This window comes from Pandoraea pneumonica (assembly GCF_902459645.1).
In the GTDB taxonomy this organism is placed as follows: domain Bacteria; phylum Pseudomonadota; class Gammaproteobacteria; order Burkholderiales; family Burkholderiaceae; genus Pandoraea; species Pandoraea pneumonica.
Genome location: NZ_CABPSK010000003.1, coordinates 1 through 115,343 on the forward strand (window position 1 = coordinate 1; position 115,343 = coordinate 115,343).

100 protein-coding genes, 2 tRNA genes and 1 pseudogene (1 of these 103 running past the window's edge) are annotated in these 115,343 nt (G+C 63.2%); 49 read left to right on the forward strand and 54 right to left on the reverse strand.

Annotation, left to right across the window (positions count from 1 at the left end):
- Positions 1–234 precede the first annotated feature (234 nt).
- Positions 235–1,245, forward strand: a complete 1,011-nt coding sequence (locus tag PPN31114_RS15515) for a serine/threonine protein kinase (protein WP_150680453.1) — start codon at positions 235–237, stop codon at positions 1,243–1,245.
- Between the two features lie 68 nt (positions 1,246–1,313).
- Here PPN31114_RS15515 and PPN31114_RS15520 read toward each other — a convergent pair whose 3' ends face one another.
- Positions 1,314–1,772, reverse strand: a complete 459-nt coding sequence (locus tag PPN31114_RS15520) for a metal-dependent hydrolase (RefSeq protein ID WP_150680454.1) — start codon at positions 1,770–1,772, stop codon at positions 1,314–1,316.
- A 404-nt stretch (positions 1,773–2,176) separates the two neighbouring features.
- On the opposite strand from PPN31114_RS15520, the gene PPN31114_RS15525 reads away from it, so the two are divergent.
- Together PPN31114_RS15525 and PPN31114_RS15530 are read left to right on the forward strand one after the other, a co-directional pair.
- Positions 2,177–2,905 (forward strand): transporter, encoded by a 729-nt coding sequence (locus PPN31114_RS15525; protein WP_150680455.1) that lies wholly within the window; start codon positions 2,177–2,179, stop codon positions 2,903–2,905.
- A 184-nt stretch (positions 2,906–3,089) separates the two neighbouring features.
- Positions 3,090–3,166, forward strand: a tRNA-Met gene (locus tag PPN31114_RS15530).
- Positions 3,167–3,251: 85 nt separating this feature from the next.
- Here PPN31114_RS15530 and PPN31114_RS15535 read toward each other — a convergent pair.
- The gene (locus PPN31114_RS15535) at positions 3,252–3,650 is read right to left on the reverse strand and encodes a VOC family protein (RefSeq protein WP_150680456.1); all 399 of its coding nucleotides are present in this window, start codon (positions 3,648–3,650) and stop codon (positions 3,252–3,254) included.
- Between the two features lie 178 nt (positions 3,651–3,828).
- Between PPN31114_RS15535 and PPN31114_RS15540 the strand changes: the two genes are divergently transcribed.
- From PPN31114_RS15540 to PPN31114_RS15550, 3 genes are all read left to right on the forward strand, one after another.
- On the forward strand, positions 3,829–4,170 hold the full coding sequence (locus tag PPN31114_RS15540) for a zinc ribbon domain-containing protein YjdM (RefSeq protein ID WP_150680457.1): 342 nt from the start codon (positions 3,829–3,831) through the stop codon (positions 4,168–4,170).
- Positions 4,171–4,427: 257 nt separating this feature from the next.
- Positions 4,428–5,972: an FAD-dependent monooxygenase gene (locus PPN31114_RS15545; protein WP_246182586.1), complete on the forward strand. Its 1,545-nt coding sequence runs from the start codon at positions 4,428–4,430 to the stop codon at positions 5,970–5,972.
- Positions 5,969–7,738: an ATP-binding cassette domain-containing protein gene (locus tag PPN31114_RS15550; RefSeq protein WP_150680459.1), complete on the forward strand. Its 1,770-nt coding sequence runs from the start codon at positions 5,969–5,971 to the stop codon at positions 7,736–7,738. The genes PPN31114_RS15545 and PPN31114_RS15550 overlap by 4 nt, the downstream gene beginning before the upstream one ends.
- A gap of 15 nt (positions 7,739–7,753) precedes the next feature.
- On the opposite strand, the gene PPN31114_RS15555 is transcribed toward PPN31114_RS15550, so the two are convergent.
- The gene (locus PPN31114_RS15555; RefSeq protein WP_150680460.1) at positions 7,754–8,533 is read right to left on the reverse strand and encodes an HAD-IIB family hydrolase; all 780 of its coding nucleotides are present in this window, start codon (positions 8,531–8,533) and stop codon (positions 7,754–7,756) included.
- Between the two features lie 107 nt (positions 8,534–8,640).
- On the opposite strand from PPN31114_RS15555, the gene PPN31114_RS15560 reads away from it, so the two are divergent.
- The 4 genes from PPN31114_RS15560 (at position 8,641) to PPN31114_RS15575 (ending at position 10,908) form a co-directional block, all read left to right on the forward strand.
- Positions 8,641–9,018 carry a nuclear transport factor 2 family protein gene (locus tag PPN31114_RS15560; RefSeq protein WP_150680461.1) on the forward strand — a complete coding sequence of 126 codons (378 nt, stop codon included), beginning with the start codon at positions 8,641–8,643 and terminating at the stop codon, positions 9,016–9,018.
- A gap of 30 nt (positions 9,019–9,048) precedes the next feature.
- Positions 9,049–9,870: an AraC family transcriptional regulator gene (locus PPN31114_RS15565; protein WP_150680462.1), complete on the forward strand. Its 822-nt coding sequence runs from the start codon at positions 9,049–9,051 to the stop codon at positions 9,868–9,870.
- Positions 9,871–10,003: 133 nt separating this feature from the next.
- Positions 10,004–10,429, forward strand: coding sequence for a cupin domain-containing protein (locus PPN31114_RS15570; RefSeq protein WP_150680463.1), 426 nt, complete (start codon positions 10,004–10,006; stop codon positions 10,427–10,429).
- 233 nt (positions 10,430–10,662) lie between these two features.
- On the forward strand, positions 10,663–10,908 hold the full coding sequence (locus tag PPN31114_RS15575) for a hypothetical protein (protein ID WP_150680464.1): 246 nt from the start codon (positions 10,663–10,665) through the stop codon (positions 10,906–10,908).
- A gap of 29 nt (positions 10,909–10,937) precedes the next feature.
- Here the strand turns inward: PPN31114_RS15575 and PPN31114_RS15580 are convergent, their stop codons facing one another.
- The 12 genes from PPN31114_RS15580 to badH form a co-directional block, all read right to left on the reverse strand.
- Positions 10,938–12,146, reverse strand: coding sequence for a CmpA/NrtA family ABC transporter substrate-binding protein (locus PPN31114_RS15580; RefSeq protein ID WP_370865886.1), 1,209 nt, complete (start codon positions 12,144–12,146; stop codon positions 10,938–10,940).
- Positions 12,147–12,155: 9 nt separating this feature from the next.
- The gene (locus tag PPN31114_RS15585) at positions 12,156–12,731 is read right to left on the reverse strand and encodes an ANTAR domain-containing response regulator (RefSeq protein WP_150681075.1); all 576 of its coding nucleotides are present in this window, start codon (positions 12,729–12,731) and stop codon (positions 12,156–12,158) included.
- Between the two features lie 200 nt (positions 12,732–12,931).
- Complete coding sequence (cobA, locus tag PPN31114_RS15590) at positions 12,932–13,696, reverse strand: uroporphyrinogen-III C-methyltransferase (RefSeq protein WP_150680465.1); 765 nt, start codon at positions 13,694–13,696, stop codon at positions 12,932–12,934.
- Positions 13,697–13,748: 52 nt separating this feature from the next.
- Entirely contained in the window at positions 13,749–16,526 is a 2,778-nt protein-coding gene (locus PPN31114_RS15595; RefSeq protein WP_150680466.1) for a nitrate reductase, read from the reverse strand.
- Between the two features lie 61 nt (positions 16,527–16,587).
- Entirely contained in the window at positions 16,588–16,986 is a 399-nt protein-coding gene (nirD, locus tag PPN31114_RS15600; RefSeq protein ID WP_150680467.1) for a nitrite reductase small subunit NirD, read from the reverse strand.
- A gap of 10 nt (positions 16,987–16,996) precedes the next feature.
- On the reverse strand, positions 16,997–19,489 hold the full coding sequence (gene nirB, locus PPN31114_RS15605; RefSeq protein WP_174988128.1) for a nitrite reductase large subunit NirB: 2,493 nt from the start codon (positions 19,487–19,489) through the stop codon (positions 16,997–16,999).
- A gap of 341 nt (positions 19,490–19,830) precedes the next feature.
- Positions 19,831–21,321: an MFS transporter gene (locus PPN31114_RS15610; RefSeq protein WP_246182587.1), complete on the reverse strand. Its 1,491-nt coding sequence runs from the start codon at positions 21,319–21,321 to the stop codon at positions 19,831–19,833.
- A 47-nt stretch (positions 21,322–21,368) separates the two neighbouring features.
- Positions 21,369–22,538 carry an acyl-CoA dehydrogenase family protein gene (locus PPN31114_RS15620; protein ID WP_150680468.1) on the reverse strand — a complete coding sequence of 390 codons (1,170 nt, stop codon included), beginning with the start codon at positions 22,536–22,538 and terminating at the stop codon, positions 21,369–21,371.
- Positions 22,539–22,591: 53 nt separating this feature from the next.
- Entirely contained in the window at positions 22,592–24,235 is a 1,644-nt protein-coding gene (aliA, locus tag PPN31114_RS15625; protein ID WP_150680469.1) for a cyclohexanecarboxylate-CoA ligase, read from the reverse strand.
- Between the two features lie 67 nt (positions 24,236–24,302).
- Positions 24,303–25,457 carry a cyclohexanecarboxyl-CoA dehydrogenase gene (gene aliB, locus PPN31114_RS15630; RefSeq protein WP_150680470.1) on the reverse strand — a complete coding sequence of 385 codons (1,155 nt, stop codon included), beginning with the start codon at positions 25,455–25,457 and terminating at the stop codon, positions 24,303–24,305.
- 29 nt (positions 25,458–25,486) lie between these two features.
- On the reverse strand, positions 25,487–26,269 hold the full coding sequence (gene badI, locus PPN31114_RS15635) for a 2-ketocyclohexanecarboxyl-CoA hydrolase (protein WP_150680471.1): 783 nt from the start codon (positions 26,267–26,269) through the stop codon (positions 25,487–25,489).
- Positions 26,270–26,341: 72 nt separating this feature from the next.
- On the reverse strand, positions 26,342–27,109 hold the full coding sequence (gene badH, locus PPN31114_RS15640) for a 2-hydroxycyclohexanecarboxyl-CoA dehydrogenase (RefSeq protein ID WP_150680472.1): 768 nt from the start codon (positions 27,107–27,109) through the stop codon (positions 26,342–26,344).
- Between the two features lie 145 nt (positions 27,110–27,254).
- On the opposite strand from badH, the gene PPN31114_RS15645 reads away from it, so the two are divergent.
- The 6 genes from PPN31114_RS15645 (at position 27,255) to PPN31114_RS15670 (ending at position 33,140) form a co-directional block, all read left to right on the forward strand.
- Complete coding sequence (locus tag PPN31114_RS15645; protein ID WP_246182588.1) at positions 27,255–27,791, forward strand: MarR family winged helix-turn-helix transcriptional regulator; 537 nt, start codon at positions 27,255–27,257, stop codon at positions 27,789–27,791.
- A 162-nt stretch (positions 27,792–27,953) separates the two neighbouring features.
- Positions 27,954–28,427, forward strand: coding sequence for a MarR family winged helix-turn-helix transcriptional regulator (locus PPN31114_RS15650; RefSeq protein WP_150680473.1), 474 nt, complete (start codon positions 27,954–27,956; stop codon positions 28,425–28,427).
- A gap of 3 nt (positions 28,428–28,430) precedes the next feature.
- Complete coding sequence (locus tag PPN31114_RS15655) at positions 28,431–30,440, forward strand: FUSC family protein (RefSeq protein WP_150680474.1); 2,010 nt, start codon at positions 28,431–28,433, stop codon at positions 30,438–30,440.
- Positions 30,437–30,646, forward strand: coding sequence for a DUF1656 domain-containing protein (locus tag PPN31114_RS15660; RefSeq protein WP_150680475.1), 210 nt, complete (start codon positions 30,437–30,439; stop codon positions 30,644–30,646). Before PPN31114_RS15655 ends, PPN31114_RS15660 begins: the two co-directional genes overlap by 4 nt.
- Positions 30,643–31,626 (forward strand): efflux RND transporter periplasmic adaptor subunit, encoded by a 984-nt coding sequence (locus PPN31114_RS15665; protein ID WP_150680476.1) that lies wholly within the window; start codon positions 30,643–30,645, stop codon positions 31,624–31,626. Before PPN31114_RS15660 ends, PPN31114_RS15665 begins: the two co-directional genes overlap by 4 nt.
- A 17-nt stretch (positions 31,627–31,643) precedes the next feature.
- Positions 31,644–33,140, forward strand: coding sequence for an efflux transporter outer membrane subunit (locus PPN31114_RS15670; RefSeq protein ID WP_150680477.1), 1,497 nt, complete (start codon positions 31,644–31,646; stop codon positions 33,138–33,140).
- 293 nt (positions 33,141–33,433) lie between these two features.
- On the opposite strand, the gene PPN31114_RS15675 is transcribed toward PPN31114_RS15670, so the two are convergent.
- The 3 genes from PPN31114_RS15675 to PPN31114_RS15685 form a co-directional block, all read right to left on the reverse strand.
- The gene (locus PPN31114_RS15675; protein ID WP_058375676.1) at positions 33,434–33,697 is read right to left on the reverse strand and encodes a DUF4148 domain-containing protein; all 264 of its coding nucleotides are present in this window, start codon (positions 33,695–33,697) and stop codon (positions 33,434–33,436) included.
- Between the two features lie 278 nt (positions 33,698–33,975).
- Positions 33,976–34,743, reverse strand: coding sequence for an autoinducer binding domain-containing protein (locus PPN31114_RS15680; protein ID WP_174988131.1), 768 nt, complete (start codon positions 34,741–34,743; stop codon positions 33,976–33,978).
- 135 nt (positions 34,744–34,878) lie between these two features.
- Positions 34,879–35,772 carry a LysR family transcriptional regulator gene (locus PPN31114_RS15685; RefSeq protein WP_150680479.1) on the reverse strand — a complete coding sequence of 298 codons (894 nt, stop codon included), beginning with the start codon at positions 35,770–35,772 and terminating at the stop codon, positions 34,879–34,881.
- A 139-nt stretch (positions 35,773–35,911) separates the two neighbouring features.
- Between PPN31114_RS15685 and PPN31114_RS15690 the strand changes: the two genes are divergently transcribed.
- A complete protein-coding gene (locus tag PPN31114_RS15690; protein ID WP_150680480.1) occupies positions 35,912–37,087 on the forward strand; it encodes an MFS transporter in 1,176 nt (391 codons plus the stop codon).
- Here PPN31114_RS15690 and PPN31114_RS15695 read toward each other — a convergent pair.
- Positions 36,999–37,940, reverse strand: coding sequence for a LysR family transcriptional regulator (locus PPN31114_RS15695; protein ID WP_150680481.1), 942 nt, complete (start codon positions 37,938–37,940; stop codon positions 36,999–37,001). The genes PPN31114_RS15690 and PPN31114_RS15695 overlap by 89 nt on opposite strands.
- Positions 37,941–38,073: 133 nt before the next feature.
- Here PPN31114_RS15695 and PPN31114_RS15700 point away from each other — a divergent pair, with 133 nt between their 5' ends.
- Positions 38,074–38,670 (forward strand): nitroreductase family protein, encoded by a 597-nt coding sequence (locus tag PPN31114_RS15700; RefSeq protein WP_150680482.1) that lies wholly within the window; start codon positions 38,074–38,076, stop codon positions 38,668–38,670.
- Between the two features lie 104 nt (positions 38,671–38,774).
- Here PPN31114_RS15700 and PPN31114_RS15705 read toward each other — a convergent pair whose 3' ends face one another.
- Genes PPN31114_RS15705 through PPN31114_RS15715 form a run of 3 tightly spaced genes read right to left on the reverse strand, consistent with a single transcriptional unit; the run spans position 38,775 to position 44,610 of the window.
- The gene (locus tag PPN31114_RS15705; RefSeq protein ID WP_246182589.1) at positions 38,775–40,232 is read right to left on the reverse strand and encodes an efflux transporter outer membrane subunit; all 1,458 of its coding nucleotides are present in this window, start codon (positions 40,230–40,232) and stop codon (positions 38,775–38,777) included.
- Positions 40,233–40,264: 32 nt separating this feature from the next.
- Complete coding sequence (locus PPN31114_RS15710; RefSeq protein ID WP_150680484.1) at positions 40,265–43,411, reverse strand: multidrug efflux RND transporter permease subunit; 3,147 nt, start codon at positions 43,409–43,411, stop codon at positions 40,265–40,267.
- A gap of 2 nt (positions 43,412–43,413) precedes the next feature.
- Entirely contained in the window at positions 43,414–44,610 is a 1,197-nt protein-coding gene (locus PPN31114_RS15715) for an efflux RND transporter periplasmic adaptor subunit (RefSeq protein ID WP_150680485.1), read from the reverse strand.
- Positions 44,611–44,914: 304 nt separating this feature from the next.
- Here PPN31114_RS15715 and PPN31114_RS15720 point away from each other — a divergent pair, with 304 nt between their 5' ends.
- Positions 44,915–45,787, forward strand: coding sequence for a LysR family transcriptional regulator (locus PPN31114_RS15720; RefSeq protein ID WP_174988134.1), 873 nt, complete (start codon positions 44,915–44,917; stop codon positions 45,785–45,787).
- A 64-nt stretch (positions 45,788–45,851) separates the two neighbouring features.
- On the opposite strand, the gene PPN31114_RS15725 is transcribed toward PPN31114_RS15720, so the two are convergent.
- The 10 genes from PPN31114_RS15725 to PPN31114_RS15770 all read right to left on the reverse strand — a co-directional run bounded on the left by PPN31114_RS15725 (position 45,852) and on the right by PPN31114_RS15770 (position 58,207).
- Complete coding sequence (locus PPN31114_RS15725) at positions 45,852–47,240, reverse strand: histidine-type phosphatase (protein WP_150680486.1); 1,389 nt, start codon at positions 47,238–47,240, stop codon at positions 45,852–45,854.
- A gap of 17 nt (positions 47,241–47,257) precedes the next feature.
- On the reverse strand, positions 47,258–49,540 hold the full coding sequence (locus PPN31114_RS15730; protein ID WP_246182591.1) for a TonB-dependent siderophore receptor: 2,283 nt from the start codon (positions 49,538–49,540) through the stop codon (positions 47,258–47,260).
- Positions 49,541–49,751: 211 nt separating this feature from the next.
- Entirely contained in the window at positions 49,752–50,168 is a 417-nt protein-coding gene (locus PPN31114_RS15735) for an ExbD/TolR family protein (RefSeq protein WP_150680487.1), read from the reverse strand.
- Positions 50,169–50,945 (reverse strand): MotA/TolQ/ExbB proton channel family protein, encoded by a 777-nt coding sequence (locus tag PPN31114_RS15740; protein ID WP_150680488.1) that lies wholly within the window; start codon positions 50,943–50,945, stop codon positions 50,169–50,171.
- A gap of 33 nt (positions 50,946–50,978) precedes the next feature.
- Positions 50,979–51,785: an energy transducer TonB gene (locus PPN31114_RS15745; RefSeq protein WP_150680489.1), complete on the reverse strand. Its 807-nt coding sequence runs from the start codon at positions 51,783–51,785 to the stop codon at positions 50,979–50,981.
- A gap of 291 nt (positions 51,786–52,076) precedes the next feature.
- On the reverse strand, positions 52,077–53,021 hold the full coding sequence (locus PPN31114_RS15750) for an inositol monophosphatase family protein (protein WP_217426955.1): 945 nt from the start codon (positions 53,019–53,021) through the stop codon (positions 52,077–52,079).
- Positions 53,018–54,148: an ABC transporter ATP-binding protein gene (locus tag PPN31114_RS15755; protein WP_150680490.1), complete on the reverse strand. Its 1,131-nt coding sequence runs from the start codon at positions 54,146–54,148 to the stop codon at positions 53,018–53,020. The genes PPN31114_RS15750 and PPN31114_RS15755 overlap by 4 nt, the downstream gene beginning before the upstream one ends.
- The gene (locus PPN31114_RS15760; protein ID WP_150680491.1) at positions 54,145–55,992 is read right to left on the reverse strand and encodes an ABC transporter permease; all 1,848 of its coding nucleotides are present in this window, start codon (positions 55,990–55,992) and stop codon (positions 54,145–54,147) included. The genes PPN31114_RS15755 and PPN31114_RS15760 overlap by 4 nt, the downstream gene beginning before the upstream one ends.
- On the reverse strand, positions 55,976–57,151 hold the full coding sequence (locus tag PPN31114_RS15765) for an ABC transporter substrate-binding protein (RefSeq protein ID WP_217426956.1): 1,176 nt from the start codon (positions 57,149–57,151) through the stop codon (positions 55,976–55,978). The genes PPN31114_RS15760 and PPN31114_RS15765 overlap by 17 nt, the downstream gene beginning before the upstream one ends.
- A gap of 36 nt (positions 57,152–57,187) precedes the next feature.
- Positions 57,188–58,207, reverse strand: coding sequence for a LacI family DNA-binding transcriptional regulator (locus PPN31114_RS15770; protein ID WP_150680492.1), 1,020 nt, complete (start codon positions 58,205–58,207; stop codon positions 57,188–57,190).
- A gap of 304 nt (positions 58,208–58,511) precedes the next feature.
- Between PPN31114_RS15770 and PPN31114_RS15775 the strand changes: the two genes are divergently transcribed.
- Entirely contained in the window at positions 58,512–58,880 is a 369-nt protein-coding gene (locus PPN31114_RS15775; protein ID WP_150680493.1) for a hypothetical protein, read from the forward strand.
- 410 nt (positions 58,881–59,290) lie between these two features.
- Here PPN31114_RS15775 and PPN31114_RS15780 read toward each other — a convergent pair.
- A tRNA-Arg gene (locus tag PPN31114_RS15780) sits at positions 59,291–59,367 on the reverse strand.
- A 217-nt stretch (positions 59,368–59,584) separates the two neighbouring features.
- On the opposite strand from PPN31114_RS15780, the gene rocD reads away from it, so the two are divergent.
- The gene (gene rocD, locus PPN31114_RS15785; protein ID WP_150680494.1) at positions 59,585–60,799 is read left to right on the forward strand and encodes an ornithine--oxo-acid transaminase; all 1,215 of its coding nucleotides are present in this window, start codon (positions 59,585–59,587) and stop codon (positions 60,797–60,799) included.
- Positions 60,800–60,819: 20 nt separating this feature from the next.
- Here the strand turns inward: rocD and PPN31114_RS15790 are convergent, their stop codons facing one another.
- The gene (locus tag PPN31114_RS15790) at positions 60,820–61,149 is read right to left on the reverse strand and encodes a DMT family transporter (protein WP_150680495.1); all 330 of its coding nucleotides are present in this window, start codon (positions 61,147–61,149) and stop codon (positions 60,820–60,822) included.
- Positions 61,150–61,307: 158 nt separating this feature from the next.
- On the opposite strand from PPN31114_RS15790, the gene alaC reads away from it, so the two are divergent.
- Positions 61,308–62,525 (forward strand): alanine transaminase, encoded by a 1,218-nt coding sequence (gene alaC / locus PPN31114_RS15795; RefSeq protein ID WP_150680496.1) that lies wholly within the window; start codon positions 61,308–61,310, stop codon positions 62,523–62,525.
- Between the two features lie 100 nt (positions 62,526–62,625).
- On the opposite strand, the gene PPN31114_RS15800 is transcribed toward alaC, so the two are convergent.
- Positions 62,626–63,405: an AraC family transcriptional regulator gene (locus PPN31114_RS15800; protein ID WP_150680497.1), complete on the reverse strand. Its 780-nt coding sequence runs from the start codon at positions 63,403–63,405 to the stop codon at positions 62,626–62,628.
- Between the two features lie 98 nt (positions 63,406–63,503).
- Between PPN31114_RS15800 and PPN31114_RS15805 the strand changes: the two genes are divergently transcribed.
- Entirely contained in the window at positions 63,504–64,295 is a 792-nt protein-coding gene (locus tag PPN31114_RS15805; protein ID WP_150680498.1) for an alpha/beta fold hydrolase, read from the forward strand.
- On the opposite strand, the gene PPN31114_RS15810 is transcribed toward PPN31114_RS15805, so the two are convergent.
- From PPN31114_RS15810 to PPN31114_RS15825, 4 genes and pseudogenes are all read right to left on the reverse strand, one after another.
- Positions 64,252–64,668, reverse strand: coding sequence for a PPC domain-containing DNA-binding protein (locus PPN31114_RS15810; RefSeq protein WP_150680499.1), 417 nt, complete (start codon positions 64,666–64,668; stop codon positions 64,252–64,254). The two genes, PPN31114_RS15805 and PPN31114_RS15810, sit on opposite strands and share 44 nt — an antisense overlap.
- A complete protein-coding gene (locus PPN31114_RS15815) occupies positions 64,665–65,201 on the reverse strand; it encodes a PPC domain-containing DNA-binding protein (protein ID WP_246182592.1) in 537 nt (178 codons plus the stop codon). Before PPN31114_RS15815 ends, PPN31114_RS15810 begins: the two co-directional genes overlap by 4 nt.
- A pseudogene (locus PPN31114_RS15820) lies at positions 65,198–66,829 on the reverse strand (acyl-CoA synthetase); the annotation flags it as partial. The gene PPN31114_RS15815 and the pseudogene PPN31114_RS15820, both read right to left, overlap by 4 nt.
- A 34-nt stretch (positions 66,830–66,863) precedes the next feature.
- Positions 66,864–68,030 carry an acetyl-CoA acetyltransferase gene (locus tag PPN31114_RS15825; protein WP_150680501.1) on the reverse strand — a complete coding sequence of 389 codons (1,167 nt, stop codon included), beginning with the start codon at positions 68,028–68,030 and terminating at the stop codon, positions 66,864–66,866.
- Positions 68,031–68,686: 656 nt separating this feature from the next.
- On the opposite strand from PPN31114_RS15825, the gene PPN31114_RS15830 reads away from it, so the two are divergent.
- The 3 genes from PPN31114_RS15830 to PPN31114_RS15840 all read left to right on the forward strand — a co-directional run bounded on the left by PPN31114_RS15830 (position 68,687) and on the right by PPN31114_RS15840 (position 72,433).
- Complete coding sequence (locus tag PPN31114_RS15830; RefSeq protein ID WP_150680502.1) at positions 68,687–69,706, forward strand: TRAP transporter substrate-binding protein; 1,020 nt, start codon at positions 68,687–68,689, stop codon at positions 69,704–69,706.
- 15 nt (positions 69,707–69,721) lie between these two features.
- Positions 69,722–71,584: a TRAP transporter large permease gene (locus PPN31114_RS15835; protein ID WP_246182637.1), complete on the forward strand. Its 1,863-nt coding sequence runs from the start codon at positions 69,722–69,724 to the stop codon at positions 71,582–71,584.
- Positions 71,585–71,677: 93 nt separating this feature from the next.
- Entirely contained in the window at positions 71,678–72,433 is a 756-nt protein-coding gene (locus PPN31114_RS15840) for an SDR family NAD(P)-dependent oxidoreductase (protein ID WP_150680504.1), read from the forward strand.
- A gap of 24 nt (positions 72,434–72,457) precedes the next feature.
- Here the strand turns inward: PPN31114_RS15840 and PPN31114_RS15845 are convergent, their stop codons facing one another.
- A complete protein-coding gene (locus PPN31114_RS15845; protein ID WP_150680505.1) occupies positions 72,458–73,402 on the reverse strand; it encodes a LysR family transcriptional regulator in 945 nt (314 codons plus the stop codon).
- A gap of 181 nt (positions 73,403–73,583) precedes the next feature.
- On the opposite strand from PPN31114_RS15845, the gene PPN31114_RS15850 reads away from it, so the two are divergent.
- Complete coding sequence (locus PPN31114_RS15850; protein WP_370865887.1) at positions 73,584–74,915, forward strand: sigma-54-dependent Fis family transcriptional regulator; 1,332 nt, start codon at positions 73,584–73,586, stop codon at positions 74,913–74,915.
- A gap of 922 nt (positions 74,916–75,837) precedes the next feature.
- Positions 75,838–77,004 (forward strand): porin, encoded by a 1,167-nt coding sequence (locus PPN31114_RS15855; protein WP_150680506.1) that lies wholly within the window; start codon positions 75,838–75,840, stop codon positions 77,002–77,004.
- 119 nt (positions 77,005–77,123) lie between these two features.
- Here PPN31114_RS15855 and PPN31114_RS15860 read toward each other — a convergent pair whose 3' ends face one another.
- Complete coding sequence (locus PPN31114_RS15860) at positions 77,124–78,434, reverse strand: gamma-glutamyl-gamma-aminobutyrate hydrolase family protein (RefSeq protein ID WP_370865899.1); 1,311 nt, start codon at positions 78,432–78,434, stop codon at positions 77,124–77,126.
- A gap of 543 nt (positions 78,435–78,977) precedes the next feature.
- On the opposite strand from PPN31114_RS15860, the gene PPN31114_RS15865 reads away from it, so the two are divergent.
- Positions 78,978–79,259 (forward strand): YkvA family protein, encoded by a 282-nt coding sequence (locus PPN31114_RS15865; RefSeq protein WP_246182593.1) that lies wholly within the window; start codon positions 78,978–78,980, stop codon positions 79,257–79,259.
- 77 nt (positions 79,260–79,336) lie between these two features.
- Here PPN31114_RS15865 and PPN31114_RS15870 read toward each other — a convergent pair whose 3' ends face one another.
- The 3 genes from PPN31114_RS15870 to PPN31114_RS15880 all read right to left on the reverse strand — a co-directional run bounded on the left by PPN31114_RS15870 (position 79,337) and on the right by PPN31114_RS15880 (position 81,593).
- Positions 79,337–80,311 (reverse strand): quinone oxidoreductase family protein, encoded by a 975-nt coding sequence (locus tag PPN31114_RS15870; protein WP_150680509.1) that lies wholly within the window; start codon positions 80,309–80,311, stop codon positions 79,337–79,339.
- 67 nt (positions 80,312–80,378) lie between these two features.
- A complete protein-coding gene (locus PPN31114_RS15875) occupies positions 80,379–80,798 on the reverse strand; it encodes a methylglyoxal synthase (protein ID WP_150680510.1) in 420 nt (139 codons plus the stop codon).
- Positions 80,799–80,813: 15 nt separating this feature from the next.
- Positions 80,814–81,593 (reverse strand): SDR family oxidoreductase, encoded by a 780-nt coding sequence (locus PPN31114_RS15880; protein ID WP_150680511.1) that lies wholly within the window; start codon positions 81,591–81,593, stop codon positions 80,814–80,816.
- Between the two features lie 234 nt (positions 81,594–81,827).
- Between PPN31114_RS15880 and upp the strand changes: the two genes are divergently transcribed.
- On the forward strand, positions 81,828–82,478 hold the full coding sequence (gene upp, locus PPN31114_RS15885) for a uracil phosphoribosyltransferase (RefSeq protein ID WP_150680512.1): 651 nt from the start codon (positions 81,828–81,830) through the stop codon (positions 82,476–82,478).
- Positions 82,479–82,502: 24 nt separating this feature from the next.
- On the opposite strand, the gene PPN31114_RS15890 is transcribed toward upp, so the two are convergent.
- Positions 82,503–83,420, reverse strand: coding sequence for a DMT family transporter (locus tag PPN31114_RS15890; protein WP_150680513.1), 918 nt, complete (start codon positions 83,418–83,420; stop codon positions 82,503–82,505).
- A gap of 73 nt (positions 83,421–83,493) precedes the next feature.
- Positions 83,494–85,080 (reverse strand): helicase HerA-like C-terminal domain-containing protein, encoded by a 1,587-nt coding sequence (locus PPN31114_RS15895; protein WP_150680514.1) that lies wholly within the window; start codon positions 85,078–85,080, stop codon positions 83,494–83,496.
- Between the two features lie 253 nt (positions 85,081–85,333).
- Between PPN31114_RS15895 and PPN31114_RS15900 the strand changes: the two genes are divergently transcribed.
- The 15 genes from PPN31114_RS15900 (at position 85,334) to PPN31114_RS15970 (ending at position 100,338) form a co-directional block, all read left to right on the forward strand.
- Positions 85,334–86,059 (forward strand): YebC/PmpR family DNA-binding transcriptional regulator, encoded by a 726-nt coding sequence (locus PPN31114_RS15900; protein ID WP_150680515.1) that lies wholly within the window; start codon positions 85,334–85,336, stop codon positions 86,057–86,059.
- Between the two features lie 6 nt (positions 86,060–86,065).
- Entirely contained in the window at positions 86,066–87,352 is a 1,287-nt protein-coding gene (gene purD / locus PPN31114_RS15905) for a phosphoribosylamine--glycine ligase (protein WP_150680516.1), read from the forward strand.
- 327 nt (positions 87,353–87,679) lie between these two features.
- Positions 87,680–88,579 (forward strand): mechanosensitive ion channel family protein, encoded by a 900-nt coding sequence (locus PPN31114_RS15910; protein WP_246182594.1) that lies wholly within the window; start codon positions 87,680–87,682, stop codon positions 88,577–88,579.
- Positions 88,580–88,773: 194 nt separating this feature from the next.
- Positions 88,774–89,685: an oxygen-dependent coproporphyrinogen oxidase gene (gene hemF, locus PPN31114_RS15915; RefSeq protein ID WP_150681084.1), complete on the forward strand. Its 912-nt coding sequence runs from the start codon at positions 88,774–88,776 to the stop codon at positions 89,683–89,685.
- 13 nt (positions 89,686–89,698) lie between these two features.
- On the forward strand, positions 89,699–90,421 hold the full coding sequence (locus tag PPN31114_RS15920; RefSeq protein ID WP_150680517.1) for a nicotinate-nucleotide adenylyltransferase: 723 nt from the start codon (positions 89,699–89,701) through the stop codon (positions 90,419–90,421).
- A 63-nt stretch (positions 90,422–90,484) separates the two neighbouring features.
- Positions 90,485–90,931, forward strand: a complete 447-nt coding sequence (gene rsfS, locus PPN31114_RS15925; RefSeq protein ID WP_150680518.1) for a ribosome silencing factor — start codon at positions 90,485–90,487, stop codon at positions 90,929–90,931.
- Between the two features lie 23 nt (positions 90,932–90,954).
- The gene (gene rlmH / locus PPN31114_RS15930; RefSeq protein ID WP_150680519.1) at positions 90,955–91,425 is read left to right on the forward strand and encodes a 23S rRNA (pseudouridine(1915)-N(3))-methyltransferase RlmH; all 471 of its coding nucleotides are present in this window, start codon (positions 90,955–90,957) and stop codon (positions 91,423–91,425) included.
- Positions 91,426–91,761: 336 nt separating this feature from the next.
- Entirely contained in the window at positions 91,762–93,093 is a 1,332-nt protein-coding gene (gene ugpB / locus PPN31114_RS15935; protein WP_150680520.1) for a sn-glycerol-3-phosphate ABC transporter substrate-binding protein UgpB, read from the forward strand.
- A 138-nt stretch (positions 93,094–93,231) separates the two neighbouring features.
- Positions 93,232–94,128, forward strand: a complete 897-nt coding sequence (gene ugpA / locus PPN31114_RS15940; protein ID WP_150680521.1) for a sn-glycerol-3-phosphate ABC transporter permease UgpA — start codon at positions 93,232–93,234, stop codon at positions 94,126–94,128.
- Positions 94,125–94,970 carry a sn-glycerol-3-phosphate ABC transporter permease UgpE gene (ugpE, locus tag PPN31114_RS15945; RefSeq protein ID WP_150680522.1) on the forward strand — a complete coding sequence of 282 codons (846 nt, stop codon included), beginning with the start codon at positions 94,125–94,127 and terminating at the stop codon, positions 94,968–94,970. Before ugpA ends, ugpE begins: the two co-directional genes overlap by 4 nt.
- A gap of 2 nt (positions 94,971–94,972) precedes the next feature.
- On the forward strand, positions 94,973–96,070 hold the full coding sequence (locus PPN31114_RS15950) for a sn-glycerol-3-phosphate import ATP-binding protein UgpC (RefSeq protein ID WP_150680523.1): 1,098 nt from the start codon (positions 94,973–94,975) through the stop codon (positions 96,068–96,070).
- On the forward strand, positions 96,067–96,846 hold the full coding sequence (gene ugpQ / locus PPN31114_RS15955; protein ID WP_150680524.1) for a glycerophosphodiester phosphodiesterase: 780 nt from the start codon (positions 96,067–96,069) through the stop codon (positions 96,844–96,846). Before PPN31114_RS15950 ends, ugpQ begins: the two co-directional genes overlap by 4 nt.
- Before the next feature lie 149 nt (positions 96,847–96,995).
- The gene (locus PPN31114_RS15960; RefSeq protein ID WP_150680525.1) at positions 96,996–97,595 is read left to right on the forward strand and encodes a Maf family protein; all 600 of its coding nucleotides are present in this window, start codon (positions 96,996–96,998) and stop codon (positions 97,593–97,595) included.
- A 43-nt stretch (positions 97,596–97,638) separates the two neighbouring features.
- The gene (rng, locus tag PPN31114_RS15965; protein WP_150680526.1) at positions 97,639–99,108 is read left to right on the forward strand and encodes a ribonuclease G; all 1,470 of its coding nucleotides are present in this window, start codon (positions 97,639–97,641) and stop codon (positions 99,106–99,108) included.
- A 24-nt stretch (positions 99,109–99,132) separates the two neighbouring features.
- Positions 99,133–100,338: a cation diffusion facilitator family transporter gene (locus PPN31114_RS15970; protein WP_150680527.1), complete on the forward strand. Its 1,206-nt coding sequence runs from the start codon at positions 99,133–99,135 to the stop codon at positions 100,336–100,338.
- Between the two features lie 75 nt (positions 100,339–100,413).
- Here PPN31114_RS15970 and rfbC read toward each other — a convergent pair whose 3' ends face one another.
- From rfbC to msbA, 5 genes are all read right to left on the reverse strand, one after another.
- The gene (rfbC, locus tag PPN31114_RS15975; protein ID WP_150680528.1) at positions 100,414–100,962 is read right to left on the reverse strand and encodes a dTDP-4-dehydrorhamnose 3,5-epimerase; all 549 of its coding nucleotides are present in this window, start codon (positions 100,960–100,962) and stop codon (positions 100,414–100,416) included.
- 69 nt (positions 100,963–101,031) lie between these two features.
- Positions 101,032–101,913 (reverse strand): glucose-1-phosphate thymidylyltransferase RfbA, encoded by an 882-nt coding sequence (gene rfbA, locus PPN31114_RS15980; protein WP_150681085.1) that lies wholly within the window; start codon positions 101,911–101,913, stop codon positions 101,032–101,034.
- Positions 101,914–101,932: 19 nt separating this feature from the next.
- Entirely contained in the window at positions 101,933–102,991 is a 1,059-nt protein-coding gene (gene rfbB, locus PPN31114_RS15985) for a dTDP-glucose 4,6-dehydratase (RefSeq protein ID WP_150680529.1), read from the reverse strand.
- A gap of 30 nt (positions 102,992–103,021) precedes the next feature.
- Positions 103,022–103,606 (reverse strand): peroxidase-related enzyme, encoded by a 585-nt coding sequence (locus tag PPN31114_RS15990; RefSeq protein WP_150680530.1) that lies wholly within the window; start codon positions 103,604–103,606, stop codon positions 103,022–103,024.
- 99 nt (positions 103,607–103,705) lie between these two features.
- The gene (msbA, locus tag PPN31114_RS15995) at positions 103,706–105,454 is read right to left on the reverse strand and encodes a lipid A export permease/ATP-binding protein MsbA (protein ID WP_150680531.1); all 1,749 of its coding nucleotides are present in this window, start codon (positions 105,452–105,454) and stop codon (positions 103,706–103,708) included.
- Positions 105,455–105,617: 163 nt separating this feature from the next.
- On the opposite strand from msbA, the gene recQ reads away from it, so the two are divergent.
- The gene (gene recQ, locus PPN31114_RS16000; RefSeq protein WP_150680532.1) at positions 105,618–107,423 is read left to right on the forward strand and encodes a DNA helicase RecQ; all 1,806 of its coding nucleotides are present in this window, start codon (positions 105,618–105,620) and stop codon (positions 107,421–107,423) included.
- A gap of 54 nt (positions 107,424–107,477) precedes the next feature.
- Entirely contained in the window at positions 107,478–108,287 is an 810-nt protein-coding gene (locus PPN31114_RS16005; RefSeq protein ID WP_370865888.1) for a glycosyltransferase family 2 protein, read from the forward strand.
- A 126-nt stretch (positions 108,288–108,413) separates the two neighbouring features.
- Here PPN31114_RS16005 and PPN31114_RS16010 read toward each other — a convergent pair whose 3' ends face one another.
- The gene (locus PPN31114_RS16010; RefSeq protein ID WP_150680533.1) at positions 108,414–109,265 is read right to left on the reverse strand and encodes a glycosyltransferase family 2 protein; all 852 of its coding nucleotides are present in this window, start codon (positions 109,263–109,265) and stop codon (positions 108,414–108,416) included.
- Positions 109,266–109,305: 40 nt separating this feature from the next.
- Complete coding sequence (gene dnaE, locus PPN31114_RS16015; protein WP_150681087.1) at positions 109,306–112,905, reverse strand: DNA polymerase III subunit alpha; 3,600 nt, start codon at positions 112,903–112,905, stop codon at positions 109,306–109,308.
- Positions 112,906–113,124: 219 nt separating this feature from the next.
- Here dnaE and PPN31114_RS16020 point away from each other — a divergent pair, with 219 nt between their 5' ends.
- Together PPN31114_RS16020 and gluQRS are read left to right on the forward strand one after the other, a co-directional pair.
- Positions 113,125–114,009: a sulfurtransferase gene (locus tag PPN31114_RS16020; protein WP_150680534.1), complete on the forward strand. Its 885-nt coding sequence runs from the start codon at positions 113,125–113,127 to the stop codon at positions 114,007–114,009.
- 9 nt (positions 114,010–114,018) lie between these two features.
- A complete protein-coding gene (gene gluQRS / locus PPN31114_RS16025) occupies positions 114,019–114,993 on the forward strand; it encodes a tRNA glutamyl-Q(34) synthetase GluQRS (RefSeq protein ID WP_281350983.1) in 975 nt (324 codons plus the stop codon).
- 158 nt (positions 114,994–115,151) lie between these two features.
- On the opposite strand, the gene PPN31114_RS16030 is transcribed toward gluQRS, so the two are convergent.
- Positions 115,152–115,343 carry the 3' end of a DEAD/DEAH box helicase gene (locus PPN31114_RS16030; RefSeq protein ID WP_150680535.1) on the reverse strand. It continues 1,320 nt past the right edge of the window, so only the last 192 of its 1,512 coding nucleotides appear in the window; the start codon falls outside the window, past its right edge; it ends in the stop codon at positions 115,152–115,154.

A 115,343-nucleotide genomic window follows, 5' to 3' on the forward strand; every position in this document is an offset into this window, starting at 1 on the left:
GGCTTTCCGGCCCGTCGCACTTACCTGCTTCGCTGCTTTCGCTGCGTCGCTGTCGTTGCGAGAGACGGAATATTAGTCACCTTCTTCGATGCGCGCAAGGGGTTTGTGAAATTATTTTGAAAATCCCTCAATTAGCGTGCATTTCCCATCCCGTTCCTCGAGCCACTTGCCCACTTCCTCTATATAGAGATGCCGACACGCCCCGGCATCGGTGGCTTTGGCACAATAGCGGGCATGAACTCCGATCTCTCCCAGCAAGCCCCCGGCCACCCCCATCCGTTCTCGGCGCTTCTTCCCGACACGGTGATTACCGCCGTGGAACATCTCGGCAGCTATAGCGACGGGCGGTTGCTCGCGCTCAATAGTTACGAGAACCGTGTCTATCAGGTAGGGATGGAAGACGGTCCGCCGCTCATCGCGAAGTTCTACCGCCCTGCCCGCTGGACCGACGACGCCATTCTTGAAGAACACGCCTTCACGCAAGACCTCGCACAGCGCGAGATCCCGGTCGTGGCACCGCTCGCCATCGACGGCAAGACGTTGCACCACTTCGAAGGCTTTCGTTTTGCCGTGTTCCCTCGGCGCGGCGGCCGTGCGCCCGAACTTCAAGATCCGGACACGCTCAACTGGCTCGGCCGCTTTCTGGGCCGCATTCACGCGGTCGGTGCGACGCAGCCCTTCACCCATCGCCTGACGCTCGATATCGACACCTACGGCCACGCCCCCGTCGAGTATCTATGGACAAACAACTTCATCCCCACCGATCTGCGTGACGCATGGCGCAGCATCGTCGATCTGGCACTCGCGGGTATTGCGCGCGCGTACGACCGGGCGGGTGACTTCAAATTGCTGCGCGTCCATGGCGATTGCCATGGCGGCAACGTGTTGTGGACCGACGCCGGCCCCCACTTCGTCGACTTCGACGACACTTGCATGGCGCCGGCAATGCAGGATCTGTGGATGCTGCTCTCCGGCACACGCAGCGAAATGACCGTGCAGCTCGACGAAGTCTTGAGCGGCTACGAAGACTTCGCCGAATTCAACCCGCGCGAGCTTCACCTGACCGAAGCCCTGCGAACCCTGCGCCTCCTCCATTACAGTGCGTGGCTCGCGCGCCGCTGGGACGACCCCGCATTTCCCGCCGCATTCCCATGGTTCAACACGCAGCGCTACTGGCAGGACCGCATTCTGGAACTGCGCGAACAAGTCGCACTAATGGATGAGCCGCCGCTCGTCTGGCGCTAATTACAGCGCCGCCCCCCCGCGAGCCAATACCGGAGATACCCGGAACCTCATCGATGCAAGCCCCACGCTCACCACCATCGCCACATGGCGACGGCGAGCGCGGCGGCAACGCACCACTCGGCAGACGACCCCGTCGTCACATACAGCGGCGAACGAAACCGTGTTCGCAGTGGCCAGCAAAGCGGCACACCCGAGGGCGTCAGCCAGTCGGCGAGCAAATGGGACAGATATCCCGCACACAGCGCCAATGCCCATGGGGGCACGTGCCCCCATCCATAGACACAGGCGGCAACGAACAACATCAGCGGCAGCAGCGAATGCGTCATGCCGCGATGACCGAACACGCTGGAAATCGCCAGCGATATTGGGGCAAGCCGCTTTCCCAACAGACTCTTGGGATGATCGATATCGGGCAACAGCGCGCCGACAAGCGTCAATGGCCACGCGTGAACGCTGGCCGCCCAACCGGTGCGGTGCATCAGCCATGTCGCGCCGATACCGAAAATAAGATGACTTCTGGCTTGCATGAGGAGAGAAAGAGGGGGAAGACGCGGCGCCCGTCATCAACGCTCGCCCTTCTCGGCGTGGATCGTGATGACAGCGCCTTTCGCACGAGAGATCGCCCCGCGCGAAGGGCGGCGGAGTCTACCACCGACGCGAGCGGCTTCCTACGACGTTCTCCCCACGACGCAAGTTCCGGAACACCACCGCGATGACATCTTCGTGACGCGCGCAACAGGCACGTACCAAGAATCGCCCATGTCATTTAAACGCGGTTGACGCTGCCTAGCGCCGCCACGTACGATCCGCCCGTTCGTTTCGATTTCCTATACGAGATCACGAGATCCCCAGCGGCACGCCCAGCCAACACCGGCCGTGTCGACGCAAAAAATCCAACGTCTGGCCACCCGCTGGTCAGCCGGAGTTTTCGATGAAGAAGCTTCTGATCCTTGCCGCTGCCCTCACGCCGCTTGCCGCCAACGCGATGAATCCGCTCGTGACGGACGACACGGGCACGCAAGACACCGGTAACTGGCAATTGGAACTCAGTAGCGAATGGACATCGCTCGTCAACGCGCGCCAGCAGCAATGGAATTCCACGCTGACCTACGGTGTGCTGCCGAATCTCGACATCGCGATCCAGGCGCCGTATCAGCGCAATCGTCCTGACGGTGCTAGCTGGACAAACGGCCTAGGCGACCCGCAGTTGCAAGCCAAGTGGCGTTTTCTGGAGGGCGAGAACTGGAGCCTCGGCCTGAAGCCGTTCGTGACGCTGCCAACGGCAAGTCACGATCGCGGCCTGGGCAACGGCCGCGTCACGAGCGGCGCGAACATCCTGATGCAATACGACCTAGATCGTTGGACGTTTCTCGGCAACCTGGGCTACACCTGGAACGACAACCGCGATGGCAATCGAAAGAGCTTGTGGAATGCGTCCGCCGCCGTGTTGTTCAATGTGACCGACAAACTTCGCTTGGCGCTGGACATCGGCAACCAAACGAACGCCGATACGTCCTCGACCACGCGACCGGCTTACGCGTTGGTCGGTGCGATCTATAGCCCGACGAAAGACCTCGATCTCGACGTCGGCTACAAACGGGGCCTGAATCCGGCCTCGCTCGATCACTCCGTACAGGCCGGGGTAACGATTCGCTGGTAACGCGCCCTTGGCCGCTCGTCACGGCGTACGAGGGTTATCGCAGCCACATTTATTCTGCGGTGCGACATGCGTGAGAGGCGCAGGAAATGCGTACCTCGCGCACGAATTTGCGGGTGTTCTTAAAATAAATTTCATAAACGTTTGACAGGATGCGCGTTATTCCCGTATTATTCTTCTTCTCAGACGCGGGGTGGAGCAGTCTGGCAGCTCGTCGGGCTCATAACCCGAAGGTCACAGGTTCAAATCCTGTCCCCGCAACCAAATACGAAAAGCCCGTTGATCGCAAGATCAACGGGCTTTTGTTATTTCGCGAACGAAATCGCGCTCGCTAGCCTCCACCTTCACTTCACGCATCGGTGGTCACGTCCGCCCCAATCTCCTGCGCCACGACGAATCGATGCCCGTCGGGTGTTCCAACGACGAATTCCCGCATGCGGTAGGGCCGGTCCGTGGGGGGAGAGAGCAAGATCGCGTCATTCAACGCAAACGTTTTGTACAACGCGTCGACATCGTCCGCTTCCAAATAGGCGAAGTAGCTGTGATCGCCGATTTGCGACGCCGGTGGCGTGTCGGGACACGCCCCCAGCATGACGCGAACGCTGCCTCGCGAGACAAGGCGCCAGTCCGATGCCTCCGTCCACGTCAGTTGAAAACCGAGCACATCGCGAAAATACGCCGCGCTGCGGTCGATGTCCTGAACCGCGAGGACGAACGCAAACGGCCGTAGCGTATCGATGTCGGACATGAGTACTCTCCTTCTTTACTCAAACGAGCCGCACGGAAGACCTCGGGCGAGAACAGCGAGTGCGGCGGTTGCGCGGCAAACCGTCGCGTTCCAAGCATAGTCGACAACAGCGAGCGTTATACTCTCGCGCTTCTGTTCACGCGCCGGTTCACCCCGGCGGCTAAAAGGATTACGTCCCATGAGCGCACTGCCACCCTGTCCGAAATGCAATTCCGAGTTCACCTATGAAGACGGTGGTCTGTGCATCTGTCCGGAGTGCGCGCACGAGTGGTCGGCGCAAGCCGTCGCATCGAGCGAACCGACTGAGAAGGTCTATCGCGACTCGACCGGCACCGTCTTGCAAAACGGCGACACCGTGACCGTCATTAAAGACCTGAAATTGAAGGGCTCGGGCGGCGTGATCAAGATGGGCACCAAAGTGAAAAACATCCGGCTGGTGGACAGCGACCATGACATCGATTGCAAGATCGATGGCTTCGGTGCCATGAGCCTGAAAACGGAATTCGTCAAAAAGGTTTAACCAACCTTGTCACATGCGTGGCGGTCTCGTCCGCCACCGCGTCAAAACCCAGCCGAAAGCAGAAATCTGCGGCAGCCTCGGTATCCGTCGTCAATCTGATCTGACGAAAATGAGGCACCACGCGCTGCAAAAGCGCGAGCACCAGCACCTCCCCCCAGCTGAGTCAGCCCGGTGACCCGCCTTTCCATATCGGGATGCCTATAATCGCCAAAACGATCGATCCTCGCGTCAGACGACCACGCAACGAAGGACTCCTCTTGATCTACGACGTCATCATCGCCGGCGCTGGCCCTGTCGGCTTATTTCTCGCCTGCGAACTGCGGCTCGCGGGTGTCTCGGTACTGGTGCTGGAGCAAGCCGACACGCCTGACTCGCCGTTGAAGCGACTGCCCTTCGGACTGCGCGGTTTGTCGATGCCCACGCTCGATGCTTTCTACCGCCGCGGCTTGCTCGACGAAATCACCGCCCCGCTGCGCAATAAAGACGGTGGCAAACAAGGCACGCCGAGCGTCCCCCATTGGATGCAGCAAGCGCGGCGTCCGGGCGGCCATTTCGCGGGCATCCAGTTTTTCCAAGACAACGTCGACACGTCGAAGTGGCAGTACTTTCTGCCCAACCCGGCGGGCACGAGCGTGGCGGTCGAGATGGAGCACATCGAAGCCGTACTGGCCACCCGCGCCATCGCAACAGGGGCATTCATCCAGCGAGGCCACGGCGTTGAAGGCTTCACCCAAACCGACGACGGCGTCACCGTACACGCAGGCGGCAAGGCGTTCGAAGCGAAGTGGCTCGTCGGTTGCGACGGCGCACGCAGCGCGGTGCGCAAAGCGGCTGGCATCGACTTCATCGGCACCGATCCCGAATTCACCGGCTATTCGGCGCAGGTCGAGATGACCGATCCAGACAAACTCACGCCCGGCCGTCACTACACGCCCACGGGGATGTACACCTACCAGGCGCCCGGCACCGTCGCCATCGCCGACTTCGACGGGGGGACATTCCATCGCACACAGCCGATCACCCTCGACCATGTGCAGACCGTGTTGCGACGCGTGTCCAATACCGACGTCACGATAAGCAAACTCCTGCTCGCGACCACGTGGACCGACCGCGCGCATCAGGCCACGACCTACCGCAACGGCCGTGTGCTGCTCGCAGGCGACGCGGCGCACATCCACTCCCCGCTCGGCGGCCAAGGCCTCAATCTGGGATTGGGCGACGCCATGAATCTCGCGTGGAAGCTGGCAGCAACCCTGCACGACCACGCCCCAGCCGATCTACTCGACACTTATACGAGCGAACGCCACCCGGTCGGCGCGCAGATTCTCGACTGGTCGCGCGCGCAAGTCGGCATCATGCGGCCGAGCCGGAGTTCGCGCGCACTCGAAGCGATCTTGCGCGATGTCATCGAAACACGCGACGGCGCAACCTACTTCGCCGAGCGCGTATGGGGCACCTCGCTGCGTTACGACCTCGGCAGCGACCACCCACTCGTGGGCCGCAGCGCCCCGGATATCTCTCTTATCGACGGAACGAAACTCGGCCCCCTCCTCGCGACCGGCAAAGGGCTGTTGCTAGACTTCGACGCCGCCCCATCGACGCAAGCCTTGATAAACCGCTGGCGTGACCGAATCACCTACGTCGGCCTCGATGCGCAAGACCGGTTGGGCTTACGCGCACTCCTTGTGCGACCTGACGGCTTCGTCGCGTGGGCCAGCGACACCTCATCGGCTCACGCCCTCGACCACGACGCCATCGCGCAAGCGGCCTCGCGATGGTTCGGCACCCCGGACGACGCATGACGGCACCCGACACAAAGAACGCTCAGGACAAGCAGGACAAACAAGCCACCGCCCCGGCCATCGGTCTGGGCAGCGCCGCCCGCGATCTCTATCGTGCGCTGTGGCACCACGCCGCTGGCGTGCGGCCGCAAATGCTCGGCGCGGCCGCATTGTTATCGGCGGCGCAGTTGCTGCGGCTGACGATGCCTTGGCTGGCCGCACAGGCGATCAACGCGCTTCAGCAAGACAACATGGCGTTGGCGGGGCGCTGGATTCTCTACCTCGTCGGCGTCTATCTGCTGTCGTGGCTGCTGCATGGCCCGGGGCGCGTGTTGGAGCGCAACGTCGGCGTACGCGTGCGCGTTCGACTGGCCGATCAGCTTTACGCACGCATCGCCGCGGCCCCTCTGGTCTGGCGCGATGGCAGGCACTCGGGTGAGCTCCAGCACCGAGTGGTGCAATCGAGCCGCGCGCTGTCCGACTTCGCGCAGAACCAGTTCGGTTACTTGCAAAGCGCGTTCAACTTCGTCGGGCCGCTGGTCGCCCTTGCCCTGCTCTCGCGCACGAGCGGCGTCATTGCGATCACCGGCTACGTCATCATCGCGATCATCATCCTGCGTTTCGACCGCGTGTTAATGCAGCTCGCGCGCGCCGAGAACGACGCCGAGCGCCGCTACGCCGCCGCATTACTCGACTTCGTCGGCAACGCTGGCACCGTCATCGGCTTGCGACTACAAGCCGCCTCGCGCAAAGTGCTTGGCCGCCGCATGGACGCCGTGATGGTGCCACTGCGTCGCACCGTCCTCGTGAACGAAGGCAAATGGTTCGCCGTCGACCTGCTTGGCATGGGACTCACGTGGATTCTGGTCGTGGTGTACGTGCTGCAATCGCGGCAGCCGGGCCAGGCGATTTTGCTCGGGACTGTCTTCATGATTTACCAGTACGCGCAGCAGGCGGCGACGGTGGTCGGCGCGATGGCGTCGAACTTCCAGAGCTTCGCGCGCATGCATACCGACTACGGCAGTGCCGAGCCGATTTGGCAGGCGCCTAGCGATCCAGACGCCGCGGTACCCGCCGTCGACCCCGAGGCCACATGGCAGACGCTCTCGTTGCACGGTGCCACCTGGCAGTACGCCAACAACACGCGCGGCGGACTGCATGACATCGATCTCGTGCTGCAACGTGGCGCGCGCGTGGCCCTGATCGGCCCGAGTGGTGGCGGCAAGAGCACGCTGCTGCGCATGCTCGCGGGCCTGTACCCGCCGCAAGCGGGCGAGTTGCGCAGCGACGGCACGGTCATCGACTGGCAGGAACTGCGCACGTTGGCCACCTTGATTCCGCAGGAAGCCGACGTCTTCGAGGCCAGCGTGAACGAGAATCTGACCTTCGGCGAACCTGCCGACGAGACGGCGGTGCAATCGGCGGTCCACACCGGAGCCTTCGACGACGTATTGCAGCGCTTGCCCGATGGGCTGGATAGCGCCCTGAGCGAGCGCGGCGGCAATTTATCCGGTGGCCAGCGCCAGCGTCTGGCGTTAGCGCGCGGCGCATTGGCCGCACAGGGGAGTTCGTTGCTGCTACTCGACGAGCCGACCAGTGCGCTCGACCCGCTGGCCGAAGCCCGCGTCTTCGATCGCATGGACGCCGCATTCCCGTCGTCCTGCATCGTGGCCTCGGTGCACCGGCCAAGCCTGCTCAGCCGCTTCGACACGATCGTCGTGATGGAAGCTGGGCGCGTAGTCGATGCCGGTCCGCGCGACGAAGTGTTGGCACGGCGCGGTCACTAAACGCGCCGTAAGCCGTTACCCCCGCGCTCGCAGTATCGCGTCGGCAAATTCCACAAACCCGGCCCCGCCCGGCCCCTGCGTCACCCACGCGGGCGGCACGGGCAGTTGCGGCAGGTAATCGACGACGGTGCTCACCCCGGCCGTGTGTTTGAAATACGCGAACATTGGGGCGTCGTTGGTCGAGTCGCCGGAATAAGCGACGACATCACGCGCCGTTTCGGGATCGACGCCGAAGGCTTCGGCCAGCACCCGCTTCGACATCGACAGCTTGTCGTAGCCCCCCAGCCAGCCCAACACCCACAAGTTATTGATCGTGGCGTCGGCCCCGGCAGCCAACAACGCGCTGACAATCTGCTGATCTTGTTCCGCGCCCGTGCGCCGATACGCAAGACTAGTCAGCCGAAACGCCTGATCGTCGGCACGTTGCGCCTCGGGAATCGCCGCCTCGATCGTCGCCGCAATGGCGTGAAGCTGGCGCTGAACGTCGGCCACGCGCTCGTGGGCATGCCAATAGGTGCGCGTCACGCTGTGCCCATCCTGCCCGCGCGTGAGGAAAAGGCCGCCGTTCTCGGCAATCACGCCGTCGACCGGCCACATACGCGCCATCTGATCGCACCACCCGGCAGGGGCGGCGGTTACCGGAATCACCCGAATACCGTTATCCTGCAAGCGCTCCAGCGCCGAATAGGTGGCGGCGGCCAGCCGCCCTCGGTAGGTCAGGGTCTCGTCCATATCGGTCAACACGAATTGGACAGTGGAGAACTGATGGCGCGGTGCTAACGACAATGTCTGCATGATGCAAGTCATCCGATGAGGTCACGACGATTATGCAGGCCGAAGCCAGACGCGTTCTTCCCGCCGCGGGAATCGTTAGCAGCGAAACGACTAAAGGACACCAGACCATGGACGACGAACAGACCATTGCCGCCATCACCGCGCTGGAAGCCAAGCTGCGCGCGGCCATGATCGCGAGCGATGTCGACGCGTTGAATGAATTGCTCGACGACGATCTGGTCTTCACCACCCCGGACGGGTATGTACTCTCCAAGGCGGAGGATTTGTCTGCGCATCGCGACGGGCAACTCCGTCTGACGCAACTGGATGTCTTCGACACGCAGATCCGCCGCATCGACAGTCTGTGCCTGACCACGACCAAAGCGACGCTGGCAGGCCAGTACGGCTCGATGGCATTCGACGGCAAGTACGCGTACACGCGTTTGTGGCGACCGCACGGCGCGACATGGCGGGTGGTGGCAGGGCAAGCCGCCAAGATCGGATGATCGGGCAATAGGCTAACAAGCACGCTCACCATGCAAAACCCATCCAAACCCGCCGACTGGGTCAAACGCGCCACGCCGATCGACGGTGTCGAGCGCATTGAGGCGTGGTTCCAAGGCAATGCCTACGCGATGCATCGCCACGACACCTACGCCATCGGCCGCACGCTCGCGGGTGTGCAAAGCTTCAATTACCGGCGCGACCGACGCGACAGTCTGCCGGGGCACACGATGGTGTTGCACCCCGACGAAGCGCACGACGGACAGGCCGGGACGGACGAAGGCTTCCGGTATCGCATGCTTTACGTGCAGCCGTCGGTCTTCCAAGAGGTGCTCGGCGGGCAAGCGCTGCCGTTTGTCGAAGGCGGCTTGTCGACCGACCCGCGTCTGGCCTCAGCGACCGAAGCGTTGCTCTTACAGGTGGGCGATACGCTGGAGCCGCTGGAGCAAAGCGACGCGCTCGCAGAACTCGCTCAGGCACTGGCCCTTGCCGCGGGCACGCCCCTCGTCGGGGGCAAGGGCGATTATTTCGCCGCCCGTCGCGCGCTCGACTATCTGCACGAAAACTGCACGCAGGCCGTCTCGCTCGAAGCGCTGGAAGCGGCGACGGGACGGGATCGCTGGAGCCTGTCGCGCGATTTCCGGCAGTTTTACGGCACTAGCCCGTACCGTTACCTGACGATGCGTCGACTCGACGTGGTGCGGCGGCTGCTGATGGCCGGACAACCGCTGGCGAACGCTGCTGCCGACGCGGGTTTCGCCGATCAAAGCCACATGTCGCGACACTTTCTCAAGACGTTCGGCCTGACGCCGGGCCGCTGGCTCCAAGCTGCGCGCCGCAAAGCGGGTGCCTAGGGCCTGTTCAGTCGCTCCCCCCGTCGCTCCACCCGTCGCCCCACCCGCCGCCCCCAACCCCGCACAAACGTTCAATACGGTCGCCGCCCGAGCGCGTACGCTCGGCATTCCCCCCTCAAGACCGGAGACAACGATGTCCACCCCACAAGACAACACCTCGGCCGCCCCGACGCAGCGCGGACAGTCGCAGGCTATCGATCCGATAGCCAAAATCTCGCGCATCGACGGCCATTGGCAGCCGCGTGTCGTCGCCGAGATGAACGACTATCAGTTCAAGGTCGTGAAGGTGATTGGCGACTTTGTCTGGCATGCCCATGCCGATACCGACGAAACCTTCATCGTGCTCGACGGCGAGCTGCATATCGACGTGCGCGACGCCGACGGCGAACGCACGATTGTCGTGCCTGCCGGACAGATGGTGGTGGTGCCTAAAGGGCTGGAACACAAGCCTTTCGCGCCCAGCGAGGCGAAGCTGATGCTGATCGAGCCTCGCGGCGTGGTCAATACGGGCGACGGCGATGCGGGCGATCGGACGGTGGCAAACGACCAGTGGATTTGACACCGACCTATTTTGTTCAGATTTCACAACAGATGTTTTCCAATCTGCGTATTTATCCGTCGCGCGTGGTCTCTTAAACTTGCAGTCATGTTGCGAGTCGGGAGGAGGCGCCCGGGCTTGCAAAAACTTCCGGCGTACTAACTAGCAGCTAGTGCGCCGGTTTTAGTTGAACCCCCTGCCGTCTCCATGGCGCGTGCCGCGAGTGCGGTGCGCCCGCACCACACACGACGGTCATGACAAGAAAAATTGCATTAGCGGCCTTCCTTGCAATCCCGGGATCTTTTGCGATCCTCGCGATTGCCTTGCTGCATCCCACGCTGCGGCGCGAACTCGCCCGGGCTGCCGGTCTTGAGCCCGTGTTCGCGAACCTCTCGCGTCAACTGGTGCTGTTCGCACTCGTCTGCCATTTGCACCTGCATCACCGCCAAGGCATGCGTATCTGCACGCAGGGCGCCGATTGCGACGCGTTCGCGCGCTGATTTACGTCGCACGGATAGCGTCGCGCGGATTACCTCGCCCGAATCGGAAACCCTTCCACATAGGCGCGCAAGTCACCGTCCGGCCCCCAGACGCTTTCGTCCCATCGCCGACCATCGCATAGCACCTCCTGCACAGGTGCCGACGCGACCGGAACACCTTCGGCCTGTGCCGCTGCCTCGTAAAGTTCGGTCTGATTGACCTGCGCCGCGATCCGGGCGGCAGACGTCAGCGCGTCGTCACCCGTCATGCCCCAGCGGCGATATTGCGAGATGAACCACATCCCGTCCGACAAGCGCGGATAAGTCACCGTACCGTCATCGAAGAAGCTCACCGGCAACAGGGCATGGCGCCCCTGCAAGCGCCCAAAATCCCCAAGCAGACGCGCTGCGATCAGGTCGCGCGGTGCACCAACCCACGCCGGTTCGGCCAGCCACCCGGCAGCTTCTTCGCGATGCCCTGGCAGATCAAGCCAGCGGCACGCACTGAGCAGCGTGCGCACCAGCGCCAGCGCCGTCTTTGGATACCGGGTCACAAAATCGCGGCGGCAAGCGAGCACCTTCTCGGGGTGATTCGGCCAGATATCGCTCGACACCGCGACCGTCCGCCCGAGCCCACGCGCCTGCGCCACCGCGTGCCACGGTTCGCCACAGCAAAAACCGTCTAGCCCGCCCTCTTCCATCGCCGCCACCATATGCGCGGGCGGAATGACGATGCGCGCAATCTCCGAGAGCGGATCGATCCCCTGCGCGGCAAACCAGTAGTTGAGGAACATCGCGTGCGTGCCCGTCGGGAACGTCTGCGCGAATACCGGCGTGCGGCCCAGCGTCGCGAGCGCATCGCGCAAACTACCGGTCTGCGCCATCGCGTCGGCCAGCGACGGCGTCACCGTCACCGCTTGCCCGTTCCGGTTGAGCACCATCAGCACGGCCATATCTTCGCGCGGCCCGCCAATGCCCAACTGCACCCCGTACACGAGGCCGTACAACGAATGCGCGGCATCGAGCTCGCCGGTGAGCAACTTGTCGCGCACGGCGGCCCACGACGACTCACGGCTCAACTCCAGCGTGAGCCCGTGCTCGTGCCCGAGTTCCAGCCGCTTGGCGACCACCAGCGGCGCAGCGTCCGAGAGCGCCACGAAGCCCACCCGCAAGTGGCGCTTTTCCGGCGCATGGCTTGATGTCCCACTCAGCGTGTCGGCGCGCCCTGCGCCGAAATCCATCCATGATGATGTCGACATGAGCCGTGTCTATCCCAGTAATTCGGCGATCGAGACGAGTTGGCGCGCCACTTCGACGAGCTTCTCGCCCTGATCCATCGCCCGTTTGCGCAGAAGGGCATACGCCTCCTGCTCGGAAATCCTGCGCCGGTCCATGAGCAAGCGCTTGGCCCGGTCAATGAGTTTGCGATCGGCCAACTCGCTCTCGGCCTTGGCCAGCCGTGCGCGCAGCTTCTCCTCGTGCGCGAAGCGCGCGAGCGCCACTTCGAGAATCGGTGCCAGCCGGTCGGCCGCCAGCCCTTCCACCGAATACGCCGTCACCCCGGCATCGACGGCAGCGCGAATCAGCGACTGATCACCGTCGGCGGAGAACATCAGCACCGTGCGAGGCGCGGCAGCATTCATGACGGCGAGTTGTTCAAGCGTGTCACGCGACGGCGATTCGGTATCGATGATGACCACATCCGGGCGCTCGCTCTCGACCACGCGCGGCAACGCCTGCGGCTTGGCCACTTCGGCAAGCATCTCGCAGCCCAAACGCGCGAGCGCCGCGCGCAAGTCGCCAATGGGCTTGTCGGTATCGGTCACCAACAGCACGCGCAGCATGCCGGGCGACGGGCCGGGGGCAAGTGGCGTGTCGGCCTGAGGATCGCGATCTGCGGTATCCGGTCGTTTCGGCAAGGTCGTGGGGGCCAAGGGGTTTAGGGGGAAATCAACGTATCACGCGATTGCCAGGAGATGCCGAAAGATTCGAGCCTCGCCCCTGCACCGCGTGCGATATCAGTATAGGCAGTCACTAGAACGCCTCAGGCCGCTCGCGCGATGACGGCATCGGTCGACGCATCGGCGTGCGGCACGGCAAGCGCCTCACCGACTGCGCCGCCAACGAGCAAAATGGCCGGGCTGGCGAAATCGCCCGCCCTCACGTCCTGCGCCAGCCGCCCGAGCGACGTCACCAGCCGGCGCTCCTGCGCCGTGCCCGCCCACTGCACGGCCGCGGCCGGTGTCGCGGCATCGAGATGCGCGAGCAACGTCTCGCTCAGCGTTTCGACGCGATGCACGCCCATGTAAATCGCCAGCGTCGTACCCGTCGCGGCCAGCGCCGCCCAGTTCGGTGCCGTGCCGTCCTGCCGGTGCGCGGTGACGAACGTCACCCCCGCGCAATGATCGCGATGCGTGAGCGACATGCCAAGCCCGGCGGCCGCCGCGAACGCCGCCGAAACGCCGTTCACGATCTCCACCGGCACGCCGGCGAGCCGCAGCGCGCGCATCTCCTCGCCCGCACGGCCAAACATCAGCGCGTCGCCGCCTTTCACCCGCACCACATGCGCGCCGCGCCGGGCCAGTCGGCACATCAACCGCTCGATGAACGCTTGCGGCGTCGACCGGCAGCCGCCGCGCTTGCCCACGGCAATCACGCGTGCCTGCGGGGCGAGTGTGGCGATGTCCGGGTTGGCCAGATCGTCGACCAGCAGCACGTCGGCCTCGCTCAACACCCGCGCGGCGCGCAGTGTGAGCAGATCGAGTGCGCCGGGGCCCGCACTGAGCAGGGTCACTTTGCCGAGTTTCATGATCGTTCTCCGTCAATTCTGCTAAGTCCTGTGGGTAATGCACAGCCGCCGCTTACATGGCGCCAGCGCTCGCCGGTTGCTCGTGTGCAAGCGGCAACGTCTTGGCGCTCACGCACATGCGCTGCAACTCCGGCACACACGATCCGCAGACCGTGCCGCAGCCGAGCGTCGTTTTAAGTTGTGTCACGTCGGCCCCGGCGGCAATCGCTGCCGTGATGCTCGACGCCTTGATTTGTTTGCACTGACACACCGTGCGGTCGCGCGTCGCGCTCAGCGTAGCGGCACTGTCCGCCACAAAAACGGCATGCCGCGCACGCGTCCACGGGGTGCCCTCTCGCACTCGCGCGAGCAACGAGGTCGATCCGGCGATATCCGCCTCGCTGCCTGCGACGAGCACGCCTTCGATCACCGCGCCTTGCCACGCCACACGTTTGGTCATCGCGCGGCGCGCATCGCGGTATTCGAGCAACGCCTCGTCACGCGGCAACGCCAACGCCGTATGCAAGCGCTCGAGCCAGTCGGCGTCGGCCTGATCGTCGGCCGCCGAAACCACCACGCGGTCGTCGCCCTCCAGTCGCACTGTTGCGAAGCGCCGCTCGGCGAGCAACGGCTGCACTGCCGCGTGCAGTTGCAACGCGTCGCCGCGACAGACCGCCGATACCCGCCACGGCAGCGTTAGCGGGTCGACGCGCACCGCCGCATGCTTCAACTCCGGCTGTTTCGAATACTTGTCGACGGCCCCCGTCGTCGTGTCGTTGACGCCGCCACCGCCGAGAAACTGACCGCTCCAATGCATCGGCACAAAGACCGTGCCCGAGGCGACGTCGTCGCTCACCGCGAGCAGCAGCACGCGCTCGCCGCGACGGCTCGACAGCCGAACGAAATCCCCCGCGCGCAAACTGCGCCGCGTGGCATCGGTGGGGTGCATGGTCAGCGTCGGTTCGGGGGCATGTTCGAACAACTGCCCCACGCGCCCCGTGCGGCTCATGCCATGCCATTGATCGCGCAAGCGTCCGGTAATCAGCCGGAAGGGGTGACGGGCATTGATCGGTTCGGCCACCGGCTGGTATTCGAACGCGTGAAAGCGCGCACGGCCATCGCCTGTGGCGAACACGCCGTCTTCATAGCGGCGGGCAAGCCCGTTCGACGCCCCCACCGGATACGGCCATTGCTGCGGGCCGCGTCGTTCGAGCAGCGCGTAGTCGAGCCCACCGATATCGAGATCGCGCCCGAGGGTGAGTTGGCGGTGTTCGTTAAAGATCGCCTGCGTCGAATCGAAGACGAACGGCTCGACGGGCGCATCGAGTTGCGGCGCGAGTCGCCGTGCCACTTCGCTCGCAATCCACCAGTCGGCACGCGCCGCGCCGGGGGCATTCACAGCCGCACGCACGCGCGAAATGCGCCGCTCCGAATTGGTCACCGTACCGTCTTTCTCCCCCCAGCTTGACGCGGGCAGCAGCACGTCGGCATAAGGCACGGTGTCGGTCTGACGAAACGCCTCCTGCACCACAACGAACTCCGCAGCATTGAGGGCTTCGCGCACACGTGCGCTGTCGGGCATCGAGTGCACGGGGTTCGTGCAGGCAATCCAAATCGCTTTGATACGGCCGTCGCGCACCGCGTCGAACATCTCGACGGCGGGCAGGCCCGGCCGGTCGGACAGCCCTGCGACGCCCCACAACTGTTCGACTTCGGCACGATGCGCCGCATTGCCAATCTCGCGATGGGCCGCGAGCATCGTCGCCAGCCCGCCCACCTCACGACCACCCATGGCGTTGGGCTGCCCGGTGAGCGAAAACGGCCCTGCCCCTGCGCGCCCGATTTGTCCGGTCGCCAGATGCAGATGAATCAACGCTAAGTTCTTCTCCGTGCCGTGACTCGACTGATTCAGCCCCATGCAATACAGCGACAGCGCCGCCGGACTCTCGCCAAACCAGTCGGCCGCCTGACGCAACGCCGATTCCTCGATGCCGCACACATCCGCCACGAGTTGCGGCGGGTAGGCGCGCAGCACTTGCTTGAGCGCATCGAACCCTTCGGTGTGTGCGTCGATATACCGGCGGTCGATACGGCCTTCCCAAATCAGGTGATGCAGCATGCCGTGAAAGAGCGCGACATCGGTGCCGGGCACGATGGGCAGATGCAAGTCGGCCATCGCCGCCGTATCGGTGCGGCGCGGGTCTACGACGATCCAGCGAATCGACGGATCGGCGGCGCGGGCCGCTTCCAACCGGCGGAACAGCACCGGATGCGCATAGGCCATGTTGCTGCCCGCGAAGATCACCGTCTTCGCCGCTTCCAAATCGTCATAGCACGTGGGCGGGCCATCGGCGCCGAGCGCCATCTTGTATGCGCTCACTGCGCTCGACATGCACAGGCGCGAGTTTGTATCGATGTTGTTGGTGCGCACCAGCCCTTTGGCGAGCTTGTTGAAGACGTAGTAATCCTCGGTGAGCAGTTGCCCCGATACGTAGAACGCGACGGCGTCTGGCCCGTGCTGCCGGATGATGTCGGCAAAGCGTGTCGCGACCGTCGTGAGGGCATCGTCCCAGGTGGCGGGGATGCGATCGGCCTCGCGCGACGTGCGCATCTCGGGCATCAGCACGCGCCCGGCGAGCGATTGGGCGGTGAGCGGCAACGTCATGCCTTTGCTGCACAAGCGCCCGTAATTCGCCGGATGCGCCGGATCGCCCTGCACGCCGACAATGCGCTCGCCATCGCTCTCGACCAGCACGCCGCAGCCCACGCCGCAATAGCAGCAGGTCGTCTTCGTCACGGTCGTCGCAGCAGGCGCTGTGATCGACGGGGAAGCAGGGGTCAGAAGGTTCATGACGGACTCCGGCGCGGACATGGTTCGAAAGGCTCGAAAGGCTCGATAGGACGCGTGGCGTTCAAACGGTGGCCGGTGCTTCTGCATTCGCTGGCTCGCCGACCTTCGTCGCGCCGTCAGCCGATGCATCGGCCGGGGCTTCGAACGACAGCAACACATCGCTGCCGTCGAGCCGCACGGCAAATCGTTGTGCGCAGCCCACGTCAGGCGCGCATGCCTGCCCGGTCGCCAAATCGATGTTCCAAGCGTGCAGCGGACACGTCACCCGCTCGCCGTGCACGATGCCCTGCGAGAGCGCGCCGCCCTTGTGCGGGCATTGATCGCGCAGCGCAAAGACCTTGTCGCTCTCGGTACGAAAGAGCGCGATGTTGCCGTCCGGATGCGGCAACACACGCGTCCCCAGACGCGGAATCGCGTCGATGTCGCACACGTGCAGCCAGATGGGTTGAGACATTTCCATAGCGTTGTCCTCAAACGGTGGCCGGGGCGGCGGGGATAGCAGGGGTGGCAGCGCCGATGGCTGGCAACGGCGCGAGCGGCTGATACTCATTCGCCTGCTTACCGTCGATGCGGGCTTGCCACGGGTCGGGCAGACCATCGAGCGCGTAGAGCAACCGTTCGTAGAGCGCGCGACGGTTGGCTGCGTCTTGCACCACGCGCTGCTTCACATAGTCGAGCCCGACGCGTGCGACGTAGTGCACGGTGCGATCGAGGTAATACGCTTCTTCGCGATACAACTGGAGGAACGCGCCGGTGTATTCCTTCACCTCTTCGGCCGTCTTCACCTTGACGAGAAACTGCGCGACTTCGGTCTTGATGCCGCCGTTGCCGCCCACATAAAGCTCCCAGCCCGAATCGACCGCGATCACGCCGACGTCTTTGATCCCCGCTTCGGCACAATTGCGCGGGCAGCCCGACACGGCCAGCTTGACCTTGTGCGGCGACCACATGTTCGCGAGCATCGTCTCGAGATCGATACCCATCTGCGTGCTGTTCTGCGTGCCAAATCGGCAGAACTCGCTCCCCACACACGTCTTCACCGTACGAATCGATTTGCCGTACGCGTGGCCAGACGGCATGCCCAGATCGCGCCACACGCTCACGAGGTCTTCCTTCTTCACGCCGAGCAAGTCGATGCGCTGGCCGCCCGTGACCTTCACCATCGGAATCTGGTATTTGTCGGCGACGTCGGCAATCCGGCGCAATTCGCTCGCGTTCGTCACACCGCCCTTCATCTGCGGCACGACCGAGAACGTGTTGTCCTTTTGGATGTTCGCGTGCACGCGTTCATTGACGAAGCGGCTTTGCGGATCGTCGACGGCTTCTTTGGGCCACGTGCTGAGCATGTAGTAGTTCAGTGCCGGGCGGCAGGTTGCACAGCCGTTCGGCGTGCGCCATTCAAGAAAGTCGTACGCGGCGCGATGCGACGTCAGACGGTGCTCGCGCACGGCACGGCGCACGTCGGCGTGCGACAAGTCGGTGCACCCGCAGATCGCCTTCTCCTTCGGAGCGGCATCGTAGGTCGAGCCCAGCGTGCTCATGAGAATCTGCTCGCACAGACCGGCGCACGAACCGCAGGAGCTCGCCGCCTTCGTATGCTTCTTCACGTCGTCGAGCGTGAACAAGCCCTTCTCGGTGATCGCTTTGACGATGGTGCCTTTGCACACGCCATTGCAGCCGCACACCTCGTCGGTATCGGCCATCGCGGCCGCGCGGCTTTGCCCTTGCGTGCCGACGTCGCCGACGCTCGATTCGCCGAACATGATGCTGTTGCGCAACTCGCCCAGCGCACGCCCTTCGCGCAGCAACTTGAAGTACCACGCGCCGTCGGCCGTGTCGCCGTACAAACAGGCGCCCACGAGTTTGTCGTCGCGAATCACGAGCTTCTTGTAGACGCCGCCCGCCGGATCGGACAGCACGATTTCTTCGGTGCCGTCACCGCCCAGAAAGTCGCCCGCCGAGAAAAGATCGATGCCGGTGACCTTGAGTTTGGTCGAGAGCACCGAACCGCGATAGCTGCCGATGCCCATGAGCGCGAGGTGATTCGCGCACACCTTGGCTTGCTCGAACAGTGGCGCGACGAGGCCATACGCCACACCGCGATGGCTCACGCATTCGCCGACCGCGTAGATGCGCGGATCGTATGTCTGGAGCGTGTCGGATACCACGATGCCGCGCGAGCAATACAACCCGGCAGCTTCGGCGAGCGTCGTGTTCGGGCGGATACCGGCGGCCATCACGACGAGGTCTGCCGCAATTTCGTCGCCGTTGCTAAAGCGAACCGCGCGCACAGCGCCAGACGTGCCGTCGTCGCCGTCACCCAAGATCGCTGCCGTTTGATGCGACAGGCGGAAGCTAAGGCCGCGTTCTTCCAACGATTGCTGCAACAGCTTGCCCGCGGTCGCATCGAGTTGGCGCTCCAGCAATGTCTCGGCCAAATGCACCACGGTCACGTCCATGCCGCGCAGCTTCAGGCCGTTGGCCGCTTCCAACCCGAGCAAGCCGCCGCCGATGACCACCGCGTGGCGCTTGACGCGAGCGGTCTCGATCATTGTCTCGGTGTCGCGGATGTCGCGATAGCTGATCACGCCGTCCAGATCCTTACCCGGCACGGGCAGGATGAACGGGCTGGAACCGGTCGCAATCAGCAGGCGATCGTAAGGCGCTTCGGTGCCATCGGCGCAGCGCACCACGCGACGCGGACGGTCGATTTGCGTGACCTCTTTGCCCAGATGCAACGTGATGCCTTTCTCGGCATACCAATCGAGCGGATTGAGCACGATGTCGGCAAACGACTGCTCCCCCGCGAGTACCGGCGAAAGCAGGATGCGGTTGTAGTTCGGATGCGGCTCGGCGCCGAACACGGTGATGTCGTACTGATGCGGTGCGATTTCCAGCAGCTCCTCGAGCGTGCGGATTCCGGCCATGCCGTTGCCGATGACGACCAGACGAGGCTTGCGCATGTTGATTGCTCCTGTGGCAGCGCCCGAAAAACAAAACGGCGTCCGACCGTGCCGCAGCACGGAGGGACGCCGTTGTCCTGTGGGTACAACGCAGGCTTGCCCCTGACGTCGCACCGGTATCGATGCCGGCGACGCCTTTGCCGCTGGCGTTAGTGCTTACGCAACAAGCATGCCAGCGGATCGTCAACTATCGGCAAAGCGTTGCCGAATAAGGCTGAGGAGGAGGAGGAGTGCCAATGGCTTGGCAGCAAGCGCGGCTTCGGTGCTGCACCGCAGCAGTGCATGGCACGCGATGTCCGCACCACGATGACGCGATCGGCCCACGATCCGGCATGCGCCGATCAGCGCGCCGTACGAGGCGAATGTCCGCTCACTTGCGCGCCCGCATTGGCAGGTAAGCGTGCTCCGTCGATCAGACCGAGCAGCGCCAGCGCGCCCATCGCGACGAACGTCCAGCGGAAGCTCGCCGCGCTATAGGGACTGGCGCCCGCCACTTCAGTCACCTTGAGCACGAGCGCACCGAGCGCGATGCCCAGACCGGAGGTCATCTGTTGCAACGCTGAGAACAGCGTCGAGGCACCGCTCATGTCGTCGGGCGGCACATCGGCAAAGCCCATCGTCGCCAGCGTCGTGAACTGCACCGACCGGCAGATGCCGCCGAAGAGCAACACGAGTGCGGTAATCCAAAACGGCGTCGTCGCCGTGAGCAACGCACACATCGCAAAACCGATCGCCACGAGTACGCCGTTGCCAAGCAGCACGCCGCGAAAGCCGAAGCGTCGCATGATCGGTGTGGTGGCAGGCTTGATGCCGAGATTGCCCGCGAACAGCGCTAGCATCAACAAGCCGGATGTGACCGCGCTCATTCCGAATGCCAATTGGAACATGAGCGGCAGCAGAAACGGCGCACTGCCGATGGCGATCCGGAACAGCGAGCCGCCCCACACCACCACCGCGAATGTCTGCACACGCATCGCGCCCAGATTGAGCAGCGGGTGCGGTGTGCGCAGAAAGTGCCGCACCGACCATCCCATTGCGACACCACCGATGACGAGACACGCGATGACCATCGGCCAATCGGCCGGTGTGCGGCTGGCTAGCTCCACGCCGAACATCAGCGCGCTGGCCCCGACGCCACTCGCGACAAAGCCCGCGAAATCAAACGGCTTGCGCTGCCCCGGCGACGGTTTCACCAGCCACAATGCCGCGGCGAACGCCGCGATACCCAGCGGCACGTTGATCAGGAAAATCCAGTGCCAACTCCACGTCGACGAGATGAAGCCGCCTAAGGCTGGCCCCAGTACAGGCGCTGCGAGTCCCGGCCAGGTGATGGTGGCGATGGCGCGAACGAGCGCCGGTTTGGGGGTATTGCGCAAGACGACGAGCCGCCCGACAGGCACCATCATCGCCCCGGCCAGCCCCTGCAAGACACGACACACGGTGAACATGCCGAGGCTGGTGCTCATCGCGCAAAGCACCGACGCGAGGGTGAACAGCGCAATGGCCGACGGAAACACTCGGCGCGGGCCAAGCCGGTCGGCGAGCCAGCCACTCGCAGGAATGAACGCCGCGAGGGCCACCAGATAAGCGGATAAGCCGATGGAAAGTGCAGAAGGCGCGACACCGAAGTCGTGCGCCATGGCGGGCAGCGACGTGGTGATGATCGTCGCGTCGAGGTTCTCCATGAAGAAGGTCGACGCGACGAGCAACGGCAATGCCGTTTGCGATACCGTCCGGGCCGGTGGTGCCGGTGATGCCGGTGATGCCGGTGATGCCGGTGATGCCGGTGGCAGGGAAGACGATTGCGGGTCTTGCGATGACGAATCGGACACGACGGCAGCTCTTGGGGGCAGCGAACGCCAGCGAGTGTATTACAAGCTCAATCGTCCTGCATCAGCGCGCGTCCGATGATCAGTTGCTGAATCTGCGTCGTGCCCTCATACAAACGCAGTAAGCGCACGTCGCGATAGAAGCGCTCGACCTTGTATTCGTTGATGTAGCCTGCGCCGCCATGCACTTGCACGCCACGATCGGCCACACGCCCGACCATTTCGGTACAGAACAGCTTGGCGCACGACGCCAGCATGCTCACTTCGGCATCGCGCTTACCGGCCGGTTTGGCGTCGTAGCGCAACGCACAGTCCTGCACCATCGACCAGCCTGCATAAAGCTCAGCCTGACTATCGGCAAGCATGGCCTGCACCAGTTGAAAGTCGCCAATGCGCTGGCCGAACTGCTTGCGCTCGCGCGCATACGCCACGGCTTCATCGAGAATGCGCTTCGCCATCCCGCAAGAGAGTGCGGCGACATGCAAGCGTCCGCGATCGAGCACCTTCATTGCCGTCTTGAAGCCCTTGCCCGCCTCGCCGCCGATGATGTTGGCGGCAGGCACGCGCACGCCGTCGAGCACGACGTCACAGGTTTTCGTGCCGCGCTGGCCCATCTTCTTATCGGGCTTGCCGAGCGAGAGCCCCGGCGTGTCGGAGGGGACGATAAACGCCGAAATACCGCCCGCGCCTTCGCCGCCCGTGCGCGCCATCAGCGTGAATGCCCCTGCGCGCGGCGCGTTCGTAATGAAACGCTTCACGCCGTCGATGACATAGTGGTCGCCGTCGAGCACGGCACGCGTCTTGAGCGCCGCAGGGTCGGACCCGGCGTCGGGCTCGGTCAGCGCGAACGACATGATCAGATCGCCGCTGGCCACGCGCGGCAGCAGTTCGCCTTTCTGCGCCTCGGTGCCGTCCATCAGAATGCCCTGCGAGCCGATGCCGACGTTCGTGCCGAACACCGAGCGAAACGCCAGCGACGTTTGCCCGAACTCGTACGCGACGCGCACTTCCTGCGCCATCGAGAGGCCAATGCCGCCGTATTCCTCAGGAATCGACAGGCCGAACAGGCCCATTTCCTTCATATCGTCGACCAGCTTCGCCGGGACTTCGTCGTGTTCCTCGACGTCGTTCTCGGCGGGCACGAGACGCTCGCGAATGAAGCGCTGCACGCTGGCGAGCAGCAGTTCGAACGATTCGCTATCCAGTCCTTTCGATGTCATAAGCCGTATTTCCTCAGAGCCTGTCTGCGCGACGACGCTTGTTGCGCGGGCCGTCAGGTGCCCGCTTGCAGCATCTCGCGCAATTTGAATTTCTGTATCTTACCCGTGGGCGTGGTCGGCAGCGCATCACGCACTTCCAGCCGCTCGGGCCAGTACTGCCGTGCCACTTTATGCGACGCGAGAAATGCCGTGAGGTCTGTCAAATCGATGGCCTGCCCCGCGCGCGGCACGACCATCGCACATGCGCGCTCGCCCAATCGCTCGTCCGGGTACGCCACGATCGCCACCGTCGCCACAGCCGGATGCCGATACAGCAACGCTTCGATTTCGACCACCGGAATGTTCTCGCCGCCGCGAATGATCACGTCCTTGCTGCGCCCGGCGATACGCACGTAGCCCGTTGCATCGAGATAGGCGAGATCGCCCGTGTCGAACCAGCCTTGCGCATCGGTGCCGTTCCACTGCGCGCGCTTCAGATACCCGCCGAAATTCGAACACGAGCGCACGAGCAAACGCCCGGTTTCGCCCGCGGGAACGTCTTGATCTTGCGCATCGACCACACGAAGTTCGACGCCGGGCAGCGGGCATCCGTCGGTGGTCGACGCACGGGTATCGTCATCGTCGAGCCGCGTGAGCGTGACCGCGCCGTTCTCCGTCATGCCCCATGCGGAAACGATCTTCGCGCCCAGCACCTTGCGCGCCTGCTCCACCACTGGCCCCGGAATCGGCGCGCCCGCGCACAGAAACGCGCGCAGGCTCGGCACCGGCTCGCCGCTCGCCGCGACGGCTTTCGTCAGATCGGCCAGAAACGGCGTGGACGCCATGGTGAACGTCACCCCGTATTCACGGATCAGCCGCACGGCATGGTTCGGGTCCCAGACATCGAGCATGACGGCGCTCGCACCGAGCAAGACCGGCATCATCAGCCCGTACATGAAGCCGGTTTGATGGGCCAGCGGCGAGCCCATCAGAATGACGTCGTCGCGCCCGAGCCGCATGCGATCGGCATAGGCGACGATATTCGAGAACGTGGTGTTCGCACTGTGCATCACGCCCTTGGGCTCGCCCGTGGTGCCCGACGTGTACATCAACTGCATGACGTCGTCGGGCCGCGCCCGAGCGGCTTGCAGGGCGGCGCGCTCAGTGGCGTTTGCCGCAGGTTCGCCCGACATCATCAGCGCGTCGAAACTGTCGTCGCCTTCGGTTTCGCCAACGACAACGACATGCGCGAGCGACGGCAAGTCGCGCTGCAAGGCACGCGCCATCGTCGCGTGATCGAAGCCACGGAATTGCTGCGGCACGATAAACACCTTCGCTTCGCCGTGCCGCAGCATGAACGATAGCTCGCGCTCGCGGAAGATGTGCATCAGCGGGTTGAGTACCGCACCAAGCCGGGCGCAGGCGAGATACGCCACCGCAAACACCCAGCCGTTCGGCAGTTGGCAAGCCACCACATCGCCGCGCCCGACGCCTCGTCGAAGCAGGCCGAGGGCAAGACGCTCGGCGGCATCGGCCAGTGCGGCGTAAGTGAGTTGCGTGGTCTCGCCGGTAGCGGAGGACACCGCCGTGAGCGCCACCTTGTCGGGAAACGCCACAAGCGCCGCGTCGAGGGCATCGTTGATCGTGCGCTCCGGCCACCAGCCGCGCGCCACGCTGTGCTCGCGCCGAGGGGGTAACAACACCGCATCGAATTCCATCGCTTCGTCTCCTGTCGGTCTGTCGTTCTCGTTATCGATGATGCGCAATGATGCTGCGGGGTACGGCTTAGATCGGCACCGCCTCGCGTCCGGCGCGGGCACGCGCGATGATCGTTTTCATGATTTGCGCAGTCCCGTCGCCAATCTGGAAGCCCAACACATCGCGCAGACGCTGCTCCATTGGCCCCCGGTCGTAACCGCCGTGCCCGAACATCAGCAGGCATTGGTGGATGGCGTCGTAAGCCAACTTCGGCCCCCACCACTTGCACATGGCGGCTTCTGCGCTGTGCGGCAACCCGCGATCCTTGAGCCAAAGCGTTTGCAGGCAGAGCAGACGCGCGGCCTCCACCTGCGTGTCGAAGTCCGCGAGCGGATGCGATACGCCCTGAAACGCCGAAAGCGGTTTGCCGAACGCTTCGCGCTGTGCGACGTAATCCCACGTCTCGTCGAGCGACGCGCGGGCCACGGCCAACACTTGCAATCCGATGAGCGCGCGAGAGAAGTCGAAGCCCTGCATCACTTGGACGAAGCCCTCGCCGGGCGCGCCAAGCACGTGATCGGCGTCGACCTTCACGTTCTCGAAGAAAAGCGAGCCGCGCCCAATCGCGCGCTGGCCATGGCAATCGAAGCGCTGCCGCGTGATGCCCGGCAGATCGAGCGGCACGAGAAACGCCGAGACGCCGCGCGCCCCCGCCGATATTTCACCGGTGCGGGCAAAGACCACGGCGGCATCCGCTTGATCGGCGGCGGAGATCGACGTCTTCTCGCCGTTGAGCACATAGTGCGTGCCGTTGAAATCGGCGCGCATGCGCAGGCTTGCGGCGTCGGAGCCGCCACGCGGTTCCGTGAGCGCTATCGCGAGCAACGTCTCGCCTTGCGTGAGTTTGGTCAGCCACGGCGTGACGATCTCAGGCTTGCCGTGATCGGCCAGAATTTGCCCGTTGAGCGACGCGAGCAAATTGACGTACGACATGCTCAGATCGGCGCGCGCAATCGCTTCGTGAATCACCCCGGCGGCGAGCCGTCCCATCCCTTGCCCGCCATAAATTTCCGGCAATTCCGGCGCGATCAGGCCCAACGCCCCCATCTCGCGCATCAGCGCGCGGTCGAGCACACGGGTTTTGTCGCGTTCGAGAAAGCCGGGCGCAATGCGTTCCTGCGCAAAGCGCTGGGTGTGTTCGGCCAACGCGACGAGGTCGTCGTCGAGATACGGATTGTGCATAGCCCTGCTCCTCGCTTCGATGACGGGACTTACTTGGCGTATTTGCGGAAGTCGGGTTTGCGCTTCTCTTGAAACGCGCGCACGCCTTCTCGCGACTCTTCCGTCTCGTAATAGAGCTTGAGCGCGTACATCCCCATGCCGGCGATGCCCGCCTGCTGTGCCGTATCCATATTGAAAGAGCGCTTCGCGATGGCGATGGCCGTGGGGCTGCGCTCCATGATTTCGTCGCACCACTTCTGCACTTCGGCGTCGAGTTGCTCGTGCGGCACCACCGTGTTGACGAGTCCCATCTCGAGCGCTTCGGCGGCGGTATAACGACGGCACAAATACCAAATTTCGCGCGCCTTCTTCTCCCCGACCACGCGGGCGAGGAACGCCGTGCCGAAGCCCGGATCGACCGAGCCGACTTTGGGGCCGACTTGCCCAAACACCGCCTTCTCCGAAGCGATGGTGAAGTCGCACAGTGTGCAGATCACATTGCCGCCGCCAATGGCATAGCCCTGCACGCGGGCAATGACCGGCTTCGGTACGTCGCGAATCGCGTTATGCAGTTCTTCCATCGGCAGGCCGATGGTGCCGCGTCCGTCGTACTGCCCCTCGTGCGCCGACTGATCGCCGCCCGTGCAAAACGCCTTCTCGCCCGCCCCCGCCAACACGATGCTGCCGATCTCGCGGTCGTAGCCCGCTTTGTTGATCGCGTGAATCAGTTCATCGCAGGTCCGCCCGCGAAACGCATTCATCTTGTCGGGACGGTTGATCGTGATCCATGCCGCGCCGTTGCGCACTTCGTAGCGAATGTCTTCGTAGTTCATCGTCTGTCTCCAAACCGGGGCGGATGGCCCACGGCAGATATCAGTGACTGGGGAATGGGGGAATGAGCGGAATCAGCCGTTCATCGTCAAGCCGCCGGAGACGCTCAGCACCTGACCGGTGACAAACGCCGCGTCGTCGCTGGCAAAGAAGGCGATGGCGCCCGGCAGATCGTCCGGCTGGCCGATACGGCCAAGGGGAATCGCTTTGGTGAAGGCTTCGACCAGCTTCTCGGGGTTGCCTGCGCCTTCCTTGTAATCGGCGAAGAGCGCCGTGTCGGTCGGCCCCGGGCACACCACATTGACCGTGATGCCGTGACGCGCATGCTCGCGGGCGAGCGTTTTCGAGAAAGCCACGATGCCGCCCTTGCAGGCCGCATACACCGCTTCTCCCGATGAACCGACCCGTGCCGCGTCGGAAGCGATATTGACGATGCGTCCGCTGCGCCGGGCGATCATCCCGGGCAATACCGCGTGATGCATATGCAGCGCGCCCACCAAATTGATGGCGATCAGACGCTCCCACTCTTGCGGCACCGTCTTGGTAAACGGCTTGAAGATGTCCCACCCGGCGTTGTTGACCAACACGTCAATCGGGCCAAGAGCCTGCACCGCCGCCGCGACGGCGGCATCGACTTGTTCGCGCACGGTGATGTCGCAGGCAAACGCCTGCGCCCGGCCGCCCGCTTCCACTATCTCGCCCGCCACGCGCTCGGCGGCCGTCAGATCGCGGTCGAACACGGCCACCGCCGCCCCCTCACGCGCCAACCGGCGCGACGTTGCGCCACCGATACCGCCCCCACCGCCCGTCACAATGACGGTCTTGCCTTCGAAGCGCTGCATATCTCGTCTCCAGAGTTGCTGGCGGGCACGGTATCCTTGCTGACCTCGCAGGTATCTCGCCCGCCCATCAAATTACGTCAACATATTGACGTATACTAGACATCACTTTCGCGATACGCAAGCGCTCGGCTGCGGAGTCTTTGATATGGATAACCCTAAGAATAATTTGGATATCACGCGCATGGAGCTAGCCAACCGGCTGTTCTTCCGGCTCTATCAATGTGCCAACATGTTGCATAAAACCGGTACGCGGGCCGTGGAAGATCTCGGCCTGACGACCCAGCAATGGGCCGTCCTCGGCGCGCTCTCTCGCCCGGAAGTGCCAGACGGTATGAGCGTGGGCGATTTGGCGCGCTATCTGATGGTGAGTCGACAGAATCTGTCGGGGCTGATCAGCCGGATGGAACGCGACGGCCACGTCGCCAGCGCACCGGATGGGCGCGATCGCCGCTCGCGCCTCGTCACCATGACCGAGCACGGACACGCGGTATGGCACCGTGAAGCGGTGCCGCGTATTCACGACTATTACGGGCAAGCGCTCGACGAATTCTCGACCGGCGACATCACCCACACGCTGCACTACCTGCTCAAACTGCTCGACAACATGAAGCAGATCGACGGCGCGGCGGGCTCAGAAAATGGGACGAGCGACGACGGCGAAATGACCGGCGCTCAAAAATAAAACAGCCCGGCGGCGCGAAATATACGCGCTGCGGGGCTGATTCTTGCGCACCGTCATCGGCTGAAAAGCCAATACCAGCAAGGGTTTACGGGCATTCCTTCGTCTGGAGCAATACCGTATTAACTAGCATCCTAATTATTAGTTAACATATAATCTTTCTCCATGACCTCCCTAGAATCGCTCCGCTTCGCTTTCACCAGCCACTTGTTGCTGGCCGGTAAGCAGTGGCGCCAGTTATCGCAAAGCGCAATCGTCGAGTACGGCATTTCTGCCGCCAGCGCCGGGCCGCTGCTGTTCATCCGCCGTCTTGGCCAGGGTGTGCGTCAGGTCGAGCTTGCCGAATATGTCGGGCTCGAAGGCGCCTCGCTGGTACGGCTGCTCGATCAGTTGTGCGCGGCCGGGCTCGTGCTGCGCGAAGTCGATGCCAGCGACCGGCGCGCCAACGCGCTGCGGCTGACGGAGGCCGGCGAAGCGCTCGCCGAAAAGCTCGAAATCGAACTCAGTCAGTTGCGCGCGAAGGTGTTTGCGAACGTGCCGCGCGAAGATTTCGAAGCGGTGCTGCGCGTGTTCGAAATTCTCTCCAGCGCGACCGGTCCCGACGCGACCATTCTCGCGATGGAGCCCCCAAAGAAGTAAACCGTGCTCAATTGGCCATCCTCACGCGACTGGATTTTCTCCATCAAGGCGTTTCTCGCCTCGATGCTGGCGCTCTACATTGCCCTCGCGCTCGGTTTGCCGCGCCCCTACTGGGCGATGGCCACGGTGTACATCGTGTCGCATCCGCTCACGGGCGCGACCCGCTCCAAAGCGTTGTACCGGGTGCTCGGCACGTTGCTGGGCGCCGCAGCGTCGATCGTTTTCGTCCCCGCGCTCGTCAACACACCTGAATTGCTGATGGCCGCCGTCGGCCTGTGGACCGGCACGCTGCTCTATATCTCGTTGCTGCATCGTTCGCCGCGCAGCTATGTGTTTCTGCTGGCGTCGTACACGCTGCCGCTGATTGCCCTGCCTGCGGTCGGCACGCCCGACGGCATCTTCGACATCGCCATCGCCCGATCGGAAGAGATCATTCTGGGCATCGTGTGCGCAAGCGTCGTCGGCGCGGTCGTCTTGCCCACGAGCGTGGCGAAAGTCTTGCACGACCGCTCGGGCCGCTGGCTCGTCGACGCCGCGCGCTGGACCATGGACATGCTCTCGGCAGACCCCGACGGCAAGGCCTCACGCCACATGAGCCGTCACCGAATGGCGGCCGACATTCTGGCGCTCGACCAGTTGATCAGCCAGCTTTCGTACGATGCGGACACCTCCGCCCGTGTGCGCGACGCGCAAGAACTGCGCGGGCGCATGACGATGATGATGCCGGTGCTTTCAACGGTTGCATCGCTCGTGCAAACGCTTCGCCAGCACCCGCAGGGTGCCCCCGAGGCGCTCGAAGCGAAGATGGCCGACGTGGTCGCATGGCTGCGCCAAGGCGCGCCGTCGCCCGCCCCGGCGCATTTGCTCATGCCGTCGCAGCCGGTCCAACCGGCTGGTGAAGCATCCGATTGGTATAGCGCGCTCGTCTCCGCCACTGAAGACCGCCTGCGCTCGCTGGTGCAACTCTGGCAAGACTGCGTCGCGCTGCAACGCCGCTTCGGTCAGTCGGACGATGCGCCCGAATGGACGCCCGCTTTCCCGTATTGGGAACTGGGCGGCGCGCGTCACTACGACCACGGGCTGCTGCTGTTCTCGACGATCTCTGCAGCGCTGTGTACGTTCCTGATGGGCATGGCGTGGATCTACACCGGCTGGAACGATGGCGCCGCTGGCGTCTCGCTCGGCGCCGTGGCCTGCTGTTTCTTCGCGGCCATGGACGAACCCGCGCCGTTTATCCGCTCATTCTTCTGGGCGACGGCCGTGTGCGTGGTGTTTGCCGCCGTGTACGTGTTCTTCATCCTGACGAACGCCCACGACTTCGGTCTGCTCGTCGCGATGTTTGCGGTGCCGTATTTGTTGCTCGGCACGTTCATCCCGCAGCCGCGCTTCACCATGGTGGCCATGCTCGTTGCGGTGAATACGGCGAGCTTTGTCGGGATTCAAGGCGGTTACAGCGCCGACTTCTCGGCGTTTTTCAACAGCAACATTGCGGGCCTCGCTGGCGTGTTGTTCGCGCTGCTCTGGACCTTGCAGACGCGGCCCTTCGGCACGCGCGTCGCGATGCGGCGGCTCATTCATTCGAGCTGGCGCGACATCGCGAAGAATGCGGTCGGCCGCTCGGTTGCCGAACACGGCCGTCTGCGCGCCCGCCTGCTCGACCGGCTCGGCCAGTTGGTGCCGCGACTGGCGGCCAGCGAAAGCGAAACGTCGAGCGACGGCTTCACCGAAGTGCGCGTCGAACTCTCGGCGCTGGCGTTGCAGCGCGAGCTGCCGCATTTGAATTCCTCGCAGCGCGATGCCGTACAGGCCGTGCTCACCGACGTGGCGCGCTTTTATCAGTCGCGACTCGACGAACAGGTGAGCGAGCCCGACATCACGCTGCACGACAAACTGCTGGGCGCTGTGCGCTCGTTGGTGGCCCATAGCGATCAGGCGGCGCGTAGTGCGCGCGCCTCGCTCATGGACATCCACGTCGCGCTGTTCCCGACCACACGACCTGAGAGTGCCCAATGAGCGGAGAGATCGACATCTACGGCGTTTTTGTGCCGATGCTGCTGGCCCTGATGATCGTGGCCTTCGTGCTGACAGGTGCGCTGCGCTTCTTGCTTGCGCGCATCGGCTTTTACAAGCTCGTCTGGCACCGTTCGTTATTCAACCTTGCTGTGTACATCATTGCGCTGGGCGGCATTGTCGCTATCGCGCGCGCCTGTCAATCATGAAACTGAAACTTCGCTCTCTTGGCCCCGTCGTTCTGACGCTTGGCGTCTCCGTCGTTGCGGTCTTCGTGCTCCTGCATTTGTGGGACTACTACACCGTCGCCCCGTGGACACGTGATGGCCGCATTCGCGCCGACATCGTGCAGGTGGCCCCCGACGTCTCCGGCCTCATTACCGACGTGGAAGTCAAAGACAACCAGCCCGTACATCGTGGCGACCTGCTCTTCGTGATCGACCGCGACCGCTACACGCTGGCGCTGCAACAAGCCGAAGCGAATGCCGCCGCACTGCGCGCCACGCTGGCCCAGTCGCGCCGCGAGAACGCCCGCAATCATCAACTGACCGAAGTGGTCGCGAAGGAAGTGGTCGAAGCCGGTCAGGCCAAGGTCGAGTCGGGCGAGGCCGCACTGGCGCAGGCCACTGCCGCCGTGCAACTCGCCAAGCTCAATCTGGAACGCACCCGCGTGCTGGCCCCCGCCGACGGCTACCTGAACGACCGCCTGCCGCGTGTTGGCGACTACGTGAGCACGGGCCGCCCGGTGCTCTCGATGGTCGATGCCAATTCGCTGCACGTGGAAGGCTATTTCGAAGAAACGAAGATGCGCGGCATTCACATCGGCGACAAGGTCGAAGTGCGCCTCATGGGCGAGCGCCACGTGTTGCACGGTCATGTGCAGAGCATCGTTGCCGGTATCGAAGATCGCGACCGCACCAGCGGCGCGTCGATGCTGCCGAACGTCAACCCGACGTTCAACTGGGTGCGTCTTGCCCAGCGCATTCCGGTGCGCATTGCGCTCGACGATGTGCCCAAGGATATGCGTCTCGTCGCCGGCCGCACCGCGACGGTGACCGTCGTGGAAGATCGGGGCGGCAAGTCTAAGGAAGGCAATCCGTCGAAGGCTGCCGCAGCCGCCAACGACGCTGCGCAAACGCAAGTCGCCGCAGCGCGCACGACCGGTTCCCTTCAGGGAGCGCAGCAGTGAAAACGAGATTTTTGTTGATGAGTGCAGTGGCCGCGGCCGCCGCACTCGTCGCCGGATGTACGACCGTCGGGCCCGACTACCATCTGCCGGAGAATTCGGTGATGCGCTCGGCGCAAGCCAACGGCCCGATTGCCACGGCGAATCAACGCGCCGTGTCGATCGGCGAGGTGCCCGACGACTGGTGGCAACTCTATGACGACGCCAAGCTCGACGCGCTCGTCAAGCAGGCGCTCGCCGCCAATACCAATGTGCGCGTCGCCGTGGCTAATGTGCAGCGCGCCATTGCCATGTATCACGAAGTCGAATCGGAAAACCTGCCGCAAGGCGGCGTGGAAGCCAATGCGGCACGCGCACAACTCTCGGGCGAGAGTTTCCTTCAGGAAGAGAAGCTGCCGGTGATCAATCTGGCGGCAGCCGCGCTGTCGATCTCGTATCAGATCGACTTCTTCGGCAAGCTCGCCCGTGCAGACGAAGCCGCGCTCGCCGCAGCAGAAGCCAGCCATGCCGCGCTCGACGTGGCCCGCGTGAGCGTGGCCGCCGAGACGGTGCGCGCTTATGTGCAAAGCTGCGCGGCCAATCACGAATACGACATCGCCAACGATCAACTGAAGTTGCAGGAAAAGAGCGTCGCGATCACGCGCAAGCTGGTCGACGTTGGCCGCGATCAGCCGACCGACTTGCTGCGCGCACAGGCGCAAGCCGACACGCTGCGCGCAGCCCTGCCCCACTTCAAGGCGGAGCACGAAGCGGCCACGTACAGGCTTGCCGTCATGCTTGGCAAGGTGCCGGGCTCGCTCGACGCGAGCGTGACCGAGTGCCGTCAGATTCCGCAACTCAAGCAAGCGTTGCCGGTCGGTGACGGCACGGCGCTGCTCAAGCGCCGCCCCGATGTGCGCCAAGCCGAGCGCGAGCTGGCGTCGGCCACCGCAAAGATCGGTGTGGCGACGGCAGATTTGTATCCGTCGATTCGCATCGGCGCATCGGTGGGCGCGAGCGGCATGCTCGAACACTTCGGACAAGGCCGCACGGAGCAGTGGAGCGTCGGCCCGATGATCACCTGGTCGTTGCCGACCAACGGCGTGCGCGCGCACATCAAGGGCATGGAAGCGGGCGCCGATGCGGCACTGGCTCACTTCGACGGCGTGGTGCTCAAAGCCTTGCAGGAAACGCAGACTTCACTCTCGGCGTACACCCACGAACTTGAGCGCGACGACGCATTGCGCGACGCACGCGACAAGTCGCGGCAAGCCGCCGATCAGAACCGCCAGTTGTATCAGGCCGGACGCGCGCCGTACCTCACGAGTCTCGACGCTGATCGCACCCACGCCAACACGGAAGCGGCACTGGCCGCCTCGCAAACGCAGGTGGCGATGGATCAGATCAATCTGTTCCTCGCGCTTGGCGGCGGCTGGCAGTCGAGCGCCGCACACGACGCCACCGCGCTCGCTGAATCCCATGCGAAGCCGGAGACGGCGAAAGGCGTCGCAGTCGCCACGGAAGTGAAAACGAACTAAGGATATGGCGCCCACGCGGCGCCAGTGGCGAGGTTCAACAGACCAATAAGCGGATGACGTCGAAAGACGCATCCGCTTTTTGTTTTGTCCCTATCGTGGCAATGGGAGAGGGAGGAAGCCCCAGAAACACACAAGCCCCGTCGGGAACGAATCCTCGGGCGGGGCTGTGGTAAGTGACGCGGTACGGCGTCGGGGCGATTCGCGCGGCGCGGGCGGGACCAACAAGGTCAGGCGGGCCGTCGGCGAATCAGGTGCTGCTGTGACAACAGATCAAACTGACAACGTGCACTAGCTTAGTTGGTCATCGGTTGCGTTGCGACACCTTGCTGCGCTGCTTCAATTTCGGCCGTACGTTTTTGCAATTGAATCGACTGTTCGTAGGTGTACGGGAAGTTGAATTCCGTCACCGGCGAAAGACCGAGTTCACGAGCCGCTTGCAGTTCAGCGCGCACATGCGCACGCGTCACACCACCGGTTTGTGTCTGGTCGGCGAATGCCGAGCCGGCAGCCATGGCAAAGCCAACGAGCGCGACGGCAGTCAACAGGTTCTTTTTCATGGAAAACTCCTTTTATCGTTAATTTGTCGCTCAGGAACCGAAAACCGCATATCAATCAGCTTTCGTCCTGAGTAAATTATAGTTTTCCCCTAGCAATGAGCCAGCCCGAATGCGACAACACACTGTTTCGCAAAAGCTGTTAAATCGCGTGGAATTGGGAACTAAATGGCGCTGAAATGGCGCCCAAATTGCAGATACCGGACAACGAGACAGCATCGATCTCTCGAAGATCGAGCTATCTCGTCAGACGGAATTGGAAGGGGCGGTTTTTAGGCGAATCAGGGCGCGATCAAGCCGCTGCTAATTGCCGCAGCAATGGCCTGATGCCGATTGACGGCGCCGAGCTTGCGCTTGGCGTTATTGATGTGAAACGTCACCGTGTGCTCGGAGATCTTCAGAATTAAACCGATCTCCCATGCCGTTTTTCCGCGCGCGGCCCACAGCAAGCTTTCAATTTCGCGTGGACTCAGTTTTCCCGCACTGCGGCTCGCCACCCATTGCATGTCGAGTTGCTGCACCGCCTGGTGGAAATACAGCGCACTCAGGTAAATCTCGCCAACCATGCGTGCTTCGTGTTCGGCGCACTCGTCAGGCGATTGCGGTGTCGCTGCGGTGAAGATGGCGCGCTCGCCCGCCGCCCCATAGAGCGGAATGCTCACGCCACAACCCAGCCCATGCTCGCGCGCATCCGCGAAAATCGGATGCGGCCGTTTCTGTGTGAGAAACGAGCGCCAGAGAATCGGCAGCGGCGACAGGTTCGCAGCGACGAGCACCGGGTCGACTTCCGCATACCCTGCGACCTGATATCGCTCGATCCACGCGCCGGGAAATGTCGTGAAGATGTGGCGGCTCGGCATGCCCTCGGCGCTAATGCGCTCGTCGCCCGATTGGAAGGCTGCGGCCTCACGCTCGCGGCGCGGCAGCAACGGTGCATAAAACAGCGAGCGATAACCCAGTGCGTGCGTCAGTTGCTGAAATTCCGCGTCAAGCGCCTCGACCGAGCGGGCGCTAAGGAGCCCCTCATACCGGTAAAGATTGTGATGCATTTCGAATTGCACGTTCTTGTTAGATGCCGATGTTCGCGCATTGTAGTCCGAGCTTCGCATTTTGCGGATAGTTTATTTTGAGCAGTAAAACAACACGCCTTGTTGACGTGGACTGCCAATTATTAACATGCGACATCATGTCGCGCTGCCCAGACCTTCGAGCGCTTGCAACACTCGCCGCAACCCCGGGGCGAGCGGTTTATCTTGTCGAACCACGATCGCCAGCGTGCGCGCAAGATCCGGCGTCAACGCGGCAATGCGCAGCCCTCGCCGATGGTGCGCAGCGCTCACCGCCATGCGAGGCACGATGCTGTAACCCAGTCCGGCGGACACCATCTCTTTGATGGCTTCGATACTCCCCAAAGCCATCACCGGACGAATGCGCAAGCCCGCTTGCAAAAACCACTCATCGATCAACAGGCGCGTGCTGCTGCCCGCCTCGAAAGCCACCATGGGGGCGGCGGCGAGCGCATGCGGCGTAATTTCTTCCGGCCAGTCTTGCTCGCTCAACGGGGCAATGGCCACGAATTCGTCGCGCAGCACCGGCGTGATATGCAGGCTGCGCCCGGCGGCAGGCAACGTGACGAGCCCCACGTCGAGACGGTTTTCCGTCACCGCCGCCACCACGTCGTCGGTGTTGCCGGTACTCACGCGAATGTCGAGCGCCGGATGGCGCTTGCGCATGGCGCGCAGCATCGGCGGCAATAAGTGAATGCAGGCCGTCGCCCCCGTGCCGATCGCGACTTCTCCCGCAATGCCTTGCGCATGTGTGGACAATGCCTGCAAGGCCTCTTCGACGGCCGCATCGATACGATGCGCGTGTTCGAGCAACGTCAGACCTGCGGACGAAGGCTTGAGCCGCTTGCCCACCCGCTCGATCAGACGCACATTCAGGCGCTGTTCCAACTGCCGCACCTGAAGGCTCACGGCGGGTTGCGACAGATCGAGGCGATCGGCGGCGGCAGAGAAGCTTCCCGCGTCGATCACCTCGGCAAAGGTATGCAGTTGATCCAGATTGAGGCGTCGCATCTCAAAGTTTCCCTTATGGATCGAATAAGATGCCAAGACTTTACCAAGAGATGGCCTGCGCGCACTATGGCAACTCTGCGCCTTCCATCCTTTCATTCCTCGCCGCCCGTACGGATACGGGCATGCTCCCGACATCACCATGCCCACCGTCGTCACGCTAGGCCTTGCGCAACTCATTAACTGGGGCGTGAGCTTTTATCTGCCCGGCGCGTTCGCGTGGCGCATCGTGCGCGCGACCGGCTGGGCACAGACGGTCGTGTTCGCCGGGCCGTCGCTCGCCATGCTCGTGATGGCCGCCGTCTCGCCGTACTCGGGCCGTTGGCTAGAACGCTTCGGCGGGCGGCGTGTGATGTGTGCGGGCACCCTCATCTGTTCGGCGGGTTGCGCAGTGCTGGCCAGCAGCACGACGCTCGTGCAGTTTTTCGCTGCTTGGTGTTTGCTTGGCGTCGGCATGCGGCTGTCGCTCTACGACGCGGCCTTCGCCACGCTCGCCGCGCTTTACGGCGCGGCAGCCCGCCGCCCGATGACACAAATCACCTTGATGGGCGGCTTCGCCACCACCGTTTTCTGGCCGTTAGGGAACTGGCTGGGCGATACCTGGGGCTGGCGCATCGGCGTGTGCGTTTTCGGCGGCATCGGGCTGATCGCGTGGGCATTGCTGCGCAGCCTGCCGCCCACGCCCCCGCGAGTAGTCACAGCAGGCGAGCGTCCCTTGGCGGCCACCGCATTGCCGTGGCGTCCCGCCCTGCTTTACGGCAGCGTGATGGCGTTAGTTTCCATTCTGTCGTCGGGGCTGGCCGCGCATTTGACCTCGCTACTCGGCGCCCACGGGCTGCCGGTCGGGCTTGCGGCGCTATGGGGAGTGGGTCAGGTGTGTGCCCGCATGCTGGAGTGGCTGCAACCGCGGCAGGCAAGTGCGGTGAAGCTCAACGTCGTGGTCGGCTGTGGTCTGCCGCTGTGCTTTGCGCTGGGGCTAGCGGGGATGTCGTCGCTCGCGGCGGCGGCTGTCTTCATCTTTTTGTATGGCGCGCTCAATGGGCTGGCGACGCTGCTGCGCGCCAGCTTGCCGCTCGAACTCTTCGCCCACGGGGCCTACGCCCGCGCGTTAGGTACGCTGCTCACCCCAGCGTTCGCCCTCGCGGCCATCGCGCCATGGGGCTACGCGCTGGCGCGGGAGCAATGGGGCGACCTCGCGATTCTCTGGGTGTCGCTCGCCATCGGCCTGCTTATCGCGTGTGCGGCGCTAGCGCTGCTGCGTCTGGCGCGGCAAGCGCCTGTTCCACAAACGCCCGCAGAAACTCGATCCACGACTTGACCTTCGCGTCGAGATACAAGCGCGACGCGTAGACGGCATACACGTACGTGCCCTGCAATTCATAGTCGGGCAGCACGCGTACCAACGCGCCGCTGCGCAGCGCGGGCAGTGCCGAGAGCAGCGGCACCGGCCCCACGCCGCATCCGCTAATGAGCGCCGCCGCGAGCGAATCCGCCGTGTTCACACGCAGGCGGCCCGCGGGCACGGGAATCTTCACCCGGCCATCCGGCCCCTCGAAATGCCAGTGATCGACCGAATAATGCGGCGCCACGAGCCTCACTTGCGTGTGCTGCGCCAGGTCCTCCAGCGAGCCAGGCGCGCCGTGCATTTCAAGGTATAGCGGTGCCGCGCACAGCACCGACGCCATGCGGCAAATGCGTGTGGACACGAGACCGGAGTCGGGTAGCTGGGCGGTCGCGAGGCGCAGCGACACGTCGATATTCTCTTCGAGCAAGTCGGGCACGCGGGAGGACAACAGCAGGTCGGCCTGCACCTCCGGATACTGCTCAAGAAAACGCGCCAGCGCGGGAATGACAAACACTTGTCCGAAGCTCGCCGGGGCGTGAAGGCGCAACGTGCCACTTGGCGCGGCCGTCGCGGCACCGGCTTCCGCCTCGGAGACGTCGACCATCGCGATGATGTCGCGACAGCGCGCCAGATAGCGATGACCGGCGTCGGTCAGCGCCAGCTTGCGTGTCGTGCGATGCAGCAGACGTGTGCGCAGGTGCGCTTCAAGCTCCGAGACGGCCTTCGACGCCTGTGCCGTGGTCATGTCGAGCGCACGCGCCGCACCGGCAAAACTCGCCGCATCGGCCACGCGCACGAAGATCCGCATGTTCTTGAGAGTGTTCATGGAGCGTCATGATATATGCACGTGCCGCGATATTGGTTGGGATCGGGGCGCGCGCTTGGTATGCTTGCGGCCCGTTGGTCCGTCTTCACCCTGCATCACCCCTTTTGCTAAATTCGCCTACGAGACTCTCCGTATGACCGATACGACACCCCGCCAAGCCGACCATCCGATCGATCCGCAATTCGTGGCCCGCTGGTCGCCGCGTGCGTTCACCGACGAAACGCTGCCCGAAGCCACTCTGAACACGTTCTTCGAAGCCGCCCGTTGGGCCCCCTCGGCCTACAACGCGCAACCGTGGCGCTTTGTGTACGCCCGCCGTGGCACGCCGCACTGGGAGCAATTCGTCGGCTTCCTCAACGAATTCAACCAAAGCTGGGCAAAGCACGCCGCCGCCATCGTCATCGTGATCTCGAAGTCGACGCTGACGCCGCCGGGCTCGCAGCAAGAAGTGCCCGCACCGACGCACGCCCTCGACACGGGCGCCGCGTGGGGCTACCTCGCACTGCAAGCCTCGCTCTCGGGCTGGGCCACGCACGCGATGGCTGGCATCGAACACGACAAGATTCGCAATGAACTCGATCTGTCGTCGAAGTACACCATCGAAGCGGCCATCGCCATCGGCCGCCCGGGCGACCCCGCTACGCTGCCCGAAGGCCTGCGTTCGCGCGAAGTGCCGAGCCCGCGCGAGCCGCTCGCCAAGATCGCTGCTGAAGGGCGCTTCGCGTTCTGATGCGCGGCGCGGCAGCGTCGCGTTTGCTGCCCGCCAGATGTGAAAAACCCCGCCGGGTCTGTCGAACCGGCGGGGTTTTTCTTTAACGGCTTACTCGCCATCGATCAGGATGCGGACCGCTCAGGCTCCCAGCCGCCACCCAGCGCACGATACAGCGCCACGTGATTGACCAGCACGCGCTGCTTCACGTCGATCAACTGTTGCGCCGCCTGAAACTCACTGCGCTGCGCGTCGAGCAATTCGAGATAGCTCGCCACGCCGTTCACATAGCGGCGCTTGGCGAGCCGCAGACGCTCACGCTCGCCGTCCGAGACCCGCTTTTGCGCCTGAAACTGACGCGCCAGTTGCGACTGTGCCGCCAGCGCATCGTCGACTTCGGCGAAGGCCGTCTGGATGGTTTGCTCGTACGTCACCACTGCCATTTCCTTGCGCACTTCCGCAAGATTCAGGCCTTGGATATTGCGGCCGCCATCGAAGATCGGCACGGTGATTTGCGGCACGAACGACCAGACACCCGAGCCTGCCCCAAACAGATCGGCAAAGCGCGTGCTGGCAGTGCCAATGTCCGTGGTGAGCTTGATCGACGGGAAGAACGCCGCACGCGCTGCGCCGATATTGGCGTTGGTGGCGCGCAATTGCGCTTCCGCACGGCGAATGTCGGGGCGGCGCATCAGCAGCGACGACGGCAGCCCGGCAGCCACCGGCACTACGAAGGCATCGTCGAGCGTGGCAGCAGACACCGGCCGCGTGCCGACATCGCCCGTGAGCACCTGCAAGGCATGCACGACCTGACTGCGCTGACGCTCACGCTCGGCCAACGCCGCGCGCGCCACTTCGACTTGCGTCGTTTCGGTGTTCAGGTCGAGATCATCGACCAGCCCGCGCTCGGCCCGCAGACGAATCACGCGAATCCCTTCCTCGCGCGCCGCCAACACTTCGCGGGCGTAGTTGATCTGCTCGCTCAATGCCACCAGGCCGATGTACGACGTGGCGACTTCAGCGACCAGACTGACCTGCGCCGCGCGCTGGGCTTCCTCGCTGGCGAGGTACTCGTTGAGCGCGGCGTCCTTCAGACTGCGCACGCGCCCGAAGAAGTCGAGTTCGAACGCGCTCACGCCGAGCGTCGCGCGCAGATCGTTGGCGACATAGTTGCCCGTCGTGCCGCCGTTGCCGTCTGGTGTGCCCGCATAACGCTGACGCCCGAACGTGCCGCCCGCTTGCACGCTTGGCAGCAAGTTGGCCGCTTCAATGCCGTATAGCGCACGCGCTTCCTGCACGCGTAGCGAAGCCAGGCGTAGGTCGCGATTCTGCGCGAGCGCCTTGCGAATCAGCCCTTGCAGGCCCGGATCGGTGAACACTTCCGCCCAATCGGCGTCGGCGCTCGGCGCAGGCGTGAGCGCTGTTAGCGAACTGAGCGCTGGTGACGCCGCGCCAGCACCCTCCGGCGCGGCCTCGAAAGTCGTCGGCATCGGTGCTGCCGGACGCTCATACGTCGGTGCTAACGTGCAACCGGCCAGCATCGCAAACAGCGCGAGCGATGCCAGCATGCCGGTGCGGTTCATGGTCATCCCGTCAGTACGGGGTCGAAACTTCGTCATACATTCCCCTCGGCGGCCGACGTGATGTCACGCGAGGCATCCGCCTGATTCGAATCCGGGCGGCGCACAAAACGGCCCACCCACAGGAAAAACAACGGCACGAGGAAGATCGCCAGCACGGTGGCCGACATGATCCCTCCCAGCACCGCCACGCCGATAGCACGTTGTGCGCCAGAGGCCGGGCCCGTCGCGATAGCCAGCGGGATCACGCCGAAGCCGAAGGCCAGCGAGGTCATCACAATCGGTCGCAGGCGCAGACGTGCCGCTTCGATTGCAGCTTCGACCCAGCCCATGCCGTGCTTGACCAAGTCGTTGGCGACTTCCACGATCAGAATCGCGTTCTTCGCCGACAGACCGATGGTCGCGATCAGGCCGACCTTGAAGTAGATGTCGTTGGGCATACCGAGCAGACTCACCGCGCCCAGCGCTCCGATCACCCCCAGCGGCACCACCATGATGACGGCCGCCGGAATGGCCCAGCTTTCATAGAGCGCAGCGAGCGCGAGAAACACCACCAACACCGACAACGCGAACAACATCGGCGCCTGCGCCCCGGAAATACGCTCTTCCCGCGACTGACCGCTCCACTCGTGACCGATGCCCTTTGGCAAGTCGGCCATCAACTGCTCCATGCGCGCCATCGCTTCGCCGCTGCTCTTGCCCGGCGCCGACTCGCCCTGAATCGTGAACGACGGATAGCCGTTGTAACGCTTGAACTGCGGTGCACCGAGTTTCCACTTGAGCGAGACGAACGCCGAGAGTGGCACCATCTCGCCGTTGGCATTGCGCACGCGCAGATTGCCGACGTTCTCCGGCGACACGCGCTGACGGCCATCGGCTTGCACGATCACGCGGCGGTTCTCTGCACCGAGCATGAAGTCGCCCACGTAGTCCGAGCCGAACATCGTAGCGAGCGTGGTGTTCACTTCGTCCATGCTCACTTTCAGCGCTTCCATCTTGCGACGGTCGAGCGTGACGTCGATCTGGGGCACATCGCCCTGACCGGCGAAGATCACGTTCTTGAGCACCGGGTCTTCCACTGCTTGCTTGAGCAGTTGGTCACGTGCGGCGATAAGCGTTTCGTTGCCGACACCGGCACGGTCTTGCAGGCGCAGGCTGAAGCCGTTCGACGAACCCAGTTCCGGCAGCGCCGGGCTGTTCATCGCCAGCACCATGCGATCGGGCTGGCCGCCGAACTTGGCATTCACGCGATCGACGATGGCGTTCACGCCGTCGTGCTTCGACGTACGCTCGTGCCAGTCTTTGAGCGTGACGAACAACATGCCGCCGCCCGGCCCTGCGCCGAACTCGTTCCAGCCGCCCAGCACGAAGACGTGTTTGACCGGCTCGTCCTTCATCAGATAGCTCTCGATGCGCTTGAGTGCCGTCATCGCTTCCGGCAGCGTCGCCCCCTGCGGCTCGGATGCCATCACCATGAAGCTGCCCGTGTCTTCCTCCGGAATAAAGGCCGACGGCAGTCGCATGAAGGCCAGCGGCACGGCGATCAGCACAATGCCGTAGACCACGATGGCGCGCCACGGACGGCGCAACGTGTTGCTGACCGTGCGTGTGTAACGCTCGGTGCCCAGTGCAAACGTACGGTTGAACCAGCCGAAGAAACCGCGTTTCTCGTGGTGATCGGCCGAGATCGGGCGCAACAACGTCGCGCACAGCGCCGGGGTCAACGACAGTGCGAGGAACGCCGAGAAGCTGATCGACACCGCGAGCGTCACCGCGAACTGGCGATAGATGTTGCCCACGGCGCCAGAGAAGAACGCCATCGGCACGAACACCGTCACCAGCACGACCGTAATGCCCACGATGGCGCCGCTGATCTGCCGCATGGCTTTGACCGTCGCGGCATAAGGCGGCAGCCCCTCTTCGACCATGATCCGCTCGGTGTTCTCGACCACGACGATGGCGTCGTCAACCAGAATACCGATGGCGAGCACCATGCCGAACATCGTGAGCGTATTGATCGAGTAGCCCAGACCGAGCAGAACCCCGCACGTGCCGAGCAATGCGACCGGCACAACAAGCGTCGGGATCAACGTGGCCCGCAAGTTCTGCATGAACAGGTACATCACCAGAAACACGAGCACGACGGCTTCGAGCAAGGTCTTGAACACCTTCTGGATCGACACCTTCACGAACGACGCCGTCTCATACGGAATTTGGTACGAGACGCCTGCCGGGAACAGGCTCGCTTGCTCGTCCATGACCGCGCGTACGGCCTTCATCACTTCGATGGCATTCGACCCGGCGGCGAGCTTGATGCCCATTGCCGTGGCCGGCAAGCCGTCGACGCGAGACGAATAGTTGTAGTCGGACGCACCCAATTCCACACGCGCGACATCGCCCAGCCGGATGGCCGAGCCGTCGGCCCGCACGCGCAGCGGAATATTGGCAAACTCCTCTGGCGTGGACAGCGCGCTGTCGGAGACCACGTTCGCGTTGATCGGTGCAGCCGTAGGCGTCGCGCCTGCGCCGAGATCGCCGATGGTCACGCGCGCGTTGTAGGCGCGCACTTTCGAGACGATGTCGGACGCCGTCAGATCGAGCGCCACCAGTTTGGACGGATCGGGCCAGATGCGAATGGCCTTCTCGGTACCCCAGAACTGCACCTGCCCGACGCCGGGCACGCGCTTGAGCTGGTTCATGACCTGCGAGGCGGCGATCTCCCCAAGGTCGAACTCGTCGACGGACGGATTGCTCGACGAGAGCGTGACCACCATTTGCACGTTGTCCGCTGCGCGCTCGACCTTCACGCCATAGCGGCGCACGACTTCCGGCAGACGCGACTCGATGGTCTTCAACCGGTTCTGCACTTCAACGGCGGCCAGATCGAGACTGGTGCCTTGCTTGAACGACAAACTAATCGACGATTCGCCGTTTCCGCTCGATGCACTCATGTACATCAAGCCCGGCGCGCCGTTCATCTGACGTTCGATCACGGCAGTCACCGAGTCTTCGACGACCTTGGCCGATGCACCCGGATAGCTGCTCCAGATGCTGACGATCGGCGGCGCGATATCCGGGTACTGCGCGACCGGCAGTGCACGGATCGACAACAGCCCGACCAGCGTAATGATTAGGGCGATCACCCAGGCAAAGACCGGGCGATCGATAAAGAAACGAGCCATGATTAATGCGTCTCCGCTTTAGCGGGTGTAGAGGCGGCGGCGGCTTTTTGCGCGCCGTCGGCCTTCACTTTGACTTGCATGCCGTCGGCGAACTGCGCCACGTTGTGCACGATCACCTGCTCGCCGCCCTTGAGGCCATCGGTCACGAGCCACTCGCGGCCTTCGATGGCTTCGGCGCGCACTTTGGTGTCGTGCACCTTGCCCTGCGCATCGACCACGCGTACGACGGCACCGTCAGCGGTGCGAAGCAGCGACTCGCGCGGCACACGCACGATGTTCGGATTGACGGCGCCTTGCATGCGCACTTGCACGAACGCGCCGGGCAGCAGCACGCCGTCCGGGTTCGGCAGCAATGCGCGCATGGCGATGGTGTCCGTGCCCGGATCGACAGCCAGATCGGTGAAGAGCAGCTTGCCCGGCAAGTCATATTCGCGGCCATCGGGCAGCGTCACGTGCACCTTCGGTGCGGCAGCCTCGTTGCCGTTTTGCAACTTGCCGGCGCGCAAATCGCGCGTCATGGCGTATACCTCGGCGGCGGGTTGCGAGAAGTTCACGTAGATCGGATCGATCTGCTCCACCCGTGTGAGCAACGTGGGCGAATCGAGGCCGACTAGCGCGCCCTCCGTCACTTCGGCACGACGCACGCGCCCCGCAATCGGGGAGACGACGTTCGTGTAACCCAAGTTGAGTTCGGCGCGACGCACTTCCGCACGCGCGGCGAGCACGTCGGCCCGGGTACGGGCTTCGGCGGCACGCGACTCGGCGTCTTCGCGCGCGCTGATGGCACGCTCTTCAAGCAGGCCACGATAGCGCTCGATCTTGTCTTTTGCGGAATCGTGTTCGGCCTGCGCCTTCGCAAGCGCGCCGCGTGCGGCATCGAGCGCGGCCGAGAGCGGCTGCGGGTCGATGCGGAACAGCACGTCGCCGCGCGCAACCTGCTGACCTTCCTGATAGCGGCGCTCCATGACGACGCCGCCTGCGCGAGCGCGCACGTCGGCACTGCGGAATGCCTCGAGGCGTCCCGGCTGTTGCGTCGTGAGCGGTTCGGCACGGCGTTCGACCGTGCGCACCACGGCTTCCGGGGTGGCGTCGGCCTTATCTTCTTTGCCGCGGTCGGTACAGGCTGCGAGTGCGAGTAGACCCACGAGGGCGCCCGTTAGCATTCCGAAACGGGCTCGGTGTTCGATTTTTGATGACATGTAAAAACGTTGGACTTACGACATCCGGTCGGGGGGGTGCCGATACCGCGTTGGGAGCGCGGTGCCGGCCCGGGAGCAGCGCCGGCGATGGGGAACCGGGCATCTGCGTCTCTTCATGGGTCGCCGTGGTTGGCAGGTGCGCGTTGCGCGAAGAGGTCTGAACTGAAGACCACCGGACCGGGGATCCGGTCGTCTGCCGCCTCGCCTGTTTCGGCGTTTCAAATTGGCGTTTCACTAGGAGAACCGCGATTCTGACGTGAAATCGATGTTAGAAAAAGTTGGAACCTATCTATAGAATGGATGGATGAACTGGACAATTGAACAATTGCGCTATTTTGTGGCGGCAGCCGAAGAGGGATCGATATCGGCTGCCGCGCGTCGTTTGGGCAAAGCCCAGTCGGCCGTCAGCACCGCCATCGCGCTGCTGGAAGCCGATCTGGGGTTCGAACTGTTCGATCGCAGCCGCCGCAACGCCCGGCTGACCGATCAGGGCGACGTCATGCTGCTCGAAGCCAAGGAGTTGTTGCGCCAGGCCGAGGGCTTGAACCACCGGGCTAATGCGCTGGCGTATGGCGAGCAGCCGCAGTTGTCGCTCGCCATCGACGAAGCGTTGCCCTATCAGGCAGTGAGCGAGCTCGTCCGCGATCTCGCGCATCAGTTCGCCTATCTGGAGCTCACGCTGCTCAACGGCACCTCCACCGAAGTGGCGGAATACGTGGAGAAGCAACGGGCCGATATCGGCTTTCACGTCGACCGTGGCGCGATTTCTTCCGCGCTTGGGCACAAGTACGTGGGGTCAGCCGTGCAAGGGGTGTTCGTCGCGGGCGACCATCCGCTCGCCTTTCGCGATCATGTGACGCGTGGCGATCTGGCGAGATACCGGCAAATTCTGTTGCAGATGGACGACTTCACGCCCTTGCAGCTCAGCCCCTCGATTTGGCGCGCCGATAGCTCGTACGTGATCGCCAGCATGGTCGTCGACAAGCTCGGCTGGGCCGTGCTGCCCATCGACATTGCGAAGTACGAAGACCTGCACGAATTGCGCTGCGACGACTTGGGATTGCCGCAATTGCCCGTGCGCATGGTGTGGCGTTTTGGGAGAGAACCCAACGACGTGATGCGCTGGTGCGAGGCGCGATTTGGGGAATTGCTGCGCGCCAGTGTGAGCACGCAGTAGCGCATCCGGCGGCATCCATCGATAAAACGGGCGGCGCGCGACGCGCCGCCCATCGACTCACCGATTACTTCGCTTCGACGTAGGTCTCGGGCGCAGTCGCCGAGCGGTCGATGACGCCGTCGGTCAGCGATTCGAACTGCGCCAACGTCATCCACTCGTTGCCGATGGACTTCGGTCGATACACCGCGCGCAACGGCGCGTTGGCGTCGTCGAGCGGCACGAGGTTGCGTGTCTGGTCGAGACTCTGCGCCACGTACGACACCCGAACGAAACGCTTCCCGTCGCGCGGACGAACAAAGCGTTCGAACATCAGCATGCCTCCCGGCACCACATCGTTGTCGGTATATGCGCCCAGTTTCCAGTCGAAACCGAGCATTGCGCGCACCTGCGAGATGTTGGTGTCGTGCGCCACGAACACCGTCAGCCGTGCGGGCGGCGGTACCCCTTTCACGCGCTTGGCCTTGGCAGACACCGGTGCCGCGTCTATCGCCATCGCCACCTGACTCAGCAACTGCGAGCCTCCCCGGCGCGCGAGATACGGCGTGTGATTGACCAGATCGTATTTAGCGCTACGCAAGCCCATCAGGCGGATGACATCGGCTTCGCCCTTCACATGCCCGAAGGCAATGCGCTCGAGCGGCCAGCCGTCCGCATACTGCATACGAATGGTCTCGCTCATGCTTGCGCCCACCGATACCGGCCCGGTCAACCCGATCTTTCCGCTGTCCTTCACGCCCCATGCTTTCGAATACAGCCCACAGGCCTCGGCCCCTCGCTTAGCCGCGCAATCGGCCGGAACACCGACGGCATCGACCATCGCGGCGACATCGGCCTCGTACTTCTTGCGAGCAAGTTCAGGATCGCCGCCCATCGCCTGCAAGATGGCGTCATAAGCGAGCTTGGGGTCAGGCGTGCCCAGCCCGATTTCACCGCCATGGAACAACGTGTCCGAGGCGTTGTTCGTGTGTTTCACCGGCACACCACAGCCGGGGAACATGCCTTCGAGCAGGGCTTTCGCCGTCGCCTGCGTGCGCGCAGAAGGGCTGGTCCAGACGAAGGTTTCGCTCGCACCCGCGCAGCGCCCTTCGCCCAGCAGCCCGGCACGTTTGAGCGTGCCGCGCTCCCACGCGCCCAGCAAGGTCACCGCCTTGTAGCCGTGCGGCGTCAGTTGCCCGTCCGCGACTTCGAAAGCTGGCCACGGTTGCGCTGACGCCGCGTCCATCTTCGGTGTATCGGTGGCCGCACGTACCCCGTGGCGCATCACGATCACCGCACGCTCCAATCGCAGCCCGGAAGGCGCCCACGCGGCGGACTGCGCCGATTCGGCGGGAACAGCCTGCGCTGGTGAAGCCGCGTGCGCCCCGAAGGGCACGAACGCCGTCATCAGACCGCTGGCGATGACGCCCGCCATCGCCCCCCACCCTGCGCCGCTCACACGGCAAATTGCTTGCATGGTGTTCTGTCTCCCGATCAGAAGTCGATACGCGCGTTGAGGCTGAGCGTGCGCGGCGCACCGACCTGGAGATAGTTCTCCTGGTAGTACGACCAGTAGCGGCGATCGGTGAGGTTCGTCACGTTGGCGCGCAGCGTCACGAGCTTGCCATACACACGCGTGCGATAGCCGACACCGGCGTCGAGCAGTGCCGACGGGTTGATGTAGTTGACGTTGCCCGAGTCGATGGCCATGCCGCCGAGGTAGCGCACGCCGAACTGGAAGTACAGGCCTTGCACCGCCGGGACACGCCACGTGGCCTGGAACGCCGCCTGCCAATTCGGTGCACCGACGGCACGCTTGCCGTTCACACCTGCCGCCGCGTTCACGTACTTCGAATCGAGGCCCATCACGCTCGCGTCGAGCGTCAGGCTGCGCAGCACATCGACCGAGCCGCCCAGTTCGAAGCCCTGATAGCGCACCTTGCCGTCTTGCACGAAGTAGTTCGCGCTGTTGACGTACTCCGCCCCGCGCTCCACACGGAACAACGCGGCCGTGGCACGCCAGCGGCCCTGATCCGTCTTCACGCCCACTTCGTACTGATGGCTCTTGATCGGGGCCATCTGTTGATTGGCGTTCTTCGTCGTGCTGTCTGCCGTGCCGCCCTGCTCCAGCGATTCGACATAGCTGGTGTAGAACGTCAGATCGCTGCGCGGCGAGTACATCAACGCGACCGTCGGCGTGACCGGCGACGCGTGGTAAGTCGTCGCCGCCGCGGTGGCCGAAGCATGTGCGATTTCGTCGTACGTCTGGTAACGCACGCCCGCCAGCAACGACCATGAGCCGTACGAGATACGGTCGCTCGCGAAGATGGCGCGTTGCGTCAGCTTGTCGTCGCCGTACGTACCGCCGCTGAAGTTGATGTTGTTGGCCGAGTAGATCGTCGGCGAGTAGAGATTGCCGTTGCCAACGACCACCTTCGGCGTGTTGACCGACTTGTTCGATAGCAGCACGAGGTTGCTCGCGCCGAGCACGACTTCATGCGTGAGCGGCCCAGTATTGAACTTGCCTTCGACCGTTGCCTGCACTTCGTCGAACTCGTAGCTGTGATATTCGGCGCTGATGCGGTCCGAGTAGTCGCCCTTGTTGCTCGAAATGTAGTACTGATCCTTCTTGTACTGACGCACCGAATCCGAGTAGCGATAGGCCACCTTCGCCACCCACTCCGGCGCGATCTTGTACTGCACGCCAAGCGTGGCCATTTTGTAGGTCACGTCGGTGTAAGAGCCGTTGCTATACAGCTTCGAGCGGCCCGAGATCGGACCGGGCACCAAGTACTTGGGGCTGGTGATGATGTCGACGCCGCCCGACGTGCGACGCTCTTGCCACATCGTGTCGAGCGTCACCGTCAGGTCGTTGGTCAGTCGCGCGTCGAGTCCAAGGCCCACCGACGTGCGGTTGATCTTGGCGCTATCGGCCGCCGCGTTGCCCTCTTCGTGCACGGCGTTGAAGCGGTAACCGAAACGGTCGTCCTTACCGAAACGCCCGCCCGTATCGATGTGTTCCTTCCACACGCCGTCTTCGCTCCACCCTTGGTCGTAGCTCAGCGTGAACTGCTCCGTCGCGCGCTTGGTGACGTAGTTGACGATACCGCCCGGGCTGCCGAAGCCGTACATGAAGCCCGTCAGGCCCTTGAGCACTTCAATGCGATCGAACATCTCCAGCGGCATTTCCACGCCACGGTTCACGCTTGCGAGGCCGTCGATTTTGTAGCCATTCAGGTCGTCGAGCGGCAGGCCGCGCACGGCCAGCGTGGCCGGGTGCGTGCTGTAGCTGGTGCTGATCGACGTGACCGACGCGTCGTACTTCACCGCTTCCGAGAGGATGTTGGCTTGGCGGTCCTCAATCTCTTCACCCGACACCGATTTGATCGAAAACGGCGTATCGATTTCGGCGTGATCGCCAAGCGCACCGGCGCTGGCACTGCGCTTGAGGCTCGTGGGCGAGACGATCTGCGAGGCGGAGACGTTCACTTCCGGCAGCATGGTTTCGCCAGTTGCCGCAACTGATGTCGTGGCAGCAGCGTCGGCCTTAGCTTGCGCTTGCGCAGCCAACGGCAGCAAACCGGCCAGACAGAGGCCTGCGGCGACAAGGCGCGCGTACAGCGCTGATGTGGGGAGAGACATTGGCGCTGAGCGCTTGGCGTGCTTGGTGTGCGAAGTCGTCGAAGCGCTCGCGGCGGCGGGCGAGCGATGCGTCAGGCGTTGCGATAGGTCGTGGCGCATGGTGATCGAAGTGGGTGAGCTTAAGGTTGTGGTCATTTGGCAACCGGCTACGTTTAGCTCGCCGTCGGCACTGGCGCGGGCGTGCAAACGCCCCCACCGGTGCCGCAGCAGCGGCCGGTATGCCTTATCGAAATGGGTAGAACTCGGGAGATTCAGACGATCCGCTTGCGGCGCAATACCGCAGGCGCGTCGTCTCAGGTGGCGCTGATCGCTCGAAGGCGATGGGCAGATTCCGGCCGTCGGGCCTTCAGCGTTTGGCGGCCTCGCTGACAAAGCCAATCTTCGCGAGACCGCCCGACTGCGCCGCCGACATCACTTGCATGACATCCTCGTACGGCGTCTTGCGATCTGCGCGCAGGTGCAACTCCGGTTGGGGCTGCGCATGGGCGGCGTCGGCAATCAGGGCGCGCATGCCGTCGACATCGACCACACGATCGTTCCAGTGGATCGCCCCTGTCGCATCGATCGCCACATCGATCGTCTGCGGCTTCACCTCGGCGGGTGCGGACGCGGCGCGTGGCAAATCGATCTTCACCGCGTGTTGCAGGGCAGGCATCGTGATGATGAAGATCACGAGCAGTACCAGCATCACGTCCACGAGCGGCGTGGTGTTGATCTCGGGATTGAAGTCGTCTTCGACTTCGCTAGGCACAGAACCGGCCATTTATGCGGCCTCCGGCATGGCTTCTCGGCGGCGAGCATCCTTGGCCGTCGCAAGCGTCGTGGTATCGGCACCGGCATCGATACGCCCGCCGCCTTCCGGCAAGCGCTGTCCGACGACGATCATGTCGTGCAATTCGTACGTGAACGCCGACATCGCAGCGACCGACGTCTTGTTTGCGCGCAGCAAGGCGTTGTACGCCAGCGATGCGGGGATGGCGACGGCCAGACCAAGTGCGGTCATCACCAACGTCTCACCGACCGGCCCGGCGACTTCGCCGATGCTCGCTTGCCCCGATGCGCCGATGGTCATCAACGCGTGATAAATGCCCCACACCGTGCCGAACAAGCCGATGAACGGAGCGCTGGAGCCCACCGTCGCCAGCACCGGCATGCCGCTTTGCATGCGCACCTGACGGCGGGCGATGCGCTCGCGCAAGGCGCGGGTCAACCAATCGGACAGCACCGGCGGGGTGCGCCCGGCCGCAGTCGCTTGGTGGTGTTGCAGTGTGGCGTCGAGACTGGTGTGGGCGAGTTCGACGAACGGGTTGCCGCGCACATCACCGTCGAGCGCTGCCACGCCGTCGCGCAACGAACCGGCTTTCCAGAACGCGCCAGTGGCCTGATCGGCCATGCGGCGCAAACGCCAATTCGAGAACGCTTTGGTCACGATGACGTACCACGACGCCACCGACATCACGAACAGCATCAGGGCGACGCCCTTGATCACGCCGTCGGCTTGCGCCCACAGCGTGTCGAAACCGATTTGAGGAATTGCCATAAGAGCCTCGGGAGAAATAAGCGAATGAGCGGGTCAGGTGTCGAGCGAAAAACGCAACGGCACGATCACGTAGACGGCTTGCGGCTTGCCGTCCTCGGTATAGGGTTTGAACACGGCGCGTTGCACGGCCTGCACGCCAGCCGCATCAAGTGCGACCGAGCCGGACGATTGGCGCACCGTAATCTCGCGCGGCAGGCCGTCTGCGCCGACGAGCACCCGCACTGTCACCACGCCCTCTTCCGCCATGCGGCGCGACGACTCGGGGTAGACGAGCACCGGCGCGCGCAGGTACTGCACGCCATGCGTGATGGTGCGAGGCGTTGACGGGACGACGGGCTGCGGCGTCGCGGCGGGTGCCGCTGCGGCGCTCGGTGCCGCCGATGGCGCAGGTGCCGGTGTTGGGTCGGCCGTCGGCGCGCTCGGCGCGGGCGTGCTTTGCGGCGACGGTGCGACAGGTCGCGGCGTCACCTTGGGCACCACTTGCGGCTTCTGAGGTGTTTGGGGCTTCGGCGGCTGCGGCGTCTGAGCCTGCGGTTGTGCGACGGCGGGCGTCGGTGTCTCTTGCACGAGCGTGGCGTAGATCGGTGCAGGTGGCGTAACGACTGTCGGTTCGCTATGCCATTGCAACGCCAGCGCGAGGGCTACGCCGTGCAACGCGAGCACGCCCGCGAGCCACAAGGTCTGCGAGGCGCGTCGCGATACCGCTTGCGGCGCACCAGACGCCACCGGGGCATCCGACGTTGCAGCAGTGCGCGAACGCACAGCTTGCGCGGAACCCGTCAACCAACTGGGCAACGCCGGGACTTGCAGCGGCGGCATCGCGCCATTCGCTCCAGACATCGAACTCTCCTTGCGCGTCTTTGCAAACGCAGGTCATCAACGGCATCGAATCGCACGCGGTTATTTTTGCAATCTATTTGCACACGTGTGCAAAACGACGCAGACAACATGCGATTCGGACAACGAGACGAATTGTAGAAACTACGTATGACCTCACCGTGACAGGGCTGGCCGTAGGCAGTGAATTTTTCGTGTTGTCCGCGGGGGCTTCGCTTGGGGTCTGACGTCGTGTTGCAAACGTGAAAATTGCAATCGAATGCAATACCGGTGAAACAAATGCCGTGACGACGCTTATTCAGGAGACGGGTCGCCGTGCCGGATCGATGCACCGACGATATCGTTGAGCGTGTTGTAGAGCGGCTTGCTGGACGCAAGAATCGGATTGCCGCGCGTTAGCCCGTCGTCCGCCAGAAAGTCGCTTACGCGCCCACCGGCTTCTTGCACGAGCACCACACCGGCCAAGCAGTCCCACGCATGAATGTGCGGTTCGTAATAGCCGATGAGTCGCCCAGCGGCGGTATAGGCCATCATCAGCGCGCCAGAGCCAATGCGTACGAACATGCCTCCGCGCGCGAGCCAGCCATCGAGAAACGACAGAAAGTCTGCGCGGTCGACACGATGCGATACGCCCACGCCGAGCACGCCTTGTGTCGGCGCATCGACATCCGCCACATGCAACGCCGTGCTCACACGCGTGATGTTCGATTCGCCGCCGTCGGGCTGGCGCGGCGTCGATGGGCTTGCCAGCACGGCGTTGTCGACGAAAGCACCGCGTCCGGTCGCACTGTGAAAGAGTTCATCGGCATTCGGATCGTAGATCGCGCCAATCGCGGGCACGCCGTCGACGATCACCGCGATCGACACACACCACGCATGCATGCCGTGCAGAAAGCAGGCCGTACCGTCGATGGGATCGACCACCCACATGACGCGCGATGCCGTTGGGATGCGGCCTGCCGCTGCACTTTCTTCGCCGAGGAAGGCATCGTTCGGAAATGCAGCCGCCACACGCTCGCGTACCAGTTGCTCGATGGCGCGATCGGCCACGCTCACGACATCCTGCACGCCTTTGTATTCCACCGTCAGCGCATCACGCGTGCGGAACATGGCGAGTGCGCGAAGACCAGCCTCACGGGCGATGACTTGCGCAAGTTCATATCTCGAATCGAGGGTATCGAGTGTGCCGTCGGCACCAGCGCTTGCCGACGGCGTCATTTGACGTTCTGTCCCGGTCATTGAGCGGCTCCTACGATGGCTGCGCCACGTGCATGCAAGCCGACGGCGACGCGCGTGCCGACGGGGAACGGAATTTCGAATTGATGTGACAAGACCACGAGGTCTCCTGCGGAGGTTTGAACGAAGTACTGCGTGGCGCGCCCCAGATAAGTGGCGCGCCGGATTTCACCGATAGGACCGCGCGGCGCGTCGGCGCAGTCTTCGGAATTTCGGACTGAAGCGGGGACGGCATGCAGCGTCAGCGCTTCCGGGCGGATGGCGACGCGAGCGTGGGTCAACGCCGGTCCGGCATACGGCAACGTGAGCGGCAGCCCGTGAAAATCGCATTGCGCGTGACCGTCGCGTTGGGCGATAACGGGCAGGTCGATCAGGTTGGCGTTGCTGATAAATGTCGCGACAAACGCATCGGCGGGCTGCTCGACGAGCGTGCGCGGTGCGTCTTGCTGCGCGATGCGGCCGTCGTGCATGACGATCACTTGATCGCTGATCGCCAGCGCCTCCTCCTGATCGTGTGTGACGTAAACCACCGTCAGACCGAGTTGCGTCTGAAGATCGCGGATGTCTTCACGCACGCGCACCCGCAGGCGAGCGTCGAGATTCGAGAGCGGTTCGTCGAACAACATGACTTCCGGCTCAAGCACCAAGGCTCGCGCGACGGCCACCCGTTGTTGCTGTCCACCGGATAACTCGGCTGGCATGCGTTGCGCCATCGCGGTGAGACCGACGCGCGCGAGCGATTCTAAAACGCGCTCGCGTAATGCCTGCTGGGGCACGCGCGTGACCGTGAGGCCATAAGCGACGTTCTCGAACACACTCATGTGCGGAAACAGCGCGTACGACTGAAACACCATGCTGACGTCGCGATGTTGCGCGCCAAGGCGTGTCACGTCCCGGCCGCCGAGGGTGATGCGTCCCGCGTCGGGAAGCTCAAGCCCGGCGATCAGGCGCAGTGTCGTCGTCTTGCCGCAACCACTGGGTCCGAGCAATGTCGTCAATGTGCCCGGTGCCACGGTGAACGACAGATCGGGGATGGCGACATGATTGCCCCATGCCTTGCGGACGTTCTCGAAAGTTAGCGCGCCGCGGGTGTTGGGTGCGATCTGAGGTGCGAATTGAGGGGCGTTCATGCGAGGGATTTCCTGCCGATTCGAGACGTGCGTGCTGTGCGTGGTGTTCGCGGTGCGTCACCGGGCGTTTCGGACGGCGGCAGGGTCGTCGCCACCGTCATGCGAGTGCGTTTGGTTTCGCTCGCCCGCAAGCCCGCCTCCAGCGATACGACGATGGCGAACAGCACCACGACCAACACGCCTGCATAGGCCAGCGCGGGACCATAGCTGCCGTTCGAGATGAGGCCGATCAGGTAGGTCGTAGCAAGATCGTGATCGGCGCTCACGAGAAATACGACAGCGCTCACGGCCGTGGCTGCACGCACGAAGCCGTAGATAAGCGCCGCCGCGCAGGCGGGGCGCAGTAACGGCAGCAAGACGCGGCGCAGCGTTGTCCAACTGCCTGCACGCAGGGTCGCCGACGCCTCGTCAAGACTCGGATCGATCTGTGCCAATGCGCCCACCGTCGTGCGCAAGCCCATCGGCATGTTTCGGAACAGAAACGACAGCACGAGAATGGCCCCGGTGCCGGTCAGCGCCAGCGGTGCGGCGTTAAACGTCTGCGCGTAAGCCAGACCGATAACGGTGCCCGGAATGGCGAAAGCGGCGACGAGGGCGCCCTCCAGCCAGCGCCGCCCGGCAAACTGACGGCGCGCGATCAGCCAGCCGCCGAGTACGGCGGCAATGGCCGTCAGGGGCGCGGCAATGGCCGCCAGACGTAACGTTTCCAGCGCCGAAGGCCACGCCTGACCGGTGAGCGTCAGCGCGCCGTCTTCTATCGCGATGCCGAACACGTCGGTCAGGTGCGCCAGCGTCCAATGGAAATCGACGCCCCACAACGTCACGAACCCGCCCGCGAGCAACGTGCCGTAGACCGCCAGCGTCAACAGGCACCACGGCGCGACAAGTGCCGTCAGCGACCATGAGAGACGTGCGTCGAGCGGCGCGGCGCGGCCGCCTCCGCCCTTCCCGTTCACCGCGACATAGCTGCGCTCACCTAGCCAGCGGCGTTGCAGCGCGAACGCGCCGAGCGCTAGCAACAGCAACCAGACCGCGAGTGCTGCGGCGCGGCCCGGATCTTGTTCAGCGCCGACAACGGCAAAGTACAGATCGGAAGACAGCACCCGGAAGTTGCCGCCCAGCACCAGCGGATTGCCGAAGTCGGCAAGACTCTCGATGAAACACAGCAGCCATGCATTGGCGAGACCGGGACGCATCATCGGCCACGTCACGGTGCGAAACGTTTGCCAATGCGTAGCGCGCAGCGTGGCGGCGGCTTCTTCGAGCACCGCAGGCAGGCGCTGCACCACGCCCACCACCGTTAGAAAAGCGACTGGCGTGAATGCCAGACACTGCGCAAGCCAGAGGCCCAGGGGACCGTACAGCCAGCGCCCCGGGGCGACACCCAGCGCGTTGGCAATGGCTTGCGTGATCGCGCCGTTGCGTCCGAGCAGCAGAATCAACGCGAGCCCCACGGCGAAGGGAGGCGTGATCGCAGGCAGCATGGCGACACCGCGCAGCAACGCCGCTCCGGCTCGCGAGCGCGCCAGAGCGCCGCGCGTGGCGAGTAACGCGAGGGCTGCACCGAGCACCGTCGATGCCACTGCGGACGCGATACCAAGCGCAATGCTGTGCCAGCCACTGCCGCAGGCGCCGACGCCGCGCAAGCAGCCGAGCCGCCAAACGTCCGGGGCCAGTGTCGTCCACACGGCTCGCAGATCGCCGCCCGCGCTTTGCCATGCGGGCACCAGCGAGAAAAGGCTATTGGCAAGCGGCCACGCGACGAAAACACCGAGTGCCAGCACGGTGGCAATCAGCACACCGCGCGTGAACACGTCGTGCGGCAGCTTAGCGGGCGTGGGCATAAATTTCCGTGTTCCAGCGCTGCAACAGGCGCTTGCGCGTGGCGGGGTCGCCGAAGCGGGCGGCGTCGTAATCAATCAACTTGATGCTGGCGGGCAGTGGCGCGAGCTTCGGTATCGCGGCGTCTCGGTTGGACGGCAGTTGGTAGGCGTGCGCCTGTTCGGCGAGCGACTGCACGTCGGCACGCAAAGCGAATTCGTAGAACTGTTTTGCGAGCGCGGGATGCGCTGCGCCTGCGATCAGACTCATGCCGCCGATTTCGAAGCCTGTGCCTTCGCATGGGGCGACGGTGGCAATGTCGAAACCTGCGACGCGTTGCTTGACGAGGTCGTGCAGGAATTCGATCGCGATGCTCGCTTCGCCGCGTGATGCCGCTTCACCCGGTGCGACGCCTGTCGCGGTGTATTGGCTGACGTTGGTGTTCAGCGCGCGCAAGTAGCGGAACGCTTCGTCCTCGCCCATCAGTTGCACGAAGGTGGCGAGTGCGACGTAGGCGGTGCCCGATGCGTTTGGATTGGCGATCTGAATCTCGCCCTTCCATGTGGGTGCGAGCAGGTCGCGCCAGCATTTCGGCGGATCGAGGCGGCGTTTGCGCAATTCCGTCGCGTTATAGCCGATGCCGAGCAGTCCCTGATACACGCCGACGGTGCGCTCACGCCCCGTCTGTGCGAAGCGCTGCGCCCAGGGCTGCAACTGCGGCAGAGACGGCGAGCGGTACGCCTCGGTAAGCCCTTCGAACGCGGCTTGCAGATGCGAATCGCCGGAACCTGCCCACCACACGTCGAATTGGGGGCGGGCGCGTTGCGCGGTGAGCAGCGCGAGGGCTTCGCCCGCACTTTTACGAATCATCGCTACGCCGATGCCTGTGTCTTTCTCGAAGCGCTTCTTCATCAGTTGGCACCATTCGAGATCCGCCGAGCACAGCAGGCTCAGACGGTCGGCGGCGTGCGCGGTCGATGGCGGCAGCATCGTTGCGGCGGCTGCGATGCACAGCGCGGCGGCGAGCGTGCGGCGTGCCGTTCGTAGCAGCCGGACCGCGAAACCGACGCGTGCGGGTAGCGCGGGTTGGGCGGGTCGCGTCGATAGCGCGGCCCGTATCGACGCATTGCACTCGTTTGCAATGTTGGGCGCAACGATCGGAGGTTTGGGCTTCGTAAGCATGGGAAGGGGCGGAGTCGGTCCGTGATGGGCGCTGTGTCAGCCAGTGGTGGCGCGGCGCACGAAGGTGACGGGAGCGATGCGGACTTCTGCGGCACGCGAGAAGTCGGTGATGCGGTGGGAGAGCATGTCGACGACGCTATGGGCGAGCGTGTCGGTGTTCTGTGCGATGGTCGACAGGCGATAGCTGTCGAGCGCGGCGTGCTGGATGTCGTCGAAGCCGACGAGGCGCATGTCTTCAGGGAAGCGGCGGCCAAACGTGCGGCGGGCTTCGTCCATGAACCCGAGCGCAACCATGTCGGTGGCGCAGAAGACGCCGTCGGGCGCATGCGCCGCGTCGGCTAGCACTTCACGCGCCGCGAGTTGCCCGGCTTCGTACGACGAGATCGTGGAATTGCACAGCGTGATCCGGTTCTTGCGCACGCCCAGACGGGTGAGTGCGTCGACATAGCCTTCGCAGCGTTGGCGGCCGCTGAAGTGCGTGGTGTGCGGCCCAATGAAGGCGAAACGTGTCGCGCCGGAATTGAACAGTTCGCGCGCGGCGAGTGCGCCACCGGCGTGGTTATCGCTGTTGATGACGTCCGCGCCTTCGAGTTCGGGGGCACGGTTGATCATGGCGACGGGCACTTTTCGCTCGATGTACTCGCGCGCGAGTGAGAGCGGCGGTGCGCCGGACGTCATGATGACGCCTGCGATGCGATAGCTCAGCAGACGCTGCAAGGCGTAGCTGGTCTGATCGGGGTCGTCGGCGTTCATGAGAATGGGCAGCAAGCCGCGCGCGCCGAGGTGATGGGCGATGGGGGCGAGCAGTTGAGCGCGAAAGGGGCTGACCAGCGCGGAGGTGACGACGCCCACGAACGTGCTCCGACCCTGAATCATGTTCCGGGCGTTGATGTCGACGTGGTAGTTCAGCGTCTTCGCGGCTTCGAGCACACGGGCGCGCGTCTTAGGCGAGACGCTGGCACCGGGTGTGAAGGTGCGCGAAACGGCAGAGCGAGACACCCCAGCCATGCGCGCCACATCCTCGGCAATCGCCCAGCTCTTTTCTTTGTCGGTCATCGAAACAATGGGAGCGGGTACGCGAAAGAGGCCAGCACGGAAGTGGTCGCGCCAGCACGATGACCGCGTAGCTTAAAGGCGGGGTGTGTCGGATGTGTGACAGGGGGAATGCCACTTGGTAGTGCCGATAGATACGGCTCCGTCCAAACGCAAGTGGAGGACTGAGGACATCCCCACCAGCTTTTAGGAAAACCCAAGTAGGCACGCTACCGGATTTCTTATAGCGATGATAGTTGATTGGAATCCATAATAAATGGCAGAATTCGCCATCTACACGAGCACTAAAATAAACAAGGAAAAATAAATGCACCCAGTGATAGCGAAGACTTTCGGTGGCCTGTCTGTTCAGTACTACACTCGTCAGTTTCTCTTTGGCCTGATTTTCCCCGCACTTATCTTGTTCGTTTTGAATCGGGGTAATCAGCCGCACGGGCCAGCATTTATGGCTTACGCACTGTTTGCGATCAACACATTGCTATACCCTTATTCTCGCTTCGTCTATGAGAGCATCGTCGGCTATATCATGGGCAGCAACGTCTTCTTCGTGAATGCAATTCTTATGCTATTCGTAAAATCGATCACGATGGCAATCTGCTGGTCGTTCGCAATCTTTATCGCGCCGTTCGGTCTCATGTACCTCTATTTTCACCACAGCCGGAAATCGGCCGGTTAAATTGGCGCGACTTGGTGTCGCGAATCCAGCAACGTACGTGTCTTCAAATTCCCGCACGTCCTAACTCAGCAACCTCGCTCTCGGTGTTGTTCGCAAAAAGTGCCCCTTCGGCATTGGCACATTTAGGCGGCGCACCGAAGCACGCGCTTTTGTACGTGTCCGCTACGTTCGACAGCGTCAGCTGTGATTGAACGCGTATCGCCCTGCCGCCATCTACACGCACGACCGCACCGACAAAGTAGTCATATGGGCCTCGATGGTGCCGCAGTCGACGCGGGGGGCGGCCAAGCCTCAAACGGGCTAATTGCGCTCGCTGGACCTAGCCACCGAAGTGAGCAGTGCATTGGTTGATGAAAGTGCGATGAACACGCAACTCGATGGAAGCGGGCGACCGTGGGCCCTTGTAGAACTGGCCTGCCCAGAGGGATTCGAACCCCCGACCGTCGGCTTAGAAGGCCGATGCTCTATCCAACTGAGCTATGGGCAGTGCGTGTTGGCGGCGACCGAGTGTCGCTGCCGGAAGGTTCCGGGGCGTTCAGCGCTTTGCGGTAGATGATTCGCAATCGCAAACTGCACGCAAACGCCCGAGGAATCGGCGATTATAGCGCACGCGCATGCCAATTTCATCCGCGCCGCCTCGGGAGATGTCCTCTTTACGTGCCACTCCCTTCCCATCTAGACTGCTGATGTGGAGGGACGCGCTCATGAACGAGATCGAACGCGAACAACGCTACGGCGCACATAACTATGCCCCGCTCCCCGTCGTGCTCTCGCACGCCAAGGGCGTCTGGGTCTGGGATGTCGAAGGCACCCGCTATCTCGACATGATGAGCGCCTACTCCGCCGTCAGCCACGGCCATGCCCACCCTCGCCTTGTCGCGGCACTCACCGCGCAAGCGCAACGGCTCGCTATCGTCTCGCGCGCCTTCTATTCCGACAAGCTCGGCGCCTTCCTCGAACGCCTGTGCGATCTCACCACCCTCGGCGGCGCCCTGCCGATGAACACCGGTGCCGAAGCCGTCGAAACCGCCATCAAAGCCGCCCGCCGCTGGGGCTACAGCGTCAAACGCATTCCCGCCGAAAAAGCCGAAATCATCGTCGCCGACGGGAATTTCCACGGCCGCACCACCACCATCGTCGGCTTCTCCTCCGAACCCGCCTATCGCGCCGATTTCGGCCCGTTCGCGCCCGGTTTCATCCGCGTACCCTTCGGAGACATCGACGCCGTACGCGCCGCCATCACCCCCAACACCTGCGCCGTCCTCTTCGAAACGATTCAAGGCGAAGGCGGTGTAGTCGTGCCGCCCGACGGCTTCCTGCGCGCGCTGCGCGATCTGTGCACCGAGCAGAACGTGCTCATGCTGCTCGATGAAATTCAATCCGGGCTCGGGCGCACCGGGCGATGGTTCGCTTATCAGCACGAAGGCATCGTGCCGGATGGGGTGATGCTGGGCAAAGCCCTCGGCGGTGGATTGCTGCCAGTCTCGGCATTTGTCGCGCGGCACGACGTGATCGACCTGTTCGAACCCGGCAGCCATGGCTCGACCTTCGGCGGCAATGCGCTGGCCGCTACCGTCGCGCTCGAAGCGCTCGACGTCATGGCTGATGAAGACCTACCCGGTAGAAGCGCGGAAATGGGGGAATATTTGCTCTCTCGCCTGCGCGCGATTCATTCGCCGGTCATTCGAGAAGTGCGCGGTCGCGGGCTTTGGGTCGGCATCGAAATCGATCCCGCATTGGCCGACGCGCATGATCTGGCGATGCGTTTGCTGCGACGCCACATCCTCGCGAAAGAAACGCGCTCGACCGTGCTGCGGCTCGCGCCGCCACTCATCATCGAGCGCGCGGAAATCGATATGTGTGTCGGCGCACTCAAAGCGGTACTCGCTGAAGCAGAAGCCGAGCAAATCACCGCTTAGTGTGAAGACCCGTGCGCGGCTCAATGCGCCGACGACTTCGACCAGAGATTCATCACCAAGACCCCGGCGATAATGAGCGCCATGCCGAGCATCGCCGCGGCATCGAGTTTCTGCCCGAACAATACGCGCGACGCGATCGAGATCAGCACAATCCCCAGCCCCGACCACATCGCATACGCGATGCCCACGGGGATGGTGCGCAGCGTGAGCGACAACATGTAGAACGCCACGCCATACCCCGCCACGACCAGCACGACCGGCCCCACGCGCGAGAATCCGTCCGACGCCTTGAGCGCCGACGTGGCAATCACCTCCGCCACGATCGCCACCAGCAAGTACAGATACGCCATCGTTATCCTCCGGTTTTCAAGGCCGCCCATCATAACCGACAGCCCCCGAAAATTTGTCTTGCACAACCGTGCGACGCCTTGCTAAAGTCGCCGTCACGGTGTGGCCAGCACACCGGCGTCGCTCGGACGGTTCCGGGCGCTTACGTTCCAGGATCAACATGTCAGGCTCCCAGAGCTCGCGCAGCTTTGCGCGCATCAATCGTCTTCCCCCGTACGTCTTCAACATCACCGCCGAACTCAAAATGGCGGCGCGCCGTCGTGGCGAAGACATCATCGACCTCTCGATGGGCAACCCTGACGGGGCCACGCCGCCCCACATCGTCAGCAAGCTCGTCGAAGTGGCACAACGCCCCGATACGCACGGCTACTCCACTTCGCGTGGCATTCCGCGTCTGCGCCGCGCCATCACCCGCTGGTACAAAGACCGCTACGACGTCGAACTCGACCCCGAGCGCGAAGCCATCGTCACGATCGGTTCGAAGGAAGGCCTCGCCCACTTGATGCTCGCCACGCTCGATCAAGGCGACACGGTACTCGTGCCCAACCCCTCGTACCCGATTCACATCTACGGCGCGGTCATCGCCGGTGCGAACATCCGCTCCGTGCCCATGACGCCCGGCATCGACTTCTTCACCGAACTCGAACGCGGGATTCGTGAGAGCCATCCGAAGCCCAAGATGGTGATTCTCGGCTTCCCGTCGAACCCCACCGCCCAGTGCGTCGAACTCGAATTCTTCGAGCGCGTGATCGAACTCGCCCGCAAGCACGACATTCTCGTCGTGCACGATCTGGCCTACGCCGATATCGTCTATGACGGCTACAAAGCGCCGTCGATCATGCAAGTACCGGGCGCGCAAGACGTCGCCGTCGAGTTCTTCACGCTGTCGAAGAGCTACAACATGGCGGGATGGCGCATCGGCTTCATGGTCGGCAACTCGGAGCTGGTCGCCGCGCTTGCACGCATCAAGAGCTATCACGACTACGGCACGTTCACGCCCGTGCAAGTCGCTGCTATCGCTGCGCTGGAAGGCGACCAGACGTGTGTCGAAGAGATTCGCGCGCAATATCAGCGCCGTCGCGACGTGCTCTATAAAGGCTTGATCGAAGCCGGTTGGGCCGTCGATCTGCCCAAGGCATCGATGTATATCTGGGCGCGCATCCCCGAGCCGTATCGGGCGCTCGGTTCGCTGGAATTCGCGAAGAAGTTGCTCGCGCAAGCGAAGGTGTCGGTTTCGCCCGGCATCGGCTTCGGCGAGTACGGCGACGAATACGTGCGCTTCGCGCTGATCGAAAACGAATCGCGAATTCGTCAGGCAGTGCGCGGCATCAAGCACATGTTCCGTGACGACGGACTCGTGACGCCGACCGTCGCGTAAGCAACCACGTCAACGTGTCGTCGCGACACGTCGCAACACGCCGGGGCTTCCGTTCAGACGGAAGCCCCGGTTTGCTTTCCAGCACCGCCGCCGACACCACCTACGCGCGAACTTCCAAATACCGGCTCGGCACATCGCCCAGCACACGGCGAAATGCCGAAGTAAAGGCGCTTGGGCTGCCATAGCCCAAATCGAGCGCGACGCGCGTCACCGACTGCCCTTCGCTCAGACGTGCAATCGCCGCCAACAAACACACTTGCTGTCGCCATTCGGCAAAACTCACACCCGCCTCCTCGCGGAACCGACGCGTGAACGTCCGTCGACTCATCGACGCCGCAGCCGCCACAGCATCGAGATCCGTCGCAATCGACGGCGCAGCGAAGATCGTTCTGCACACATCCGCCAGCCGCGCATCACTCGGCATCGGGGCATGCAACGACAAGCGCGGCATCGCGGCAATCTCTGCGATCAACAAGTCCATGAGCTTGCCGTCTCGCCCGTCGACGTCGTACATCGCAGGCAAATCTACAGCGTCATCCATCAATTGCCGAAGCAACGGCGACACGCCGTAGACGCAGCAATGCGAAGGCATCCCTGCCGCCTCGGCAGCGTCACTAGCGATGAACGTGTTGAGCATCGTCACGGCGCCGCTCATGGTCATCTCATGCTGCATGCCCGCAGGCACCCAACAAGCGCGTTGCGGCGGCACGAACCAACGCCCCTGCGGCGTCGCGACCGTAATCATGCCGCGCGAAGCGAACGCGAACTGGCCGCGTGCGTGCGCGTGTTCGGGATAGGTCGAGCCTGCCGCATAGTCGTTGGCTGTCACGACCACGGTACGTGGCAAGGCTTCGTAGGGATCGAGCGGGGTATTGCGCATGGCCCGAATTCTACAGTGATTGACCCAGCATTGACGGCGGGCAACGGCATCGACACCTACGATTCCCGCTGTCGACACTATTCACACACGGAGTTGTGATGCCCAATACCTTTCATCGCGTGGGGACTGGCCCCCACGTGGTTCTTGTCCTGCATGGCTGGTTCGGCGACGCGCACGCGTTCGACGCCATCGAAGCGTGGCTCTCCCGCGACGAGTTCACCTACGTCTTCATGGACTACCGCGGCTACGGCGGCATGCGTGAGGTCGCGGGCGCCTACACCATCGATGAGATTGCCGATGACGCGCTAGCACTCGCCGACGCCCTTGGTGCGCAGCAATTCAGCCTTATCGGGCACTCGATGGGAGCGATGGCGATCGAGAAGATCGCCGTCCTTGCGTCTGAACGCGTTCGCGCGTTGATACCCGTGACACCGGTGCCATGCGGCGGCGTGCCGTTCGACGCGCAGCGACGTGCGATGTTCGAAAATGCCGCGCATGACATCGAATTGCGCCAGGCGATCATCGACCGCAGCACGGGCCACCGGCTGCCATCGCAATGGATCGAATGGAAAGCGGCTTACTCGGCATCGCGCTCGACGCCGGAAGCCTTCGCCGCCTACTTTGCCGCATGGGCCGACACCAACTTCAGCCACGAAATTACGGGCGTGCATCCGATGAAAGTGCTCGTCGGCGAACATGACCCGACGTTCAACGCGACGCTCGTGCGTGAGACGTATCTGCAACGATATCCCCACGCCACGCTCGAGGTCATGCCGAACGCCGGTCACTATCCGATGAACGAAACGCCGCTCGCCCTCGTCACCGCCATCGAATCGTTCCTGCGCATCACGACGCCGGCAACCACTCTTGCAGCGTCACTTCGATGGTGATGAACGACAGGTTGCCACCGCGCACGAAGCGTCCGGCGAACATGCGTCCTTCGGTGTCGGCCACCATGCCGTGCAGCATCGGCAGCGCGTTGGCGGGGTCGGTGCGCACATCGACTTCGCCGAACACGTTGAGGATTTCCACGCCCGGACCCTGCACGAGTTGCTCGCGCCAGCCCTCGCCCGCGCGAAACGTGAGCCGTGCATCGATCAGACTGCCGACCGCCCCGCGCACGATCGCGCGCGAGATCGAATGCTCGGCGCACAACGCTTCGATGCTTTCGGTCAGATCCTGATTCGGTTTGAGACGGGCCACCACCAACCGGCCCAGCGTGCCATTTTCAATGGCTACGGGAACATCGAGCGCTGCGCTCATGAGAGATCTCCGGCAACGGGATGGAGCAGGTGAAAGCGCGTTTCCTCATCGTCTGCGGTCACATAGCCGCCGTGCTCGAACAAGCACAGGCGGATAACCACGGGCTCATCGCCAGCCCATGTGTGATCGAGAATCAGATGGCCGCCATGCAACATGCCCGACGGGTCGGAAAACCCCGCATGGCAATGCAGCAATGTCGCCCCGTCCGCTGTACGGCCCACCGTGATGGCGCCGCCGATCAGGTCCACTTCCCGGGTTTCGTCGACCGGCGCCCCATACCCGAAGGGGCGCTCTGTATCTGCGGTGTTCTCGATCATGTGATACCGCAGACCTCGCGCGGTGCCCGCGCAAAAACGGCCGACGCCGCCGCCGTACGCATAGCGGGATAACGCCGCGCGTAACGACTCGCCAAGATTCGCACCAGACCGGATCGTCACGCGCAGTTCGTGCTGCCCGCTCAACACGCAGTCTTCCACACGGGGTAACGTGGGGGCGCCTGCATGCCGATAGATCCGTGAAAGCGCAGGTTTCATAGTCGATAGTCTCCTTGCTCTTCGAGCATCGTCTTGATTTGCTTCTTCACGATCTTGCCGTAGCCCGACTTGGGCATGGCATTCCAGAACACAAAGCGGCGCGGCCACTTGTAGCGGGCAATGCGCGCTTCGAGATGTCCCAGCAACTCGTCGGCTTGCGCGGCCATGCCCTCACGGGCCACCACCACCGCCAGCCCACTCTCGCCCCACTTGGGGTCGGGCACGCCGAGCACTGCGCACTCCGACACTGCCGGGTGCGTGAGCAACGCTTCTTCGATCTCGCGCGGATACACGTTCGAGCCGCCCGAGATGTACATGTCCGACGCGCGCCCCGTGATGTACAGGAACCCCTGTTCATCGACATGGCCCAGATCGCCGGTGTGGAACCAGTCGTCCTTGAACGCCTTGGCGTTCGCGTCCGGGTTGTTGTGATAGCCCATGAACACGGCCGGCCCACGCACGCAAATCTCGCCTGAGCCGAACGGCGGCTGACGCACACCATGTTCGTCGAGAATCGCCACTTCCATCCCCGTGCGCGGCAATCCGCAGGTGCCCACTCGCGCATCGGGCGCATCGTCGTCATCGCCATGCAGCCACGGCGGCAGCACGGTGATATTGCCCGTCACTTCACCAAGACCGTAGTACTGCACCAGCACGCGGCCCAGCTTTTGCAACGCGTATTTCTGATCGGCGCGATACATCGGCGCGCCCGCATAAATCACGAAACGCAACGAGCTGTGATCGTATTCGTCGACGGACGGGTCTTCGACCAGCATCTTCACAATGGTCGGCACGGTGAACATGTTGTCCACCCGATGACGCTCGACGGCCTGCCACACCTGCGCCGCATCCATCTTCTCGCCCGGCAGCAGCACACTCGCGGCCCCACGCGCCGTGTTGACGATGGCGTGAATGCCCGCGCCGTGCGAGAGCGGTGCGACCACCATCGAACGGCTGCGATAGGTGATGCCCGGCATCAGGTCGGCCAGATGGTTGGTGACGACGAACGCCATTTGCCCGTGCGAGAGCACACCCGCTTTCGGATGCCCCGTCGTGCCCGAGGTGTAGAAGAACCACAGCGGGTCTTCGTACTCCACCTCTTCCTCGAACTCGGGCGCGCCCATGTGCTCGGCGACCAGCGTCTCGTAATGCAGTTCGCCCGCGCGAGGGGTGCCCAGCGCGATCACGTGGCGCAATGCGGGGGACGCCGCCTTCACCGCGTCGACATGCCCCTCGAAACCCGCGTCGTAAATCATCGTGCATGCCCCGCTCGACTGACCGAGATAGGCCGCTTCGGGCGCAGTAATGCGGAAATTGGTCGGCACCCAGATCGCGCCGAGCTTGAACGCGACCCACGCGCTCTCGAAGATCGGCAGATTGTTGCGCGAGTGCACCAGCAGCTTGTCGCCCTTGCCCACACCGAGCTTGCGCAACGCATCGACGGCGGCATTCACACGGGCGTCGATTTCGCCCCACGTCGCGACTTTGTCGCCGATGATGACACCCGCCTCATTCGGATGACGCCGGGCAACGTCGGCCAACAAGCGGCCGAGATTCATGACCTTCTTGAGCATCTTGCTCGTCTCCTCTGCTTTGCTCTTTGTCTGCTTTGCACGGCCTTGCTCTGCGCATCGAACACGGCCGCCGGGCCATTCATGCCAATCAACGGGCTTCGAGAATGCTCACGTAGTTGGCCACCGCCGCACCGCCCATGTTGAACACCCCCGCGAGCTTCGCGTTCGGAATCTGCATCTCGCCCGCCGTGCCCGTGAGCTGCATCGCGGCCATGACGTGCATCGACACGCCCGTGGCGCCGACCGGATGCCCCTTGGCCTTCAGACCGCCCGACGGATTGACCGGCAGCAGGCCGTCTTTTTCCGTCAGCCCCTCGGCCACAACGCTGGCTCCCTGGCCCGGCTTGGCAAGCCCCATGGCTTCGTATTCGATGAGCTCGGCAATGGTGAAGCAGTCGTGCGTCTCGACCAGCGACAAATCCTTGAGCGACAGCCCCGCAACGCCTAACGCCTGACGCCATGCGTGCTGACCGCCTTCGAAGGCAAGCGCGTCGCGGCGCGAGAGCGGCAGGTAGTCGTTGACTTGCACGGCGGCGCGAAAGCCCACGGCCTTCGGCATCGTGCGAGCGACATCGGCTTTCGAGATCACGAGCGCCGCAGCGCCGTCGGAGACCATCGAGCAATCGGTGCGCTTGAGCGGACCCGCGACGAACGGATTCTTCTCGGAGACGTTGCGGCAGAAGTCGTAACCGAAGTCGCGGCGCATGTGGGCGTACGGGTTGACCGTGCCGTTGCGATGGTTCTTCGCGGCAATGCGTGCGAGCGCGTCGGATTGATCGCCGTAGCGATCGAAGTACTGCTGCGCAATGGTGCCGAAAACGCCAGCGAAGCCGCCCGGAATGCCCGCTTCCTCACGCGCATACGAACACTTGAGCAACACTTCGCCGACTTGCGGGTTAGCGAGCTCGGTCATCTTCTCGAAACCGATCACGAGGACGTGCGTAGCCTTGCCCGCTTCGATCGATTGCAGACCGCCATGCACGGCAGCCGAGCCGGTGGCGCACGCGTTCTCGTAGCGCGTTGCCGGTTTGAAGCGAAGGCCGGGAATGTTGTTGAAGACAAGCGACGACGGGAAGTCCTGATACAGGAAGCCGCCATTGAAGGTGCCGACGTGAATCGAGTCGATCTGCTCGGGGGCGAGGCCCGCATCGTCGAGCGCGGCTTGCGCCACTTGGGCCAGCAGAACTTCGGCGTCGACGTTATCGAGTTTGCCGAACTGGGAGTGAGCCCAGCCCGTAAGGCATGCAGCAACCATGAAGTATCTCCGGAAAATTGGGGTGATCCAGACTCCGGTGAGCAATTTCGATGCCAGTGTTGCGCGGCTCATGAACGCCATGACATCGAACGCCGATTGCGCAACGGGACACAGGGCGATTCAACCCGTCGTCCGAACACACGCTTGTGGCGTGCGCGCAATTGACGTAAGCGTAAAGCCGGATTCCTAACGGCATCAAGTGAATTCGAATGCCCGGCGCATGAAGCGAATTTGCTGTGATGCAGCAACGCCGCCCGGGTCGAATCGAGGGTGTCTCACGTGCGACAGGTGTCGCATCCACTGTCGCACTCGCGCGAGACACGTGTCGCAACGGGCACCCCGGATGCGACAGGTGTCGCATGTCTGCGCGCCGCCAAGTTGATCCCCATGTTGATCACCCTGCACGCCCGTCATGCCTTCGCCCCCGCCTGTTCCGCCAGACAAAAGCCGCTGCGCCGTACGCCCACGCTCGCTTGGATGCTTAACAACGTAAGGGTTTTCCCGTCAGGGCGTCGAACTGGCATTCGATTTGCGTAAGATAGCCAAGCCACTTGCGAGCCCGCTTTCCGAGTTGGCAGGAACGTTGCAGGGCAACACGCCCGCACCTTCCCGCTTCAGACGCAGTCACCAAACCTATAAACAAGGAGACATGCAGTATGAGCACCATGGATCGTCGCCACTTCATCAAAGTTGTGGCCGCCACATCGGCAGCCGCCGCCACGGGGTTGTATCAAGCGCAGGCACACGCCGCCGAAATCACGCTGAAATTCGCCAACAACTTGCCGATCAGCCATCCGATGAACATTCGCGCCAAGGAGATGGCGCAGAAGATCGCGGATCAATCGAAGGGCCGCATCGACTTCCAGATTTACCCGAACAACCAACTCGGCACCGACAGCGACATGCTGAGTCAGATTCGCTCGGGAGCCATCGACTTCTTCACGCTCTCGCCGCTGATTCTCGGCACGCTGGTGCCCTCGGCGCAGATCTCGGGTGTGGGCTTCGCATTCAAGGACTACGGCCAAGTGTGGGCCGCCATGGACGGCGATCTCGGCGCGCACGTGCGCGGTCAGATCGCGAAGACCACGGTGTTCGCGTTCGACAAGATTTGGGAGAACGGGTATCGCCAGATCACCACGAGCAATCGCCCGATCAACTCGCCCGCCGATCTCAAGGGCCTGAAGATTCGCGTGCCGACGAGCCCGCTGTGGACGTCGATGTTCCGTGCCTTCGATTCGTCGCCGACGTCGATCAACTTCTCGGAAGTCTATTCGGCGCTGCAAACGAAGATCGTCGAAGCGCAGGAAAACCCGCTCGCGCTGCTCACCACGGCCAAGCTGTACGAAGTGCAGAAGTACGTCTCGATGACGAACCACATGTGGGACGGCTTCTGGTTCCTCGCCAACAAACAGAAGTGGGACAAGATTCCGAAGGATTTGCAGGACATCATCACCGCCAACGTGAATGCCGCGGCACTCGTGCAGCGCGACGACGTGAAGAAGCTCAACGACGGCGTGATGGTCGAACTCAAGCAGAAGGGTCTCGTGTTCAACGCACCGAACAACGAACAGTTCCGCGACAAGCTGCGCTCGGCAGGCTTCTATACCGAATGGCATAAGAAGTTCGGCGACGAGGCGTGGGCGATGTTGGAAAAGTACACCGGGAAGCTTGCGTAAATGGAAACGTTGACGATGACGGCCGAGCCCACGCACGCGCTCGCCCGCCTCTTCTGCCACGTCAACCGCGCGGTGATGAAAGTCACCGAGGCGGTTGCCGTGCTGCTGGTCGTGGCGGAGACTCTCATCCTGCTCGCGGGCGTGATCTCGCGGTACGGGTTCGACAATCCGCTCACCTGGTCGGATGAACTGGCGCAAATCCTGTTCATCTGGCTATCGATGCTCGGTGCGGTGATCGCACTCGATCGCGGTGAGCACATGCGTTTGTCCGCCATCGTCAACAAGCTCCCCGCAGCGTGGCGCGACTGGTTCCAGACGATGGCCGCGCTCACAGTATGCGTGTTCGTGGCGCTCATCATCATGCCCGCCTACACGCATGCCATCGAGCAGATGGACATCACCACGCCTGCGCTCGAAATTCCCGACGGCTTGCGCGCGGCTGCCTTGCCGGTAGGCGCGGCCCTCATGCTGCTCGCTGCGATCTCTCGCATGGCGCGTTGTTCTACGGTGCGTCAGTTCGGCTTGGGCGTGTTGGTGGTCGCCGCCATCGGCGCCGCACTGTGGCTCGGCCGCCCCGCGCTGATCGCGATGGGCAACTACAACTTGCTCGTGTTCTTCGTGCTGATCGTCGGCGTGTGTGTGGCCGGGGGCATTCCGATTGCGTTCGCCTTCGGTACCGCCACGCTGGCCTATCTGGCGCTGGTGACCGACGCCCCGTTGCAGATCGTCGTGAGCCGCATGGACGAAGGCATGTCTGGCCTCATCCTGCTCTCGGTGCCGCTCTTCGTATTGCTCGGTGCGCTGATCGAAATGAGCGGTCTGGCACGCAGTCTGATCGAGTTCATGGCATCGCTGCTCGGCCACGTGCGCGGCGGTCTGCAATATGTGCTGCTCGGGGCGATGTTTCTCGTCTCGGGCATCTCGGGTTCGAAGGCTGCCGACATGGCCGCTGTCGCCCCGGCACTGTTCCCCGAGATGAAGCGCCGCGGCTCGAAGCCGGAAGACCTCGTTGCACTGCTCGCGTCGACTGGCGCGATGACGGAGACGATTCCGCCGAGTCTGGTGCTCATCACCATCGGCGCCGTGTGCGGTGTGTCGATTACTGCACTCTTCGTCGGCGGCCTGCTACCCGCCGTGATCGCCACGCTCGCCATTGTGGTGGTGTGCTTCACGCGCTCGCGTAAAGAAGCCCCTAACGCAGCACGTCGCGCGCCGTGGAGCGTGATCGGCAAGACGTTCATCATCGCGCTGCCCGCGCTGGCCCTGCCGATTCTGATCCGTACGGCGGTGATCGAAGGCGCAGCGACGGCGACGGAAGTCTCGACGGTCGGTATCGCTTACACGATCGTGATCGGCCTGATCGTGCATGCCTTCAAGAAACATCTGGACTTCAAGCGTCTGTATCCGCTGCTCACGGAAACCGCTGCGCTGTCGGGCGCCATTCTGCTGATTATCGGCATGGCCACCGCGATGGCATGGGCGCTCACGCAGTCGGGCTTCTCGGCCAAACTGGTCGGCCTGATGCACGGCGTGCCCGGCGGGCAGGTCGGCTTCCTGCTGATCTCGATGGTCGTGTTCATCGTGCTGGGCAGCGTGCTCGAAGGCATTCCCGCGATTGTGCTGTTCGGCCCGTTGTTGTTCCCGGTGGCGCGCTCCTTGGGAATTCACGACGTGCATTACGCCATGGTCGTGATTCTGTCGATGGGCATGGGGTTGTTTGCCCCGCCGCTCGGCGTCGGCTTCTATGCCGCGTGCGCGATCGGCAAGACGTCTCCCGACAAGGTGTTCAACCGCATGTGGACCTACATGGGCGCGCTTCTCATTGCGCTGCTCATCGTCGTCTTCGTGCCTTGGATCTCGATCGGCTTCCTGAAGTAAGTCATACGTATGGCTAGGTAACTGACGGGCTCCGCCGCTTTGCTGGCGGTGGAGCCCGCGCTGTAAATCGAAATAAATTTAGGAGTCCATAGCATGACCCAGAAAGTGGCAGTGGTGACAGGCGGTGGCATGGGGATTGGTGCGGCCATTTGCGAGCGGCTGGCGAGCGACGGCATGACGGTCGTGGTCGCGGACCTGAACGAGGCAGTCGCCCACGAGACGGCGGGTAAGCTCCGCGAAGCAGGCCACGACGCGTGGGCACTCGCGATGAACGTGGGCGATGAGGCGTCGATTGCCGACGGGTTCCGGCAAGTGGCGCAAAAGCACGGGCGCTGCGATGTGCTGGTCAATAACGCGGGCATCGCCAAGACGTTTCCGTTTCTCGAATATCCGCTCGATCACTGGCATCAAGTGATGGCCGTGAACCTGACCGGCACGCTGCTGTGCGGTCAACATGCGGCACGCCTGATGCGCGAGCAACGCTGGGGACGCATCGTCAATCTCGCCTCCGTGGCGGGCATTCTCGCGAGCGCGGGGCGCACGGCCTATGGCACGTCGAAGGCCGCGGTGATCGGTCTGACGCGTCAGATGGCGATTGAACTGGCGCCGTTCGGAATTACGGCTAACGGCGTTGCACCAGGCCCCATCGACACGCCGCTCACCAAGGCGCTGCACTCCGATATCTCGCGCCAGCACTATACGGAAACGACGCCGCTCGGTCGCTACGGCCAGCCGCGAGAGATTGCGGGTGCCGTGAGTTTTCTGGCGTCGGACGATGCGTCGTATGTGACCGGGCATATCCTGCCGGTCGACGGCGGGTTTGTCGCCGCCGGGATTTTGGAAATCTAAGAGGAAATCTGAGTAGGCATGTGATCAGCGCAGGCTGGTGTCCGGCAGATCGGGCACCACCCGCGCGCCCGGCACTCGCTGCATTTCGCGCCACGCGCGCTGGGCGTTCTCAACGAATGTGGCGACGCAGGGGTTGTGATTGTCTCGGCTCCACAGCAACGCCACTTCCGCCACCGGCGCGTTACGCAGCGGCTTGAACACCGCGTTACCCGACGCGCTGGCGCTGCTCATCGACATCGGCACCATCGCCACGCCCAGCCCCTCCCCCACCAAATTGATAATCGTTTGCTGAAGGTTCGTCTCGAGCCGGATATGCGGTGCGAAGCCTGCGCGGCGGCAGTGCGTGACGATCAGGTCATAGACCAGCGGGGCGATCTCGCGCGGAATGCTCACGAACGATTCATCGGCTAACTGCGTGGCGTCGAGCAGCGGGGTCTCTGCCAGCGCATGCGTGCGCGGGATCACGGCCACCATCTCCTCGCGAAATACCGTTGCGGTATCGAGCCCCGACAAATCTTCCGGGCGATACATGATGCCCACGTCGATACGTCCAGCTCGCACCGATTCAGCCAGCAAATTGGGCAGCGCTTCGGCGAGCTTCATGTCGACGCGCGGATAGGCGGCTGCGTAGGTACGCGTGAGCGCAGGCAGGATGTTGTACGCCGAAGACATCATGAAACCGACGGTAATCGCCCCATCCTCGCCCCGGCTCGCAGCAACCACGTTGCGCTTGGCCCGATCGACCGAATTGAGAATTTCTACCGCGTCCTGATAAAACCGCGCTCCCGCCCGGGTCAGACGCACGCTACGGCGCGTGCGCTCGAATAGCAGCACCCCCAACTCGGCTTCCATCAGTGCAATCTGCCGCGAGAGCGGCGGCTGCGAGATGTGCAATTGCTGCGCCGCGCGGCCAAAGTGCAACGTCTCGGCCAACACGACGAAATACTGAAAATGGCGCAGTTCGATCATCTGATACCCCACAGGTATTAATAGCGCATCAATATTGTATTGGATGTTATGACTGTGCGGTCGTATGCTCCATTTGCGGTCGCCACCCGAGCGAGACGCAACAATAAAGAGACGTGAAGGAAACGCCAGGCCAAAAGCCACCGACGGCGACCTTTCGTAACGATACGAGAAGGAGACAGTCATGCCCGCTCACCTTGCTGTAGCGAACGCCCCCGCTCGACCCGTCAGTCCGCTTGGTTCCCTTGGCTATCTTGGCAATGTCGCCCCCAATGTCACCCCGTTAGGCACGTCGGCCACCTTTGGCAACGTCGCCTCGATTGCTCCCCTTGCTCCTCTTGCTCCTGCCTTACCGCTCGCTCCGGCGCCCGCCACGGCGGCTCAGCGCCAGATGCGCCCCGACTATCTCGCCATCGACGATCTCAGCGGCACCGACGCCCGCATGCGCGACCTGCTCGCGCGCGGCAAGCGCTTCGTCGATCGCGGCCTGCCGGTGCTGATTCTCGGCGAGACGGGCACCGGTAAGGAATTTCTCGCCCGCGCGCTGCATGCTTATAGCGAGCGGCGCGCGCAAGCATTCGTCGCGATCAATACCGCCTCGATTCCCGAACATCTGGTCGAGAGCGAATTGTTCGGCTATCAACGCGGCGCGTTCTCCGGTGCACTGCCCGGCGGCATGAAAGGCAAGCTGCAACAGGCCGACGGCGGCACGCTGTTTCTCGATGAAATCGGCGACATGCCGTATGCGCTGCAAACGCGGCTGCTACGCGTGCTATCGGAGCGCGAAGTCACGCCGCTGGGCGCGAGCCGCGCCATTCCCGTCGACGTGCAATTGATTTGCGCCACCCATCAGGATCTCGCTAGCGCGGTCGCACAAGGCAAGTTTCGCGAAGACCTCTATTACCGCGTCGCCGTGGGTGTGCTCACGCTGCCCACGCTTCACGAGCGCGACGACAAGCCCGAGCTTATTGCGCGCATGCTCTGCGACGAATGGCCCGGCCTGCGCATGGATCAAGCGCTCGCCCGTGTGTCGACCGACGCGATGACGCGCCTGCTCGCTTACGCCTGGCCCGGTAACCTGCGGCAGATGCGCGCAGCATTGCGCTACGCGTGCGCGGTGATGAACGGGAATGTCATGCGGGTGGAAGATTTGCCGCCAGAGGTGTGCGCGGCAACGCCAATGACGGCGACGGTGTCGCGCCACGCGGTGACCACAGCACACGATGCACCGCTGCGGGAAGCGTCGGTACTGACGATGCAGCATGCGGCGTCGGCGGCGTCGATGAATGCCGTTGCGGCCACCGCCTCAGCGAACGTCTCGACCGAGCGCGATACGCCGCGTATGCAGGAGCGAGAACGCATCTTGCAGGCGCTCGCGCAGCATCGCTGGAACATTTCTGCGGCGGCTCGTACGTTGGGATTTTGTCGCGCGTCGCTGTATCGCAAGCTCAAGCAATTGAGCATTCCGCACGTGCGCGATTGTGCCGATGCGCTGACGTCGGGGCACTACGCATGACACGAAAAACCGACGAAAAAACGCAGGCAAAAAAAAGCGCGGCCGATGAGGCCGCGCCAAGGTTTGGAGACTTTTCACTCAACGCAAAAGTCTACTTCTCGCGGAACGTAGTATAGGTGCGCACCCGCGAAACATTCTCATCATTCGGCGCAATGATTTATTCGCCCGCTCGCAATAGTCTCTAAAACCCCATAAATAAAGGGCTTTTTTGACGCCACGCGAAGTCGCGCGCGAAAACAACTCGGAATTCGCACATCGGCCACATCAGTGACATCTTTGCTTTCGCACTCGATGCTGCATGCGTGCGTTCAGCGATGACGCGAAGATGACACGATGCTGTCGCGAATCGAACATGCCAGTCATCGGCTGCTTCACGATGCACTCGGCAGCTATATAGAAGTGAGTAGAAGTGCGTCGACATCGGAAGATCGCTCACGCAAATCGTTAAACGAATACGTGACGGCTTTCTCTACGCAATTCCCTTCGATGCACCGCTCGCGCAAAGCGTGAGTGCGACATGAAATCGCAGCGCGGGAACCAATTCAAAACATGCGTGTCGCGCGCAAATCCAGCGCTGGCAACGCTTCGCAGCCGCCTCATTGCTGTGCAAACACTGTGTCCCGAGCGCAACACACACCGCTTGCATCGCCATTTCTCGCCTAGGCTTAATCAAGCCAATCCCTTGTCACACAACGCTTTGCGACACGTCGACACGATTCTTTTCAGAAGTGAAATAGATTCTTGCGGATTCTGAAATAGGCGAGAGGGAAGCCCCCTCATACACTGCCCCCTGTCAGCAGAACAGTGCCGATACCTGATCGGGCCCGCGAATGACAAACCGTCACCTCGACATGTTCTGTTTCGCCGCGTTCTGTTTTCACGCGAATTCTGCGATTCGTGTCACGTTACTGGAGCTTAAACCATGAAAAAAACTCTTCTTGCCGCAGCCGTCGTCGGCGCGTTCTCGGCAACCGCCGCGCATGCACAGAGCAGCGTTACGCTGTACGGCTTGATCGATGCTGGCGTTGCTTACACGAGCAACTCCACCACCACGGCAGGTGCTTCGGGTTCGAAGAACTTCCGCGCAACGAGCGGCCTGGTGAACGGCAGCCGTTGGGGCCTGAAGGGCTCGGAAGATCTGGGTGGCGGTAACAAGGCCATCTTCGTGTTGGAAAACGGTTTCTCGATCAACAACGGTCAATCGGGTCAAAACAGCCGCATGTTCGGCCGTCAGGCTTTCGTTGGCCTGTCGAACGACAAGTTCGGTTCGGTGACCGTGGGTCGTCAGTACGACTCGCTGGTTGACTACCTGGCTCCGCTGACCCTGAACGGTTCGTCGTACGGCGGCACGATCGCTTCGCACCCGTATGACAACGACAACACGAACAACTCGTTCCGTGTGAACAACTCGGTCAAGTACTCGAGCGCCAACTACAACGGCCTGACCTTCGGCGGCCTGTATGGCTTCTCGAACAAGGCTGGTGACTTCGCCAACAACCGTGCATTCAGCGCCGGCGTGAACTACGCAAACGGCCCGCTGACGGTGGCTGCTGCTTACTTGGAACGCCAAGGCAACCCGGGTGCTAACAACACCGCAGGTGCTGTGGACACGTCGGCAGGCGGTGACTCGGTGTTCAACGCATCGAAGCAACGCGTGTGGGGTATCGGTGGTAACTACGCCTTCGGCCCGGCAACGGTCGGCCTGGTGTACACCCACACCCAACTGCAAGGTCTGTCGGGCCTGAACTACAACAGCACCGCTGTGTCGTTCAACAACGACGGTCTGAAGTTCGACAACTTCGAAATCAACGGTCGCTACATGCTGACCCCGGCAGTCTCGCTGTCGGCCGCGTACACGTACACGATGGCCAAGCAAGATTCGACCGACCAGAAGCCGAAGTTCCACACCGTTACGCTGCAAGCTGACTACCGTCTGTCGAAGCGCACCGACGTGTACCTGACCGGTTCGTACCAACACATCTCCGACAACCAAGGCACGGGCTTGCAAGCCGGCGTTGGCGCTGCCGGTGGTATGTCGTCGACCAGCTCGCAAACCGTTGTGGGCACGGGCATCCGTCACCGCTTCTAATCGACGCGGACAGAGCGCTGTTAGCCACATCGCAGCGCTCTCGACATGAAAAAGGGCAGCCTCGGCTGCCCTTTTTCTTTGGCGATGAACGCGACGGTCATCGCATTAGTAAGACCTCATCAGAAGCGCGTTTCGCGCGCGGCACGCAGGAAGTTATCGAGCACCGGCGTGCAATCCAGAAACTCCGGACCACCCGCACGGTGAAACTCCGGATGCCATTGCAGGCCCATCACGAACGGTGCCTTGCGATAACGAATCGCCTCCACCACACCATCCTCCGCACACACGGCCTCGACGCTTAGGTCGCGCCCCAGTGTCTTCACCGATTGGTGGTGAATCGAGTTCACGATCGGCACATCGACCGGGCCGAGCATCTGCGCAAGCGACGAGCCTTCGGTGAAGGTCAGCGTGTGACGGTTGTGCTCGTACGTTTCGGTCACGTGCGGAATGGCTTCGGGCAAGTCGGTGGCAATGTCCTGATGCAGCGTGCCGCCAAACGCCACGTTAATGAGCTGGCAGCCCCGGCACACCCCGAGAATCGGTTTGCCCTGCTCGACGAACTCGTGCAGCAGTTCCAGTTCGTACATGTCACGCATGCGGTCGCCCTGCCATTCGTGGCGCGTGGCGACTTCCGAGTACGTGAGCGGCGCAACGTCTGCCCCGCCCTGCAACACCAGGCCGTCGAGATGCTTGGCGTAATCGTGCAAACGGATGTGACTGGGGTGCAATTGCCCTTGCGTGTCGACCGTCGGAATCATGAACACCAGCACGTCGCGCGACATCACCCAGTGAGCGATCGACTCTTCGAGGTATTGCAGCGTTTTGCTGCGCAACCCCTTGTTACCGGGCTCCGGATGGAAGATACGCGCGGAGATGCCGATCTTGAGCGTGCGCTGTGTGATGCGTTGACCCGCACGGTCGTACCACGCACGGAAACGCGCACCGACGATACGGCGCAGCACCGACCACGGCGAGTCGCCCGCCTGAAGATACGACGGCGCGCCGCCCATCGACGCAGGACTGCCGGGGCGCGGTGCGCCGCCGCCGAAGGTTGGTTGATGGGGAGGCTCGCCGCCGCCAGAGCCGCCGGAACCACTTGCGCCTGCTGGCGCAGTACCGCCTGTGGCGGCAGATGCTGCCGCACCGGTCGCCCCCGCTTGAGTGGATGACGCGCTCGCGCCAGCATCAATCGTTCCGCCCGCGCTACCCACGCCAGCGGCCTTAACGTCTTCACGCGACGCGGCGGCCGACGGTGCACCGATGGGGTTGCTGTCGGACGCGACTTCGGCAACCGATTTCTGGCTGACTGCCGGTGTCGATGGCGTCAAAGGCGTTGCAGGAGGCTGCGGTTTCTCTGCGCGCGCATCGGCGGAGGCGCCCGGTTCGGGCTGATGCACCGGGCGCGTCAGCGTATCGGGATTGGGGGGCATCTCGGCAGAACCTTCCGCCGTGCCGCCCACCGGCTTGCCGGTCGCACGCGGCGACGCGGGCGTCGCGCCTTCGACGTACTCCGTCGACGTCGTCGATGTGCTCGACGATGACTCCGGCGTCACGGGCTTGGCTGCGCTCTTGCTCGCGCCGGTATCGGCTTCGGGGGACTTGGGGGGCTGTTGCGGCGATTTCGGATCTTGAGCGTCGGTCATATTGGCTTTGGGATGCGTCCGCTAGAAGAGGGAAAGTGGGTAGACCATGGCGACCGGCAAATTATCCCGCCGCCCTTGTGACGTCGCAACCGCGAAACTTGTCCGGCCATCCGGTGCTGCGCCAGACATCGCGCGTCGATGAAACCGTCGCGTCGCCATGATGTCGAAGTCATTTGTAACGCAAAGTGCGTGACCATGCCTACCAGCAAGAAAGTTCGCTTGCGCGTATCATTCTCAACACTTTGAACGATGTTATACGACGTTTGCGTCGGTTCGGCACGCAATTCTGCAAAACCGCCCCGTATTGACGTCTGTTTTTGGAGTCTGCAAGTGAAACGATTTCTGCGCCTGTGGCAAGTGGCCCGCCACGATTTCCGCATCCTCTGGCACGCCGTGCGCGACCCACGCCGTCCGCGCTGGCTGCTGCCCGCCGTGGCTGCGCTGGTCGTCTATCTGCTCAGCCCCTTCGACCTGATTCCCGACTTCATCCCGGTTTTCGGTCTACTCGACGACGTGGTCATCATCGGCATGGTGGTGCACTGGCTGGTAGGACGCCTGCCCGCCGACTTGCGCGAGGATGCGCGCGCCCATGTGTTCACACAACGCGCCTGAGCGCTAGCGGTCGCGGCAACAAAAAAGGGACGCCTCGGCGTCCCTTTTCCTTTTCTAGCCAATGATCCGTCAACCAGTTACGGCATCAGCAGCGTCGAACCCGTGGTCTTGCGCCCTTCGAGATCGCGATGCGCCTGCGCGACGTCGGCCAACGCATAACGCTGATTGACTTCGATCTTCACCGTCCCCTTAGCAACGACATCGAACAGTTCGTTCGCGGTGGCTTCCAGATCCGCACGCTTGGCCGTGTAGTTGAACAAAGTCGGACGCGTGAAGAACAGCGAGCCACGCGACACCAGATCGGCGGTGTTGATCTGCGTGACCGGCCCCGACGCATTCCCGAAATTCACCATCGTACCCAGCGGGCGCAGACAGTCGAGCGAACCGATGAAGGTGTCTTTGCCGATCGAGTCGTACACCACCGGCACGCCTTCGCCGCCCGTGATTTCCTTCACGCGTTCGACGAAGTTCTCGCGTGTGTAGACGATCGGATGGTCGCAACCGTGCTGGCGCACCAGCGCCGCCTTCTCGTCGGAGCCCACGGTGCCGATGACCGTCGCACCCAGTGCCTTGGCCCATTGGCACACGATCAGGCCCACGCCACCGGCGGCGGCATGAATCAGAATCGTGTCGCCAGCCTTCACCGGGTACGTGCGGCGCAGCAGATATTGCGCCGTCATGCCTTGCAGCATCATGGCCGCGGCCTGATCGTCGGTGATGGCATCGGGCACGCGCACGAGCGGTGCGGCGGGCATGACGCGCGCCTGCGAATAAGCGCCGCACGGACGGCTCGCATAGGCGACGCGATCGCCGGGTTTCACATGCGTGACGCCCTCACCCACCGCTTCGACCACACCCGCGGCTTCCATGCCGAGGCCTGCGGGCAGCGGCTGCGGATAGAGGCCCGTGCGGAAATACACGTCGATATAGTTCAGCCCGACCGCGTTGTGGCGCACACGCGCCTCGCCCGGCCCCGGCTCACCCACTTGCACGTCGACGTACTGCATCACTTCCGGGCCGCCGTTCGTTTCGATACGGATCGCTTTTGTCATCCTCGCTCCTTAAGACTTTTGGTGTGTCGCTTTGGGGTGTGTCGATGGCTTACCGGCCGTGCGCCAATTACTTGGGTTGCGCCGCCAGCCGAATGATCAACTGTTCGAGCAGCAACCGCGCCGTCGAGCTATTCGTGGCGCACGGCACGTTGTGCACGTCGCACGCGCGCACGAGCGCGTTGATGTCCGGTTCGTGCGGTTGCGGCGTCATCGGGTCGCGCAGGAACAGCACCATGTCGACGCGCCCTTCGGCCAGTTGGGCGCCGATTTGCAAGTCGCCGCCGTGCGGGCCCGAAAGCTTGCGCTCGACCTCAAGGCCCAGTTCCGTGGCAATGCGTCCGCCCGTCGTGCCGGTGGCGACGAGATCGCACTGACGCAGCACGTCCACGTAGTCGCGCGCGACGGCGAGAATTTCATCTTTCTTTTTGTCGTGCGCGATAAGGGCAATACGAACCTTCGGAACGCTTGTGACGCTGGATACGGTCATGTGGGAAGTCTCTGCCTAGAAAGTGCCGGGGTAAGCGCCGCCGTCGATCAGGACGTTTTGCCCGGTGATGTAGCCTGCCTGCGCGCTGCACAGGAATGCGCACGTTGCGCCGAATTCGTCCGGCTGCCCGAACCGACGCGCCGGAATCGCCGCCGCACGCTTCGCACGCGCTTCGTCGACCGACTGCCCGCTCTTGTCGGCCCACGCTTTCATCGTGCCCGCCAGACGGTCGGTATCGAACGCGCCGGGCAGCAGATTGTTGATCGTGACGTTATGACCGACCGTCGTGCGCGATAACCCCGCGACAAAGCCCGTCAGGCCCGAACGCGCACCGTTCGAGAGCCCGAGGATGTCGATGGGGGCCTTCACCGCCGAGGAGGTGATGTTCACGATACGCCCGAACTGGCGCGCGATCATGCCGTCCACCGTCGCTTTGATCAGCTCGATGGGGGTGAGCATGTTGGCGTCCAGCGCACGAATCCAGTCGTCGCGCTGCCAGTCGCGGAAGTCGCCCGGGGGCGGGCCGCCCGCGTTAGTCACGAGGATGTCGGGTTGCGGGCATGCGGCGAGCGCCTGTGCACGGCCTTCTGGCGTGGTGATGTCGCAGACGACTGCCGTCACTTTCACGCCCGCCGATGCGCGGATGGCGTCTGCGGCCTCATTCAACGCCGCCGCGGTGCGCGCCACGATCACCACATCGGCGCCCGCCTCGGCCAATGCTTGCGCGCAAGCACGCCCAAGCCCCTTGCTCGCACCGCACACCAGCGCCGTGCGGCCCTTGATTCCCAGATCCATGGTTCAACCTTCCGAATAAGTAGCGACGCCGTCGCGAATTCGTGGAAATACGGCCCTGCGAGCCGTCTCGCAGCGATTCTAAGGGAATCGGGCGACGGCCGCTGACGCCCGGCCTGATGTCCGGCATTTCAGGCCAGCCATGGGTGCCAAGCGTCGAAAGGCGGACCGCCGTCGCCTGCATCGGCTAAAATCGCGGCCATGCGGGCCACACCGGCCCTGCCTCAGAATGCTGCCATGAAACAAGACAATCGCTTCCCGAATCTCTATATCTGCGATCACCCGCTGATCCAGCACAAGCTCTCGCACATGCGCGACAAGGAAACCTCGACGCGCACGTTCCGCGGCCTGCTGCGCGAGATCACCTTGCTCATGGGCTATGAAATCACGCGCGACCTGCCGCTCACGACCGAGCGCATCGACACGCCCATGGTCACCATGGACGCCCCCGTCATCGCCGGTAAGAAACTGGCCATCGTGCCGGTGCTGCGCGCAGGCGTCGGCATGAGCGACGGGCTGCTCGATCTGGTGCCCTCGGCCCGCGTGGGCCATATCGGCGTGTATCGCGACGAACAACATCGTCCGGTGGAATATCTGGTGCGCCTGCCCGATGTGACCGACCGCCGCTTCATTCTGTGCGATCCGATGGTGGCCACGGGCTACTCGGCCGTGCACGCGGTGGACGTGCTGCGCAAGCGCGGCGTGGAAGAAGAGAACATCGCGTTCCTCGCGCTCGTGGCCGCGCCCGAAGGTGTGAAGGTGCTGCACGACGCGCATCCGGGCGTGAAGCTCTACGTGGCGTCGCTCGACGAGCGCCTGGACGATCACGCCTACATCATCCCGGGTCTGGGCGATGCAGGCGACCGTCTGTTCGGCACGAAAAACTGAGTTTGCGATGAAGGATCAACGCGCCTAACGACGCTTACGGCGCGTGGCCATCGCCACCCCGATGGCCGCGAGCACCATGCCGCCCCACGCCAGCGGCGGCATGTGCTCACCGACCATGACCCACGCCGCGAGCGCGGCCGCGGGCGGCACGAGGAAGAACAGCGCTGAGACGCGCGACGCTTCGCCGCGCCGGATCATGGCGAGCAACAGCGAGATGGCTACGATCGAGTTGCCGATGACAAGGTAGACGAGCGAGAGCCCGAGCTGCCAATTCCACGTGACATGCATCGGTTCGAGCCACCACGCGAGCGGCAACGTGGCCGCAAAGCCGACGGCGTATTGCACGAGATTCGACGTAATCGGGTGCTGCCCGACGCCGAAGCGCTTCTCGTACAACGTGCCGCAGGTAATCGCGCCCAGTGCGATAAACGTGAGCAGCAAGCCCAGCGACGACGTCGCCTCCACCGCCGAGCGCGCCACGATCACCAGCGCCGCCCCCGCCAAGCCCAGCCCCAGACCGATCCAGTTCATGCCGCTCACACGCTCGCCGACCAAATGCGGCACGGCCAGCGCGACGAGAATCGGTTGCAGCGACGTAATCAACGCCACACTGCCCGCCGAGACGCCAAGGCGCAGCGCCAGGTACGTCATGCTGAAGTACAACGCTTGTATCAGCAGGCCGATGACGATGAGATGGCCCCACGCGGCGGCAGTCTTCGGCAAAGGCGGGCGCATCACGATCGCTAGCGGCGCGAGGACCACCAGCACGAATCCGTAACGCAGCGCGAGGAACGTGAGCGGATCGGCGTAAGCCAGCCCGATTTTGGCGACGGTAAAGCCGACCGACCACAGAAACAGGAAGATCAACGGTGCGGCGCGCAGCCACAGCGGATCGTGAGCGACGCCGGTACGCACCGGCTCAAGCGACGATTTCAGAGACATCGGGAAGCGCAGACTCCTTCATTGTTATTGTTGTCGTGCGTGATGCGTGATCCGGGTATGACGTATGACCGAGCTATCGGCGGCGATTCCCACCGAAAATGCTACCGAGTACACCCCGGACGATCTCGCGGCCCAACTGACTGCCGATCGTGCGTGCCGTGCTCTTGACCATGGCGTCGATCGGGGTGTCTTTGCGGCTGGTGCCGCGCGCCCCAGTACCGCCACTGCTCCCCCCGAGCAAACCGCCGAGCGAATCTTTCACCGCGTCGAGCAGTCCGCCCCCGGACGCCTCACCGCTCGCCGGGGCGCCAGCGGCATCCGATTGCTTGTCCTGTGTCCGGCCGACCAGCTTTTCGTAAGCGGATTCGCGATCGACGGCGGTTTCATACACCCCCGCCACTAGCGAGCTCGCCATCAACGCCTGCCGCTCCTGCGGCGTAATCGGCCCAATGCGCGACGCCGGCGGCGCGATGTACGCCCGCTCGGTAATCGCCGGGCGGCCCTTCTCGTCGAGCAACGACACCAGCGCCTCACCGACGCCTAGCTCGCCAATCACTTTCTCGATATCCAGCGACGGGTTCGCGCGCATCGTCTGTGCGGCCACCTTCACCGCCTTCTGATCGCGCGGGGAATACGCCCGCAGCGCATGCTGCACGCGGTTGCCCAACTGACCAAGCACCGTGTCGGGCACGTCGACCGGATTCTGCGTGACGAAATACACGCCGACACCCTTCGAACGAATCAGGCGAACCATTTGCTCGATGCGCTCAAGCAACGCTTTCGGCGCCTCGTTGAAGAGCAGATGCGCCTCGTCGAAGAAGAACACCAGCTTCGGCTTATCGGGATCGCCCACTTCAGGCAGCCGCTCGAACAATTCCGCCAGCAGCCACAGCAGGAACGTGCCGTAGATGCGCGGTGCGGTCAGCAGTTTGTCGGCCGCGAGGATGTTGACGATGCCGCGCCCTTGCGCGTCCGTCTGCATGAAGTCGTCGATGTTGAGCATCGGCTCGCCGAAGAACTTGTCGGCCCCCTGCTGCTCCAGCGCCAACAGCCCGCGCTGGATCGCGCCGACCGACGCGGCCGAGATATTGCCGTACTGCGTGGTGAAGCTCGACGCGTTATCGCCCACGTGCTGAAGCATCGCGCGCAGGTCTTTGCTGTCGAGCAGCAACAGGCCGTTGTCGTCGGCAATCTTGAATACAAGGTTGAGCACGCCGGTCTGCGTCTCGTTCAGCCCCAGCAGGCGTGCCAGCAGCAGCGGCCCGAGATCGGAGACGGTCGCGCGCACCGGGTGCCCCTGTTCGCCGAACACATCCCATAAGGTGGCGGGGCTGCCGTGCCAGTCGGGCGTCTCGAAGCCCAGATTGGCAATGCGCTCTTTGAGCTTGGGGGTTTCGACGCCCGGCTGGGTGATGCCGGTCAGGTCGCCCTTCACGTCGGCAAGAAAGACCGGCACGCCGATATCCGAGAACGCCTGCGCGATGACTTGCAGCGTGACGGTCTTGCCGGTGCCGGTGGCGCCGGTGATCAGGCCGTGGCGGTTGCCCATGGCGGGCAGCAACCCGAGCAGGTGTTCGGTGTTACGGGCGATGACCAGCGAGTCGTTCGAAGGAGAGGCGGGGGACGGCGACGCTTGCGGCGGCGCGGGCTTCTTGGGCATGAGCGACCTCGGCAGTAGACAACGGCGCGGGTCGTGACACGGCGCAGCAAACACCCGTGGCACGGTGCGGCGGCATGATAAAATTGCCTCCGATTATAGCGGCAGGTTGCCGCCCGGGCCGTCTCGGCTGGGGGCCCACCTGTCAAGCGCCCGCTGCCCACGGTGGCGGGCGCTCCCGTTTCAGAGCTTGGCCACGCGGGACTGCGGCGGCCGGCAGCATACTTAGCCGCAGTGCGGCACGACGGAGAATTTCATGGCGGGTCATAGCAAATGGGCCAACATCAAACACAAGAAAGCGGCGGCGGATGCCAAGCGCGGTAAAGTCTGGACACGCCTGATCAAGGAAATCACCGTGGCGGCGCGTCTGGGCGGCGGTGACGCCGACAGCAACCCGCGCCTGCGTCTGGCCGTGGAAAAGGCGGCCGACGCCAACATGCCGAAGGACAACGTCAAGCGCGCGATCGATCGCGGCGTGGGCGGTCTGGACGGCGCGAACTACGAAGAAATTCGCTACGAAGGCTATGGCATCAACGGCGCGGCCGTGATCGTCGACACGATGACCGACAACCGCGTGCGTACCGTCGCGGAAGTGCGTCACGCCTTCTCGAAGTTCGGCGGCAACATGGGCACCGACGGCTCGGTGGCCTTCCTGTTCACGCACTGCGGCCAGTTCCTGTTCTCGCCGGAAACGCCGGAAGACAAGCTCATGGAAGTGGCGCTGGACGCCGGTGCCGACGACGTCATCACCAACGACGACGGCAGCTTCGAAGTGATCTGCCCGCCCAACGACTTCCAGTCGGTCAAGACCCAGCTCGAAGCCGCTGGTCTGAAGGCCGAAGTCGCGGAAGTCACGATGAAACCGCAAACCGAAGTGGTCTTCACCGGCGACGACGCCGTGAAGATGCAAAAGCTGCTCGACGCGCTCGAAAACCTCGACGACGTGCAGGAAGTCTTTACCAACGCCGTCATCGAGGAATAAACAAGCATGAAGATTCTGGTTGTCGGCTCGGGTGGCCGCGAACACGCCCTGGCGTGGAAGCTTGCGCAATCCCCGCGCATCCAATTGGTCTACGTCGCCCCGGGTAACGGCGGCACGGCGCTCGACGAGCGCCTGCGCAATGTCCCGATCAGCGATCCGAACGTGCTCGCCGAGTTCGCCATTCGTGAAGGCATCGCCCTCACCGTGGTTGGGCCCGAAGCGCCGCTCGCCGCCGGTATCGTCAACATCTTCCGTGCTCGCGGCCTGAAGGTCTTCGGCCCGACGCGCGAAGCGGCTCAACTCGAATCGTCGAAGGACTTCGCCAAAGCGTTCATGAAGCGCCACGGCATTCCGACCGCCGATTACGAAACCTTCTCGGACGCCGCCCGCGCCCACGCCTACATCGACGCCAAGGGCGCGCCGATCGTCATCAAAGCCGATGGTCTGGCTGCTGGCAAGGGCGTGGTCGTTGCGATGTCGCTCGAAGAAGCCCACAGCGCCGTGGACGCCATGCTGGCGGACAACAAGCTGGGCGACGCCGGTGCGCGCGTGGTGATCGAGGAATTCCTGCAAGGCGAAGAAGCCAGCTTCATCGTCATGGTCGACGGCAAGAATGTGCTGCCGCTGGCCACGTCGCAAGATCACAAGCGTTTGCTCGACAACGATCAGGGCCCGAACACGGGCGGCATGGGCGCTTACTCGCCCGCGCCGATCGTCACGCCGCAAATTCACGCCCGCGTGATGCGCGAGATCATTCTGCCGACCGTGCGCGGCATGGAAACCGACGGCATTCGCTATACGGGCTTCCTTTATGCCGGTCTGATGATCGACGCACAAGGCAACATCAAGACGCTCGAATTCAACTGCCGTATGGGCGACCCCGAGACGCAGCCGATCATGGCGCGCCTGAAGGGCGACTTCTCGGTGGTGGTCGAGCACGCGATTGCCGGCACGCTCGATAAGGTGGAACTCGACTGGGATCGCCGCTATGCGCTGGGCGTGGTGCTCGCCGCTCACGGCTATCCGGAGACCCCGCGCAAGGGCGACCGTATCTCGGAGATTCCCGCCGAGACGAGCGATTGCGTGACGTTCCACGCCGGTACGCAGTTGGAAAACGACGTGCTGACGGTCACCGGCGGGCGCGTGCTGTGCGTGGTCGGCCTGTCGGATACCGTGCGCGGTGCGCAAAGCGTGGCGTACCAGATGGTCAATCAGATCAGCTTCGACGGCATGCAATATCGCCACGACATCGGCAACCGCGCCCTCGCGCGCAAGCCGGACGGCACGGCGTGATCGCATAGCTTCGCTGCGCTAGTCGCTTAGCTAGCGGCTTAATCAGCGGCCCGGACGACGATAAGTTGTCCGGGCCGTTGTCGTTTCAGCCCCTCCCCTGCCCGCCGGACGTGACAACGGCGTCCAACGCGTCATCTCGCCACGATTGACAAGCGAATGGCAACTTGGCACGCTGGCAGCGGCGCAACCTGCGTAGTTCAACGATGGCGTCCGCAAATTCGCGGCCTGCGTGGACTGCGCAGCCTGCACACCGGTAGCCCCCCATCCGGCCAGCCCGGCGGAACCCAGCAGTTTTCCCGACAGATCCCTAGCTCGACGGAGACGCATATGTTCGACCTCAACAAGCTGGTCAACGATTATCTGGTGCCGTTCGGACTGAAGATTCTGATGGCCGTCGTCATCTGGATCATCGGCGGCCTCGTCATCAATTTGGCCGCCCGGCTCGTGCGTGCCGCCATGACCCGGCGCGCCATCGATCCCACGCTCGTGCGCTACACCGAATCGTCGCTGCGCATCGCCCTGCGCATCGCTTTGGTGCTCACCATCCTGAGCGTGTGCGGCATCGAGACGACCTCGTTCGCTGCCCTGCTCGCGGCCGCCGGTATCGCCATCGGCGCGGCCTGGTCGGGGCTGCTGTCGAATTTCGCCTCCGGCATCTTCTTGATCGTGCTGCGCCCGTTCAAGACGGGCGACATGATCAGCGCAGGCGGTGTGACCGGCGTGGTCGATGAAATCGGCCTGTTCGTGACGACCATGACCACCCCCGACAATCTGCGCGTGTACGTGGGCAACACGAAGGTGTTCAGCGACAACATCACGGTGTACGACGCCAACGCCTTCCGACGCGTCGAGCTGAAGGCGCAGCTTGCCCACACCGTCGACGTGCAGGACGCCGTGGCACGCCTCAAGGCCCGCATCGCCCAAATTCCGAATGTGACGAGCACGCCCGCCGTGGACGTCGAGATTCTGGAGTTCACCCCGGCCGGGCCGGTGCTCGCGGTGCGCCCGTATTGCCATAACCGCGACTATTGGCAGGTGTATTTCGATACCAACCGGGCCATTGCGGAAGTGGGCGGCGCGGCGCATTGGCCGGTGCCCGCACCGCGCCAGATCCTCATGCCGCCGCCGGCCGACGTGGGTGGCGGCACCGCCAGCGCCGCAGCGCCGATCATCGGCACGGGCAATGCGGCGCCAGCCGGTGCGCGCCCGAATGCCCCGGCGCCCTGAACGTCCCGAAAATACCGAAAGTCATAACAACCTCTTGATACCGATCATTCGGGCGGCGAATCCGCCGCCCCATGAGCGGTCGAAAGCGGTACCTGACGCCCCTGAACGCCCGTCAGCCGGTACAATCCGGGTATTACCAAGCAACGGGACGTAGAAGGATGACCGCGAGCACGACAGCGCACGACGACGCTCAGATGCCGGATACCGGCGCAGTGCGAACTTATTTGCTCGGTCTGCAAGACCGAATTGTCGAAACGCTGGAACGGCTCGACGGCAAGCGCTTCCTCGCCGACGACTGGCAACGCCCGGCCGATGGCGCGCTGCGCGGCGACGGCCGCACGCGAGTGCTCGACGACGGCGACTTCTTCGAGCGCGGCGGTGTGAACTTCTCCCACGTGGTAGGCGACAAGCTGCCCGGCTCGGCCAGCGCCTCCCGACCCGAACTGGCTGGGCGCGGTTTCGAAGCCCTCGGCGTCTCGCTGGTTCTCCATCCGCGTAATCCGTACTGCCCGACCGTGCACTTCAATGTGCGCATTCTGATCGCGACTGCGCCCGGCGAAGCCCCGGCGTTCTGGTTCGGCGGCGGCATGGATCTCACCCCGTACTATCCCTTCGAAGAAGACTGTCAGCACTTCCACCAGACGTGCAAGGACGCCCTCGATCCGTTCGGCACCGATTGGTACCCGCGCTTCAAGGCGTGGTGCGACGAGTACTTCTATCTGAAACACCGGCAGGAGCCGCGCGGCATCGGTGGCATCTTCTTCGACGATTTCTCGGGCGGTGGCTTCGAGACCGGTTTCGCCGTGATGCAAAGCGTGGGCGACGCGTTCCTCGACGCCTATGTGCCGATCGTCGAGCGCCGCCGCGGCATGCCGTATGGCGAGCGCGAACGCGACTTTCAGGCGCATCGCCGTGGCCGTTACGTCGAATTCAATCTGGTCTGGGACCGTGGCACGCACTTCGGCCTGCAATCGGGCGGGCGCACCGAGTCGATCCTGATGTCGATGCCGCCGGTCGTGAAGTGGCACTACGACTGGAAGCCAGAACCGGATACGCCGGAAGCGAAGCTCTATACCGACTTCCTCGTACGTCGCGAGTGGGTGTAAAGGCAGCCCACGCATGACCGTCACTTCTCCTGCCGCTGGCCACACCAGCCACCCCGGCCGCCCCAAGCGCATCGGCGTGCTCGGCGGCACGTTCGACCCGATTCATACCGGCCATCTGGCGCTGGGCGCGCTCTTTGCCCGCACGCTCGCGCTCGACGAATTGCTGCTCATGCCCGCGGGCCAGCAGCCGCAAAAGCAAGGCAGCACGCCTGCGGTGCACCGTCTCGCGATGACCCGGCTGGCTAGCGAACTGCTGGCCGAGGAACTGCACCGTACCTGCCCGGCCACGCAACTGATCGTGAGTACACGTGAAATCGAGCGCGCCGGCCCGAGCTACACCGTCGACACGTTACGCGAGCTTCGCGCCGATTACGGCCCCGAAGCCTCGTTATCGTTACTGATCGGCTCGGACCAACTGGTGCGCCTCGACACCTGGCACGCGTGGCGCGAACTGTTCGATTACGCCCACGTCTGCGCGGCCGCCCGCCCCGGTTTTAGCCGCGAGACCGCCTCGGCACCGTTGCGCCAAGTCTTCACTGAAAGGGAAAAGTCCGCGCTCGGGGTACAATCCACGCCATGCGGCGGCATCCTGATCGACGACTCCCTAGCCGTCGACATCTCCGCCACCGAGTTGCGCGCCGCGCTGGCGCATGCGTCAGACGCAGTCTCACGGCCTGAAAACCTGCCCGAACCCGTTTGGCAGTACATTCGCGCGCAACACCTGTATCGCGCCTGACGAGCCCTTGCGGCCCGTCGTACGGCGCCCCCTGATCGCCCCGTTTCACCAAGACAACGCACTATGGATATTCGCAAACTTCAGCGCCTTATCGTCGACGCCCTCGAAGACGTCAAGGCCCAAGACATCAAGGTGTACAACACCGAGCACCTCACCGCCCTGTTCGAGCGCGTGATCATCGCCAGCGGTACGTCCAACCGCCAAACCAAGGCCCTCGCCGCCAGCGTGCGCGACAAGGTCAAGGCCGCCGGTGGCGACATCATCAGCATGGAAGGCGAAGATGTGGGCGAATGGGTGCTGGTCGACACGGGCGACGCCATCGTGCACATCATGCAGCCGGCCCTGCGCCAGTACTACAACCTCGAAGAGATCTGGGGCGAGAAGCCCGTGCGCCTCAAGGCCGCCGGGACCAAAGCCGGCGTGAAGGCCAGCGCTGAAGACGACGCGGAAGACGAAGAAGACGCCCCGGCCGAAGCCAAGGCCCCGGCGCGCCGCAAGGCAACCAAGTAAGTCTCGTCGACGGCTGCACGGTCATGCGTCTGTTCATTCTCGCGGTCGGGCACAAAATGCCCGGCTGGATCGAGACCGCCTTTGCCGAGTACGCGAAGCGCATGCCCCCCGAGCTGCGCATCGAACTCAAGGAAATCAAGCCGGAGCAACGCTCCAACTCCCGCACGGCCGAGACGGTCATGGCCGCCGAGGCGCAGCGCATCGACGCGGCACTGCCGCGCGGCTGCCGTCTGATCTGTCTGGACGAGCGCGGCACCGACCTCACCACGATGCGTCTCGCGCAGTCGCTCACCACCTGGCAGCAAGACGGCCGCGACGTGGCCTTCGTGATCGGTGGTGCCGACGGGTTAGACCCGGCCCTCAAATCGCGCGCCGACACGCTCATCCGCTTGTCCAGCCTCACGCTGCCGCACGGTATGGTGCGCGTGCTCCTCGCCGAACAGCTCTACCGCGCGTGGAGCATCAACGCCAATCACCCCTACCATCGCGTCTGATTTACGTCCCTTGCCTGTGTTGCGGATGTCATCGTGCAATGCGATGCCGCCCGCAAGGTTGTACGCAAGGTGACGTCCTCCCGGCAAATAAGTCAGAAATAAGTCACAACGCCTTGTGCAGTGCAACGGCGCGTTGCGTGGCGCTTCAACCATTGCTCGCGAGCCTTGCGGGCAGGTGAAATCCAAAAATCTGTCAATGCCCCGCCAGACGCCGCCATACAACAACCTGTGCTGCACTGCGGGTGGAAAAAACACGATGGCGTGGTAGTCTACGCGGCGCTATAACCGTTCGCACCGCGAACAGACAAGACTTCTCGTGAACCCCCGGAGATTGGCATGAAGCAACCTTCTTTGCGCACGTTCGCCCTGGCTGGCGTCGGTGCGGCCCTGGCGCTCACCATGAGCACGTCGGCATTGGCCGCCACCGAGATCCAGTTCTGGCACTCGATGGAATCGGCACTCGGCGAGCGCGTCAACCAGATCGCCAACGACTTCAACGCCTCGCAAAGCGATTACAAGATTGTCCCGATCTACAAGGGCAACTACGAGCAGGGCCTGGCCGCAGGCATCGCCGCGTTCCGTGCTGGCAATGCACCCGCCATTCTCCAGGTGTACGAAGTGGGCACCGCCACGATGATGCAGGCCCAGAAGGCCGTGAAGCCGGTGTGGCAAGTGATGAAGGACGCCGGCGAGCCGTTCGACGAAGCCGCGTTCGTGCCGACGGTGGCCAGCTACTACGCCGACAGCAAGACCAACCATCTGGTGTCGATGCCGTTCAATAGCTCGACCCCGGTGCTGTACTACAACAAGGACGCCTTCAAGAAGGCCGGCCTCGATCCGAACACCCCGCCCAAGACGTGGGCCGACGTGAAGGCCGACGCCACCAAGCTCAAGGCCGCGGGTCTGTCGTGCGGTTTCACGATGGGCTGGCAAAGCTGGACGCAGCTCGAGAACTACAGCGCATGGCACGCCCTGCCGTTCGCCACGAAGAACAACGGCTTCGACGGTCTTGACGCCAAGCTGGTCTTCAACGGCCCGCAACAAACCAAGCACATCCAGTTCCTCGCCGACATGGCCAAGGAAGGCACGTTCACGTATGTGGGCCGCAAGGATGAAGTGACCTCGAAGTTCTACAGCGGCGACTGCGGTATCGCGATGACCACTTCGGGTGCGCTCGCCAACATCGCCAAGTACGCCAAGTTCAGCTACGGCGTGGGCATGATGCCGTACGACGCCGACGTGAAGGGTGCACCGCAGAACGCCATCATCGGTGGCGCCAGCCTGTGGGTGCTCGCGGGCAAGTCGTCTGCCGAATACAAGGGCGTGGCCAAGTTCCTGAACTACCTCGCCTCGCCGGCCGTCGCCGCGAAGTGGCACCAAGACACCGGCTACCTGCCGGTGACGAAGGCCGCTTACGAACTGACCGAGAAGCAAGGCTTCTACGCGAAGAACCCCGGCGCCGACATGGCCATCAAGCAGATGCTCAACAAGCCGCCTCTGCCGTTCACGCGTGGCCTGCGTCTGGGCAATATGCCGCAGATCCGCACGGTGATCGACGAAGAACTCGAAGGCGTGTGGAGCGGCAAGCAAACGCCGAAGGCCGCGCTGGATAAGGCGGTGGCCCGTGGCGACGACCTGCTGCGCCGCTTCGAAAAGTCGGGAAGCTAAGCGCTACCCCGCACACGTCGCAGCCGCTGATGTACGAGCGATTCGTGCATCGGCCAATGTGACCGTGACGTTACAATGACGCCACCCGGCCCGCCCACGCGGGCCGGGTTGGCGTTTTTTTCATTGGTTCTATTCGTTATGGCGCACAACTCAAGAGAACGCCCTCGCTTCGGTACCGGCTGGCTGCCCTACGCGCTCGTCGCTCCGCAGCTCCTCATTACCGTCGTGTTCTTTCTGTGGCCCGCGGGCGAGGCCCTCTGGCAATCCACATCGACGCAGGACGCGTTCGGGCTCTCCAGCCAGTTCGTGGGCTTCGACAACTTCACGGCGCTCTGGAGCGATCCGCTCTACCTCGCGTCGTTCCGCACCACGATGATCTTCAGCGGACTGGTCACCGTTTGCGGGCTGGTCATCTCGCTGCTGCTCGCGGCCATGGCCGATCGCGTGACGCGCGGCAAGCGCGCCTATCAGACGCTGCTCATCTGGCCGTATGCGGTGGCCCCCGCCATTGCTGCCGTGCTGTGGGCGTTTTTGTTCAACCCGAGTATCGGTCTGGTGACCTACGGGCTGGGCAAGCTCGGCGTCGAATGGAACCATGCGCTCAACGGCGGTCAGGCGATGTTCCTCGTCGTGTTGGCCTCGATCTGGAAGCAAATCAGCTATAACTTCCTGTTCTTCTACGCCGGTTTGCAGGCCATTCCGCGCTCGCTGGTGGAAGCCGCGGCGATTGACGGTGCCGGTCCGGTGCGCCGGTTCTTCGGGCTGGTGCTGCCGTTGATCTCGCCGACCACGTTCTTCCTGCTCGTGGTGAATCTCGTGTACTCGTTCTTCGACACCTTCCCGGTGATCGATGCAGCCACGGGCGGTGGCCCCGGCCAGTCGACCATGACGCTCATCTACAAGATCTACTCGGAAGGCTTCAAGGGGCTCGACCTCGGTAGCTCGGCGGCGCAATCGGTGGTGCTCATGGCAATCGTCATCGTGCTCACGGTCGTGCAGTTCCGCTTCATCGAACGCAAGGTGCAATACGCATGATCGAGAACCGTCGCGGCCTAGATATCTTCTGCCACGTCATGCTGATCATCGGCGTGTTGTTGGTGGTCTTTCCGCTCTACGTGGCGTTCGTCGCCGCCACGATGAACGAGCGCGAAATCTTTAACGTGCCTCTGTCGCTCGTTCCGAGCTCGCACTTGTTCGAGAATCTCGCAACGGTGTGGGGCCGGGGCACGGGCGATTCGGCGATGCCGTTCGGCCTGATGCTCGGCAACAGCCTGCTCATGGCGCTGGTTATCACGATCGGCAAGATCTCGGTGTCGATCCTGTCGGCCTTCGCCATCGTGTATTTCCGCTTCCCGTTGCGCAACCTGTTCTTCTGGCTGATCTTCGTCACGCTAATGCTGCCGGTCGAAGTGCGCATTTTCCCGACGGTGCAAGTCATCTCCAGCCTCGGGCTCATCAATAGTTATGTGGGCTTGACGGTGCCGCTCATCGCGTCGGCCACTGCCACGTTCCTGTTCCGGCAGTTCTTCATGACATTGCCCGACGAACTCGTGGAAGCCGCGCGCATCGATGGCGCCGGCCCGATGCGCTTCTTCATCGACGTGGTGCTGCCGCTCTCGAAGACGAACATCGCAGCGCTCTTCGTCATCACCTTCATCTATGGCTGGAATCAGTACCTGTGGCCGATTCTCGTGACCAACGCCCCGTCGATGACGACGGCGGTCGTGGGCATCAAGAGCATGATCGGCAGCGGGGACACGGCCACGCAGTGGCAGCTCGTGATGAGCGCCACGCTGCTCGCAATGCTCCCGCCGCTTGCCGTGGTGCTGCTCATGCAGCGTTGGTTCGTGCGCGGTCTGGTCGATTCGGAAAAGTAATCATGGCAAATCTCAAACTCCATAGCGTTAAGAAAACCTACGACCAGACGAACTACATCCTGCACGGTGTCGACATCGACATCCAGGACGGCGAATTCGTGGTGATCGTCGGTCCCTCGGGCTGCGGCAAGTCGACCCTGCTGCGCATGGTGGCCGGCCTGGAGTCGGTGAGCGAAGGCAGCATCCTGATCGGCTCGCAAGTGGTGAACAAGCTGGAACCGAAGGATCGCAACATTGCGATGGTGTTCCAGAACTACGCGCTGTATCCGCATATGGATGTGCGTCAGAACATGTCGTACGGCCTGAAGATTCGAGGCATCGACAAGAAGTCCATCGAGGAGCGCGTGCTTGCCGCAGCGAAGATTCTCGAACTCGAACCGCTGCTCGCGCGCAAGCCGCGTGAGCTCTCGGGCGGCCAGCGTCAGCGCGTGGCCATGGGCCGCGCCATCGTGCGCGAACCCGCCGTGTTCCTGTTCGACGAACCGCTCTCCAACCTCGACGCGAAACTGCGCGTGCAAATGCGTCTAGAAATTCAGCGTCTGCATAAACGCCTGAAGACCACGAGCCTGTACGTCACGCACGATCAAGTCGAAGCTATGACGCTCGCCGATCGCGTGATCGTGATGAACAAGGGTTACGCCGAGCAGATCGGCACGCCGTCGGATGTGTACGAGCGCCCGGCTTCGCTGTTCGTCGCCAGCTTCATGGGCTCGCCCGCGATGAACCTGCTCAAGGGCCGCGTGGATTCGGAAGGCCGTTCGTTCCAAGTGGATGGCGGCGGCCCGTCGCTGCGTCTGCCGCCGACGAGCATGGCGCACGCCAACCGCGAACTGGTGCTCGGCGTGCGTCCGGAGCATCTCATTCCGGCGGAGCAACCGAACGGCATCGGCGCGTTCGCGGCGCAAACCAGCATCCTCGTCGATCAGCTCGAACTGCTCGGTGCCGACAATCTGGCGCACGGCCGCTGGGGCGATCAACACATCACCGTGCGTTTGCCGCACGAGTTGCGTCCGGCGGCAGGCACGGTGGTGCCGTTGGCCATTTCGGCAAAGGCACTGCATCTGTTCGATCCCTCCACCGGTAAGCGAGTCGAAGCATGAGTGATAGTGCAACGTCTTCTCATTTGTGGCGCGCGTGGCCGTACCCGCGCATCGTCTCTCACCGGGGCGGCGGCAAGCTGGCCCCGGAGAACACGCTGGCAGCCTTCGAAACCGGCGCCTCGCTCGGCCTGCAAATGGTCGAGTTCGACGCCAAGCTCTCGGCGGATAACGTCGTGTTTTTGCTGCACGACGACACGGTCGATCGCACCAGCAACGGCCACGGCGCTGCCGCGCAGATGACCTACGCCGAGATCGCCAAGCTCGACGCCGGGTCGTGGTTCGACGCGCGCTTCGCCGGGGAAGTCATGCCGACGCTGGCGCAGGTCGCCGAGCGTTGTCACGCGCTGGGGCTCGCGGCCAATGTGGAGATCAAGCCGTGCCCGGGGCGCGAAGTGGAGACGGGCACGCTCGTCGCGCTCGCCGTACAGGCGCTGTGGCCCGCCCATGCCCTGCCGCCGCTGCTCTCGTCGTTCTCTTACGAAGCGCTGGAAGCCGCCGCTAAGGCGGCGCCTGCGCTGCCGCGCGGCATGCTGTACGAAGCCGTGCCGGCGCATTGGCGTGACGACGCGAAGGCGCTTGGCACCGTGTCGCTGCACGCCAGCCATAAGCATCTCGACGGCCCGCAGGTCGCTGAAATCAAGGCGGCCGGTCTGCAAATGCTCGTCTATACCGTCAACGACCCCGAACGCGCGCGTGAGCTCGCGGCTTGGGGTGTAGATGCCATCTGCACCGATCGCATCGACCTAATCGGCGCAGATTTCCTCGCGGATGCCTGAAACCCCGGCGCCCCCCCGCTGAAACTGGCGGGCGTGGGCGCAAGGCGGCATAATAGGGCGCGTTCCCTTCGCCCAGCCTACCAAGCGGCCCGGTGCAGCCCGAATATCCCTTCGAGCGCCGGGCTGGACGATTTCAAGCCAAGCCGCCCATGCCGTATATCTATCTCGCTTCGCAAAGTCCCCGCCGTCAGGAATTGCTGCACCAGCTCGGTGTGCGTTTCGAACTGCTGCTGCCCTCCGCCGACGAAGACGCTGAAGCGCTCGAAGCCGTCCTGCCCGGTGAGCCGCCCGACAACTATGTCCAGCGCGTCACCCGTGCCAAGGCGGAAGCGGCCATTGCCCGGCTCAAGCGCGCCGGTCTGCCCGATGCCCCGATTCTCGCCGCGGATACCACTGTGTGCCTCGACGGCACCATTCTCGGCAAACCCTTCGACGATGCCGACGCGCGGGCCGTGCTCTCGCGGCTCTCGGGCACGCGTCACCGCGTGCTGACCGCCGTGGCGGTGTGTACCGGCGACCAGATTCGTCAGGCCGTCAATATCTCGCATGTCTGGTTCCGGCCGCTGCGCACGGAGGAAATCGAGCGTTACGTCGCGTCGGGCGAAGCCATGGGCAAAGCCGGTGCTTACGGTATTCAAGGCAAGGCCGCCGAATTTGTGATGCGCATCGACGGCAGCTATTCCGGCATCATGGGCCTGCCGCTATGCGAAACCGCTGCGCTGCTGCGTCAAGCGGGCGTCGACTTCTGACGCGTACCGAATTCCTAAGAATTTCGAGTCTGGTCGACACTTTATGAACGAAGACATTCTGGTCAACATCACGCCGCAAGAGACGCGCGTCGCGCTCATGCAAATTGGCGCGGTGCAAGAACTGCACATCGAGCGCACGCTCTCGCGCGGCCTCGTGGGCAACATCTATCTGGGCAAAGTCGTGCGCGTGCTGCCCGGCATGCAGTCGGCCTTCATCGATATCGGGCTGGAGCGCGCCGCGTTCCTGCACGTGGCCGACATCTGGCATCCGCGCACGAGCAACGACACGTCGGTGCCGCACCCGCAACCGCCGATCGAGAAGACCGTTTTCGAAGGCCAAACGCTGATGGTGCAGGTCATCAAAGACCCCATCGGCACGAAGGGTGCGCGCCTGTCCACGCAGGTCAGCATCGCTGGGCGCACGCTGGTGTATCTGCCGCAAGAGCCGCATATCGGTATCTCGCAACGCATCGAAAGCGAAGCCGAGCGTGAAGCGCTGCGCAGCAAGATTCAGTCGCTGGTGCCGGCCGACGAAAAGGGCGGCTTCATCGTGCGCACCATCGCCGAAGACGCCGCCGACGCTGAACTGGCCAACGACATCGCCTATTTGCGCAAGTCGTGGCAAACCATCGGCGAGCAAAGCACGCGCGTGCCCGCACCGGCGCTGCTGTATCAGGATTTGAATCTGGCGCAGCGCGTGCTGCGGGATTTCGTGCACGAAGAAACCGGCAAGATTCTGGTCGACTCGCGCGAAACCTTCCAGAAGCTGGCCGAATTCGCCGCTATCTACACGCCCGCCGTGCTGAGCAAGCTCACGCATTACACCGGCGAGCGCCCGCTGTTCGATCTGTATAACGTCGAGACGGAAATCGAACGGGCGCTCTCGCGGCGCGTCGATCTGAAGTCGGGCGGCTACCTGATGATCGACCAGACCGAAGCGATGACGACCATCGACGTGAACACCGGCGGCTACGTCGGTGCGCGCAACTTCGACGACACGATCTTCAAGACGAACCTCGAAGCCGCGCTGATGATCGCGCGCCAACTGCGCCTGCGCAATCTGGGCGGCATCATCATCATCGACTTCATCGACATGGAGAGCGCCGACCATCGCGACTCCGTACTCGCCGAGTTGAAGAAGGCACTGGCACGCGATCGCACGCGCATCACCGTGAACGGCTTCTCGCAACTGGGGCTGGTGGAAATGACGCGCAAGCGCACGCGCGAATCGCTCGCGCACGTGCTGTGCGAGCCCTGCGCGGTGTGTCAGGGCAAGGGGCAGGTGAAGACGCCGCGCACGCTGTGCTACGACATCCTGCGTGAAATTCTGCGCGAGTCGCGTCAGTTCAATCCGCGCGAATTCCGTCTGATCGCCTCGCAGGAAGTGGTCGATCTGTTCCTCGAAGAAGAGTCACAACACCTTGCTATGCTCATCGACTTCATCGGCAAGCCGATTTCGTTGCAGGTGGAGTCGTCGTTCCATCAAGAGCAGTACGACATCATTCTGATGTAAGCACCCTCGCGCGCCTCGTCTCCCATGCCCTACTCCAACTACGACAATCTTGCGGCATCCAGCGAGGCGCTCGACAAACACGCGGTCGCGCGACATTCGACCTGGGTCAGTATCTGGGTCAATGTCGTGCTCACCACGGCGCAGATCGTCATCGGCATTTTTGCGCGCTCGCAAGCGTTGATCGCCGACGGGATTCACTCGCTCTCCGACATCGTTTCCGACTTCGTCGTGCTGGCCGCCGCACGCGGCAGTGCCCGTGCACCCGACGCGGATCACCCCTACGGTCATAACCGCTACGAAAACGCCGCGTCGCTCTTTCTCGGCGCCATTTTGCTGGTGGTGGGGGCTGGCATGCTGTGGCGAGGCATCGAGCGGCTGCTGCACCCGGAAGAGATTCCGGAAGTGCACGCGATTGCGCTCGGCGTGGCAGTGCTCGTGCTGGTCTGCAAGGAAGGTCTGTTCCGCTACATGCTGCGCGCGGCGCAGCGCGTGCGTTCGGCGATGCTGGTGGCGAATGCATGGCACGCGCGCTCCGATGCCTTGTCGTCGCTCGTCGTCGCGTGCGGCATTCTGGGCAATCTGGCGGGCTACCGACTGCTCGACCCGCTCGCTGCTGCCCTGGTGGGTCTGATGATCGGGCGCACCGGATGGAAGTTCGGCTGGAATGCGCTGCAAGACCTGATCGATCGCGGGGTGGACGACGCCACGATGGTCACGATTCGCCAGCACTTGTTGGAAACCCCGGGCGTGCGCGCCATCGACATGCTGCGCACGCGACGCATGGGCGACGAAATCGTGGTGGACGTGCATGTGCTCGTCGACGCACGGCTGTCGGTCTCGGAAGGTCACTACATCGCAGAACAGGCGCGCGCGGCCGTCATGAACGTGCCGCAGATTCTCGACGTGCTGGTCCACGTCGACCCGGAGAGCGACACAAAAGGCACCGCTTTGCAGCAATGGCCCGCGCGAGCGGCGGTGGTGTCCGCCGCCGAGGTGCTTTGTCGGGCAAATGCGCTGGCGCTGCACGACGTGAAGCTGCACTACATCAATAACGGGCTCGAAGCCGACGTGATCGTGGAAGGACTGAATGAGTCCGCGACGAACGCGTTACACGCGGATGCCTGCGGCGAATATGCCTCGCAAACGATCGCCGATGCGCTCGCCGCGCGCTTCGGGCTGCGCCATGTGAGAGTGCTGCGCGTGACGGGGGAGACGTCCGCTACGACCTGACCTGATCCGACCTGACGGCAGAAACAAAAACGGCGCTGAAACAGCGCCGTTTTCATTTTCCGCTTAGCCATCGACTCAGTCTTCGTGCTTGTAGTCGGCGAACAGCATGCCTTGCTTGTCCTTGTCCGACACGAGTGGCGTGATGCCCTCGAGCGGCCAGGGGATCGCCAGCGAGGGATCGTCCCAACGGATGCAGCGCTCGAACTGCGGCGCCCAGTAGTCGGTCGTCTTGTAGAACACTTCAGCGTACTCGGACACGACGACAAAGCCGTGCGCAAAGCCCGCCGGAACCCACAGTTGCTTCTTGTTTTCCGCGCTCAATGTCTCGGCAACCCACTTGCCGAAGGTCGGCGAACCTTGGCGAATGTCGACGGCGACGTCGTAAATTTCACCCTCCAACACGCGCACGAGCTTGCCCTGCGGCTGCTTGACTTGATAGTGCAGGCCGCGCAAAACACCGCGTGCCGAGCGGGACTGGTTGTCTTGCACGAACGAGAACTCGCCGCCCAGCAAATCATTGAAGTTACGCTGGTTGAAGCTCTCGAAAAAATGGCCGCGCGAGTCGCCAAAGACCTTGGGTTCGATGACGCACACAGCCGGAATGGCGGTCGGAGTGACTTGCATAACGATTAGCGGTAGATATCAGAAGCCAAAGGAGAACTGGCCTTGCGGCCAGTTCTGCGTTCGGAGATGTTAGAAAACTCGCTCGCGCAACATCGCGAGGAGGTACTGGCCGTAGCCGTTCTTCGCCAGCGGTTGCGCCAATTTCTCAATGGCAGCGGCATCGACCCAGCCACGGCGGTACGCGATCTCTTCCGGGCAAGCCACTTTCAGGCCCTGCCGGCTTTCAATCGTTTGAATGAACGTGCTGGCCTCCAGCATCGACTCGTGCGTGCCCGTGTCGAGCCACGCATAACCACGGCCCATGATCTGCACGCTCAGCTTGCCGCGCCTCAGGTACTCGTTATTGACGTCGGTAATTTCCAACTCGCCGCGGGCCGAAGGCTTGATCGAGCGCGCGATGTCGATGACGTTGTTATCGCAGAAGTACAGCCCCGTCACCGCGTAACGCGACTTCGGCTCCTTCGGCTTCTCGACGAGTTCGATCGCTTTGCCGCTGTCGTCGAACGTCACCACACCGTAACGCTCCGGGTCGTGCACCGGATAGGCGAACACCGACGCCCCTTCGGTTTGGGCGTTCGCTGCCGACAACAGCCCGGCAAAGTCATGACCGTAGAACAGGTTATCGCCCAGCACCAACGCGCACGGGTCGTTACCGATGAAATCGGCACCGATCAGGAAGGCCTGCGCCAGACCGTCCGGCGACGGTTGCACAGCGTACTGAAGATTCAGCCCCCACTGGCTGCCATCGCCGAGCAATTGCTCGAAACGCGGCGTGTCTTGCGGGGTCGAGATGATCAGAATGTCGCGAATACCCGCCAGCATCAGCGTGGTGAGCGGGTAATAGATCATCGGCTTGTCGTACACCGGCAGCAACTGCTTCGACACGGCGAGCGTCGCCGGATACAGCCGCGTGCCGGAACCGCCGGCGAGGATGATGCCTTTACGTTTGATGCTCATACGTGCCCCACACTTATTTTTGATAATGCGTTTCGATCCAGCGCTGATACTCGCCCGACTGCACTTGGCGCACCCATTCGCCATTGGCGAGGTACCACTGCACGGTCTTGCGCATGCCGGTCTCGAACGTCTCGGCCGGACGCCAGCCCAACTCGCGCTCAAGCTTGCGCGCGTCGATGGCGTAGCGGCGGTCATGGCCCGGACGATCCGTCACGAACGTGATCTGATCGCTATACGACTTGCCATCGGCACGCGGCGAGAGTTCGTCGAGCAGCGTGCACAGGTACTTCACCACCGACAAGTTGTTCTGCTCGTTCCAGCCGCCCACGTTGTACACCTCGCCCGTCGTGCCCTTCGACAGCACTTCGCGAATGGCCGAGCAATGGTCGCCGACGTACAGCCAGTCGCGAACGTTGCTGCCGTCGCCGTAGATCGGCAGCGGCTTACCGGCGAGCGCGTTGGCGATCACCAGCGGAATCAGCTTTTCGGGGAATTGGTACGGACCGTAGTTGTTCGAGCAATTCGTCGTGAGGACCGGCAGGCCGTAGGTGTGGTGATAAGCACGCACCAGATGGTCGGAACCGGCCTTCGATGCCGAATACGGGCTGTTCGGCGCGTACGGCGTCGTCTCAGTGAACGCCGGGTCGGTCGGGCTCAGCGAGCCATACACCTCGTCGGTCGACACATGCAGGAAGCGGAACGCATCGCGTGCCTCACCTTCGAGCGAGCCCCAGTAGGCGCGGGCAGCTTCGAGCATCGCGAACGTGCCGACGATATTGGTTTGCACGAACTCGCCGGGGCCATGAATCGAGCGGTCGACGTGGCTTTCTGCCGCGAAATGCAGGACCGCGCGCGGACGATGTTCGGCATAGAGACGATCGAGTGCTGCGCGATCACAGATATCGACCTGCGCGAAACGATGGCGCGCATCGTGCTCAAGACTCGCCAGATTGGCCAGATTGCCAGCGTAGGTGAGTTTGTCGATGGTCACCACCGGCTCGTCATGTTGCGCCAGCCAGTCGAGAACGAAGTTTGCGCCGATGAAACCGGCGCCGCCAGTCACGAAGATCATGAGTATCGAAGAAAGTTGAGAGAAGTAGATTTAGCGGGTGCGCGGTACGCGCCCCATTAAGAAGAATTCGTCGTTCGGTTGCATCGACACCGCATTCGCAATCCGGTTGGACATACCGAAAAATGCCGTGATCGCCGCAATATCCCAGATGTCCTCGTCGTCCAGCCCATACTCGCGCAGGATGGCGTAGTCCTGATCGCCCACCTCGTGCGAGCGTTCGCACACTTTCATCGCGTAGGCGAGGATCGCTTTCTGACGCGGGCTCAGATCGGCCTTCAAGTAATTGACGGCCACCTGATCGGCCAGCAACGGCTGCTTTTCATAAATACGCACCAGCGCGCCGTGCGCAACCACGCAGTACAAACACTGGTTCGCGGCACTCGTCACCACCACGATCATTTCGCGCTCGCCCTTGCTGAGGTTGCCCTCTTTAAGCATCAGTGCATCGTGATAGGCGAAAAACGCGCGGAATTCGTCGGGCCGATGTGCCAACGCGAGAAACACGTTCGGGATGAAGCCCGCCTTTTCCTGCACTTCGTCGATACGCGCACGAATGTCCGCCGGCAGGCTCGCGAGCTCCGGCACAGGAAAACGACTAATCGGCGGCTGGCTCATCGTAATCTCCTCGAAACGTATTGTCGGTTGCAGAAATTGAGCGAATTCAAGCGGAATTTCGTCGAAATCAGACGCTATCCCCTGAAATTCGCCCCGAGATCAAGCCACTTCCTGCGCGTATTGAATGCGGTGCAAGTGCGCGTAGAGGCCATTATGCGCCAGCAAGGCCTGGTGCGAGCCTTGCTCCACGATGCGGCCATGCTCGAGCACGACGATACGATCGGCGCGCTCGATGGTCGACAGGCGGTGCGCAATCACCAGCGTGGTGCGGCCTTCCATCAACACTTCGAGCGCCGCTTGCACGTGGCGTTCCGACTCGGAGTCGAGCGCCGAGGTCGCCTCGTCCAGAATCAGGATCGGGGCGTCCTTGTAGATCGCGCGTGCAATGGCCAAGCGTTGACGCTGACCGCCCGACAAGCGCATGCCGTTATCGCCCACGAGCGTCTGCACGCCATCGGGCATTGCCGCGACGGCGTCAGTCAGATTGGCCGCCTTGAGCGCCGCATCGACGCGTGCCGCATCGATTTCCTGACCGTAGGCCACGTTGGCGGCGATGGTGTCGTTAAAGAGCACCACGTCTTGACTCACGAACGCAATTTGACGGCGCAGATCGGCCAAGCGAAGGTCGCTGAGCGGAATGTCGTCGAGCAAAATACGGCCGCCCGTCGGATCGAAGAAGCGCGGCACCAGATTGACCATCGTCGTCTTGCCGCTGCCCGACGGGCCGACCAGCGCAACCATCTCGCCGGGCGCGACATCGAGCGAAATATTGTCCAGCGTCGGACGATCGCTCGCGCCGTAGTGGAAGCTCACGTGATCGAACGTCACACGGCCCTGCGCGCGCTCCAGCGTGCGCGTACCGCCGCTCGGTTCCGTTTCGACATCCATCACTTCGAAGATGAGTTCGGCGGCGGTCATACCGCGTTGCAGCGGCTGGTTCACGTCCATCAGATGCTTGAGCGGCGAGACCACCAGCAGCAGCGCCGTGACGAACGCCGTGAAACCACCGACCGTCATCTCGCCCGACGACGATTCGATCATTGCCACGGTAATCACGATGGCCAATGCCAGCGAGGCCAACGCTTGTGTCACCGGCTGCGCCAGGCCACCCGAGACGGTCACGCGCATGGCATAGCCGCGCAGCGTGCTGGTCATCTTGTCGAAGCGCGATTTTTCGTACGCCTCGCCGTTATGGATCTTCACGACCTTGTAGCCGCCGACCGCCTCTTCCACCACGTAGGACAGCGCGTTGGTCAGCGTTTGCTGCTCGCGGTTCAGGCGGCGCAGGCGGCGGTTGATCTTCCCGACCAGCCAGCCGATGAGCGGCAGAATGATCGCCACGACCAGCGTGAGGCGCCAGTTCAGATAGAAGAGATAGCCGAGCAAACCGATCACGGTCAGCGAGTCGCGCACGAGCGTGATCAGCACGGTGGTCAGCACACCGAGCACCTGATTGACCTCGAAGACGATGGCGTTGATCAGCGTGCTGGTGGTTTCGCGCTGGAAGTAAGCGGCAGGCGCATGCAGCAAGCGCTCGAACATGCGCACGCGCAAATCGAGCAGCACGCGGTTCGAAACCCAAGAGAGCATGTAGTTGGCCGCGTACTGCGCAAGACCCCGGATGACGGCCAGCCCAATGACGGCGGCGGGCACGTACCAAAGTTTCCACGGATCGCCGCCCGAGAAGCCCTTGTCGAGCACCGGCTTGAGCACGGCCGGGATGGCGGCCTCGGTCGCCGCGACCATGGCCATGGCGAGCACGGCCAGCAAACCCATGTGCCAGTAAGGCTGGAGATAGCCCAGCAGACGTCGGAGTATCGGTCCGGAGGGCTTATGCGGTGCGCTCATGTAGTCGGGGAACGGCGGAAAAACCGCTATTCTAACGTACCGGCCTGTCCCGCCGGGACTCGTCTGACGCGGCACCGGACGCATCCGGAAAATTCATCGGAATGCCGCTCGTTCCCGCCCTTGAGCGCGCCTGCCGGGAATGGGAACCGGTATACTGCCGCCCATGGCAAGCGCACTCGAAGTTCTCCGTACCGTATTCGGCTATAACGCATTCCGTGGCGATCAAGCCGCGATCGTCGACCATGTCGCCGGCGGGGGCGATGCGCTCGTGCTCATGCCCACGGGCGGCGGCAAATCGCTGTGTTACCAGATCCCCGCCCTGCTGCGCCCCGGGCTCGGCATCGTGGTCTCCCCGCTCATCGCGCTCATGCAAGATCAGGTCGACGCGCTCTTGCAAGCCGGGGTGCGCGCCGCCTATCTCAATTCCAGTCTTAGCTTCGACGAGGCCATCGACACCGAGCGGCGAGCGGCCCGTGGCGAACTCGATCTACTCTACGTCGCGCCGGAACGGCTGCTGACGGACCGCTTTCTCGATCTCCTCGACCGACTCGACGAACGCGGGCAACTGGCGCTCTTCGCGATTGACGAAGCGCACTGCGTGTCGCAGTGGGGCCACGACTTCCGGCCTGAGTACATTCAACTCTCGGCGCTCCACGAGCGGTATCCGAGCGTGCCACGCATTGCGCTCACGGCCACGGCCGACGCGGCCACCCGCGAAGAAATCCAGACGCGGCTCGGCCTCACCGAGGCGCATCTGTTCGTATCGAGCTTCGACCGGCCCAATATCCGCTACGAAATTGTCGACCGCGATAACCCGCGCAAGCAGTTGCTGGCGTTTTTAGGGCGGCATCGCGGCGAGGCTGGCATTGTGTACTGCCTGTCGCGCAAGAAAGTGGAAGAAACCGCCGCGTGGCTCGAGACGCAAGGCATTCCAGCCCTGCCCTATCACGCCGGGCTCGACGCCGACGTGCGCCGCACCCACCAGCAGCGGTTTCTGCGCGAAGAGGGCTTGGTGATGGCCGCCACCGTCGCGTTCGGCATGGGTATCGACAAGCCGGACGTGCGCTTTGTCGCCCATCTGGATTTGCCCAAGAGTCTCGAAGCCTATTATCAGGAAACCGGCCGTGCGGGCCGTGACGGCGAGCCGGCCGAAGCCTGGATGACCTACGGGTTGAACGACGTGGTGGTTCACCGCAGCCGCATCGACGAATCGAACGCGCCGGATCTGCAAAAGCGCATCGAACGTCAGAAGCTGGACGCGCTGCTCGGTTATTGCGAAGCACCGCGTTGCCGCCGTACGGTGCTGCTGTCGTACTTCGGCGAGACGAGCGAGCCTTGCGGCAATTGCGACGTTTGCCTGAACCCGCCGGAAGTCTTCGACGGCACGATTGCCGCGCAGAAGGCGCTGTCGGCCATTCTTCGCACGGGCCAGCGTTTCGGGGCCGGGCATTTGGTCGACTTGCTGCGCGGGCGCAGCACGGACAAGATTCGCCAGTTCGGGCATGAAAGCCTGCCGACGTTCGGCGTCGGCGGCGAACTGGACGATCAGGGCTGGCGCGCTGTATTCCGTCAGTTGATCGCCCATGGCCTGATCGAGCCGGACAGCAGCCAGTACGGCGCCTTGATCCTCAATGCCGCGGCACGCCCGGTGCTCAAGGGCGAGACAACGTTGTCGTTGCGCCGTCAACGCGCTGTCGCCAGCAAGAAAAGCCGCTTTGCAGGCTACGCGTCGCCCGCCATCGAGCTGGATCCGGCAGATCAACAGCTTTTCGACAAGCTGCGCGCCTGGCGTCAGGACATGGCAAAAACGCAGCAGGTGCCGGCGTACGTTATTCTTCACGACCGGACATTGCGTGAACTCGCGCAGCGCCGCCCGCGTCATCGCGACGGACTAGTGGATATCACCGGCCTGGGTGAAGCGAAAATCGAGCGCTACGGTGAAGCGCTGGTCGAGTTGATGAACGCCTGAACGTGAGATCGTTAGTACGTTAGATCGTCCGAATCCGTCTATCCCTGAAACCTCATGACTGAAGCCCATTCGACCACGCCGGGTTTATCGAGTCAGCCAACGACATCGGCGTCGCAACGCCTGCCGTTGACCGTGACGATTCTCACCCGCAACGAACGGCACAACATCGCCGACTGCATTGCGTCGGTGAGCGGGTTGGCATCGCAAATCGTCGTGGTGGATAACGCCAGTACGGATGGCACGGCAGATATCGCGCGCGCGGCGGGTGCCGAGGTACACGTCACGCCCGATTGGCCCGGCTTCGGGCCGCAGAAGAACCGCGCCTTGTCGTTCGCGACGCAGCCTTGGGTGCTGTCGCTCGATGCCGACGAACGCGTGACACCCGAACTGGCCAGCGACATCGCTGCGGCGATTTCAGCTAACCGCTATGCGGGCTATCGCATGCCGCGACTGTCGCAGTTCCTCGGTCATTGGGTGCGCCATTGCGGGTGGTATCCGGACTACGTGCTGCGGCTCTTCCGCCGCGAAGCCGGACGTTTCTCCGACAATCTCGTGCACGAACGCGTGATCGTGGACGGAGAACTCGGCACGCTGTCGCACCATCTGCTCCACTACAGCTATACCGAAGCGCGGCAGGTCGAAGACAAGGTGCAGCGCTACGCGAAGGCGGGTGCCAAAGAAATGGCATTGCGCGGCAAGCAAGTGTCTGCACTTAAGCCTTGGATTAATGGCGGATGGGCCTTCGTGCGCACCTACGTGCTGCGGCGCGGTTTTCTGGATGGCTCAACCGGCGTGGCGATTGCGCGCATGAATGCACGAAGTGCTTTCTTGAAGTACGCGTTGTTGAGGCGCGGCGAGAATTGAGTTGGGTGCCAGCAAAAACGAAAAAAGGACGCTACGAAGCGTCCTTTTTTGTTGACCAAGGCCCTCATGACTATCGCGACAGTGCGGCACACAGCAACGACAAATTCTCGGGCAGGCCGCCAAACGTCACTTTGCAAGCGCTCGCTTGATACGTGAGCGCAGCATCTGCCAGCGCAGGTTGCCGTCTTCGACAGGTTCTGCCAGACGGCCGTCGCTACCCGCAGGCAAGACCGTGCCGCGACGCAGATAGTAGCGGTCGAAAATCTTCTGCGTCATCCCCCACTTGCGCAGGAACTGCGTGCGGCCATCGTTCTTCACGACCTTGCCGGTGCTCTTGCACTGGAAGTGGTAAACCAGGCTCGCACCAACGCCGATGAACTTGCGGCAGCCCGCCGCCCACATCTTCATCGAGAAATCGTTGTCGCTGCTCATACCGGGGCTCAACTCGGTGCTGTAGCCACCGACAAGGAACCACCAATCGCGATGCACGAGCGTCGGCGGCCATGTCGAACCGAACCAATCCGCCTTCTGATAGGTCGGTGCCGTCGCGAGCAGTGCCGCTTCATCGAAGGTGTCGACTTCGCGCCCGAAGTCTTGCACCAGCACACACGGATTGCCCGTATCGACCGGCTCGATCATCGTGCCCGAGAGCATGAACGCCTTGTCCGGCATCGCATCAGCACGTTCGATGAGCGCCGTATCCCAGCCCGGGCAGCAATACATGTCGTCGTTCAGATAGACGATGTACTTCTCGCGCGCGAGCGCCGCCGCTTGATTCACGGCGTAGCAAATCCCGATGTTATCCGGCGACGCCGTGTGGTCGAGCCCCTCGGCACGCACCCAGTCCAACGACCCGTCCGACCCATCGTTCACGTGCACGATGATCTGATGCGGCATAGCTGAGTTCTGGCGAATGCTGCGCACGCAAAGTTGCAGCAACGCGAGGTTGTTCCACGTCGGAACGATGATCGAAAACATCCGGAAATTCCTTGTTGTTCAGGCTAATGGGACAAGCCGGTTAGTAGACGATCTGCACCGAGTCCGGCGTGAGCCACTGACGCAGCTCGCCCAGCAACTCGTCGCCAGGCTGGACCTTCCAGTCGTCGCCAAGGCGCGACTCGCACTCGGCATCGGGGCGGCGGTACACAATGTGCACCGGCAGGCCCGTCGGCTTGTCGTCGTCGCCATTCCCGTTGCCATTGCGTCGGCCGAAGCCGCCCCCGCCGCCGCCATTTCCGCCGTGGCCGCCGTTGAAACCACCCCCACCGAAGTTCCCGCCACCGCCGTTGCCGCTACCGGCCGTTGCCGTCACGCGATACATCGTGCAATGCGGTTGCAATGTGGCGCGCAAACGCGTCCAGTCGGCATTGCCGTTGAACGACAGCTTGAGCGCGCGCGCAAAACGGGCACGGGCGCGCCCCAGGTCCATGAGACTTTCCGTGGTGAAACGCAGCCCGCCGGTGAAGCTGTCGGGGCGCGCGTTGCCGTGCACGATCAGCAGTTCGTCTTCTTTGAAGAGTTGCTTATTCGCTTCGAACTGTTCGTTGAAAATCGTCACTTCGAGCGTGCCGGTGCCGTCGTCGAGTTGTGCGATCACCATCTTGCCGCGCTGGGTCATCATCGTGCGCAGGCTGGCGATCACGCCCGCGACGAGCCGGTCGCGCCCTTCGCTCAGATCCCGAATGCGCGTACGCACAAAGCGGCGCACTTCTTCGGCGTAGGAGTCGAACATGTGGCCAGACAGATAGAAACCTAGCGCCTGCTTTTCTTCCTGAAGCTTGCGCTTGTCTGTCCATGCGGGCTCGTCGGCCAACTCGAGCGGCGCTTGCAGGCTTTCGTCACCGAGATCGAACAAGCTAACTTGATTGGCCGCAGCACTCGCCTGTTCGGCGGCTTCCATCGCCATCGGCACCGACGCCATCAACTGCGCACGGTTGGCGTGAATGGTGTCGAACGCCCCGGCGCGAATCAGCGCTTCAATCGTGCGGCGATTCACCATGCGGCGGTCAATGCGCTGGCAGAAGTCGAACAGATCGGTAAAAGGCCGCTCTTCGCGCGCGCGCAAAATCTCTTCGATGGCCGATTGGCCGCTGCCCTTGATTGCGCCGAGACCGTAGCGCACGGTCTTCGAGTCCGCCGGTTCGAAACGGTACGCGGACGCGTTCACGTCCGGCGGCAAGACGGCCAGTCCGTTCGTCAGGCAGTCTTCGTACAGAATCTTGACCTTGTCCGTATCGTCCATGGCCAAGCTCATATTGGCCGCCATGAATTCGGCAGGGTGGTGCGCCTTGAGCCAAGCCGTGTAATACGCGAGCAGCGCATAGGCGGCCGCGTGCGACTTGTTGAAGCCGTAGCCCGCGAACTTCTCCATCAAGTCGAAGATTTCGTCGGCCTTCTCGGCGGTCAGCCCGTTCTTATCCGCACCTTCGCGGAACAAGCCACGGTGCATGGCCATTTCCTCGGCCTTCTTCTTACCCATCGCGCGACGCAGCAAGTCGGCGCCACCGAGCGAGTAGCCACCGATGATCTGCGCCATCTGCATCACCTGCTCCTGATAGACCATGATGCCGTAGGTCTCTTGGAGCACCGGCTCAACGCGCGGGTCAGGGTATTCGACCTTCTCGCGGCCATGCTTACGCGCGCAGAAGCTCGGAATCAGGTCCATTGGCCCCGGGCGGTACAACGCCACGAGTGCAATGATGTCTTCGAAGCGGTCGGGCTGGGCGTCTTTCAACATGCCCTGCATGCCCCGGCTTTCCAGCTGGAACACCGCCACCGTATTGGCTTTCTTGAGAATGCTGAACGCTGCCGGGTCGGTCAGCGACACCTGTTCGAGCGACCAGTCGGCCATCTCTGGGTGCAAGCGCTTAATGTAGCGCTCGGCCCAGTTCAGGATCGTGAGCGTGGTCAGCCCCAAGAAGTCGAACTTCACGAGGCCGACGGCTTCCACGTCGTCCTTGTCGTACTGGCTCACGACGCCGCTTGCATCCTCACCAACGCCTTGCGTGTACAGCGGGCAAAAATCGGTGAGCTTGCCCGGGGCGATCAGCACACCACCGGCGTGCATCCCCACGTTACGCGTGAGGCCTTCCACACGCTGGGCCAGTTCGAGCAGTTGCTTAACCTCGTCTTCCGTGTTGAAGCGCTCGGCCAGTTGCGGCTCTTCCTTCATGGCGTCGTCGAGGGTGACGAGCTTGCCGGGCTTGAACGGAATGAGCTTGGCCACGCCGTCGACGAAGTTGTAGCCGAGATCGAGCACGCGCCCGACGTCTCGCACCGCCGCCTTGGCCGCCATCGAGCCAAAGGTCGCGATCTGCGACACGGCGTCGGCGCCGTACTTGTCCTTCACGTACTGAATCACGCGGTCGCGGCCGTCCTGACAGAAGTCGATATCGAAGTCAGGCATCGAGACGCGTTCTGGATTCAGGAAACGCTCGAACAGCAGGTTGTATTTCAGCGGGTCGAGGTCGGTAATACCCAGTGCATACGCGACGAGCGAACCGGCACCCGAGCCCCGGCCCGGGCCAACAGGCACGCCGTTGTTCTTCGCCCACTGAATAAAGTCCGCCACGATCAGGAAGTAGCCAGGGAAGCCCATCTTGATAATCGTGCCGGTCTCGAAATCGAGCCGCTTGTAGTACTCCGGGCGCTGCGCGTCGCGCTCCGCCGCATCGGGGAACAGTTGTCCCAGACGCACTTCCAGCCCTTCCTTCGACAAATGCACGAGATAGTCGTCGAGCGACATGCCGTCAGGTGTCGGGAAAAGCGGCAGCTTCGGCTTGCCGAGTTCGAGCGTCAGGTTGCAACGCTTGGCAATCTCGACCGAATTGGCAATCGCAGACGGCACGTCCTCGAACGCGGCGATCATGTCGTCCTGCGTGCGGAAACTCTGATCCTGCGTGAAGCGGCGCACACGGCGCGCATTGCCGAGAATTTCGCCCTCGGAGATACACACGCGCGCTTCGTGCGCGGTGAAGTCGTCGGCCGTCATGAACTGGATCGGATGCGTCGCCACCACCGGCAACCCCACCTTCGCCGCCAATTGCACCGCGTGCTGCACGTAGGCTTCCATACCGGGCTGACCGGTGCGTTGCAGTTCGATATAGAACGCGCCCGGGAAGACCTTCGCCCAATGCTGAGCACACTGGGCGGCCAGATCGGGGTTACCCGCCGTCAGTGCGGCACCGATGTCGCCCATCTGCGCCCCGGAAATCGCCAATAGCCCACTGGCCAGGCCGTCGGCCTCAAGCCACGACGGGTCGATTTCCGCGCGTCCGCGCCACTGATTCCCGAGCCAGGCTTTCGAGAGCAACTGGCACAGATTCAAATAGCCTTCCTTGTTCCGCGCGAGCAGCAGCAATCGTGACGGCTTGTCGCGATCGGCGGCATTCGTGATCCAGGCGTCGCAGCCGACAATCGGCTTGACGCCCTTGCCGCGGGCTTCTTTGTAGAAACGGATGGCACCGAACATGTTCGCGAGATCGGTGAGCGCGAGCGCGCCCTGCCCGTCCTTGGCCGCGGCTTTGACGACGTCGTCAAGGCGCACGATGCCATCGGCGATCGAGTATTCGGAGTGGAGGCGGAGGTGGACGAAACGAGGTTCTGACATGGGCCGTATTGTAACGCGGCGGCTCCGGATTTCGCGCGCCGTCTCCCGGTTCGAACCCCTCGGCTGTGCTTTTCGGAACGTACCGGCCAGCCGGTCGGAATTTGCGCTATCCGGCAAGGGGCGTTTGTCCGATTCGGCGACTTACGGGGTGAAATCAAAGTGCCTTCGGGCCAGATCAGCGATAATAGCGGTTTATTGCTTCACGCTTTTTTGCGAAACCCCGTTGCCATGTCTATCGTCAACATCGCTGCGTACAAGTTCGTCTCGCTCGACGACATCGCGACGCTGCGCCCCGCGCTCCTCGAACACTGCCAAACGCTCGACCTGAAGGGCACCATCCTGCTCGCACCGGAAGGCATCAATCTGTTTCTGGCCGGCTCGCGCGAATCCATCGACGCGTTCCTCGCCCAGTTGCGCGCCGACGGGCGCTTTGCCGACCTGATCGTCAAGGAAAGCCTGTCTGAGACGCAGCCGTTCCGCCGCATGCTGGTGCGCGCCAAGAAGGAAATCATCACGATGAAGATGCCGGTCATCAAACCGGCAGACGGACGCGCGCCCGGCGTCGAACCCGCTACGCTCAAGCGCTGGCTCGATGCCGGTCACGACGACGAAGGCCGTCCGGTCGTGATGCTCGATACGCGCAATGACTTCGAAGTGGATGTCGGCACGTTCGACAACGCCGTCGACTACCGCCTAACCAAGTTCTCCGAGTTTCCCGACGTCATCGCCGAGCATCGCGCAGAGTTCGAAGGGAAAACCATCGTGTCGTTCTGCACCGGCGGCATTCGTTGCGAGAAGGCAGCCATCTACATGCGCGACATTGGGCTGGAACATACCTATCAGCTCGACGGCGGCATTCTCAAGTACTTTGAAGATGTCGGCGGCGCCCACTATCAAGGCGATTGCTTCGTGTTCGACTATCGCACGGCACTCACGCCCGATCTCGCACCGGCAGGTACCAAGCAATGCTTCGCTTGCCGCGCCGTTGTCACCCCCGAAGCTCAACAAAGCCCCGACTACGTCGAGGGCGAACATTGCCCCGCTTGCGTCGGCGACAAAGCGGCGCAGTCGGCCGCCCCTGCCGAGAGCCCCTCGCCGTCCGTCGTCAACTGAGGCGCGCCGGTGACGCTGACTTCGTCGCAAGACTCGGCGCATCAAGCACACGCGAAGGCCGCGGAGGCGTCGACACCTGTCGAACCGCGCCTTTCGCAGCGATATCGCGGCCGGTTCGCCCCGTCGCCAACCGGACCGCTGCATCGCGGCTCGCTGGTCACGGCGCTGGCGAGTTGGCTCGATGCACGCGCGCACGACGGCGTCTGGATCGTGCGCATGGAAGATCTCGACGAACCGCGCTGCGTGCCGGGCGCGGCCGACGACATTCTGACGACGCTCACCCGGCTGGGCTTCCACAGCGATGAACCCGTTGTCTGGCAGAGTCATCGGCACGCGTTGTATGAAACGGCGCTTGCGTCGCTCACCGCTGCCGGCCGGGTCTATCCCTGCGGGTGTACTCGCCGCGAGATCGCGGATTCGCTCACGCGCGTGCATGCCCGTCACAGCACACTGGCCTACCCCGGCACTTGCCGTGATGGCCTGCATGGCAAACCGGCGCGTGCGTGGCGTCTGCGTGTCCCCGACGGCGATGCCGCCTGCGTGCGTTTCGATGATCGCTGGATGGGCCCGCAATCGCAGGATCTCGCCACCGAAGTCGGCGACTTCGTCCTGAAGCGCGCGGACGGGCAGTGGGCCTATCAGTTGGCGGTGGTCGTCGATGACGAAGCGCAGCGAATTACCGATGTCGTGCGCGGCACCGACCTGCTCGATTCCACGGCCCGGCAAATCTACCTTCAGCAATGCCTTGACGCCACCACGCCGCGTTATCTACATGTTCCGCTGGTCATGGCCGACGATGGCGAGAAGTTGAGCAAGCAGAATGGCGCAGCACCGCTCGCCATCGACTCCGACGACGCCGTACTTAGCGCGCTTAAAGACGCCGCGATGCATCTCGGCTTGCCAGCCGTCTTGCATCAAGCGACACATCGCGAAGACTTCTTCGCGGCAGCAACGCAGGCATGGCGTGAGCAGCATGGCGACTGACCGGGACCGGACAGGCTGACATAGCTGGCGTAGCAGCCCAGCGTCAGGCCAAAGTGCCAACCTATCTCAAACCGGGTCGCACCATAAAAAAAGCCAGCGTGAGCACGCTGGCTTTTTTATGTTCGGCCAAGACAAGCTAATCGGCCGAAAGCACCACCTCAGTTACTCGCCTTACGCGGAAAGCCCGCGAGCAATGCGGCCACCTGGCGTTTCGGGGCCTTCTCAGGCATCGCACCGAAGGCAGTCGGCGCACTGGCGTCTTGCGAAGCCTTGTTGTTTTGCTGGCCATTGTCGGCCGTCGGCGACGGCTCGTACGGCTTGTAGAAAAACTCGTCTTCCGGGCGAACACG

Excerpts from the sequence above, each read along its gene's own strand:
- PPN31114_RS15515 (WP_150680453.1), top strand. The coding sequence starts at position 235 with ATGAACTCCGATCTCTCCCAGCAAGCCCCCGGCCACCCCCATCCGTTC.
- PPN31114_RS15520 (WP_150680454.1), bottom strand. The coding sequence starts at position 1,772 with ATGCAAGCCAGAAGTCATCTTATTTTCGGTATCGGCGCGACATGGCTG.
- PPN31114_RS15525 (WP_150680455.1), top strand. The coding sequence starts at position 2,177 with ATGAAGAAGCTTCTGATCCTTGCCGCTGCCCTCACGCCGCTTGCCGCC.
- PPN31114_RS15535 (WP_150680456.1), bottom strand. The coding sequence starts at position 3,650 with ATGTCCGACATCGATACGCTACGGCCGTTTGCGTTCGTCCTCGCGGTT.
- PPN31114_RS15540 (WP_150680457.1), top strand. The coding sequence starts at position 3,829 with ATGAGCGCACTGCCACCCTGTCCGAAATGCAATTCCGAGTTCACCTAT.
- PPN31114_RS15550 (WP_150680459.1), top strand. The coding sequence starts at position 5,969 with ATGACGGCACCCGACACAAAGAACGCTCAGGACAAGCAGGACAAACAA.
- PPN31114_RS15555 (WP_150680460.1), bottom strand. The coding sequence starts at position 8,533 with ATGCAGACATTGTCGTTAGCACCGCGCCATCAGTTCTCCACTGTCCAA.
- PPN31114_RS15560 (WP_150680461.1), top strand. The coding sequence starts at position 8,641 with ATGGACGACGAACAGACCATTGCCGCCATCACCGCGCTGGAAGCCAAG.
- PPN31114_RS15565 (WP_150680462.1), top strand. The coding sequence starts at position 9,049 with ATGCAAAACCCATCCAAACCCGCCGACTGGGTCAAACGCGCCACGCCG.
- PPN31114_RS15570 (WP_150680463.1), top strand. The coding sequence starts at position 10,004 with ATGTCCACCCCACAAGACAACACCTCGGCCGCCCCGACGCAGCGCGGA.
- PPN31114_RS15575 (WP_150680464.1), top strand. The coding sequence starts at position 10,663 with ATGACAAGAAAAATTGCATTAGCGGCCTTCCTTGCAATCCCGGGATCT.
- PPN31114_RS15580 (WP_370865886.1), bottom strand. The coding sequence starts at position 12,146 with ATGTCGACATCATCATGGATGGATTTCGGCGCAGGGCGCGCCGACACG.
- PPN31114_RS15585 (WP_150681075.1), bottom strand. The coding sequence starts at position 12,731 with ATGCTGCGCGTGCTGTTGGTGACCGATACCGACAAGCCCATTGGCGAC.
- cobA (WP_150680465.1), bottom strand. The coding sequence starts at position 13,696 with ATGAAACTCGGCAAAGTGACCCTGCTCAGTGCGGGCCCCGGCGCACTC.
- PPN31114_RS15595 (WP_150680466.1), bottom strand. The coding sequence starts at position 16,526 with ATGAACCTTCTGACCCCTGCTTCCCCGTCGATCACAGCGCCTGCTGCG.
- nirD (WP_150680467.1), bottom strand. The coding sequence starts at position 16,986 with ATGGAAATGTCTCAACCCATCTGGCTGCACGTGTGCGACATCGACGCG.
- nirB (WP_174988128.1), bottom strand. The coding sequence starts at position 19,489 with ATGCGCAAGCCTCGTCTGGTCGTCATCGGCAACGGCATGGCCGGAATC.
- PPN31114_RS15620 (WP_150680468.1), bottom strand. The coding sequence starts at position 22,538 with ATGACATCGAAAGGACTGGATAGCGAATCGTTCGAACTGCTGCTCGCC.
- aliA (WP_150680469.1), bottom strand. The coding sequence starts at position 24,235 with ATGGAATTCGATGCGGTGTTGTTACCCCCTCGGCGCGAGCACAGCGTG.
- aliB (WP_150680470.1), bottom strand. The coding sequence starts at position 25,457 with ATGCACAATCCGTATCTCGACGACGACCTCGTCGCGTTGGCCGAACAC.
- badI (WP_150680471.1), bottom strand. The coding sequence starts at position 26,269 with ATGAACTACGAAGACATTCGCTACGAAGTGCGCAACGGCGCGGCATGG.
- badH (WP_150680472.1), bottom strand. The coding sequence starts at position 27,109 with ATGCAGCGCTTCGAAGGCAAGACCGTCATTGTGACGGGCGGTGGGGGC.
- PPN31114_RS15645 (WP_246182588.1), top strand. The coding sequence starts at position 27,255 with ATGGATAACCCTAAGAATAATTTGGATATCACGCGCATGGAGCTAGCC.
- PPN31114_RS15650 (WP_150680473.1), top strand. The coding sequence starts at position 27,954 with ATGACCTCCCTAGAATCGCTCCGCTTCGCTTTCACCAGCCACTTGTTG.
- PPN31114_RS15660 (WP_150680475.1), top strand. The coding sequence starts at position 30,437 with ATGAGCGGAGAGATCGACATCTACGGCGTTTTTGTGCCGATGCTGCTG.
- PPN31114_RS15665 (WP_150680476.1), top strand. The coding sequence starts at position 30,643 with ATGAAACTGAAACTTCGCTCTCTTGGCCCCGTCGTTCTGACGCTTGGC.
- PPN31114_RS15670 (WP_150680477.1), top strand. The coding sequence starts at position 31,644 with ATGAGTGCAGTGGCCGCGGCCGCCGCACTCGTCGCCGGATGTACGACC.
- PPN31114_RS15675 (WP_058375676.1), bottom strand. The coding sequence starts at position 33,697 with ATGAAAAAGAACCTGTTGACTGCCGTCGCGCTCGTTGGCTTTGCCATG.
- PPN31114_RS15680 (WP_174988131.1), bottom strand. The coding sequence starts at position 34,743 with ATGCATCACAATCTTTACCGGTATGAGGGGCTCCTTAGCGCCCGCTCG.
- PPN31114_RS15685 (WP_150680479.1), bottom strand. The coding sequence starts at position 35,772 with ATGCGACGCCTCAATCTGGATCAACTGCATACCTTTGCCGAGGTGATC.
- PPN31114_RS15690 (WP_150680480.1), top strand. The coding sequence starts at position 35,912 with ATGCCCACCGTCGTCACGCTAGGCCTTGCGCAACTCATTAACTGGGGC.
- PPN31114_RS15695 (WP_150680481.1), bottom strand. The coding sequence starts at position 37,940 with ATGAACACTCTCAAGAACATGCGGATCTTCGTGCGCGTGGCCGATGCG.
- PPN31114_RS15700 (WP_150680482.1), top strand. The coding sequence starts at position 38,074 with ATGACCGATACGACACCCCGCCAAGCCGACCATCCGATCGATCCGCAA.
- PPN31114_RS15705 (WP_246182589.1), bottom strand. The coding sequence starts at position 40,232 with ATGAACCGCACCGGCATGCTGGCATCGCTCGCGCTGTTTGCGATGCTG.
- PPN31114_RS15710 (WP_150680484.1), bottom strand. The coding sequence starts at position 43,411 with ATGGCTCGTTTCTTTATCGATCGCCCGGTCTTTGCCTGGGTGATCGCC.
- PPN31114_RS15715 (WP_150680485.1), bottom strand. The coding sequence starts at position 44,610 with ATGTCATCAAAAATCGAACACCGAGCCCGTTTCGGAATGCTAACGGGC.
- PPN31114_RS15720 (WP_174988134.1), top strand. The coding sequence starts at position 44,915 with ATGAACTGGACAATTGAACAATTGCGCTATTTTGTGGCGGCAGCCGAA.
- PPN31114_RS15725 (WP_150680486.1), bottom strand. The coding sequence starts at position 47,240 with ATGCAAGCAATTTGCCGTGTGAGCGGCGCAGGGTGGGGGGCGATGGCG.
- PPN31114_RS15730 (WP_246182591.1), bottom strand. The coding sequence starts at position 49,540 with ATGACCACAACCTTAAGCTCACCCACTTCGATCACCATGCGCCACGAC.
- PPN31114_RS15735 (WP_150680487.1), bottom strand. The coding sequence starts at position 50,168 with ATGGCCGGTTCTGTGCCTAGCGAAGTCGAAGACGACTTCAATCCCGAG.
- PPN31114_RS15740 (WP_150680488.1), bottom strand. The coding sequence starts at position 50,945 with ATGGCAATTCCTCAAATCGGTTTCGACACGCTGTGGGCGCAAGCCGAC.
- PPN31114_RS15745 (WP_150680489.1), bottom strand. The coding sequence starts at position 51,785 with ATGTCTGGAGCGAATGGCGCGATGCCGCCGCTGCAAGTCCCGGCGTTG.
- PPN31114_RS15750 (WP_217426955.1), bottom strand. The coding sequence starts at position 53,021 with ATGACCGGGACAGAACGTCAAATGACGCCGTCGGCAAGCGCTGGTGCC.
- PPN31114_RS15755 (WP_150680490.1), bottom strand. The coding sequence starts at position 54,148 with ATGAACGCCCCTCAATTCGCACCTCAGATCGCACCCAACACCCGCGGC.
- PPN31114_RS15760 (WP_150680491.1), bottom strand. The coding sequence starts at position 55,992 with ATGCCCACGCCCGCTAAGCTGCCGCACGACGTGTTCACGCGCGGTGTG.
- PPN31114_RS15765 (WP_217426956.1), bottom strand. The coding sequence starts at position 57,151 with ATGCTTACGAAGCCCAAACCTCCGATCGTTGCGCCCAACATTGCAAAC.
- PPN31114_RS15770 (WP_150680492.1), bottom strand. The coding sequence starts at position 58,207 with ATGACCGACAAAGAAAAGAGCTGGGCGATTGCCGAGGATGTGGCGCGC.
- PPN31114_RS15775 (WP_150680493.1), top strand. The coding sequence starts at position 58,512 with ATGCACCCAGTGATAGCGAAGACTTTCGGTGGCCTGTCTGTTCAGTAC.
- rocD (WP_150680494.1), top strand. The coding sequence starts at position 59,585 with ATGAACGAGATCGAACGCGAACAACGCTACGGCGCACATAACTATGCC.
- PPN31114_RS15790 (WP_150680495.1), bottom strand. The coding sequence starts at position 61,149 with ATGGCGTATCTGTACTTGCTGGTGGCGATCGTGGCGGAGGTGATTGCC.
- alaC (WP_150680496.1), top strand. The coding sequence starts at position 61,308 with ATGTCAGGCTCCCAGAGCTCGCGCAGCTTTGCGCGCATCAATCGTCTT.
- PPN31114_RS15800 (WP_150680497.1), bottom strand. The coding sequence starts at position 63,405 with ATGCGCAATACCCCGCTCGATCCCTACGAAGCCTTGCCACGTACCGTG.
- PPN31114_RS15805 (WP_150680498.1), top strand. The coding sequence starts at position 63,504 with ATGCCCAATACCTTTCATCGCGTGGGGACTGGCCCCCACGTGGTTCTT.
- PPN31114_RS15810 (WP_150680499.1), bottom strand. The coding sequence starts at position 64,668 with ATGAGCGCAGCGCTCGATGTTCCCGTAGCCATTGAAAATGGCACGCTG.
- PPN31114_RS15815 (WP_246182592.1), bottom strand. The coding sequence starts at position 65,201 with ATGAAACCTGCGCTTTCACGGATCTATCGGCATGCAGGCGCCCCCACG.
- PPN31114_RS15825 (WP_150680501.1), bottom strand. The coding sequence starts at position 68,030 with ATGGTTGCTGCATGCCTTACGGGCTGGGCTCACTCCCAGTTCGGCAAA.
- PPN31114_RS15830 (WP_150680502.1), top strand. The coding sequence starts at position 68,687 with ATGAGCACCATGGATCGTCGCCACTTCATCAAAGTTGTGGCCGCCACA.
- PPN31114_RS15835 (WP_246182637.1), top strand. The coding sequence starts at position 69,722 with ATGACGGCCGAGCCCACGCACGCGCTCGCCCGCCTCTTCTGCCACGTC.
- PPN31114_RS15840 (WP_150680504.1), top strand. The coding sequence starts at position 71,678 with ATGACCCAGAAAGTGGCAGTGGTGACAGGCGGTGGCATGGGGATTGGT.
- PPN31114_RS15845 (WP_150680505.1), bottom strand. The coding sequence starts at position 73,402 with ATGATCGAACTGCGCCATTTTCAGTATTTCGTCGTGTTGGCCGAGACG.
- PPN31114_RS15850 (WP_370865887.1), top strand. The coding sequence starts at position 73,584 with ATGCCCGCTCACCTTGCTGTAGCGAACGCCCCCGCTCGACCCGTCAGT.
- PPN31114_RS15855 (WP_150680506.1), top strand. The coding sequence starts at position 75,838 with ATGAAAAAAACTCTTCTTGCCGCAGCCGTCGTCGGCGCGTTCTCGGCA.
- PPN31114_RS15860 (WP_370865899.1), bottom strand. The coding sequence starts at position 78,434 with ATGCCCCCCAATCCCGATACGCTGACGCGCCCGGTGCATCAGCCCGAA.
- PPN31114_RS15870 (WP_150680509.1), bottom strand. The coding sequence starts at position 80,311 with ATGACAAAAGCGATCCGTATCGAAACGAACGGCGGCCCGGAAGTGATG.
- PPN31114_RS15875 (WP_150680510.1), bottom strand. The coding sequence starts at position 80,798 with ATGACCGTATCCAGCGTCACAAGCGTTCCGAAGGTTCGTATTGCCCTT.
- PPN31114_RS15880 (WP_150680511.1), bottom strand. The coding sequence starts at position 81,593 with ATGGATCTGGGAATCAAGGGCCGCACGGCGCTGGTGTGCGGTGCGAGC.
- upp (WP_150680512.1), top strand. The coding sequence starts at position 81,828 with ATGAAACAAGACAATCGCTTCCCGAATCTCTATATCTGCGATCACCCG.
- PPN31114_RS15890 (WP_150680513.1), bottom strand. The coding sequence starts at position 83,420 with ATGTCTCTGAAATCGTCGCTTGAGCCGGTGCGTACCGGCGTCGCTCAC.
- PPN31114_RS15895 (WP_150680514.1), bottom strand. The coding sequence starts at position 85,080 with ATGCCCAAGAAGCCCGCGCCGCCGCAAGCGTCGCCGTCCCCCGCCTCT.
- PPN31114_RS15900 (WP_150680515.1), top strand. The coding sequence starts at position 85,334 with ATGGCGGGTCATAGCAAATGGGCCAACATCAAACACAAGAAAGCGGCG.
- purD (WP_150680516.1), top strand. The coding sequence starts at position 86,066 with ATGAAGATTCTGGTTGTCGGCTCGGGTGGCCGCGAACACGCCCTGGCG.
- PPN31114_RS15910 (WP_246182594.1), top strand. The coding sequence starts at position 87,680 with ATGTTCGACCTCAACAAGCTGGTCAACGATTATCTGGTGCCGTTCGGA.
- hemF (WP_150681084.1), top strand. The coding sequence starts at position 88,774 with ATGCCGGATACCGGCGCAGTGCGAACTTATTTGCTCGGTCTGCAAGAC.
- PPN31114_RS15920 (WP_150680517.1), top strand. The coding sequence starts at position 89,699 with ATGACCGTCACTTCTCCTGCCGCTGGCCACACCAGCCACCCCGGCCGC.
- rsfS (WP_150680518.1), top strand. The coding sequence starts at position 90,485 with ATGGATATTCGCAAACTTCAGCGCCTTATCGTCGACGCCCTCGAAGAC.
- rlmH (WP_150680519.1), top strand. The coding sequence starts at position 90,955 with ATGCGTCTGTTCATTCTCGCGGTCGGGCACAAAATGCCCGGCTGGATC.
- ugpB (WP_150680520.1), top strand. The coding sequence starts at position 91,762 with ATGAAGCAACCTTCTTTGCGCACGTTCGCCCTGGCTGGCGTCGGTGCG.
- ugpA (WP_150680521.1), top strand. The coding sequence starts at position 93,232 with ATGGCGCACAACTCAAGAGAACGCCCTCGCTTCGGTACCGGCTGGCTG.
- ugpE (WP_150680522.1), top strand. The coding sequence starts at position 94,125 with ATGATCGAGAACCGTCGCGGCCTAGATATCTTCTGCCACGTCATGCTG.
- PPN31114_RS15950 (WP_150680523.1), top strand. The coding sequence starts at position 94,973 with ATGGCAAATCTCAAACTCCATAGCGTTAAGAAAACCTACGACCAGACG.
- ugpQ (WP_150680524.1), top strand. The coding sequence starts at position 96,067 with ATGAGTGATAGTGCAACGTCTTCTCATTTGTGGCGCGCGTGGCCGTAC.
- PPN31114_RS15960 (WP_150680525.1), top strand. The coding sequence starts at position 96,996 with ATGCCGTATATCTATCTCGCTTCGCAAAGTCCCCGCCGTCAGGAATTG.
- rng (WP_150680526.1), top strand. The coding sequence starts at position 97,639 with ATGAACGAAGACATTCTGGTCAACATCACGCCGCAAGAGACGCGCGTC.
- PPN31114_RS15970 (WP_150680527.1), top strand. The coding sequence starts at position 99,133 with ATGCCCTACTCCAACTACGACAATCTTGCGGCATCCAGCGAGGCGCTC.
- rfbC (WP_150680528.1), bottom strand. The coding sequence starts at position 100,962 with ATGCAAGTCACTCCGACCGCCATTCCGGCTGTGTGCGTCATCGAACCC.
- rfbB (WP_150680529.1), bottom strand. The coding sequence starts at position 102,991 with ATGATCTTCGTGACTGGCGGCGCCGGTTTCATCGGCGCAAACTTCGTT.
- PPN31114_RS15990 (WP_150680530.1), bottom strand. The coding sequence starts at position 103,606 with ATGAGCCAGCCGCCGATTAGTCGTTTTCCTGTGCCGGAGCTCGCGAGC.
- msbA (WP_150680531.1), bottom strand. The coding sequence starts at position 105,454 with ATGAGCGCACCGCATAAGCCCTCCGGACCGATACTCCGACGTCTGCTG.
- recQ (WP_150680532.1), top strand. The coding sequence starts at position 105,618 with ATGGCAAGCGCACTCGAAGTTCTCCGTACCGTATTCGGCTATAACGCA.
- PPN31114_RS16005 (WP_370865888.1), top strand. The coding sequence starts at position 107,478 with ATGACTGAAGCCCATTCGACCACGCCGGGTTTATCGAGTCAGCCAACG.
- PPN31114_RS16010 (WP_150680533.1), bottom strand. The coding sequence starts at position 109,265 with ATGTTTTCGATCATCGTTCCGACGTGGAACAACCTCGCGTTGCTGCAA.
- PPN31114_RS16020 (WP_150680534.1), top strand. The coding sequence starts at position 113,125 with ATGTCTATCGTCAACATCGCTGCGTACAAGTTCGTCTCGCTCGACGAC.